At 72.1% G+C, this 86,415-nt stretch carries 70 protein-coding genes, 8 tRNA genes, 1 rRNA gene and 1 riboswitch; of the genes, 42 read left to right on the forward strand and 37 right to left on the reverse strand.

Annotated features, from left to right (window positions below; all coding sequences use genetic code 11):
• Nucleotides 1–125 precede the first annotated feature (125 nt).
• Nucleotides 126–1,766, reverse strand: coding sequence for an ABC transporter permease (locus ACZ5XZ_RS11085; RefSeq protein ID WP_468976463.1), 1,641 nt, complete (start codon nucleotides 1,764–1,766; stop codon nucleotides 126–128).
• Nucleotides 1,763–2,722, reverse strand: coding sequence for an ABC transporter ATP-binding protein (locus ACZ5XZ_RS11090; RefSeq protein ID WP_468976465.1), 960 nt, complete (start codon nucleotides 2,720–2,722; stop codon nucleotides 1,763–1,765). Before ACZ5XZ_RS11090 ends, ACZ5XZ_RS11085 begins: the two co-directional genes overlap by 4 nt.
• A 93-nt stretch (nucleotides 2,723–2,815) precedes the next feature.
• Between ACZ5XZ_RS11090 and ACZ5XZ_RS11095 the strand changes: the two genes are divergently transcribed.
• Entirely contained in the window at nucleotides 2,816–3,328 is a 513-nt protein-coding gene (locus ACZ5XZ_RS11095; protein ID WP_468976467.1) for a GbsR/MarR family transcriptional regulator, read from the forward strand.
• On the opposite strand, the gene ACZ5XZ_RS11100 is transcribed toward ACZ5XZ_RS11095, so the two are convergent.
• A complete protein-coding gene (locus ACZ5XZ_RS11100; RefSeq protein WP_468976470.1) occupies nucleotides 3,325–4,344 on the reverse strand; it encodes a diacylglycerol kinase catalytic domain-containing protein in 1,020 nt (339 codons plus the stop codon). The genes ACZ5XZ_RS11095 and ACZ5XZ_RS11100 overlap by 4 nt on opposite strands.
• A 206-nt stretch (nucleotides 4,345–4,550) precedes the next feature.
• Here ACZ5XZ_RS11100 and ACZ5XZ_RS11105 point away from each other — a divergent pair, with 206 nt between their 5' ends.
• Both ACZ5XZ_RS11105 and ACZ5XZ_RS11110 read left to right on the forward strand, forming a co-directional pair.
• Entirely contained in the window at nucleotides 4,551–5,837 is a 1,287-nt protein-coding gene (locus ACZ5XZ_RS11105) for an adenylosuccinate synthase (RefSeq protein ID WP_468976472.1), read from the forward strand.
• 154 nt (nucleotides 5,838–5,991) lie between these two features.
• The gene (locus tag ACZ5XZ_RS11110; RefSeq protein ID WP_468976474.1) at nucleotides 5,992–6,576 is read left to right on the forward strand and encodes a Uma2 family endonuclease; all 585 of its coding nucleotides are present in this window, start codon (nucleotides 5,992–5,994) and stop codon (nucleotides 6,574–6,576) included.
• Nucleotides 6,577–6,608: 32 nt separating this feature from the next.
• Here ACZ5XZ_RS11110 and ACZ5XZ_RS11115 read toward each other — a convergent pair whose 3' ends face one another.
• Both ACZ5XZ_RS11115 and ACZ5XZ_RS11120 read right to left on the reverse strand, forming a co-directional pair.
• The gene (locus ACZ5XZ_RS11115; protein ID WP_468976476.1) at nucleotides 6,609–8,423 is read right to left on the reverse strand and encodes a serine/threonine-protein kinase; all 1,815 of its coding nucleotides are present in this window, start codon (nucleotides 8,421–8,423) and stop codon (nucleotides 6,609–6,611) included.
• A 175-nt stretch (nucleotides 8,424–8,598) separates the two neighbouring features.
• A complete protein-coding gene (locus ACZ5XZ_RS11120; protein ID WP_468976629.1) occupies nucleotides 8,599–10,236 on the reverse strand; it encodes a serine/threonine-protein kinase in 1,638 nt (545 codons plus the stop codon).
• Between the two features lie 368 nt (nucleotides 10,237–10,604).
• Here ACZ5XZ_RS11120 and ACZ5XZ_RS11125 point away from each other — a divergent pair, with 368 nt between their 5' ends.
• From ACZ5XZ_RS11125 to ACZ5XZ_RS11145, 5 genes are all read left to right on the forward strand, one after another.
• Nucleotides 10,605–11,006 (forward strand): DUF4956 domain-containing protein, encoded by a 402-nt coding sequence (locus ACZ5XZ_RS11125; protein WP_468976478.1) that lies wholly within the window; start codon nucleotides 10,605–10,607, stop codon nucleotides 11,004–11,006.
• A 105-nt stretch (nucleotides 11,007–11,111) separates the two neighbouring features.
• Nucleotides 11,112–11,906 carry a polyphosphate polymerase domain-containing protein gene (locus ACZ5XZ_RS11130; RefSeq protein ID WP_468976480.1) on the forward strand — a complete coding sequence of 265 codons (795 nt, stop codon included), beginning with the start codon at nucleotides 11,112–11,114 and terminating at the stop codon, nucleotides 11,904–11,906.
• Between the two features lie 257 nt (nucleotides 11,907–12,163).
• Entirely contained in the window at nucleotides 12,164–13,528 is a 1,365-nt protein-coding gene (locus ACZ5XZ_RS11135; protein ID WP_468976483.1) for an aminotransferase class III-fold pyridoxal phosphate-dependent enzyme, read from the forward strand.
• 127 nt (nucleotides 13,529–13,655) lie between these two features.
• Nucleotides 13,656–14,324: a GntR family transcriptional regulator gene (locus tag ACZ5XZ_RS11140; RefSeq protein ID WP_468976485.1), complete on the forward strand. Its 669-nt coding sequence runs from the start codon at nucleotides 13,656–13,658 to the stop codon at nucleotides 14,322–14,324.
• 140 nt (nucleotides 14,325–14,464) lie between these two features.
• Nucleotides 14,465–15,115 (forward strand): hypothetical protein, encoded by a 651-nt coding sequence (locus tag ACZ5XZ_RS11145; protein ID WP_468976487.1) that lies wholly within the window; start codon nucleotides 14,465–14,467, stop codon nucleotides 15,113–15,115.
• A gap of 453 nt (nucleotides 15,116–15,568) precedes the next feature.
• Here the strand turns inward: ACZ5XZ_RS11145 and ACZ5XZ_RS11150 are convergent, their stop codons facing one another.
• Nucleotides 15,569–16,330, reverse strand: coding sequence for an SLATT domain-containing protein (locus ACZ5XZ_RS11150; RefSeq protein ID WP_468976490.1), 762 nt, complete (start codon nucleotides 16,328–16,330; stop codon nucleotides 15,569–15,571).
• A gap of 326 nt (nucleotides 16,331–16,656) precedes the next feature.
• On the opposite strand from ACZ5XZ_RS11150, the gene purD reads away from it, so the two are divergent.
• The 4 genes from purD to ACZ5XZ_RS11170 all read left to right on the forward strand — a co-directional run bounded on the left by purD (nucleotide 16,657) and on the right by ACZ5XZ_RS11170 (nucleotide 23,557).
• Nucleotides 16,657–17,931: a phosphoribosylamine--glycine ligase gene (gene purD, locus ACZ5XZ_RS11155; protein WP_468976493.1), complete on the forward strand. Its 1,275-nt coding sequence runs from the start codon at nucleotides 16,657–16,659 to the stop codon at nucleotides 17,929–17,931.
• A gap of 351 nt (nucleotides 17,932–18,282) precedes the next feature.
• Complete coding sequence (locus ACZ5XZ_RS11160; RefSeq protein WP_468976496.1) at nucleotides 18,283–20,100, forward strand: hypothetical protein; 1,818 nt, start codon at nucleotides 18,283–18,285, stop codon at nucleotides 20,098–20,100.
• A 288-nt stretch (nucleotides 20,101–20,388) separates the two neighbouring features.
• The gene (locus ACZ5XZ_RS11165) at nucleotides 20,389–21,867 is read left to right on the forward strand and encodes a N,N-dimethylformamidase beta subunit family domain-containing protein (RefSeq protein WP_468976498.1); all 1,479 of its coding nucleotides are present in this window, start codon (nucleotides 20,389–20,391) and stop codon (nucleotides 21,865–21,867) included.
• A 790-nt stretch (nucleotides 21,868–22,657) separates the two neighbouring features.
• Entirely contained in the window at nucleotides 22,658–23,557 is a 900-nt protein-coding gene (locus tag ACZ5XZ_RS11170; protein ID WP_468976501.1) for a phosphoribosylaminoimidazolesuccinocarboxamide synthase, read from the forward strand.
• 43 nt (nucleotides 23,558–23,600) lie between these two features.
• Here the strand turns inward: ACZ5XZ_RS11170 and ACZ5XZ_RS11175 are convergent.
• The 5 genes from ACZ5XZ_RS11175 to ACZ5XZ_RS11195 all read right to left on the reverse strand — a co-directional run bounded on the left by ACZ5XZ_RS11175 (nucleotide 23,601) and on the right by ACZ5XZ_RS11195 (nucleotide 27,581).
• Nucleotides 23,601–23,673, reverse strand: a tRNA-Gly gene (locus ACZ5XZ_RS11175).
• Between the two features lie 54 nt (nucleotides 23,674–23,727).
• Entirely contained in the window at nucleotides 23,728–24,345 is a 618-nt protein-coding gene (locus ACZ5XZ_RS11180) for a response regulator (protein ID WP_468976502.1), read from the reverse strand.
• Nucleotides 24,342–25,547 (reverse strand): sensor histidine kinase, encoded by a 1,206-nt coding sequence (locus ACZ5XZ_RS11185; protein WP_468976504.1) that lies wholly within the window; start codon nucleotides 25,545–25,547, stop codon nucleotides 24,342–24,344. Before ACZ5XZ_RS11185 ends, ACZ5XZ_RS11180 begins: the two co-directional genes overlap by 4 nt.
• Before the next feature lie 101 nt (nucleotides 25,548–25,648).
• The gene (locus tag ACZ5XZ_RS11190) at nucleotides 25,649–26,329 is read right to left on the reverse strand and encodes an ABC transporter permease (RefSeq protein WP_468976507.1); all 681 of its coding nucleotides are present in this window, start codon (nucleotides 26,327–26,329) and stop codon (nucleotides 25,649–25,651) included.
• 136 nt (nucleotides 26,330–26,465) lie between these two features.
• Nucleotides 26,466–27,581 (reverse strand): ABC transporter ATP-binding protein, encoded by a 1,116-nt coding sequence (locus ACZ5XZ_RS11195; RefSeq protein WP_468976509.1) that lies wholly within the window; start codon nucleotides 27,579–27,581, stop codon nucleotides 26,466–26,468.
• Between the two features lie 556 nt (nucleotides 27,582–28,137).
• Here ACZ5XZ_RS11195 and ACZ5XZ_RS11200 point away from each other — a divergent pair.
• The 8 genes from ACZ5XZ_RS11200 to ACZ5XZ_RS11235 all read left to right on the forward strand — a co-directional run bounded on the left by ACZ5XZ_RS11200 (nucleotide 28,138) and on the right by ACZ5XZ_RS11235 (nucleotide 32,753).
• On the forward strand, nucleotides 28,138–28,896 hold the full coding sequence (locus tag ACZ5XZ_RS11200) for a response regulator transcription factor (protein ID WP_468976512.1): 759 nt from the start codon (nucleotides 28,138–28,140) through the stop codon (nucleotides 28,894–28,896).
• 68 nt (nucleotides 28,897–28,964) lie between these two features.
• Entirely contained in the window at nucleotides 28,965–29,237 is a 273-nt protein-coding gene (locus tag ACZ5XZ_RS11205) for a LuxR C-terminal-related transcriptional regulator (protein WP_468976514.1), read from the forward strand.
• Between the two features lie 127 nt (nucleotides 29,238–29,364).
• A complete protein-coding gene (locus tag ACZ5XZ_RS11210; protein ID WP_468976516.1) occupies nucleotides 29,365–29,559 on the forward strand; it encodes a hypothetical protein in 195 nt (64 codons plus the stop codon).
• Nucleotides 29,560–29,636: 77 nt separating this feature from the next.
• Nucleotides 29,637–29,966, forward strand: a complete 330-nt coding sequence (locus tag ACZ5XZ_RS11215; RefSeq protein WP_468976519.1) for a hypothetical protein — start codon at nucleotides 29,637–29,639, stop codon at nucleotides 29,964–29,966.
• A gap of 74 nt (nucleotides 29,967–30,040) precedes the next feature.
• Nucleotides 30,041–30,715, forward strand: coding sequence for a hypothetical protein (locus ACZ5XZ_RS11220; RefSeq protein ID WP_468976521.1), 675 nt, complete (start codon nucleotides 30,041–30,043; stop codon nucleotides 30,713–30,715).
• 64 nt (nucleotides 30,716–30,779) lie between these two features.
• Nucleotides 30,780–31,091, forward strand: coding sequence for a hypothetical protein (locus ACZ5XZ_RS11225; protein WP_468976524.1), 312 nt, complete (start codon nucleotides 30,780–30,782; stop codon nucleotides 31,089–31,091).
• Nucleotides 31,040–31,360 carry a hypothetical protein gene (locus ACZ5XZ_RS11230; RefSeq protein WP_468976525.1) on the forward strand — a complete coding sequence of 107 codons (321 nt, stop codon included), beginning with the start codon at nucleotides 31,040–31,042 and terminating at the stop codon, nucleotides 31,358–31,360. The genes ACZ5XZ_RS11225 and ACZ5XZ_RS11230 overlap by 52 nt, the downstream gene beginning before the upstream one ends.
• The gene (locus tag ACZ5XZ_RS11235) at nucleotides 31,320–32,753 is read left to right on the forward strand and encodes a class I SAM-dependent methyltransferase (protein WP_468976528.1); all 1,434 of its coding nucleotides are present in this window, start codon (nucleotides 31,320–31,322) and stop codon (nucleotides 32,751–32,753) included. The genes ACZ5XZ_RS11230 and ACZ5XZ_RS11235 overlap by 41 nt, the downstream gene beginning before the upstream one ends.
• A 17-nt stretch (nucleotides 32,754–32,770) precedes the next feature.
• Here ACZ5XZ_RS11235 and ACZ5XZ_RS11240 read toward each other — a convergent pair.
• The 3 genes from ACZ5XZ_RS11240 to ACZ5XZ_RS11250 form a co-directional block, all read right to left on the reverse strand.
• Nucleotides 32,771–32,846: transfer RNA gene (locus ACZ5XZ_RS11240), tRNA-Gly, on the reverse strand.
• 75 nt (nucleotides 32,847–32,921) lie between these two features.
• A tRNA-Gly gene (locus ACZ5XZ_RS11245) sits at nucleotides 32,922–32,993 on the reverse strand.
• A gap of 119 nt (nucleotides 32,994–33,112) precedes the next feature.
• Nucleotides 33,113–33,433 (reverse strand): histone-like nucleoid-structuring protein Lsr2, encoded by a 321-nt coding sequence (locus ACZ5XZ_RS11250; protein WP_026170169.1) that lies wholly within the window; start codon nucleotides 33,431–33,433, stop codon nucleotides 33,113–33,115.
• Between the two features lie 300 nt (nucleotides 33,434–33,733).
• Here ACZ5XZ_RS11250 and purS point away from each other — a divergent pair, with 300 nt between their 5' ends.
• The 6 genes from purS to purM all read left to right on the forward strand — a co-directional run bounded on the left by purS (nucleotide 33,734) and on the right by purM (nucleotide 40,798).
• Entirely contained in the window at nucleotides 33,734–33,997 is a 264-nt protein-coding gene (gene purS / locus ACZ5XZ_RS11255) for a phosphoribosylformylglycinamidine synthase subunit PurS (protein ID WP_393499192.1), read from the forward strand.
• Complete coding sequence (gene purQ, locus ACZ5XZ_RS11260; protein WP_468976530.1) at nucleotides 33,994–34,674, forward strand: phosphoribosylformylglycinamidine synthase subunit PurQ; 681 nt, start codon at nucleotides 33,994–33,996, stop codon at nucleotides 34,672–34,674. The genes purS and purQ overlap by 4 nt, the downstream gene beginning before the upstream one ends.
• Complete coding sequence (gene purL, locus ACZ5XZ_RS11265; protein WP_468976533.1) at nucleotides 34,671–36,920, forward strand: phosphoribosylformylglycinamidine synthase subunit PurL; 2,250 nt, start codon at nucleotides 34,671–34,673, stop codon at nucleotides 36,918–36,920. Before purQ ends, purL begins: the two co-directional genes overlap by 4 nt.
• 103 nt (nucleotides 36,921–37,023) lie before the next feature.
• A complete protein-coding gene (locus tag ACZ5XZ_RS11270; protein ID WP_468976536.1) occupies nucleotides 37,024–37,818 on the forward strand; it encodes a maleylpyruvate isomerase family mycothiol-dependent enzyme in 795 nt (264 codons plus the stop codon).
• Between the two features lie 292 nt (nucleotides 37,819–38,110).
• A complete protein-coding gene (gene purF / locus ACZ5XZ_RS11275) occupies nucleotides 38,111–39,670 on the forward strand; it encodes an amidophosphoribosyltransferase (RefSeq protein WP_468976538.1) in 1,560 nt (519 codons plus the stop codon).
• A 33-nt stretch (nucleotides 39,671–39,703) separates the two neighbouring features.
• The gene (gene purM / locus ACZ5XZ_RS11280; protein WP_468976540.1) at nucleotides 39,704–40,798 is read left to right on the forward strand and encodes a phosphoribosylformylglycinamidine cyclo-ligase; all 1,095 of its coding nucleotides are present in this window, start codon (nucleotides 39,704–39,706) and stop codon (nucleotides 40,796–40,798) included.
• 167 nt (nucleotides 40,799–40,965) lie between these two features.
• On the opposite strand, the gene ACZ5XZ_RS11285 is transcribed toward purM, so the two are convergent.
• Together ACZ5XZ_RS11285 and ACZ5XZ_RS11290 are read right to left on the reverse strand one after the other, a co-directional pair.
• On the reverse strand, nucleotides 40,966–41,217 hold the full coding sequence (locus tag ACZ5XZ_RS11285) for a DUF3073 domain-containing protein (protein WP_384439416.1): 252 nt from the start codon (nucleotides 41,215–41,217) through the stop codon (nucleotides 40,966–40,968).
• Between the two features lie 330 nt (nucleotides 41,218–41,547).
• Complete coding sequence (locus ACZ5XZ_RS11290) at nucleotides 41,548–42,666, reverse strand: Leu/Phe/Val dehydrogenase (RefSeq protein ID WP_468976543.1); 1,119 nt, start codon at nucleotides 42,664–42,666, stop codon at nucleotides 41,548–41,550.
• Nucleotides 42,667–42,867: 201 nt separating this feature from the next.
• Between ACZ5XZ_RS11290 and ACZ5XZ_RS11295 the strand changes: the two genes are divergently transcribed.
• Entirely contained in the window at nucleotides 42,868–43,704 is an 837-nt protein-coding gene (locus ACZ5XZ_RS11295; RefSeq protein ID WP_468976546.1) for a DUF8083 family protein, read from the forward strand.
• A gap of 511 nt (nucleotides 43,705–44,215) precedes the next feature.
• Nucleotides 44,216–44,422, forward strand: a complete 207-nt coding sequence (gene bldC / locus ACZ5XZ_RS11300; RefSeq protein WP_003949541.1) for a developmental transcriptional regulator BldC — start codon at nucleotides 44,216–44,218, stop codon at nucleotides 44,420–44,422.
• 530 nt (nucleotides 44,423–44,952) lie between these two features.
• Here the strand turns inward: bldC and ACZ5XZ_RS11305 are convergent.
• The 3 genes from ACZ5XZ_RS11305 to hrpA all read right to left on the reverse strand — a co-directional run bounded on the left by ACZ5XZ_RS11305 (nucleotide 44,953) and on the right by hrpA (nucleotide 49,825).
• Nucleotides 44,953–45,186 carry a DUF6274 family protein gene (locus ACZ5XZ_RS11305; RefSeq protein ID WP_468976547.1) on the reverse strand — a complete coding sequence of 78 codons (234 nt, stop codon included), beginning with the start codon at nucleotides 45,184–45,186 and terminating at the stop codon, nucleotides 44,953–44,955.
• Nucleotides 45,187–45,551: 365 nt separating this feature from the next.
• Nucleotides 45,552–45,626: transfer RNA gene (locus ACZ5XZ_RS11310), tRNA-Asp, on the reverse strand.
• Nucleotides 45,627–45,721: 95 nt separating this feature from the next.
• Nucleotides 45,722–49,825, reverse strand: a complete 4,104-nt coding sequence (hrpA, locus tag ACZ5XZ_RS11315; RefSeq protein ID WP_468976550.1) for an ATP-dependent RNA helicase HrpA — start codon at nucleotides 49,823–49,825, stop codon at nucleotides 45,722–45,724.
• Between the two features lie 184 nt (nucleotides 49,826–50,009).
• Between hrpA and ACZ5XZ_RS11320 the strand changes: the two genes are divergently transcribed.
• Entirely contained in the window at nucleotides 50,010–50,243 is a 234-nt protein-coding gene (locus ACZ5XZ_RS11320) for a hypothetical protein (RefSeq protein WP_468976552.1), read from the forward strand.
• Between the two features lie 50 nt (nucleotides 50,244–50,293).
• On the opposite strand, the gene ACZ5XZ_RS11325 is transcribed toward ACZ5XZ_RS11320, so the two are convergent.
• From ACZ5XZ_RS11325 to ACZ5XZ_RS11340, 4 genes are all read right to left on the reverse strand, one after another.
• A tRNA-Phe gene (locus ACZ5XZ_RS11325) sits at nucleotides 50,294–50,367 on the reverse strand.
• A gap of 4 nt (nucleotides 50,368–50,371) precedes the next feature.
• Nucleotides 50,372–50,446, reverse strand: a tRNA-Asp gene (locus ACZ5XZ_RS11330).
• 48 nt (nucleotides 50,447–50,494) lie between these two features.
• Nucleotides 50,495–50,567: transfer RNA gene (locus tag ACZ5XZ_RS11335), tRNA-Glu, on the reverse strand.
• 133 nt (nucleotides 50,568–50,700) lie between these two features.
• Nucleotides 50,701–52,287: a metallophosphoesterase family protein gene (locus ACZ5XZ_RS11340; RefSeq protein ID WP_468976554.1), complete on the reverse strand. Its 1,587-nt coding sequence runs from the start codon at nucleotides 52,285–52,287 to the stop codon at nucleotides 50,701–50,703.
• A gap of 119 nt (nucleotides 52,288–52,406) precedes the next feature.
• On the opposite strand from ACZ5XZ_RS11340, the gene ACZ5XZ_RS11345 reads away from it, so the two are divergent.
• The 4 genes from ACZ5XZ_RS11345 to ACZ5XZ_RS11360 all read left to right on the forward strand — a co-directional run bounded on the left by ACZ5XZ_RS11345 (nucleotide 52,407) and on the right by ACZ5XZ_RS11360 (nucleotide 56,350).
• Nucleotides 52,407–52,757 (forward strand): metallopeptidase family protein, encoded by a 351-nt coding sequence (locus ACZ5XZ_RS11345; RefSeq protein WP_468976556.1) that lies wholly within the window; start codon nucleotides 52,407–52,409, stop codon nucleotides 52,755–52,757.
• A 243-nt stretch (nucleotides 52,758–53,000) separates the two neighbouring features.
• On the forward strand, nucleotides 53,001–53,645 hold the full coding sequence (locus tag ACZ5XZ_RS11350) for a hypothetical protein (RefSeq protein ID WP_468976559.1): 645 nt from the start codon (nucleotides 53,001–53,003) through the stop codon (nucleotides 53,643–53,645).
• 238 nt (nucleotides 53,646–53,883) lie between these two features.
• Entirely contained in the window at nucleotides 53,884–56,064 is a 2,181-nt protein-coding gene (locus tag ACZ5XZ_RS11355) for a DEAD/DEAH box helicase (RefSeq protein ID WP_468976561.1), read from the forward strand.
• Nucleotides 56,065–56,277: 213 nt separating this feature from the next.
• Nucleotides 56,278–56,350 (forward strand) — tRNA-Lys (locus tag ACZ5XZ_RS11360).
• A gap of 112 nt (nucleotides 56,351–56,462) precedes the next feature.
• Here ACZ5XZ_RS11360 and ACZ5XZ_RS11365 read toward each other — a convergent pair.
• The 5 genes from ACZ5XZ_RS11365 to ACZ5XZ_RS11385 form a co-directional block, all read right to left on the reverse strand.
• A complete protein-coding gene (locus tag ACZ5XZ_RS11365; protein ID WP_468976634.1) occupies nucleotides 56,463–56,597 on the reverse strand; it encodes a hypothetical protein in 135 nt (44 codons plus the stop codon).
• Between the two features lie 359 nt (nucleotides 56,598–56,956).
• The gene (locus ACZ5XZ_RS11370) at nucleotides 56,957–57,844 is read right to left on the reverse strand and encodes a hypothetical protein (protein ID WP_468976564.1); all 888 of its coding nucleotides are present in this window, start codon (nucleotides 57,842–57,844) and stop codon (nucleotides 56,957–56,959) included.
• 12 nt (nucleotides 57,845–57,856) lie between these two features.
• On the reverse strand, nucleotides 57,857–58,600 hold the full coding sequence (locus ACZ5XZ_RS11375) for a peptidoglycan DD-metalloendopeptidase family protein (RefSeq protein WP_468976566.1): 744 nt from the start codon (nucleotides 58,598–58,600) through the stop codon (nucleotides 57,857–57,859).
• A 2-nt stretch (nucleotides 58,601–58,602) separates the two neighbouring features.
• Nucleotides 58,603–59,895 carry a peptidoglycan-binding protein gene (locus ACZ5XZ_RS11380; protein WP_468976569.1) on the reverse strand — a complete coding sequence of 431 codons (1,293 nt, stop codon included), beginning with the start codon at nucleotides 59,893–59,895 and terminating at the stop codon, nucleotides 58,603–58,605.
• A 380-nt stretch (nucleotides 59,896–60,275) separates the two neighbouring features.
• Nucleotides 60,276–61,262 carry an AraC-like ligand-binding domain-containing protein gene (locus tag ACZ5XZ_RS11385; RefSeq protein WP_468976571.1) on the reverse strand — a complete coding sequence of 329 codons (987 nt, stop codon included), beginning with the start codon at nucleotides 61,260–61,262 and terminating at the stop codon, nucleotides 60,276–60,278.
• Nucleotides 61,263–61,495: 233 nt separating this feature from the next.
• On the opposite strand from ACZ5XZ_RS11385, the gene ACZ5XZ_RS11390 reads away from it, so the two are divergent.
• Nucleotides 61,496–62,638: a PP2C family protein-serine/threonine phosphatase gene (locus tag ACZ5XZ_RS11390; RefSeq protein WP_468976573.1), complete on the forward strand. Its 1,143-nt coding sequence runs from the start codon at nucleotides 61,496–61,498 to the stop codon at nucleotides 62,636–62,638.
• A 91-nt stretch (nucleotides 62,639–62,729) separates the two neighbouring features.
• Here the strand turns inward: ACZ5XZ_RS11390 and ACZ5XZ_RS11395 are convergent, their stop codons facing one another.
• A complete protein-coding gene (locus ACZ5XZ_RS11395) occupies nucleotides 62,730–63,890 on the reverse strand; it encodes a DUF2332 domain-containing protein (protein ID WP_468976575.1) in 1,161 nt (386 codons plus the stop codon).
• Between the two features lie 291 nt (nucleotides 63,891–64,181).
• Nucleotides 64,182–64,326, forward strand: a riboswitch (cyclic di-AMP (ydaO/yuaA leader).
• Nucleotides 64,327–64,337: 11 nt separating this feature from the next.
• Between ACZ5XZ_RS11395 and ACZ5XZ_RS11400 the strand changes: the two genes are divergently transcribed.
• A complete protein-coding gene (locus ACZ5XZ_RS11400) occupies nucleotides 64,338–65,489 on the forward strand; it encodes a M23 family metallopeptidase (protein ID WP_468976577.1) in 1,152 nt (383 codons plus the stop codon).
• 289 nt (nucleotides 65,490–65,778) lie between these two features.
• On the forward strand, nucleotides 65,779–66,738 hold the full coding sequence (locus ACZ5XZ_RS11405) for an aldo/keto reductase (RefSeq protein ID WP_468976580.1): 960 nt from the start codon (nucleotides 65,779–65,781) through the stop codon (nucleotides 66,736–66,738).
• Between the two features lie 103 nt (nucleotides 66,739–66,841).
• Here ACZ5XZ_RS11405 and ACZ5XZ_RS11410 read toward each other — a convergent pair whose 3' ends face one another.
• Entirely contained in the window at nucleotides 66,842–67,147 is a 306-nt protein-coding gene (locus ACZ5XZ_RS11410) for a hypothetical protein (RefSeq protein WP_384439470.1), read from the reverse strand.
• A gap of 109 nt (nucleotides 67,148–67,256) precedes the next feature.
• Between ACZ5XZ_RS11410 and ACZ5XZ_RS11415 the strand changes: the two genes are divergently transcribed.
• Nucleotides 67,257–68,210 (forward strand): YDG/SRA domain-containing protein, encoded by a 954-nt coding sequence (locus tag ACZ5XZ_RS11415; protein WP_468976583.1) that lies wholly within the window; start codon nucleotides 67,257–67,259, stop codon nucleotides 68,208–68,210.
• 21 nt (nucleotides 68,211–68,231) lie between these two features.
• Here the strand turns inward: ACZ5XZ_RS11415 and ACZ5XZ_RS11420 are convergent, their stop codons facing one another.
• From ACZ5XZ_RS11420 to ACZ5XZ_RS11435, 4 genes are all read right to left on the reverse strand, one after another.
• Nucleotides 68,232–69,593, reverse strand: a complete 1,362-nt coding sequence (locus ACZ5XZ_RS11420) for a PrsW family intramembrane metalloprotease (protein WP_468976585.1) — start codon at nucleotides 69,591–69,593, stop codon at nucleotides 68,232–68,234.
• Nucleotides 69,594–69,621: 28 nt separating this feature from the next.
• Nucleotides 69,622–70,500, reverse strand: coding sequence for a tRNA (guanosine(46)-N7)-methyltransferase TrmB (gene trmB, locus ACZ5XZ_RS11425; protein WP_468976586.1), 879 nt, complete (start codon nucleotides 70,498–70,500; stop codon nucleotides 69,622–69,624).
• Nucleotides 70,501–70,570: 70 nt separating this feature from the next.
• Complete coding sequence (gene lhgO, locus ACZ5XZ_RS11430; protein ID WP_468976588.1) at nucleotides 70,571–71,782, reverse strand: L-2-hydroxyglutarate oxidase; 1,212 nt, start codon at nucleotides 71,780–71,782, stop codon at nucleotides 70,571–70,573.
• 223 nt (nucleotides 71,783–72,005) lie between these two features.
• Nucleotides 72,006–73,454 (reverse strand): hypothetical protein, encoded by a 1,449-nt coding sequence (locus ACZ5XZ_RS11435; protein WP_030088381.1) that lies wholly within the window; start codon nucleotides 73,452–73,454, stop codon nucleotides 72,006–72,008.
• A gap of 777 nt (nucleotides 73,455–74,231) precedes the next feature.
• Here ACZ5XZ_RS11435 and ACZ5XZ_RS11440 point away from each other — a divergent pair.
• The gene (locus ACZ5XZ_RS11440) at nucleotides 74,232–76,331 is read left to right on the forward strand and encodes an asparagine synthase-related protein (protein WP_468976591.1); all 2,100 of its coding nucleotides are present in this window, start codon (nucleotides 74,232–74,234) and stop codon (nucleotides 76,329–76,331) included.
• A gap of 113 nt (nucleotides 76,332–76,444) precedes the next feature.
• Here ACZ5XZ_RS11440 and ACZ5XZ_RS11445 read toward each other — a convergent pair whose 3' ends face one another.
• Both ACZ5XZ_RS11445 and ACZ5XZ_RS11450 read right to left on the reverse strand, forming a co-directional pair.
• A complete protein-coding gene (locus ACZ5XZ_RS11445) occupies nucleotides 76,445–78,388 on the reverse strand; it encodes a sigma-70 family RNA polymerase sigma factor (RefSeq protein ID WP_468976593.1) in 1,944 nt (647 codons plus the stop codon).
• Between the two features lie 229 nt (nucleotides 78,389–78,617).
• Nucleotides 78,618–79,502 (reverse strand): TetR/AcrR family transcriptional regulator, encoded by an 885-nt coding sequence (locus tag ACZ5XZ_RS11450; protein ID WP_468976595.1) that lies wholly within the window; start codon nucleotides 79,500–79,502, stop codon nucleotides 78,618–78,620.
• A 444-nt stretch (nucleotides 79,503–79,946) separates the two neighbouring features.
• Between ACZ5XZ_RS11450 and ACZ5XZ_RS11455 the strand changes: the two genes are divergently transcribed.
• Nucleotides 79,947–81,326, forward strand: a complete 1,380-nt coding sequence (locus ACZ5XZ_RS11455; protein ID WP_468976631.1) for an NAD(P)/FAD-dependent oxidoreductase — start codon at nucleotides 79,947–79,949, stop codon at nucleotides 81,324–81,326.
• A gap of 308 nt (nucleotides 81,327–81,634) precedes the next feature.
• Nucleotides 81,635–83,434: an ATP-binding SpoIIE family protein phosphatase gene (locus ACZ5XZ_RS11460; protein ID WP_468976597.1), complete on the forward strand. Its 1,800-nt coding sequence runs from the start codon at nucleotides 81,635–81,637 to the stop codon at nucleotides 83,432–83,434.
• A 99-nt stretch (nucleotides 83,435–83,533) separates the two neighbouring features.
• Here ACZ5XZ_RS11460 and ACZ5XZ_RS11465 read toward each other — a convergent pair whose 3' ends face one another.
• Nucleotides 83,534–84,832, reverse strand: a complete 1,299-nt coding sequence (locus ACZ5XZ_RS11465; RefSeq protein WP_468976633.1) for an MFS transporter — start codon at nucleotides 84,830–84,832, stop codon at nucleotides 83,534–83,536.
• Between the two features lie 200 nt (nucleotides 84,833–85,032).
• On the opposite strand from ACZ5XZ_RS11465, the gene ACZ5XZ_RS11470 reads away from it, so the two are divergent.
• Both ACZ5XZ_RS11470 and ACZ5XZ_RS11475 read left to right on the forward strand, forming a co-directional pair.
• The gene (locus tag ACZ5XZ_RS11470; RefSeq protein ID WP_468976599.1) at nucleotides 85,033–85,593 is read left to right on the forward strand and encodes a MarR family winged helix-turn-helix transcriptional regulator; all 561 of its coding nucleotides are present in this window, start codon (nucleotides 85,033–85,035) and stop codon (nucleotides 85,591–85,593) included.
• 729 nt (nucleotides 85,594–86,322) lie between these two features.
• A 16S ribosomal RNA gene (locus tag ACZ5XZ_RS11475) occupies nucleotides 86,323–86,415 on the forward strand; the annotation flags it as partial.

The following is an 86,415-nucleotide window of genomic DNA, read 5'->3' on the forward strand; positions in this document are numbered from 1 at the left end:
GGATCCGTGGGGGTGGGGGTTTTTCTCCCCACACTTGGGAAAAGAGGAGTTCCCCCCCCGGCCCCGCCCCCGCCCCCGCGGCCCCGGGGGGGGGGCGGCGGTTTCACGTGAAACCGCCGCCGGGCTCAGCCGATGTCGCGCCGGCGGAAACCGGCGAGGCCGACGGCGGTGAAGAGGACGGCCAGGCCCAGGAGCCAGAGGAACGGGGCCGCGGTGGCCTCGGCTCCGGGCAGCTTGGGCAGATGGCCGTACGGCGAGAGGTCCATGACCCACTGGGGGAACTTCAGGCTGGGCCCGATCCACCCGATGGCCAGGCAGCCGCCCACCACGGCCCAGACGGCGGTGGTGGCCTTGGGCAGCACCCCGAAGACCAGGACCGCAAGGCCCGTGAGCGTCCAGACGGCCGGGACCTGCGCGAGGGCGGCCGCCAGCACCGGGCCCAGGTGGCCGCCGATGTCACCGGCCGAGACGCCGTACGACAGGCCCAGGGCCAGGCCGCCGAACGCCAGGATGACGGCGGTGCCCGCGGCGGCGACGGCCAGATGGCTGCCGGCCCAGCGGAGCCGGCCCACCGCGCCGGCCAGCACGGGCTCCGCGCGTTCACCGGTCTCCTCGCTGCGCAGCCGGAGCACCGCACCGGCCGCGTAGATCGCCGCGACCATGCCGAGCATGCCCAGCATCGTGGCCAGGAAGGCATCGGTCAGCCCCTGCTGCCCGCCCATCCGCTCGAAGATCTCCCGCGTCTGCCGATTGCCGCCGACCAGGTCGGAGGCGCCCTTGGCGATTCCGCCGAAGATCCCGCCGGCGCACAGGAAGCCGAGCGTCCAGCCGAGCAGGGTGGTGCGCTGGAGCCGCCAGGCGAGGCCCAAGGGCCCGCTCAGGGAGCGCGGTGCGGTGGCCGGCCCCGGACGGGCGGGCAGGAAGCTCATGCCGATGTCGCGGCGGGCGGTCAGGGCGTAGGCGGCGCACACCGCCAGCGCGGCCGCCGCGACGAACAGCGGCAGCACCCCCCAGCGTTCCCCGGCGTACGGGCGGAGGTTCTCCGACCAGCCGATCGGCGAGATCCAGGTGAGCGGGGAGGTGGCGTCGGCGGTGGCGGCGTCGCCCGCGGCGCGCAGCGCGAAGGCGAGGCCGAGGACCGCGCCGGTCAGCCCCTTGGCCATCCGGGCGCTCTCGGTGAGCTGGGCCGCGATGGCGGCCAGGCCGGCGAAGAGCATGCCGGTGCAGCCGATGGCCAGACCCAGCGCCAGCGAGCCGGCGGCCGGCTGCCCGGACCGGGAGAGGCCGCCGGCGATCAGTGCGGCGAGTACGGCGTTGGCGAGCAGCGCCGCCAGCAGGGCCGCGGTCAGCGGTGCGCGGCGGCCGACCATGGCGGCGGAGAGCAGCTCCTGACGGCCCGTCTCCTCCTCCTCGCGGGTGTGCCGGACGACGATCAGCAGGCTCATCACCGCGGCGAGGACGGCACCGAAGCCGGCCATCCGCCAGGCGATCAGGCCGCCGACGGAGTCGCCGAAGACCGGTCCGTACAGCGCCCGCATCGAGCCGTTGGCGTTCATCGAGCCGGCCAGCTCGGCGCGCTGGGCGGCGGTGTCGTAGAGCGCTTCGAAGGACGACCCCATGGCGGCGACGGCGACGGTGAGCGCCAGCACCCAGGCCGGGATCATCACCCGGTCGCGGCGCAGCGCGAGGCGCAACAGGGCGCCGGTGCCCGCCAGATGGCGGGCGCGTGCCGGGCGGGCGGAGAGGCGCGGGACCACGGCGGTCATCGTGCGACCGCCCCTTCGGCCCCGACCTCGGCGTGCCCGTCGTCCTGGTAGTGCCGCAGGAAGAGCTCTTCCAGGGTCGGCGGGGTGCTGGTCAGGCTGCGGACGCCGGAGGTGCCGAGCGAGCGCAGTACGGCGTCGAGCTTGTCGGTGTCGACCTGGAGGCGGACGCGGTGCGCCCGGCCCTGCTCGATCGGCTGGGTGGCGAGGTCGTGCACGCCGGGGAGCGCGGCCAGCCCGTTGGGCGGGCCCGCGAGTTCGGCGATGACCGAGGTGCGGGTCAGATGCCGCAGCTCGCCGAGGGAGCCGGATTCGACGGTCCGCCCCTTGCGGATGATGCTGACGCGGTCGCAGAGCGCCTCGACCTCGGACAGCACATGGCTGGAGAGCAGGACCGTACGGCCGCGGTCGCGCTCCTCGGCGACGCAGTCCTGGAAGACCTCCTCCATCAGCGGGTCCAGCCCGGAGGTCGGCTCGTCGAGGATCAGCAGGTCGACGTCCGAGGCGAACGCGGCGACCAGGGCGACCTTCTGGCGGTTGCCCTTGGAGTACGTCCGCCCCTTCTTGGTGGGGTCGAGTTCGAACCGCTCCAGGAGAGTGGCCCGCCGCGTGGCGTCCAGCCCGCCGCGCAGCCGCCCGTAGAGGTCGATGACCTCGCCGCCGGAGAGGTTGCGCCACAGGGTGACGTCGCCGGGGACGTAGGCGATGCGGCGGTGCAGCTCGACGGCGTCGTGCCAGGGGTCCTTGCCCAGGAGCCGGGCGGTGCCGCCGTCGGCGCGCAGCAGGCCGAGCAGGACACGGATGGTGGTGGACTTCCCGGCGCCGTTGGGGCCGAGGAAGCCGTGGACCTCGCCGGCCTCGACGTTCAGGTCGAGGCCGTCCAGTGCATGGGTCCGCCCGAACGACTTGTGGAGGCCGTCCACCCGGATGGCGGGAGCGGGAGCGATTGCCGTGGTCATGATTTTGAAGCTACGCTAGTTTCACAAATTTGTGAAGTTAAGAAACCGTATAAAGTCGGGGGAGCGGGTCTGATCAGGGGAGATGATGCGGATATGAGTGAGCGGCGACAGCAGAGCGACGAGGGGCGCACCCAGGAGGCGGTCTCGCAGTTCGTCGAGCGCTTCGCGGCACAGCTGGTCGAGGCGGGCATGGCGCGGATGCCCGCCCGGGTCTTCGCCTGCCTGCTCTCCTCGGATTCCGGCGTGCTGACCTCGGCGGAACTGGGCGAGCGCCTCCAGATCAGCCCCGCCGCCGTCTCCGGCGCGGTCCGCTACCTCTCCCAGGTCGACATGGTCAGTCGGGAGCGCGAGCCCGGCTCCCGCCGCGACCGCTACCGCGTCCACAGCGACCAGTGGTACGAGGCGCTGGCGCGCCGGGAGAACGTCCTCACCCGCTGGGAGGGCACGCTGCGCGACGGCGTCGAGAGCCTCGGCGCGACCAGCCCGGCCGGCCGCCGGCTCAACGAGACCGTCGTCTTCTTCGAGTTCCTGCAGAAGGAACTGCCCGTCATGCTGGAGCGCTGGCGCGAGCACCGCGACGAGCTGCGCAGCCGGTACGAGGACTAGGGCCGGGTCCGCGGGAGCTGGAGCCGCCAGGCCCCCGGCTGCACGGTCCAGGTCCGGGTCCTGACCGGGCCGCCGACCACCGCGTCCGCCCGGTAGTGGAAGTCCGCGCCGGAGACCGTCACCGCCCGCGCCCGGACCCGTACCGGCCGCCCCTCGTCCGGCCAGTGCACCACGACCTCGGCCAGCGCCCGGCCGCCGTCGACGCCGTCGATCCGGGCCGGCCGCGCCCCGGCCTGGGCGGCCGGCACCACCGACACCCCGCGCACCGGCCGGTCCAGATCGACCAGCAGCACCCCGTCCGCCTCGATCCGCAGCCGCTGGCCCGGCACCCGGGCGCGCCGTCCTCCCAGGCCCGCCGCCGGCGCCAGCAGCGACAGCGCCGTACGGGCGGTGCGCGCCGCCGGTCCCCACCACGGCCGGTGCTCCTGCGGGCTCGCCACCCCGCTCGGGCGGGTGCACTCCCACCGCCCGTCCGCCGCCCCGCCCCGCGCGGCCCCCGGCCCCGGTGGGTCGGCCGGGGCGGCCGCACCCGGCACGAACGCCCCGGGACGCCCGTGCCGGGCGCCGCCGCCGTCGCTTCCGCACGGGATGCGCAGCCCGCCCAGCACGATGCCGTCGCTGTCGTCCGTGAGCAGGTCCATCGCCCGCTCCCCGCCGTCCAGGACGGCCCGGGCGGCGGCGACGGTGTCCGTGGGCACGCCCAGCGTCCGGCTCAGCGCGACGGCGGCCGGCGCCCCGACCGGGACCATCGAGACCGGCACCCCGGCCAGCTCCCGTTCCTTGTGCAGCAGGCCCACGACCCGCAGCAGCGCCCGGTCGTCGCCGATCACCACCGGCCGCCGCTGCCCCCGCCGGGCAAGAATCCGCGCGAATTCCTCCGGCCCCTCGGGAAGGCAGATTTTCGCCCCCGCGCCCGCACACAGGACGTCCTTCGCGATCCGCACGGATTCCCCGTCGGTACTGCGGGCGACCGGGTCGATGACCACGAGCAGGGGATGCCCCCGAACGGAGTCCACGGGAGAGTGCCCAGAAGGCTGCGCCGACACCTCGGTCCTTCCTCAGGTAGCATCTCGGTGCAAGAGCCCCTTGCGCTATTGCGCCAGGGGCTTCGTCTATTCCGGGGCACCGGTTCAACGGCTCTAGCGATGACGGACGCGTGAACACGCACGCTGACGCCATCCACGCACGTTGGACATGCCCCGCCCGGAAGGGGTGTACGCCTGTGCCCGCACTTGTGCTGCTCGGTGCTCAGTGGGGTGATGAGGGCAAGGGAAAGGCCACCGACCTGCTCGGTGGGTCCGTTGACTATGTGGTGCGCTACCAGGGCGGCAACAACGCCGGCCACACGGTCGTCGTCGGCGACCAGAAGTACGCGCTGCACCTTCTCCCTTCCGGAATCCTCTCGCCGGGGTGCACCCCGGTCATCGGCAACGGCGTCGTCGTCGACCCGGCGGTCCTGCTCTCCGAGCTGAGCGGACTCAACGAGCGCGGCGTCGACACGTCCAAGCTGCTGCTCAGCGGTAACGCGCACCTGATCACCTCGTATCACACGACGCTCGACAAGGTGACGGAACGCTTCCTCGGCAAGCGGAAGATCGGCACCACCGGCCGCGGCATCGGCCCGACCTACGCCGACAAGATCAACCGCGTCGGCATCCGGGTGCAGGACCTCTACGACGAGTCGATCCTGACCCAGAAGGTCGAGGCGGCCCTCGACGTCAAGAACCAGCTGCTGACCAAGCTCTACAACCGCCGCGCCATCGAGGCCGGCCAGGTCGTCGAGGAGCTGCTGGGCTACGCCGACCAGATCAAGGGCTACGTCGCCGACACCACGCTGATCCTCAACAAGGCGCTCGACGACGACAAGGTCGTGCTCTTCGAGGGCGGCCAGGGCACGCTGCTCGACATCGACCACGGCACGTACCCCTTCGTCACGTCCTCGAACCCGACCGCGGGCGGCGCCTGCACGGGTGCCGGCGTCGGTCCCACGAAGATCAACCGCGTCATCGGCATCCTCAAGGCCTATACGACGCGCGTCGGCGCCGGACCGTTCCCGACCGAGCTGTTCGACAAGGACGGCGAGGCGCTGCGCACCATCGGCGGCGAGCGCGGTGTCACCACCGGCCGTGACCGCCGCTGCGGCTGGTTCGACGCGGTCATCGCCCGCTACGCGACCCGGGTCAACGGCCTGACCGACTTCTTCCTCACCAAGCTGGACGTGCTGACCGGCTGGGAGCAGATCCCGGTCTGCGTCGCGTACGAGATCGACGGCAAGCGCGTCGAGGAGCTGCCCTACAGCCAGTCCGACTTCCACCACGCGAAGCCGGTCTACGAGATGCTGCCGGGCTGGTCCGAGGACATCACCAAGGCGAAGACGTTCTCCGACCTGCCGAAGAACGCCCGGGCCTACGTCAAGGCGCTGGAGGAGATGTCCGGCGCCCCGATCTCCGCGATCGGCGTCGGCCCCGGCCGTGACGAGACGATCGAGATCAACTCGTTCCTGTCGTAGAACCGTCGGCCCGAGGGCCCGCGCACCGTCATCCGGCGGTGGGCGGGCCCTTGTGCGTACGAGCGTGTGCTCGAACGAGTGGTCTGCTGGGGAACGCCCCTCCGGCCCCTACCGCGCCTGGCACCACTGGCTTTCGCTCAGAAAGGAGTGCAGCATGACGGTTATGGCCGAGCGCACGTCTCAGATGGCGGTGGAGGAGTTCGAGCAGATCGCCTCCGCCGCGCCCGAGACCGTCACGTTGGAGTTCATCGACGGACGGATCGAGGTAAAGCACGTGCCGGATGGAGATCACGGGGCGATCATCATGTGGCTGATCAGGCAGTGCATGCAGGCCCGCCCGGAGCTCGATCTCGACCCTACGCAGGGCCTGAGAGTCGGGGAGTATCGCAAGGGCAGGGTCCGCCCGGATGGCTCGCTTGCGCCCGTCGCACACTTCGCAGGGCAAGGCGAGTGGGCCGATCCGGACGGGGTACTGATGACCGTCGAGATCACGTCGTACGACGGGGACACCGAACGCCGGGACCGGCAGGAGAAGCCAACCGCCTACGCAGCCGCAGGCATTCCCGTCTACCTCCTCATCGACCGCGACAACTGCAAGGTCGTCATCTATACCAATCCCGACTCCAAGAGCAGCCTCTACCGCGACACCCACGTTGCCCGCTTTGGCGAGGCGGTCACCCTCCCCACCCCGGTCGGCATCACCCTCGACACCGAGATCCTCAAGAACTACGTGCGCTGACGACGCACTCCTCCGGACCGCCGGTCGTGCCGCTACCCCGCCCTGGAGTACGTGCGCGGCGGTTTGCCGTCCGACAGGAACGTCCGCCGCAGGGTCCCGTCGTCGGCCAGGCGGAAGACGGAGGTGCCGCTCGGCGTGCAGCCGGGGGCGGCGCGGTCGACGACTGAAGGGCCGACGGTCAGTTCGCCGTCCTGGGCCGCGTACAGATCGGCGCGCGCCGTACAGCGCCCGGCGGGCCCCTCGACGACGGTGGTCAGGACGGTGCTGCCCGCCGGGGCCTGGCGGAGGGTCAGGCGCTGGCCGCCGGGGCCGGAAGGGTCCGAGAGCTGCCAGGTGCCGAGGTAGCCGGCCGGGACGGTGCCGTCGGACGGCGCGGAGCGGCGCAGCGTCGCGGTGCGGCCGGCCGCCGTCCACTGCAGGGTTCCGGCGCTGCCCGCCTCCAGGGTGTGCTCGCCGAGCGCGGTGCAGCGGCCCGCCGGGACCGACCGGACGACCTTGGTGTCCAGCCGTAGCGCCGGGCGCCCGTCGGGCGCCGTGACGGACACCAACGTGCCGTCGCTGCGGCACTCGTAGGTCGCGCCGAGGCTGGTGCTGTTGGCGACCACCTCGCCGACCTTGCCGTTGCTGATCACGAACCGCCGTTGCTGCCCGGTCGGTTCGCCGTCGCGCAGCACCGGCCCCGCCCAGGTGCCGACATAGCGGGCGGGGATGTCGGAGGCGCGGTCGCGGCCGTCGGCGTCCGCGCCGCCGCCGAGCAGGGGCACGGCGACGGCGGTCGCGGCGGCCGCGACCACGGCGGTGGCGGCGAGCGGCAGCCAGTGCGGACGGCGGCGGGGCCGGTCCGCCGCGGGCGCCGGGGCCGGCCGGGGCGCGACCCTGGTGGCCGTCAGCGTCGGCGGCTGGCCACCGGGCGGGGTGTCGGTGTCCAGGAGCCGTACGGCGTGCTGTCCCAGGCTCGCGATCAGCTCGGCCGGCAGCCAGGGGGCGGACGACGGGCCGCCGGGGACCGGCCCGAGCCGGCCGGTGATCTCCTCGGGCGCGGGGCGCGCCGCCGGGTCCTTGGCCAGGCAGTCCTCGATCAGACCGCGGATCCCCGCCGGTGCCCCGCCGAGGTCCGGCTCCTCCTGGGCGATCTTGAACATCACCGCGTGCACCCCCGAGGCGGCGCTGCCGAACGGCTGCCTCCCGGTCGCCGCGTACGCCAGCACCGCGCCCACGCAGAACACGTCGCTGGCCGGTCCGACGCGCCGGCCCTGGACCTGCTCGGGCGACATGAAACTGGGCGAGCCGACGACCGTGCCGCTACGGGTCTGGGTCTGGTCCCCGACCGCGTCCAGGGCCCGTGCGATGCCGAAGTCGATCACCCGCGGACCGTCGATGGTCAGCAGCACGTTGGACGGCTTCAGATCGCGGTGCACCAGCCCCACGCCGTGGATGTCGAGCAGTGCGCAGGACAGCCCGTAGGCGAGCCGGCGCAGCGAATGCTCCGGCAGCGGCCCGTGGCTGCCGCCGCGGCCGTAGGAACCGCCGACGACCTCGCTCAGCGTCGGACCGGCGATGTACCCGGTGGCGACCCACGGCACCTCGGCCTCGGTGTCCGCGTCCAGCACCGGCGCGGTCCAGCGCCCGCCGACCCGCCGCGCGGCCGCGACCTCGGCGCGGAAGCGGTCGCGGAACTCCTCCTCGGCCGCCAGCTCGGCCTTCACCAACTTCACCGCGACGGTCCGCCCGCCCTCGGAACGCGCGAGATAGACCCGGCCCATCCCGCCGCTGCCGAGCCGGCTGATCAGCCGGTAGTCGCCGATCCACTGCGGATCGTCGGCCGTCAGGCCACGCAGGCCGTCCATCCGGGCGCCCTCCCCCGTCTCGTCGCCACGCCAGAGGCGTTCCGGCAGCAGGCCTTCCGGCAGCAGCCGTTCCCCGAGCCTAGGCGGCCGCGGATCGCGGGCCGGACGACGGTCCGTTACGAGGCGGGAACGATCCGGGCGGTGCCACCGGCGCCGGCGGGCGTCCCCCGAGCCGTCACCCCGTCCTGCGGTACGACAGCGCCTTGCCGTCGTCGGAGACCCGGCGCAGCGCACCGCCCACCATCTCCAGGGTGCTCGGCTTGCCGGGAGTGCAGCTGTCGGACGGACCGGAGACCACGGTGGACGGGCCGAGTCGGACCGGCGGGCCCGCGCTGGTGAGGGTGGCGGTGAACTCGCAGCGGTAGCTGGCCCCGGTGGCCGTCATCGTCAGCACGGTGTCGCCGGCCCCGCCCTGGGTGAGGGTGAAGCGCCGGACGTCGGTGCCCGAGTCGCCGACCGTCGCCTCCCAGATGCCCAGGTAGTCGGTGGGAATCCCGCCGTGCCCGGCGGGCCGTGCCGGACCCGGGCTCGGCTTGCCGCCGTCGGCGTCCGCCGACCGTACGCCGCTGTCCTTCTCGCCCAGCAGCGAGTACGCGGTGGCCGCACCGGCCCCGGCGAGCGCCAGCGCGGCCACCGTGAGCAGGGCGGTGCCGATCCGGCGGCGGGGCCGGGGCGCGGCGGGCGCGGGCGCCGGGGCGGCGAAGACGGGCCGGCCCTGGTGGGCGGGCGGCGGGGGGTAGGGCGTCGGGCTGTGCGGAACGGGGCGGGGCGGCGGGGTGCCGCCGCCGGCCGGGGTGGGCGAGACGCTGGTGGGCAGGGCGTGCACACCGGGGTCCGCGGGCGCGGGAGCCGGTGCGCCGGCCGGGGCCGTCGCGTCGTCCGCCGGCTCCTCGCCGTGCGGGTTCTCCGCCTCCAGCAGCTCCACGGCGTGCCGCCCCAGCCGGGCGGTCAGCGCACCCGGCAGCCACGGCTCCTCGTCCGCGCCCGGCCCGGCGCCGTCCCGCTCGGCCAGCGCCACCAGCTGGTCCGGGGTGGGCCGTTGTGCCGGGTCCTTCGCCAGGCAGCCGCTGATCAGCTCGTGCAGCCCCTCGGGCAGCGCGGACAGGTCGGGCTCCTCCTGGGCGACGCGGTACATCAGCGCGTGCGCCGCGCTGTCGGCCGTCCCGAAGGGCTGCCGCCCGGTCGCCGCGTAGGTGAGCACCGACCCGAGGGAGAAGACGTCGCAGGCCGGTGTGAGCGGTTCGCCGCGCACCTGCTCGGGCGACATGAAGCCGGGTGAGCCGACCGCCGCGCCGGTCCGTGTGACGCCGTTTCCGGTGACCGCCTCCAGCGCCCGTGCGATGCCGAAGTCGATGACCCGGGGCCCGTCGATGGTGATCAGCACGTTGGACGGCTTGAGGTCGCGGTGGATGATGCCGGCGGCGTGGACGGAGCCCAGCGCGCGGGCCAGCCCGGCGGCCAGGATCCGCACCGTGCGCTCGGGCAGCGGCGTGCCGCTGCCGCCGATGACCTGCTGGAGGGAGAGGCCGGCGAGGTAGCCCGTGGCGAGCCAGGGGGTCTCGGCCTCGGTGTCCGCGTCCAGCACGGGCGCGGTCCACTCCCCGCCCACCTGCTGCGCGGCCCGCACCTCCCGCCGGAAGCGCGCCCGGAACTCCTCCTCGTCGGCCAGCTCCGCGCGCACCAGCTTGACCGCGACGGTACGGCCGCGGTCGGAACGGGCCAGGAACACCCGCCCCATCCCGCCTTCGCCGAGCCGCCCGAGCAGGCGGTACTCACCGATCTGCCGCGGATCCCGCGCCCCCAGCGGCGCCAGCCCCGCGGGCTGCCCCTCGCGCCCCGGCCGCTCCTGCCGCCCAGCACGTCCCGGCTCTTCCACGATCCGTCGTCCTTCCCCCGAATGCGCCCCGTAGGCGATCAGGCGCGGGCGCGTTCGCACACGGGTCCACGCCGCCCGTCTCCGCGGTGAGGATATCGAGGGGCCCCGGGCCGCCGGGAGTCCGTGGGTCCCCTTCCCGGCGGCTCTCCGGGGCCGCTCGCTCCCGCGCGGCCGCCCCCGGCCTTGACCCGCGGCGGAGGCGGCCTCAACCCGGCGGTCCCTGGCGTGCGTGGCCCAGGGCCGGTCCGGCCGTGCCCCCAGGACCGGCCCTGGCGAAGTGGCCATACGACGCAGGGGAGTTGAGGATGGCCGTGGAGACCTACGGGCAACTGGCGGCGCGGCTGGGGATCGATCTGGCCGCGGTGGGAGCGCTGACCTTCGCCGTGTACTACCCGCGGCACCGGCGGCGGGGTCTGATTCCGGCCTATCTGGCGCTGAACGTCGCGCTGTTCTCCGTGGTCGCCGCCCTCGCACGGGTGGGGGCGGGCGGCGGCATGGCGCTCGGGTTCGGGCTGTTCGGGGTGCTGTCGATCATCCGGCTGCGCTCGGACTCCATCCGCCGACCAGGACGCCCTGCGCGCCGACTTGGCGCGGCGCCTGGGGGAGCCGCTGAGCTGCCCGGTCCAGAAGATGGACTTCGTCCGGGACCTGATGGTGGTGGATGTTTGTTTCCGTGTACCGGAACTTTCCCGGCCGGTGAAGCGTAGAACGCGTACGACGGCAATGCCTACGACCACGACGACCACCGCACCGCCGAGCGCTCCCCGGTCCCGCACGATTCCCCTTCCCCGCCCGCCCGCCAAGGAGACCGTGTGATCCCCGCCGTACGCGCCCTCGCCCGCGCCGCCATGGCCGCGCGCCCCGTGCCGCTCGCCGACGTCCAGGCACGGGCCGAACTCCTCGCCCGCTTCGACCGCAGCTACCTGGTCCCGGTGGAGGTCTTCGCCGCGTTCGCCGCCGAACTCACCGACCACCGCCGCCCCGGAGGCCCGTTCGCCGCGCTGTGCATCAACGGGCGCCGCTGGTTCCGCTACCACTCCGTCTACTACGACACCCCCGACCTGCGGTCCTTCCACGACCACCGGCAGGGCCGCCGGCTGCGCTACAAGATCCGCGAGCGGCTGTACGAGGACACCGGGGAGCGGCAGTTCGAGATCAAGCTCAAGGGGCGGCGCGGCGAGACGGTCAAGCACCGCCAGCCGCTGCTGCCGGGCGACGCGGCCCTCGGCGCGGCCTCGCGCGGCTTCCTGACCTCCGTACTCGACCGCCGCTACGGCATCGCCGCCCCCACCGAGCTGGACCGCTCGATCGAGACCGACTACCTACGGGCCACCTTCGTCGCCGACGGACAGCGCATCACCTGCGACGCGGCCCTGCGGTGCCGGGACCTGACCACCGGGCGCACGGTACGGGCCGACGGCGGACTGGTCCTGGTCGAGATCAAGACCACCGGCCGTCTGACGGCGGCGGACCGGCTGCTGCACGGCCACGGCCTGCGGGCCGCCGAATTCACCAAGTACTGCGGCGCGTTGGCGGCGCTGCGCCCGGAGCTGTCCGCCAACCACTGGCGGCGGGCGGTCCGCACGGCCTTCCCCACGGCCGCCTGACGCCGCCCGGCCGGCGCTCAGCCGGAGCCGCCCCCGAACTCCACCGCGATACGGACCCCGCCGCCCGCCGCCGCGCCGAACCCCACCGTCCCGCCGCGCTGGAGCTTCCTACAGCACCGCCGACATTCTGTCCGCCCGCGTGGTGAGTGCCATACAACGTGTCGGTACCGGTCCGCCGAAGGTGATCCTTACGCTGAGAGGCGTACGCCGCGCCCATCCCCCGGCGGACCCGAGCGACCCGATCCGAGGTACTGACCGTGACCACGACGCACTCCGCTGCCGACCCTGCCGCCGGGCGGGCCGTAAAGGCCGACGACCGCGCGCACGTCTTCCACTCCTGGTCCGCGCAGGGCCTGATCGACCCGCTGGCGATCGCCGGCGCCGAGGGCTCGTACTTCTGGGACTACGACGGCAACCGCTACCTCGACTTCTCCTCCCAGCTGGTCAACACCAACATCGGCCACCAGCACCCCAAGGTCGTCGCCGCGATCCAGGAGCAGGCCGCGAAGCTGTGCACCCTCGCGCCCGGCTTCGCCGTGGACGTCCGCTCCGAGGCCGCCCGGCTGATCGCCGAGCGCACCCCCGGGGACCTCGACAAGATCTTCTTCACCAACGGCGGCGCGGAGGCCGTCGAGAACGCCGTACGGATGGCCCGCCTGCACACCGGCCGCAGCAAGGTGCTCTCCACCTACCGCTCGTACCACGGCGCCACCGCCGCCGCGATCAACCTGACCGGCGACCCGCGCCGCTGGCCCTCCGACACCGCCTCCGCGGGCGTCGTCCACTTCTGGGGCCCGTTCCTCTACCGCTCGCCCTTCCACGCCGAGAACGAGCAGCAGGAGTGCGAGCGCGCCCTCGCCCACCTCGAGCAGACGATCGCCTTCGAGGGGCCGCAGTCGATCGCCGCGATCATCCTGGAGACCGTTCCGGGCACCGCCGGCATCATGGTCCCGCCCGCCGGCTACCTCGCCGGCGTCCGCGAGATCTGCGACCGCCACGGCATCGTCTTCATCCTCGACGAGGTCATGGCGGGCTTCGGGCGCACCGGCCGCTGGTTCGCCGCCGACCACTTCGGCGTCACCCCGGACCTGCTGACCTTCGCCAAGGGCGTCAACTCCGGCTACGTCCCGCTGGGCGGCGTGGCGATCAGCGCCGAGATCGCCGCCACCTTCGACACGCGCCCCTACCCGGGCGGTCTGACGTACTCCGGCCACCCGCTGGCCTGCGCCTCCGCCGTCGCGACGATCAACGCGATGGCCGAGGAGCGGATCGTGGAGAACGCGGCCGAGATCGGCGAGAACGTCATCGGCCCGGCCCTGCGCGAGATCGCCGAGCGCCACCCGTCCGTCGGCGAGGTCCGCGGCCTGGGCGTCTTCTGGGCCCTGGACCTGGTCAGGAACAAGGAGACCCGCGAACCGCTGGTGCCCTACAACGCCTCCGGTGCCGCCAACGCTCCGATGGCCGAATTCGCCGCGGCCTGCAAGCGCGGCGGTCTGTGGCCGTTCGTGAACATGAACCGTACGCATGTCGTCCCGGCCTGCACGGTCACCGAGGCCGAGGCGAAGGAGGGCCTGGCCGCCCTCGACGAGGCCCTGACGGTGGCGGATGCGCACACGGTCTGAACCCGCTGACCGCAGGCGCACGGCGCCGACGGCCCACGCCGTCTGAGACGTGCGCGCGGCCCTCGCCTATCGTGGGCGGGGGCCGCTCCCACCTGCGCGGTCATGGACGTCGAAGGAGACGCACACGATGGCCCCCGGCGGAGACAGCTCGGTCATACGTCGCAGCACCCTGCGCCAGCAGATCGCCGACGCGCTGCGCGACGAGCTCCTGTCGGGCCGGCTGCCCTCCGGCCACCCCTTCACGGTCAAGGAGATCGCCGACCAGTACGGCGTCTCCGCGACCCCGGTGCGCGAGGCCCTGCTCGACCTGTGCGCCCAGGGGCTGCTCGACGTGGAGCAGCACCGCGGCTTCAAGGTGCACGCCTTCACCGCCGACGACTTCCGCGCCATGGTCGAGGCCCGCACCCTGATCATCGAGGGCATCTTCCGCAGCGACGCCGACCGGGCGCTGCGCGCCACCCCCGGGCAGGTGCTGATCTCCATCCGCCGCCGCGCCGAGGAGGCCGAGCGGGCCGCCCGGGCCGGCGACCTGGACGTGCTCATCGGCTACGACCTGCGGTTCTGGCGCGAGCTGAGCGGCATCGTGAACAACCCCTACATCAGCGACTTCCTCGACCGGATCCGCGTCCAGACCTGGATGTTCGCGGTCCCGCTGCTGCGCCGCGAGGACGACCTGAAGGGCCACCTCTGGCAGGGCCACAGCGCCCTGGCCGACGCCCTGATCCACCACGACCTGCCCGCCGCGCAACGGCTGATCGCCGAGTACAACGAGCACTCCCTCACGCTCGTCGGATAGCGCCCCCGTCGTCGCCCGCGCTCACCCTCGTCGGATCGCGCGGCTGGCACTACGCTGTCCCGACTCGGCCGTAATGGGCCGTACTCGGAGCTGTACGTGCGCCGGTGTCCCCGTCCCCGACCGGAAGCGAGCCCTCACTCGTGGCATGTGACCTGTGGCTGGTACCCCTCGTCGATGTGCTGTGCCACAGCCCCGACAACCCGTTCTCCGAAGAGATCGCCGCCTACGACAAGGCCCTGACGGAGGCGGGACTGCCACCGGTCCCGGTCTTCAGTTATATGCCGGGCCTGTCGGGTGACGTCGCCCCCATCGCCGGGTTCGACTACGACGCGCTGCACTTCCTGCGCCGCGCCTACCTGCTGGGCCTGTGCGGCCTGGAGGTGACTCCGGTCGACGAACTGGGCGGCGACTACGAGCAGTTGCTGGAGATGTTCGAGACCACCGCGCAGCAGTCCCACCTCGTGTGGCACTACGACCACGCGGGCGCCTACGTCCCGGTCGACTTCCCGCATCCGCTCGCCAACGACGAGCTGCTGGAGGGCGGCGGCCCGCTGGGCTCCTCGCACGGCCTGCTGCGCGAGCTCGAACTGGTCGCGCCGTCCCTGGGGATCGATCCGGCCAATCCCCCGGCCGCCCCCGCACCGCCGTCCGGCCCCACCTCCCTGGAGGAGCGCGCGGGCGCGGTGCCCCTGGACGACGGCCCCTTCGCCCGGGAACGCCATGTGTGGCTCGGCCTGCACGCGGCCGCGACCCGAAGCCTGGGCCAAGGCTCCATGATCGTCTTCAGCTGACCACCCACAACGGAAACAGCACCCTCACGGACACCCTCACCAGCCCCCTTCCCACCCACTCACGGGAGGCGGGGGGGGGGGGGGGGGGGGGGGGGGGGGGGGGGGGGGGGGGGGGGGGGGGGGGGGGGGGGGGGGGGGGGGGGGGGGGGGGGGGGGGGGCAGGTGTGTGGGACGTAAGGCGAAGCAGTCCCACACACCTGCCCCTCCGGCCCGCCGCCGGCACCCGAAAAGCCCCGCGCAGCGGCACCGCCCGCCGCAGGCGCCACGACGCGAACGCCCGACAAGCCGGCCGCAGCAAAGCGCAGCGGAGGCGCCGCAGGCGAACCAAGCGAACCCCCACGGCGGGAGAGCCGAGCACGTCGGCCGCAGCAAAGCGCAGCGGAGGCGCCGCAGGCGAACCAAGCGAACCCCCCACGGCGGGAAAGCCGAAAACGCGGGAAGCAGCCGAAGCGCTCAGCGCGGAGGCTCCGGCGGCCGCTGCCGCGGCATGTTCGGCCGCGCACGGTGCGGCACCGCGAACCGCCCCGGCGGCCCCGCCCCGTCCGGCCGCGCCCCCGCCCACGGCACCATCGCCTGCGTGGCCTGCGGCACCGGCCCGGCCCGGAACTCCGCCATCCAGTCGGCGGTCTCGGTCCGCACCAACTCCCCGAGGTCCTCGTTGAACCGCCGCAGCACCCCCAGGCAACGCTCCACCGCCTCGCTCGCCGTCCCCTCCGTCGGCCCGAGCACCTCGCGTACGCCCTCCGACGCCCAGTCGAACTGCAGCGCCTCCAGCCGCCGGTGAATGGCCTGGGCGGTCGCCAGATCCCGCATCCAGCCGGCCGTCACCCCGAAGTACCGGTCGCCGGCCACGCACACCGCCGCCAGCAGCAGCGACAGACAGCCCCAGGACGCCCCGCCCTCCCAGACCCCGGCCAGATCCAGCAGCGGCAGCGCCCCGCCCACCGTCACCCCGGCCGCGGCCCCCAGCCGCAGCGCCCGCGCGCCGCGGCGCTTGGCCAGCCGGTCGTGCAGATACCAGTCGGCGGCGCGCAGCGCGCCCTCCTCGGTCCAGAGATAGAGCGACTGCAGGCGGCCGCCCGGCTCGCCCCAGTCGCCGAGCGGAAAGGCCCGCCCGGCGAGGTCCCGCCGGGCGCGGCCCCGCCTCCCGTACCGCCGGGGGGAGCGGCCGCCCTCCCGAGGGGGCCCCTCGGGCTGCATCTCCGGCTGACTCACCCGTGCACTCCCTCTCTGCGCTCTCTGCTCCACCCCGCCAGAACGTGCGGTGCGCGCGTGACATACGTGGTGCACGCGTGACATAACGTGACGACCGTCACGCACAGCCCCCTTCCTACCGCCGAACGGCTGGCGTCGGCTCCAAGATCACGCTATTTCCGCCCAGAAGTGGTGCGGAGTCGGCTATGGGGACATCGCGGATCTCACCCGAAAGAGTTGCCGCGGCCGCGGAGGGGCCGCGTTGGTTTCCGGCCGCCGCACCGCCTTTGTGCGATCGGCGCAAGCCCGGCGTCCGGCCGCCTGGTGCGTTCGTCTAGGCTGCCACCGTGAAGGTCCTCGTCATCGGCGGCGGCGCCCGCGAACACGCCCTGTGCCGCTCTCTGTCCCTCGACCCCGACGTCACCGCGCTGCACTGCGCTCCCGGCAACGCCGGCATCGCCGAGGTGGCCGAATTGCACGGGGTCGACGCCCTCGACGGCGCGGCCGTCGCCGAACTCGCGGCCGGCCTGGAGGCCGACCTGGTCGTCGTCGGCCCCGAGGCCCCCCTGGTGGCGGGCGTCGCGGACGCCGTACGCGACCGCGGCATCCCGGTCTTCGGCCCCTCGGCCCGGGCCGCCGAGCTGGAGGGCTCCAAGGCCTTCGCCAAGGACGTGATGGCCGCCGCGGCCGTCCCCACGGCCCGCAGCTATGTCTGCACCACCCCGGAAGAGATCGACGAGGCCCTGGACGCCTTCGGGGCGCCGTACGTCGTCAAGGACGACGGCCTGGCCGCCGGCAAGGGCGTCGTGGTCACCGAGGACGTCGAGGCGGCCCGCGCCCATGCGCTGGCCTGCGACCGCGTGGTCATCGAGGAGTTCCTCGACGGCCCGGAGGTCTCGCTCTTCGCGATCACCGACGGCGAGAGCGTCGTCCCGCTGCAGCCCGCCCAGGACTTCAAGCGCGCCTACGACGGAGACCAGGGCCCCAACACCGGCGGCATGGGCGCGTACAGCCCGCTGCCCTGGGCCGACCCCAAGCTGGTCGACGAGGTCATGGCCACCGTCCTGCAGCCCACGGTCGACGAGCTGCGCCGCCGCGGCACCCCCTTCTCCGGGCTGCTCTACGCGGGCCTGGCGATCACTTCCCGCGGCGTGCGGGTGATCGAGTTCAACGCCCGTTTCGGCGACCCCGAGACCCAGGTGGTCCTGGCCCGCCTCCAGACCCCGCTCGGCGGACTGCTGCGGGCCGCCGCCACCGGTGAGCTGGCCGCGCTCCCGCCGCTGCGCTGGAGCGACGACGCGGCCGTGACGGTCGTCATCGCCTCCCACAACTACCCGGGCACCCCGCGTACCGGCGATGCCGTCGAGGGCCTGGCCGAGGTCGCCGAGCAGGACGCCCCCCACGCCTACGTCCTGCACGCCGGCACCCGGCGCGACGATTCCGGCGCGGTGCTCAGCGCGGGCGGTCGGGTGCTGTCGGTCACCGCCACCGGCGCCGACCTGACCACCGCCCGCCGGCGTGCCTATCGCGCCGTGGACCGGATCTCCCTGGACGGCTCCCAGCACCGTACGGACATCGCCGCCAAGGTCGCGGACGAGGCGGCGCAGGCGTCGGGCGCATAGGGTCCCGGCGGCCCCGGCCGCACGGCCCCTATACGCCCACAGCCCTCGCCGCGGGTTCCCGGCTTTACCCAAAGCCATTCCATCGAGTGACCACACCAGATTCCGGCTGACGAAGCCCACACCCCCAACTAGGGTGCCGCGCAAGCGTCCTGCGGATGCCGTGCCTTGCTATGGCGCGGTTGCCGCGGTGGCGTCCGGCAAGTGGCTCACCGGCATTGCGATGTCAGTGGCCAGTGCCACAGTGGTGATGAGCGAGGTCGCTCGCAGCACCGCACAGCGCGGTGTTCGAAGGCGTCCGTCCCGTGTTCTCTCCGTCCGGCTCCATCAGGACAGCAGGGGGTGTACAGGCTCGTGGCAAGTCCGGAAACAGGCGTCCTGGCGGCGCGTGCCCGCGCCCTCGCCGTGCTGCGGGTGCGCGGCGCGGCGCTGGCTGTGGCGCTGCTGCCCGCGGCAGCGGCGGTGGTGCTGTTCGCCGGCAGGGTGAGCGGCCATCTCGGCGTGGGCGGCGGCTGGGACCTCGCCCGCTGGATCGTCAGCGGCGCGGCGGTGCTCAGCCTGCTGCTCGCGGCCCTGGTGGCGACCGTCGTTGCGCGTGCCCGGCCCGCGCTCAGCCCCTCCGTGCCGATCTCGGAGAAGTCGGCCCCCGACCTCTACCGCCTCGTCCGCGACCTCGCCGACAGCCTGGAGGTCCCGGCGCCGTCCGCGATAGCGCTCACACCGGACTGCGACAGCTGGCTGGAGGACCGTACGCACCGCGCCCACGGCCCGCCCGACCGAGGTGAGCGCCCCCCGGCCGAGGCGCGGCGGGCGCCCAAGGCGCCGGTCCTGGTCATCGGCTCCCCGTTCCTGTGGTGGATGCGGGTAGCGGAGCTGCGCGCCCTGCTGGCCCCCGTCGTCGCCGGCACCGGCCCCTCGGCCCACCCCGACATAGCCGCCGCCCGCCGCTTCATCCGCGGCCTGGACGCCGCGGTGGCGGTCTCGGCCCGCGCCCGCGGCCCGCTGCGCGGCCCGGCGCTCCGCTTCGTCGGCCAGGTGGCGCGGCTGCTGCTGCGGGCCTGCCGCGAGCACGCCACGATCATGGAGCGGGCCGTTGCGGCCGCCGCCTCCGAGCGCGCCCAGAACGTCGACTACGGCCTGCGGATCGTCGCCCAGGAGCAGGTCGGCCTCGCCTACGCCGGCTGGGACCGGCTGCTGACCCGGGTCGCGCTGCCCGCCTGGCGGATGGGCCGCTGGCCTTCCCGGCTGGACGCCGGCGTGGTCTCCGCGCTCACCGAGCTCTCCCGCCGCGACCGCCTCGCCGACGGCTTCGCCTCCCGTCTGGGCGAGCGCCCCGCCTGCGACCTCCTGGAGGAGCCGGGCGCCATCGACAGCGCCGCCTCCCTGCTGGCCGCCCGCCTCTTCCACGGCGGCCCCGCCGAGCCGGGACCCGACTGGTCACCGGTCGGCTGGCACCAGTACCCGGAAGAGGTCGTGGACCGCAAATGGCGCCTGGAGGCCGCCCGCCTCCACCGCGTCCTCGACGACCTCCCGGCGGCGCTCCCGACCACCCCGCCCACGACCCCCGCCGCCCCGACCCTGTCGTACGCCAGCACCCCGGCCCGCGGGCCCGCCGGCCGCCGCCCCGGTGACGGCCCGCCCACGAGCCCGGCGGCCGCGGCCGCCCCCGCCGACCGCCGGGCCGGTGAGCCCGCCGCCCCGCCCGCGGGCCCGACCCTGGCCCGGGTCATCGACCGGCTCGCCCATGACGAGCGGGCGGGCGATCTCGTCGCCGCCCGGCTGGGCGCCGAGGTCGAGCGCGAGGAGCGCGAGGAGGCGGCCCGCCAGGCCGCCCTCGGCAGCCGTGCGCAGGACGCCGCGGTGGGCGTGGCCTGGGGCGACGGCATGGTCGAGGGCGGCCTTCCGCTGTTCCCGCTGCAGCCGCCCCGGACGGGCCGCGAGCTGCTCGCCGACCACGTCACGGCCATGGTCTGCTGCGCCGCCGTCGACACCGCCGGCGCCGCCCCCGGCCTCGACTGGCTCGACGGCCCGGCGCTGCTGGTCGACGGTGCCCGCCGCGCCGACCTCGGCCGCCCGGTGCTCAGCCTGGTCGACGACGGTGACGCGGAACCGCTCCGCGGCTGGCTGACGACGGTCGGCGTACGCCCCGAGAAGCCGGTCCGGCTGGTATGACGCGGGCGACTGACCGGAGCGTGCGCCGGGGCCCGCGCCTGTATGTGCCCCGACTGCCGCTCCGATCGGCGAACACGAGCCCGAAGCCGTCACCCGCAAGCGTCCGGAGCACCGGCTGAATGTTCCATTCCAGTTCGTGCTTCGGGGCGGTGGCATCTAAATTCACAACGAAGGGTGACGAAGTGAGTGCGTAATGTGATGTGCTGGGGGATGGCCGGGCCCGCTCAGCGGACGCAGCACCGGCCCGCTCGGCCGAGGCCGACGGGGGATGTGGGAGGGGAGCGGAAGGTGTCGACGGAACAGATCAGGCGATGGGAATCGGGCGCCCTCGCCCACGCGGTCACGGACCCGTTCGGGCAGGGCCCGCTGCCCTGGCTGCGCGGCAGCGAGAACTACTTCGAATCCGGCCAGATCATTCCCTGGTACGTCGATCCCGCCGTCGCCCAGGGCGACCTGCGGCTGCCCGCGCCCCGCAAGCACAACGGCCCGCGCAGCGCCGACGACGTCCACCGCCAGATCAAGGGCTTCGCCGGCACCGGCGCGGTGGCCCCCGGCGAAGCGATCGACTTCCGGGTCTCGGTCGACCCGCCGCAGCCGTTCAGCATCGACGTGTACCGCATCGGCCACTACGGCGGCGCCGGCGCCGCCAAGATCACCACCAGCCCGCGGCTGGCCGGCATCGTCCAGCCGCCGCCGCTGACCGTCGACCGCACGGTCTCCTGCCACCACTGGTGGCTCTCCTGGCGCCTCCAGGTCCCCACGTACTGGCAGCTCGGCGCCTATGTCGCGGTGCTGACCACCGCCGACGGCTACCGCTCCCACATCCCCTTCACCGTCCGCGACGACCACCCCGCCGACCTGCTCCTGCTGCTGCCCGACATCACCTGGCAGGCCTACAACCTCTACCCGGAGGACGGTCGCACCGGCGCCAGCCTCTACCACGCCTGGGACGAAAAAGGCGCCCTGCTCGGCGAGCGGGACGCCGCCACCACCGTCTCCTTCGACCGCCCCTACGCCGGCGCCGGCCTGCCCCTCCACGTCGGCCACGCCTACGACTTCATCCGCTGGGCCGAGCGCTACGGCTACGACCTCGCCTACGCCGACGCCCGCGATCTGCACGCCGGCCGCGTCGACCCCTCCCGCTACCGGGGCCTGGTCTTCCCCGGCCACGACGAATACTGGTCGGTGCCCATGCGCCGCACGGTCGAGCTGGCCCGCGACACCGGCACCTCGCTGGTCTTCCTCTCCGCCAACACCATGTACTGGCAGGTCGAGCTCTCCCCGTCGCCCTCGGGGCCGCACTCCCTGCTCAACTGCCGCAAACGTCAGGGCCCCGGCCGCCCCGCCCTCTGGCGCGAGCTCGGCAACCCCGAGCAGCGCCTGATGGGCATCCAGTACGCCGGCCGGGTGCCCGAGCCCGCCCCCATGGTCGTCCGCAACGCCGACCACTGGCTGTGGGAGGCCAGCGGCGCCCACGAAGGCGATGAACTCCCCGGCATGGTCGCCGGCGAGGCCGACCGCTACTTCCCTCGCACCAGCCTCCCCGAGCACACCCGCCGCATCCTGCTCGCGCACTCCCCGTACCGCGACGGCGAAGGCGCCCCCCGCCATCAGGAGACGTCCCTCTACCGCGCCCCCAGCGGCGCCCTGGTCTTCGCCTCCGGCACCTTCGCCTGGTCCCCCGCCCTGGACCGCCCCGGCCACGTCGACCAACGCATCCAACGCGCCACCGCCAACCTCCTGGACCGCATCTGCAAACGCGACTAACGCCGACCGAAAAGAGCGCCCGCCCGACCGCTGGGGCTGGCCGCCCGGCCAGCCTTGGGCCCCGGCTATCTGCCTGGTCTTCGGCCTCCGTTCGTCTGCCTGGTCTTTGGCCTCGGTGGCCCGTCCGGCCGCTGGTCCTGGCCATCCGGCCGATTTCTGTTGCTGCCCGCGCGCCCGGTCTTCGGCCCCGTTCGTCTGCCTGGTCTTCGGCCTGGGCGGCGCGTCCGGTCGCTGGTCCTGGCCATCCGGCCGACTTCTGTTGCTGCCCGCGCGCCCGGTCTTCGGCCCCGTTCGTCTGCCTGGTCTTCGGCCTGGGCGGCGCGTCCGGTCGCTGGTCCCGGTCATCCGGCCGACTTCTGGAACCTTTAGCCCCGGCCGCCTGCCCGGCCTCTGGTCCTGCTCTGGTGCCGACTGCGTCTCCAGCCTCCGGCCCCGTCCAGTCGCCCAGCCTCCGATGCCGCCCGCCCGGCTTCCGGCCCTGGTCGCCCGCTCAGCCTCCGGCCCTGGACGCCCGTCCGCCCTCCGGTCCTGGACGCCGGCCCACCCTCCGGCCCCGTCCGCCCGCCTTCGGCCTCGCCCCGCCGCCCGGGAATCCCCTCCGCCCCCGCCACGTTGTGGCCCGCAGGGGGCCCAGGCGACCCCTACGGGATCTGTTCCCCCACCCCCTAGAGGCCGTCGCCCCGAGCTGGCGGCCCTCCACTCCCAGAAGCCCTCCGGCCCCCGTGGGGCGTCTGCTTTCCGCATACGGGAGAATCGGACCGACTCCTGGATCAACCTACGCGGAGGAAGCGTGTCCGGTTTTGTAGAAAAGCCTGAGCCCGTGGAGGTCCCGGGGCTCACCCACCTTCACACCGGCAAGGTGCGCGACCTCTACCAGAACGCCGCCGGCGAGCTGGTCATGGTCGCCAGCGACCGCATCTCCGCCTACGACTGGGTGCTGCCCAGCGAGATCCCCGACAAGGGCCGCGTACTGACCCAGCTGTCCCTGTGGTGGTTCGACCAGCTCGCCGACCTGGCCCCGCACCACGTCATCTCCACCGACCTTCCGGCCGGCGCGCCCGCCGACTGGGCGGGCCGCACCCTCGTCTGCAAGTCGCTGCGGATGGTCCCCGTCGAGTGCGTGGCCCGCGGCTACCTCACCGGCTCCGGCCTCGCCGAATACCGCCAGTCCCGTACGGTCTGCGGACTGGCCCTGCCCGAGGGTCTCTCCGACGGCTCCGAGCTTCCCGCGCCGATCTTCACCCCGGCCACCAAGGCCGCCGTCGGCGACCACGACGAGAACGTCTCCTACGAGGAGGTCGCCCGTCAGATCGGTGCCGAGGTCGCGACCGAGCTGCGGCAGGCCACCCTCGCCATCTACGGCCGGGCCCGTGACATCGCCCGCGAGCGCGGCCTCATCCTGGCGGACACCAAGTTCGAGTTCGGCTTCGACGGGGAGCGGCTGACCCTGGCCGACGAGGTGCTCACCCCCGACTCGTCGCGCTTCTGGCCCGCCGACCAGTGGGAGCCGGGCCGCGCCCAGCCGTCCTTCGACAAGCAGTTCGTCCGCGACTGGCTGACCGCGCCCGCCACGGCCTGGGACCGCACGGGCGAGCTGCCGCCGCCCGCCCTCCCGGACGAGGTCGTCGAGCGCACCCGCGCCAAGTACCTGGAGGCGTACGAGCGCCTCACCGGCCTCAGCTGGTCATAACGGAAAGGACCCCGGTCACCGACCGGGGTCCTTTCTCACCTTGAGCGGACGACGAGGCTCGAACTCGCGACCTCAACCTTGGCAAGGTTGCGCTCTACCAACTGAGCTACGTCCGCATGCTCCGCGTCACGGCTTCTGAAACCAGTCGCCACCGCGCGGTGCGGGGTCCACTATAGCCAACCTCGCTCGCGGGCGAGGCGTGCCGCCGCGTGACGATTCTCCGCACCCAGCTTCGCGGTCGCCGACGAGAGGTAGTTCCGCACTGTCCCCGGCGACAGCGACGCCCGCTCCGAGATCTCCGTGACCGGCGCCCCGGCCTCGGCGAATTCCAGCACCTCCGCCTCCCGCACGGTCAGTGGCGACTCCCCGGCGCTGATGGCATCCGCCGCCAACTCCGGGTCCACATAGCGGTTTCCGGCATGGACGGCACGGATGATCTCCGCCAGGCGCTGCGCCGACACGGTCTTCGGCACGAACCCCCGCACCCCGGCTTCCAGCGCCCGTTTCAGATGGCCCGGCCGCCCATGACTCGTCACGATCATCGACCGGCACTCCGGCAGCTCGTCCCGCACAGATGTGGCCACCGACACACCGTCCGCCCCCGGCATCTGCAGATCCAGCACCGCTACGTCCGGCCGGTGCGCCCTCGCCATCGCCATCGCCTCGGGCCCGGAAGCCGCCTCGGCCACCACCAGCAGATCGTCCTCCAGGGACAGCAGCGCGGCCAGCGCGCCCCGGATCAGATGCTCGTCGTCGGCCAGCAGCACTCGGATCGGTGCCCCGCTCACAGCGTCCCGCCTTCCTGTACATCGGCGGCCGGAACCGGAAGCTGCGCCGTCAGGCGGTACGAGCCGTCCGGCCGCCGCTCCGCCTCCAGCGTGCCGCCCAGCGGCGAGAGCCGTTCCCGCAGGCCCTTCAGCCCGCTGCCCCCGCCAGCCGTGTCCGGCCCCGGAGCGGAGGCCCGTACGCCGTCGTTCTCCATCACCAGCACCGCCTGTCCCGCGCTCACCCGCGTCCGGATCACACAGCGCCTGGCGTCCGGCGCATGCCGCAGCACATTGGTGGTGCCCTCCCGTGCGACCCAGCCCAGCGCCGACTGCACGTCGGCCGGCAGCCCCGCCCCGCCGTCGCCCTCGATCCGGCAGCCCACCCCGGCCGCCTGCAGTACGGAACGCGCCCCGGCCAGCTCCACCTGCAGATCGGCCTCCCGATAGCCGCGCACCACCTCGCGCACCTCCCGCTGCGACTCCTGCGCTATCCGCTGCACCTCCACCATCTGGTCCACGGCCTCGGCCCGGCCCCGCCGCGCCAGCTGCACGGCCAGCTCGCTCTTCAGCGAGATCACCGCCAGATTCCGCCCCAGCACGTCGTGCATGTCCCGCCCGAACCGCAACCGCTCCTCGGCGACGGCGAGGCGGGCCTGCACGCCGCGGGCGGCCTCCAGCTTCCACATCACGGCGAGGAACCAGCCGACGGACCGCCCCGTGGAGCAGGACATCAGCCCGACGGTGACCACCAGGGCCGCCGCGGTCCCCCAGGCCGACCAGCCGCCGGTGAGTGCGCCGCCCACGACCAACAGCACTGCCGCGAGCGCGCCGAATCCCCCCAGGAAGACCCGCTTGCGGATCAGCATGCTCAGTGCGGCGCCGCTCGGTATCAGGGCCGCCACCATCGTCCCGCCCACCAGCATGCCCAAAGTGCTGGCGTCGGCAGTGCCGGACTGGCCGACGAGCAGGCTGAGCGCGAGCAGCGCGCCGAACACCGCGACGGTCAGCACCACAGAGACGGCAAGCAGGCCCCACGGCGCGGGCCCCTTCCCCAGATACCGGTCCAGGGCCCGGCGCCCCAGCGGCACGAACACCACGGCCTGCAGAGCGGTCAACGCGATGATCGTACGGATGACGGCGAGCTGTGCGGCGGTGAGGTGATCCGGGACCACCAGCATCAGTGAGGTGAAGCCCAGGCTCAGCAGTGGCTGTCCCTGGATCATCCATCGCGAGTACGTGTCGATCCAGACGAGGGTGCTACGCCCCCGCCACTTCCGCCGCACCCGCCCGATCACGCGATCCCCGCCCTCGCCGTCGTCCATCTCTACCGCCGTGGCTCCCAGCGGAACCACCGCTGTCCAGCAAACACCGCGATTCCGCTCCACACCAACCCGATGACCAGCAGCTTCACCGTCTCACCCGGATCGGCTTCACCGGTCCATCCGGCTTGCAGCAACCCCATCACGGGGGAGAGCGGCAGCAGTTCGAGCACCTGGGCCAGGTGGTCCGGCAGCATCGCCAGCGGGAAGAACACCCCCGACCCCACCAACGACACCATGAACAGCGGCGTCGGCGTCAGCTGCGCGGCCTCCGCGGACTTGGTGACGCCCGCGGTGAGGGCGGCCAGTCCGGCCATCACGGCCACACCGATCACGATGCCCAGCGCTACCAGATGCGGAGCCTTGGGCATCCCCACTCCCAGCGCCAGGCTGCCGCCGACCACATAGAGCACGCACTGCGCCAGCGTGATCAGCGCGGCGGGCAGTGCTCCGCCGGCGAGTATCTCCCAGTCGGCCAGCTCACCGGTCCGCAGCCGCTTGAGCACCAGGTCCTCACGCCGGGTCACATACACGCCGACGAGGTTGTTGTAGACGGCCATGAGCAGGGCCATGCCGAGCGCCGCGGGCAGCATCAGCGCTCCGATGGACAGCCCGGTCTTCTGTGGATCCAGCTGCTCGCTGAAGTACGCCTTCATGCCATAGGCGATCAGCAGGGGAGCGAACACCCCCGAATAGATCATGAGCTTGCTGCGCCCAGCAGCGTCAGCTCCGCCCGTCCCAGCGCGATCAGTCGCCCCGCCGCGCTCGTCGCGCCGCTCGCCCCCGTCCCCGCGCGAGCCCCCATCTCACCGCCGACAGCACTCACTTGCTCTCCGCCCCCTTCGCCATCCCGCTTCCGATACCGTTTTCGAACCCGCTGTCGATGCCGTCGTCGATGCCGCGTGATATCTGCAGGTACGCCTCTTCCAGCGAGGCCGCCCGCACATCCAGGCCGTGCAGTTCGACGTCCTTGTCCCGGGCCCAGACCAGCAGTCCGGTAGCGGCCCGCTGCAGTTCGGCGGTCTGCAGCCGCACCGTGCGTCCCTTCTGCTCATGCCCGGTGACCCCCAGCTCCGCCAGCGGCGGGAGATCGCCCACCAGGAACCCGGCCGGCATCTCGAAGGAGATCCGGGACGGTTGCGCGGCCACCACCTCGCTGACCCGCCCGGTCGCGGCTATCCGCCCGGCGTGCATGATCGCCAGCCGGTCCGCCAGCTCCTCGGCCTCTTCGAGGTAGTGCGTGGTCAGCAGCACCGTCGTCCCGACATCGCAGAGCGAGCGCACCAACTCCCAGGTCTCGTGCCGCGCTTCGGCGTCCAGTCCGGTCGTCGGTTCGTCGAGGAACAGCACCTCGGGCCGCCCCAGCAGTGCCAGTGCCAGGTCCAGCCGGCGCCGCTCGCCGCCGGAGAGCTGCTTGACCCGTACGTCCTTGCGCGGGGTCAGCCCGACGATCGCCAGCGCTTCGTCCACCGGTCGTGCGCCACTGGTGCAGCCGGCCCACATCCGCAGGGTTTCGGTGGGCGTCAACTCCGAGGGGAAGCCGCCCTCCTGGAGCATCACCCCGATTCGTGGGCGTACCTTGTCCCGCTCCTTGTACGGGTCGTGACCCAGCACCCGCACCTGCCCGCCGCTCGGCGGGGCCAGCCCCTCCAGCAGCTCGACGGTGGAGGTCTTGCCCGCTCCGTTGGTCCCCAGCAGGGCGAACAACTCCCCGCGGGCGACCGAGAAGTCGACCCCCCGCACGGCTTCGTACCCCTGCCTGGCCGCGCCGCGCGCCCTGTCCCCCGCCGCAACGGACCTGGGCCGCCCCCCGCGCGGTCCAGGTCCGTTGCTCCCCCTGCTCCCGCCGCCGCGGCTCCTGCCCGACGGCCCGTAGCGCCGCCGCAGTCCGCCGACCTCGATCACGGTCTCGGTTCCGCCGAATTCCCCGGTTTTCATGTCTCAAGGCTCCCGTGCGATCGACGGGCCGGCCGGTGAGCGGTGTCATCGCTATAGATGACAAATGTCAGTTGACCGCACACAGGCCACTTCGACCGCGCACAGGCCCTCTCCGCGCCCCGCCGGTTACGGCAGTACGTACGCCCGGCCGCGGCCCCACTTCCCACTCGCCCGTCAGCCCCCTCGCCCTTCAGCCCCACCGTCCGTCGACCCCCACCGCCCGACGCGCGCCCCCACCGCTCCCTTACCGCTCTCCAGCCACCCCGCCCAGAGCCGGGAAAATGGCTCTTTGTTCCTATTTTCTTGATCGCCGCTGGTGGGGCCCATTGTGGGGAAGGAGGGGGAAATTCCCCCGACGCACGCCCCATATGCGCCCCATACGCGCCCCATATGCGGCCCACATGTAGGTCCATGCACGGGCCCATGCACGACCCATGTACGGCCCATATGCGACCCATTGAAGCGCGGTGACCGGGAATGATTGCTGGGGAGGCCTGTGATTCGGGTGCACATACTGGAGCGAAATCCATTGCTTCGAGCCGGTCTCATCAGTTCTATGGATCACGGTGTAGGGTTCGGCGTCCATGCCTCGTTAACACCGGACAAGGCGCTGGATTTCGCCTGGAGCGAGCAGCCCGACGTCACTCTTCTCGGTGCTGAATTTCCCGACTCCGGTTATTTGGTCGAGGAGTTCTCGCTCCTCCCCGAACCGCCCGCCATCGCCGTGCTGCGGGATGCCCCATGCCCGGTGCACGTCGATGCGGCGCTGAGCCCCGGGATGTCCGGCGTCATTCCCCGCGATGTCCCGCCGGAGCATCTGCGACGGGCGGTGCACCTGCTCGGCGAGGGGGCGGCAGTGGTCTTCCCGGCCGCCCGCCCGGCCCCCGGCCGGCGTCGGCCGGCCCTTTCCCCGACGGCCCATCCGCGGCTGGCGGAACTCACGGAGCGCGAGAGATCCGTGCTCTCCTTCCTCGCCCGCGGCCTCACCAATATGCAGATTGCACGCAGGCTTTCGCTGCGGCCGAACACCGTCAAGGAATACATTCGCTCGATCCATCTGAAGTGCCGGGTGAACGGCCGGGTGGAGGCGGCGCTCCTGGCGTACGGCATCGTCCCGCCGGTCGAACGCCCCGGCCGCGAGGCGATGTCCGCCTGCCCCACCCGGCAAATAGCCGCCGATAACAGGGGCCGTAGCCGGCCGCAACGCCCACTTCGGGGGAGGAAAAGATCCGGATGGGCGGCCGCGACACCAGCTGAAATGCCCCGAGCCGGGGCGTGGCCGGTCGAATCACCGACGGAATCACCGACGGAATGACCGAAGGAATGCCAGCCGAATGACCGACGCGCCCTTCTTGGTGGTTCGCCGATGCAGGGGAAAACGCAATGACGCAGCAGTTGGCAAAGGTACCGATCAGGGACGTCCGACGTTCCCCGGCACCGGACTTCACACTTCTCAAGGCCCGCGAGCGCGAGGTGCTGCTGCTCCTGGCGGGCGGCCCCTCGAACCGTTCGCCGGCCCAGCACCTCGGCGTCGCCGAGCGCACCGTACGGGCTCATCTGGCCATCATCACCGGCAAGTTGGGCGTCCGGTCCCGACTTGAGGCGGCACTGCTCGCCACCGTCCACCACGACGCACTCCGGCCCGAAGCGGCATAGCCCAAAGAGGCAATGGAGCGGCCACCGCAGTCGTGATGAGCTGCTGGTGGCCGACTTTCTCCAGGCCTGTCGGGCCGGGCGGGACCGGGCCGAGGAATTCCGAGCAACCTCGAGAAACGGAGAGCGTATGAACTCCCTGCTCAACAAGCTGAATTCCGACGACCAGCTGCGCGCGTCCCCCATCACCGCCGCGGAGTGGACCGCCGAGCCCATGGCGGCTCCGGTGCTCGCCACCCCCGCCGTGGTGACGGTCGCCACGGTTACCGTCGCCACCCGCGGCATCTGGGACGGCGTCGCGCCCGCCCCGAGCGCCAAGGCCTGACCCAGCACGTGGCCGTTGGCTGGAGACGAGGACGACAACGAAAGGTAGCGATGAAGGTTCCCGCTGTCCTGAGGAGAGTGTTCTCCTCTCCAGCCATCGGCCGGCGCCCGGCGCTGGCCGCCACCGAGCGGATCACCGCCGTCACCTCCCTCCTGAGCAGCCTGGAGGCGCTGCCCGCCGAACGCGACCGGCGCCCGGGCGGGTTGAACGACTGGGCGAGCATCCAGGACAACTTCGCCGACCTGCCGCCGCTCGCCCGTAAGGCACTGGACCTGCTGGCGAAGCCGACGAGCATGCGGATCGTCCACGGCGCCCGGATAGCCGCCGCCGTCACGCTCCTGCTGCCCGGGGCGCCACCACAGCGCGCCGCCGCCAGCGCGCCGCCGCCAACGGCTTCCTCGCCCTGAGCGCGCTGGCCACCCACCCGCACCACCAGTACGGAGGCGACGGCTCCGACCAGCTCTCCTTCCAGACCCAGCTGGTGTCCTCGGTGGCCCGCCTCGGGCGGCGCAACCCGGCGATCGTCGACGCCGGCCTGTGGTACGTCGCGCTCCAGTCGACGCTCTCGTACACGGTCTCCGGCGTGGTGAAACTGTGCGGCCCGCAGTGGCGGGACGGCACCGCCCTGCCGCACATCCTGCGCACCGAGACCTACGGCGACGCCACCGCCTACCGGCTGGTCAGCCGTCATCCGAGGGCCGGCAGGGCCGTCTCGCACGCGGTGCTGGCCTTCGAGTGCGCCTTCCCGCTGATCTTCCTGCGCGGCGGCCGCTACGCCCCGGGCATGCTGGCGACGATGGCGACCTTCCACGTGGTCAACGCCCGGGTGATGGGGCTGTCCCGGTTCGTCTGGGCGTTCCTGGGGACCTACCCGGCCGTGCTGTACGCGGTGCAGGGCTCCCGGCCGGCCGTGCCGCAGGCGCCCGCGTCCCCCCGGGCCTGCCCCCGGGCCGACGGCGGTCCGGAGGGCACGGGGAGCCGGCCGGTGAGCCCCCGCAGCGACACCGTGCCCCGTGCCGCCGGCGCCGTGCTCGCCACGGTCGCCGCCGCAGGCCTGGCCGCCCAGTACCGGCGGCACCGCAGAGTGCTCCGCGGCCACGGCGACGAGGCGATCTGGGAGACCGGCGGGCAATCTGCTCGCCCACCGCTTCACTGAGGCCGCGGGCGGCGCACCCCGGCCGGGCGCACCGAAGCCCCCCGTCCTCGCCTTCGAGCCGGGCATGGCCTCCACCGCCGCCCAGGTGACCGGCGTCGTCCTGCTGGACCCGAGCCACCCCGAAGAGCTGTGGCGCTCCGCCGCCCAGGCGCGCGGTGCCGAGTCGCTGCAGGCTCAGCTGGCCATGCTGCCGCTCTCCGTCCGCCCCGGCCTGGGCTGGATGCTGCGCACGCCGTCCTGGCTGAGCAGGCTGCCCGAGGACGAGCGCCCGATCGCCGGCTACCAGTACCGCGACCGGAAGATGTGGGCGGCGGCCGTCCGCGAATGGCGGGCGACCTACCGCGAGTTCCACGGCGGGGCCGTGCTCCGCCGCTGACCGTCCCCGTCGCCCTGGTCGCCGCGCGCACCACGCACCGGCGGGACCCGGCGCACGCCGGACTGCACGCCGAGATCGTGGCCGCCGCGCCCGAGGGCGAGCTGCTCCTGATCGACGGCGTCGAACACGACGAGCTGCTGCTCGGCGAGTCCGCCTGCGCCCAGACCGCCCAGTTCGTCCGCCGGTTCGTCACACGCTGCCGGCGCAGTGCAGAGGGGAGCCAGAGCCGTGCCGAAACCTTCGGTGACGCCGCAGCCCCTGCGCGGTGAGATCGCCCGGCGCGCGGTCGAGGCGGGCCTGGCCGGCTGGTTCGCCGCGACCGTCCTGAGCCAGCACCCGAACGCCACCCTGGACCGGCTGCGTCGGTACGACCGCTTCAGCATGCTCATCCCGAACTGGCGCTTCTTCGCCCCGAACCCCTCCCGGCACGACTACCACCTGCTGTACCGGACGCTGTCCACCTCGGGCGAGCAGTCGCAGTGGCGCCCGGCGTCGGAGATCACCGCGCGCACCTGGAGCCAGGCCGTGTGGTTCCCGCGCCGCCGCGAGAGCAAGGCCGTCTTCGACCTGTGCGGCCAACTCGCCCTGTACGTCAGCAGGATGGGCGAGCAGGTCCCGCGGTCCGCTCCCTTCCGGCTGCTGTGGGACTTCGTGCGCCGGCACATCCGGGAGTCGGACCCGGCGGCCTTGCCGACGGTCCGCGCAGGGGCGACAGAACACACCGGCACCGGCGCAACAGGAAGAGACGACAGCATGACGCGCATCGACGACATCGGCTACGGCCACCAGTTCGCCTCGTTCTACGACGAGCTCTTCTCCAAGGACGAGTCGGCCGAGCGCGTCGCCGAAACCCTCGCCGGACTGCTGCCCGGCCCCGGCCCCGGCCCCGGCCCCGGCCCCGGCGCCGCCCTCGAACTCGGCGTCGGCACCGGCCGCATCGCGCTGCTCCTCGCCGCCCGTATCGGCTCCGTCGTGGGCGTCGCCCCCTCGCCCGAGATGCTGGAGCGCCTGCGGGCCGCGGTCGCCGGGTCCGGCGCCGACGTCGACGCCGTGCACGGCGATCTGCGCGCCTACGAGGACGACCGCCGCTACGCGCTGGTCTACGCGGTCTGCGGCACCCTCTCGATGCTGCTCGACCCCGACGAGCAGCGGCAGGCCGTGCGGCGCATGGCCGAGCGCCTCGCCCCCCGTCGGCCATCTGGTGATCGAGACGCACAACCCTCAGGGCGTCCTGGCCACCGCCGACGGCAGGGTGGCGACCACCTTCTTCGTGCCCTACCCGAAGCCGGACACGGGCCTGCTGACCTCCTGGATGAGCGACGAGATGCAGGCCCTGTGACAGGCCTCGCACATCTGGCCGGCGAACGGCTCCTTCCGCATCGGCACCGAGGTGAGCCGTCTCACATCTCCCGGCGAGGTGGATTCCTACGCGGCCGAGGCGGGCCTGGAGCCCGTCCGCCGCAGCGCCGACTGGACCGGCACCCCGTACGCCGTCGGGTCGCCGATGTACGTCGCGATCTTCCGGAAACCGAATTAGGGGACGTCCGCAATGACGCCGGCCGGGCAAAGCCGCCCGGTCGGCGGGGCCCGGGCCGGTCACCGGGGGCCGGGCCCCGGCGGCACAAACCGCCCTCGGCGACAAAAAGGCCCCGGTCGCGATGACCGGGGCCTTTTCTTTCTGGAGCGGACGACGAGGCTCGAACTCGCGACCTCAACCTTGGCAAGGTTGCGCTCTACCAACTGAGCTACGTCCGCAGGCATCCACTCGGCTTTCACCGAGCGGCGCGACAGCTACTCTACCTGATCCAATGGAGAGGTAGAGACTGTCAGAGCGGGTGACAGGGATTGCACACTGCGCCTCCCCCTTGGAAAGGGGGCGCTCTACTACTGAGCTACACCCGCGTGACTCCGTGAGGTCCGGCCTTCCGGCCTCGCCCCTCGGCGTGCTCCAGACTCTAGCTGATCAGTAGGGGTGCTGTGCAAGTCGGCTGCGCTCGCTCCGCGGGACGCCGGCAAGTCGGTTAGTGGTTGGCGGCGTTGAAGGCCTCGTAGACCTTCTTCGGGATCCGGCCGCGCGGCGGGACGTCCATCTGGTTCGAACGGGCCCAGGCACGGACGGCCGCGGGGTCGGGGGTCACCGCGGTCCGGTGGTAGGCCTTGCCGGACTTGGCCCGCTTGCGGCCGGCCTCGACGAAGGGAGCGAGCGCGCCGCGCAGTTTCTTCGCATTGGCGGGATTGAGGTCGATCTCGTACGACTTCCCGTCCAATCCGAAGGCGACCGTCTCTGCGGCTTCTCCTCCGTCGATGTCATCGGAGAGCGTTACTACTACGCGCTGCGCCACGGATATCGGTCCTTTCGTGGAGCAACCCCTTGTTGACATGGAGTGATGCTCCGGATCCGGCTGATTGGGATCAATGCTTTTTCATTTGTACAGCGATGGGCATTGCATTGTGAAGCCCAGTTAATTTTGTCAGCGTGTCTTCCTGCAATCCCGACTCTGGATCTTTTCGAGAATTTTCCCTGGGGTGCACTCCCGCCGATACCGGACCGTGATCGGCCGTCCTGGATATCTATGCGCGTAGATTTTCGAACGCGGTACTGTGAGGACACCGCCTTACGCACCACACCACCGGGAGTGCCAGTGGCACGCGTCGTAGTCGACGTCATGCTCAAGCCGGAGATCCTCGACCCGCAGGGGCAGGCGGTGCAGCGCGCACTGCCACGCCTGGGTTTCGAGGGGATCGCCGACGTCCGTCAGGGCAAGCGTTTCGAACTTGAGGTGGAGGGTCCGGTCGACGACGCCGCCCTCGCTCGCATCCAAGAGATGGCCGAGACCTTCCTCGCCAACACCGTCATCGAAGACTTCACCGTTCGCGTCGACGAACCGGCCGAGGCCGGATCATGACCGCTCGCATCGGAGTCATCACCTTCCCCGGCACGCTCGACGACCGCGACACCCAGCGCGCGGTCCGGGTGGCCGGCGCCGAGGCGGTGCCGCTGTGGCACCGCGACAAGGACCTCAAGCAGGTCGACGCCGTGGTGCTGCCCGGCGGGTTCTCCTACGGCGACTACCTGCGGGCCGGGGCCATTTCCCGTTTCTCGCCGGTGATGGAGACCGTTATCGAGCAGGCCAGGGCCGGTATGCCGGTCCTCGGCATCTGCAACGGCTTCCAGGTGCTCACCGAGACCCACCTGCTGCCGGGCGCCATGCTGCGCAACAACCATCTGCACTTCATCTGCCGCGACCAGAAGCTGCGGGTGGAGAACGCGGACACCGCCTGGACCACCGATTACGCGGCCGGCCAGGAGATCTCCGTACCGCTGAAGAACATCGACGGCCGCTACGTCGCCGACGAGCGGGTCCTCGACGAGCTGGAGGCGGAGGGCCGGGTCGCCTTCCGCTACCTCGACGGCAACCCGAACGGCTCGCTCCGCGACATCGCCGGCATCACCAACGAGGCGGGCAACGTCGTCGGCCTCATGCCGCACCCCGAGCACGCCGTCGAGCCGCTGGTCGGTACGGGGCGTACCGACGGCCTGGGTTTCTTCACCTCGATCCTGAAGAAGTTGGTCAACGCATGACGCTGGACACGGTCAAGCACGCCGCCGAGACGCCGGACGTCGACCAGCCGTGGGCCGAACTGGGCCTGAAGCAGGACGAGTACGCGCGCATCCGGGAGATCCTCGGCCGCCGCCCCACCGGCGCCGAGCTCGCCATGTACTCCGTCATGTGGTCCGAGCACTGCTCCTACAAGAGCAGCAAGGTCCATCTGAAGCAGTTCGGCGAGAAGGCCCCCGAGAACGACGCGATGCTCGTCGGGATCGGTGAGAACGCGGGCGTCGTCGACGTCGGCCAGGGCTACGCGGTCACCTTCAAGGTCGAGTCGCACAACCACCCCTCGTACATCGAGCCCTACCAGGGCGCGGCCACCGGTGTCGGCGGCATCGTGCGCGACATCCTCGCGATGGGCGCCCGCCCGGTCGCCGTGATGGACCCCCTGCGCTTCGGCGCCGCGGACCACCCCGACACCAAGCGCGTCCTGCCGGGCGTCGTCGCCGGCATCGGCGGCTACGGCAACTGCCTGGGCCTGCCCAACATCGGCGGCGAGGTCGTCTTCGACCCCTGCTACCAGGGAAACCCGCTGGTCAACGCGCTCTGCGTGGGCGTGATGAAGCATGAGGACATCCACCTGGCCAAGGCGTCCGGCGCCGGCAACAAGGTCATCCTCTACGGCGCCCGTACCGGCGGCGACGGCATCGGCGGCGTCTCCGTACTCGCCTCCGAGACCTTCGACGACAGCAAGCCCGCCAAGCGGCCCGCCGTCCAGGTCGGTGACCCCTTCCAGGAGAAGCTGCTCATCGAGTGCACCCTGGAGATCTTCAAGGAGAACCTGGTCGACGGCATCCAGGACCTCGGCGGCGCCGGGCTGTCCTGCGCCACCAGCGAGCTGGCCTCGGCCGGCTCCGGCGGTATGCGCGTCGAACTGGACACCGTGCCGCTGCGCGACTCCTCCCTCTCGCCCGAGGAGATCCTCATGAGCGAGTCCCAGGAGCGGATGTGCGCGATCGTCGAGCCCGGCAAGGTCGACCGCTTCCTGGAGATCTGTGAGAAGTGGGACGTCATCGCGACCGTCATCGGTGAGGTGACGGACGGCTCGCAGCTGGAGATCTTCTGGCACGGCGAGCAGATCGTGGACGTGCCGCCGCGCTCCGTCGCCCACGAGGGGCCGACCTACCACCGGCCCTTCGAGCGCCCCGAGTGGCAGGACGCCCTCCAGGCGGACGACGCGGCCAAGCTGGCGCGGCCGGCGACCGCCGAGGAGCTGCGCGCGCAGGTCCTGAGGCTGGTGGGCTCGCCCAACCAGGCGTCCAAGGCGTGGATCACCGACCAGTACGACCGGTTCGTCCAGGGCAACACCGTGCTCGCGCAGCCGGAGGACTCCGGCATGGTGCGGATCGACGAGGAGTCGAACCTCGGCGTGGCGGTGGCCACCGACGGCAACGGCCGGTACGCCAAGCTCGACCCGTACACGGGTGCCCAGCTGGCGCTTGCCGAGGCGTACCGCAATGTCGCCGCGTCCGGGGCCAAACCGCTGGCGGTGTCCGACTGCCTGAACTTCGGCTCGCCCGAGGACCCGGCGGTGATGTGGCAGTTCGCCGAGGCCACGCGCGGTCTCGCCGACGCCTGCCAGACCCTGGGCACGCCGGTCACCGGCGGCAATGTCTCGCTGTACAACCAGACCGGTGACGTGGCGATCCACCCGACCCCGGTGGTCGCGGTGCTCGGCGTCATCGACGACGTCAACCGCCGCACGCCGATCGCGTTCGCGGACGAGGGCCACCTGATCTACCTGCTGGGTGACACCCGGGAGGAGCTGGGCGGCTCGGCCTGGTCGCAGGTCGTGCACGACCACCTCGGCGGGCTCCCGCCGAAGGTCGACCTGGCCCGTGAGCAGCTGCTGGCGGAGATCCTGATCTCGGCCTCGCGCGACGGCATGGTCGACGCGGCGCACGACCTCTCCGACGGCGGCCTGATCCAGGCGCTGGTGGAGTCGTGTCTGCGGGGCGGCCGGGGCGCCCGCCTCATCGTGCCCGACGGGCTGGACCCCTTCGTCCTGCTCTTCTCCGAGTCGGCGGGCCGGGCGATCGTCGCCGTCCCGCGCAGCGAGGAGCTCCGCTTCATCGACATGTGCGGTGCGCGGGGGCTGCCGGCCACCCGGATCGGTGTGGTCGACGGCGCGGAGATCGACGTCCAGGGGCAGTTCAGCATCCCGCTGAGCGAGCTCCGCACGGCACACGAGGGCACCATTCCGGGCCTGATCGCCTGAATCGGCTGAAGGGGAGTCGCGGTTCGCCCTGTCGGCGCGAGCCGCGGCTCCTTCCCTCGAATATCCCGGGCGGCTCGCCCCCGCCCCCAGTAGCCTCGGCCGCATGTCTCCCGCCCGAGGTACGTCCCGCACCCGCAGCTACGACCCCGCAAAGACCCGCGCCGCCGTCGGTGCGCAGTTCGCGCATGTGCGCACGGCCGTGGGGGAGTTGACGCCCGAGCAGTTCGCGCTGCCCACCCGGCTCGGTGAGTGGTCGGTGCGGGAGCTGGTGGGGCATCTGTCCATGGTGGTCGGCAGCGTGGCGGGCAATCTGCGCCGGCCGGCCCCGGCGCAGGCGGAGACCGCCCTGCTGGAGTGGCCGTTCGCCACCGCGCCGCTGGCCTCCGGGATCGACGACGACACCCGGGCCGTCGCCGCCGACGAGCCCGTGGAGCTGCTCGCCCGCACCGCCGAGCAGTTCGCCGAGGCCGTGCCGCCCTCGGTCGAGGACCGGCCGCTGCCCACCCGGGTCGGCGCGATGCGGCTGGCCGACTATCTGGTCACCCGCTGTGTCGAGCTGGTCGTCCACACCGACGACCTGGCAGCGGCGACCGGCGCGAAGATCCCCTACGACCGCCAGGCCCTGGCCACCACCACCCGGCTGCTGGCCGACGCGCTGGCCGCCAAGGCTCCCGGTGGGTCGGTGGAGCTCCGGGTCCCGCCGTTCGCCGTCGTCCAGTGCGTCGAGGGCCCCCGGCACACCCGCGGCACTCCGCCGAACGTCGTCGAGACCGACCCGCTGACCTGGATCCGCCTGGCCACCGGCCGTACGACGTGGACCGAGGAGCTGGCCGCGGCGACCGTCACCGCCAGTGGGGAGCGGGCCGACATCGGCCGGTTGCTGCCCGTGATGAGCTGAACCGGGGAGACGGGCGCCCGACTCCTGGCGTCACCCGCCCGGGATGGGCCCCTCCCCTGCGGGGCGTCGCGTATCTCACACGGCCGTGCAGGGGTGTGTATACGGTATAAGCCGCATACACGGAAAACCCGTCATACGGGGTGAGTGCCTAAAAGCGCGAGAAGGCGCAGCTCAGAGCGGGCGCCGCAGACATCTGGGCGGCGTGGTCATCAACGCGCCGTTCATGCACTCCTCCAGGAGCGCACCCATCCCCGGTTCGGATGAATCCGCGACCTGCCCTAGACTCGGAGGCGTGCCACGTGGTGACGGACGACTCAACCACGACCTGCTCCCCGGCGAGAAGGGCCCCCAGGACGCTTGCGGCGTCTTCGGTGTCTGGGCTCCGGGTGAAGAGGTCGCCAAACTCACCTATTTCGGGCTGTACGCGCTGCAGCACCGTGGACAGGAGTCCGCGGGCATCGCAGTGAGCAACGGCTCCCAGATCCTCGTCTTCAAGGACATGGGCCTGGTGTCCCAGGTCTTCGACGAGACTTCCCTCGGTTCCCTCCAGGGCCACATCGCCGTGGGCCATGCCCGCTACTCCACCACCGGTGCCTCGGTGTGGGAGAACGCCCAGCCGACGTTCCGTGCCACCGCGCACGGCTCGATCGCGCTCGGCCACAACGGCAACCTGGTCAACACCGCCGAGCTGGCCGAGATGGTCGCCGCGCTGCCCCGTGAGGGCGGCCGCGCGACGCAGGTCGCGGCCACCAACGACACCGACCTGGTGACGGCCCTGCTGGCCGGCCACGTCGACGAGGACGGCAAGCCGCTGACCGTCGAGGAGGCCGCCCCGCGCGTCCTGCCCAAGGTCAAGGGCGCCTTCTCGCTCTGCTTCATGGACGAGCACACGCTCTACGCCGCCCGGGACCCGCAGGGCATCCGCCCGCTGGTCCTCGGCCGCCTGGAGCGCGGCTGGGTGGTCGCCTCCGAGACCGCCGCCCTGGACATCTGCGGGGCCAGCTTCATCCGCGAGATCGAGCCCGGCGAGATGGTCGCCATCGACGAGGACGGCCTGCGCAGCAGCCGCTTCGCCGAGGCCCGCCCCAAGGGCTGCGTCTTCGAGTACGTCTACCTCGCCCGCCCGGACACCGACATCGCCGGCCGCAACGTGTACCTCTCCCGGGTGGAGATGGGCCGCAAGCTGGCCGCCGAGGCCCCGGCCGACGCCGACCTGGTGATAGCGACGCCGGAGTCCGGCACCCCCGCCGCCGTCGGGTACGCCGAGGCCAGCGGCATCCCCTACGGATCCGGCCTGGTCAAGAACTCCTACGTCGGCCGGACCTTCATCCAGCCCTCGCAGACCATCCGCCAGCTCGGCATCCGCCTCAAGCTCAACCCGCTCAAGGAAGTCATCCGCGGCAAGCGCCTGGTGGTCGTCGACGACTCGATCGTCCGCGGCAACACCCAGCGCGCGCTCGTGCGGATGCTCCGCGAGGCCGGCGCGGCCGAGGTCCACATCCGGATCTCCTCCCCGCCGATCAAGTGGCCGTGCTTCTTCGGCATCGACTTCGCCACCCGCGCGGAGCTGATCGCCAACGGTCTGAGCGTGGCGGAGATCGGGAAGTCGCTGGGCGCCGATTCGCTCGCGTACATCTCGATCGACGGCATGATCGAGGCGACCACGATCGACAAGCCGAACCTGTGCCGCGCCTGCTTCGACGGCGAGTACCCGATGGAGCTGCCCGACCCGGAGCTGCTGGGCAAGCACCTCCTGGAGTCGGAGACCGCGGCGCCGACCAAGTCCGACGTCGACGGCGTCCAGACGCTCACGGCCGGGGTCGGCGGCGCCGACGCGCTGCGTCGCCCGTAGAGCTCGTACACACACGACACGAAAGTTCTCCGCATGTCCGCTGAATCATCTGAGCGTGCTCCGCACACGGGCACTGGTGCCAGCTACGCGAGCGCGGGCGTCGACATCGAGGCCGGCGACCGCGCCGTGGACCTGATGAAGCAGTGGGTGAAGAAGGCCACCCGCCCCGAGGTCGTCGGCGGGCTCGGCGGCTTCGCCGGCCTCTTCGACGCGTCCGCCCTCAAGCGCTATGAGCGTCCCCTGCTGGCCTCGGCCACCGACGGCGTCGGAACCAAGGTCGACATCGCCCGGAAGATGGGCGTCTACGACAGCATCGGCCACGACCTCGTCGGCATGGTCGTCGACGACCTGGTCGTCTGCGGCGCCGAGCCGCTGTTCATGACCGACTACATCTGCGTCGGCAAGGTCTACCCCGAGCGGGTCGCCGCGATCGTCAAGGGCATCGCCGAGGGCTGTGTGCTGGCCGGCTGCGCGCTGGTCGGCGGCGAGACCGCGGAGCACCCCGGGCTGCTGGGCGCGGACGAGTTCGACGTCGCCGGCGCCGGTACGGGCGTCGTCGAGGCGGACCGGGTGCTGGGCGCGGATCGCATCCGTACGGGCGACGCGGTGATCGCGATGGCCTCGTCCGGACTTCACTCGAACGGGTACTCGCTGGTCCGCCATGTGCTGTTCGACCGGGCCGGCATGACCCTGGACCGGGAGGTCCCGGAGTTCGGCCGCACGCTCGGCGAGGAGCTCCTGGAGCCCACCAAGATCTACTCGCTGGACTGCCTGGCGCTGACCCGGACGACCGAGGTGCACGCCTTCTCGCACATCACCGGCGGCGGGCTGGCCAACAACCTCGCCCGGGTGATCCCGGACGGCCTGCACGCCACGGTCGACCGCACCACCTGGACGCCGGGCCCGGTCTTCGACCTGGTCGGCACGGCCGGATCGGTCGAGCGCCTGGAGCTGGAGAAGACGCTGAACATGGGCGTCGGCATGATCGCCGTCGTTCCGCAGGAGTCGGTGGACGTGGCCCTGACCACCCTCGCCGACCGCGGGGTGGACGCCTGGGTCAGCGGTGAGATCGTCGAGCGCGGTGACCACGCGGAGGCCGTGACCCTGACCGGTGACTACGCCGGCTGATCACCTGGGCCGCACCGGCAGTCGTCGGTGCGGCCGCCGCGTCAGCGGGTCACGCCGCGCCAGTCACTGCTGTGGCAGCGGACTTCTGGGCAGCACAGAACCCGGTCCGGGCGATGCCCAGGACCGGGTCCGTGATGCTGTTATGGGTGCCGCTGGCGCACGGCGCGTCAAGCGCGACGACGCTGCTGGGACGAGTCGCCCTCGTCCTCATCGTCGTCGTCCTTGTTGTACAGCTCTGCGTACCGTGCGTACGGGTCGTCGTCCTCTTCATCCTCGAACGGCTCTCCGTTCGGAGGCTGCTGGTTCGACGGTGATGCACCCAGCTCGTCGGCCAGTCGTGAGAGATCCGTCCCACCGCTGCTGTACTTCAGCTGGCGGGCGACCTTCGTCTGCTTGGCCTTGGCCCGGCCGCGCCCCATGGGTCGACCCCCTCAATGACGGGGCTCGATGGCCCCAGAGTCTTGACACGCGTTCATGGATCAGAGCGGGCTCTCGACAGAGAGACCGGCCCGTAGGGCTTTAACGGTACCTGCTTCCGCGGCCATACGGTACGTCGCCCGCATCACCCGCCGCTCGGCACGACCGGCAAGGCGCCCCGTCCCCGCTGGTCAACTGCGATTTTAACCTGTCCTGTACGGCGACCCGCCGACGGGTGGTGAGGGATGTCTCCCCGACCGCCCGTGGCGGGTCGCGCAAGGCCGTGTTTCCGGCCGACGAGGCCGAATGGCTCCGCCGGCCCGGGAGCCGGGTCAGGCGTGCCGCGCCTCCGCCATGCGCTGCTCGGCGATCCGGTCGGCGGCCGCGGCGGGCGGAATGCCGTCGGTCTTCGCACGAGCGAATATCGCCAGTGTGGTGTCGAAGATCTTGGCGGCCTTGGCCTTGCAGCGGTCGAAGTCGAAGCCGTGCAGCTCGTCGGCCACCTGGATGACACCGCCGGCGTTCACGACGTAGTCGGGCGCGTAGAGGATGCCGCGGTCGGACAGGTCCTTCTCGACGCCCGGGTGCGCGAGCTGGTTGTTGGCCGCGCCGCACACCACCTTCGCGGTCAGCACCGGCACCGAGTCGTCACTGAGCGCACCGCCCAGCGCGCACGGCGCGTACACGTCCAGGCCCTCCGTGCGGATCAGCGCCTCGGTGTCCGCCACCGCGGTGACCTGCGGGTGATCGGCCAGGACCCGGTCCACCGACGCGCTGCGCACGTCGGTGATCACGACCTCGGCACCGTCCTTGAGGAGGTGCTCGACGAGGAGGTGCCCCACCTTGCCGACGCCCGCGATACCGACCTTGCGGCCGCGCAGCGTCGGGTCGCCCCAGGCGTGCTGGGCCGAGGCGCGCATGCCCTGGAAGACGCCGTAGGCGGTCAGGACGGAGGAGTCGCCGGCGCCGCCGTTCTCCGGGGAGCGGCCGGTGGTCCACTTGTTCGTACGGGAGACGACGTCCATATCGGCGACGTACGTACCGACGTCGCACGCGGTGACATAGCGGCCCCCGAGGGAGGCCACGAACCGGCCGTAGGCAAGCAGAAGTTCATCGGTCTTGATCAGATCGGGGTCACCGATGATCACGGCCTTACCGCCGCCGTGGTCCAGCCCGGCGAGGGCGTTCTTGTAGGACATACCGCGCGACAGATTCAGGGCATCCAGCACGGCCTCCTCTTCGGAGGCGTAGGCGTGGAAGCGGGTGCCGCCGAGGGCGGGCCCCAGGGCGGTGCTGTGGATGGCGATCACTGCCTTCAGGCCGCTGGCGCGGTCCTGGCAGAGAACGACCTGCTCATGGCCCCCCTGCTCCGTTCGGAACAGGGTGTGCAGAACGCCGCCGTCGGTGCCGGCGGGGGCCGGACGTACGTCAGTCACTGTGGTGACTCCCATAAGTCGCGAAGGACGCCCTCCTGTGGGTGGGGAGGGCCGGTTGAAAAGAGCGTAAGACCTGCGGGGCGGGTTGATCCGTCAGGTGCGGAGGATCACCCTCTCCCGGGGGACGGACGTGGGACGATCTGGTCGTATCGCAGGCCGGCCGGGGGCCCTTGGGGCACGTCTCCCGGCAGTGGACTTCCCTTTGGAGGAGCGGGCGTGGCCGTGGCGTCGTCGGTGAAGGTCCCGTACATGGCATATCTACGGGTCTACGAACCGCTGGCAGCGTTCCCCGAGCCGGAGCGCTCCCACTGGGCGCGCTATGCCAAGCGGGCGGACACCCCCACCGCCCAGGACGAGCAGCGCCGGGCGCTGGCCGATCTGCTGCCGACCCCGCCGGTGCCGGTGCCGGTCCACGAGAGCGCGGACGCGTTCGTCACCGTCGTCGACGAGGTGACCTGCGTCTGCCCGTGGCGCACCCGGCTGCGCGGCTGGCAGGCCCTGGAGGGCCTGGAGGAGCTGCTGCCGGCGGCGGTGCTGGACGCGGCGCTTCCCCCGGTGGTGCGCCGGCAGGCGGCCACCGACTACGAGCGGTGGCGGGAGCGCAATCCGGACGCCCGGCCCTGGATCCGGGGGGCGGCCTGGCACGTGCCGGTCCGCTGGTTCGTCCTCTTCGACGACGGCGAGCGGGAGTACACGAAGGGTGAGCGGGCGCCTGTGCTGCGTTACCGGACGCCGATGGTGCAGGCCAGGCGCCGGGTCGCGCGCGGGCTGCGTACGCTGCGGGACGCCCTGGAAGAGGGGCCGCTGATCGACGGCCTGGTAGATGTGGGGCGCTGGCTCGAGGAATTCCATCCGCGTTCGCTCGTGGAGCTGGACTACGGAGGGCTGGTGCACGCGGTGCCCGAGGGGCAGCTCGCCGAGGACCGTTCCGCCGCCGAAGTGGCGGAGGGGTTGGCGGCGCTGCGCGAGGGGGACGGCGAGCGGGCCGGGGTCGCGTACGAGAAGCTTTCTCAGCGGTGGCGGGCGGTGCGCGAGCGCCAGTTCTCCAGCTGAGGGCCGAGTATGCCGGAGGTTCGGGGCGCGGAAGTGCTGTGTTCGCTTTTCGGTGGTTGGGCGGTAAGGGACGTAGGTCCTTAACCGGGCGATTGCCTCAAGCGTGACCTAAAGCACTGACTTCGGGTCTTGCTACCAAGGCGCACCCTCGTGTCAAAATAGGACAAGGAGCCCGACGTGGGCTCCTTCCGTCCAACTAAGGGCGGGTAGATCGGTATTGCGGTCCTTGAGGGGTCTGTGGCGACTGATCACGCTGTGACTGATCGTCACGGCCGTGTGACTGTCCGCTATGGCACGGTCCATCGGCATCCGCCGAGGTTGAACACCTGAGAGGGCAATTCCATCGGTTTGGCCGACGTGGCTGGACAGATGGTGTAGTTGTAGTGCCGAGGACAAGCCGTTCGTCCTATAACCGACTCGGCCCGCGTCCGCCATTTCGGGCAACGTGGGTCAAGGTGCAGAATTTAGAGGAAAGAACCGTGATGGTTCGGTTCTCCCGAGGAGGCCGCTCATGACCGCTCGCACCCCTGACGCCGAGCCGCTGCTGACCCCTGCCGAGGTTGCCACGATGTTCCGCGTGGACCCCAAGACGGTCACCCGTTGGGCCAAGGCAGGCAAGCTCACGTCCATCCGCACGCTCGGAGGACACCGGCGTTACCGCGAGGCTGAGGTCCGCGCACTGCTCGCGGGTATCCCGCAGCAGCGCAGCGAGGCCTGAACAACCGCATAACCAGGCCGTTTTCGGGGCCCCCAACCCGAAAGCGCCTACTTCGCACCACATGGCTCGACCTGCTCCACCCACGCTCCACATAGCTCCATACGACGCGGTGTCTGCCCCAACAGGCCCCTCACCCGTTCCATCTGGGTACGTCACGATCGCGCTGGACTCCGCCGGGTCCAGCGCGATCTTTTTGTGTGCGGCCGTTCCCGGGCCCGTCAGGGCGGCTGAGCCGGCGTGGCGCCGGAGTCGCCCATGGCGGCGCTCAGGGGCCCTTCAAGGGGCCTTGGAGGGCCTTTCCGCGCGGACCCTGCAGCCTGCTTTTGAACCCGTTCGATGGCGGTGCAATTGCACATATTAAATTGACGGGTTGTAGGGAGGGTGTAAGTTCCCTACTCCGTCAAACTTGTTCGGTGACACCCGTCACACGACGAGTCGCTTGAAGCCGATACGTCCGCTGGGGTAGTGAACTTTCCCCGCCCTCGTTCAACAGCCTGCCACCGCATGGGCGGTGGCGCAGGCGTCCTTGGTCACCGGGTCGCGGGACTTTTGTCCTCGGTCGCCGACGGCTCGGAGGCGGCCGGAGACGGGGCGGGGGCGGACGCGGGCGCCGGGCGCCCGGAGCGGGGCGTGTGCGGCTCCATGGCGAGCCGCAGCAACTGGTGGCAGATGGGGCAGTGCCGCGTCAGATGGCGGTAGCCCGTGGCCGCGGACAGATGTGCCCTCAGCAGCGCCCTGGTCTCGTGCCGTACCGCAGTCGTCATCGCGCATCCCTCCCCGGCCCCACACCTTCCCATGTGAGTACCGGCGAAGGCGCCCGCCGTCAATACAGCGGGCAGCAAAGCAGTCACGCTGCGCTGTGCCCGCTGTGCGCGTTCCCGGCCGTTTCGCGGTGGGGGCTTCCCGCCCGTCGCTTCCTCGCTGCCGCACGGGCGTGGGGGGCAGCCCCGCGCGGCGGCGACGGGCCGCCCCGGTGGGACGGCCGAAAACAGCGGAGGGTGTGAACGAAGGAGGGCCGTGAACGTCGCAGAGTCGTGAACGGAGAAAGGCCGCGACCACCCGAAGCCCGTGAACGTCCGGAGGCCGCAAAAAAGAAGCGGCCCGCATCGCTGACGATGCGGGCCGATTGCGGTCCTGACGGGATTTGAACCCGCGGCCTCCACCTTGACAGGGTGGCGAGCACTCCAAACTGCTCCACAGGACCTTGCGTTTGCTTTCCGCTTGCGGCGGGCTGCGAAGCAAGACTGTACAGCAGGTCAGGGGGTGCGGTCGAACTCGATACCGGCGACCACCCGCCGGTCAGGGCGCCGCGGCGTCCACGGCCTTCACGATGCGCTTGTCGGAGACCGGATACGCGGTCCCCAGGGCGTGCGCGAAGTAGCTCACCCGGAGTTCCTCGATCATCCAGCGGATCTCCAGGGCCGCGGCCGGCACCGGGCGGCCCGGCGGGAACTGCTCCAGCAGCCAGGCGTATTCGTCCTGCATCTCCTTCACCTTCGCCATCCGGGTGCGGTCCCGTTCGGCGTTGGTGGGCAGCTGCTGCAGCCGGCGGTCGGCGGCCACCAGATAGCGCATCAGGTCCGGCAGCCGCTTGGCGCCGTGCGCCGTCACGAATCCCGGCTTGATCAGCGCCGACAGCTGCTCCTTGACGTCGGCGAGCGAGGGCAGCAGCGAGGGGAAGGTGGTGTCCTTCAGCCGGCGCTCGCACGCCTGCCAGGCGGCGAGCACCTCCTGGACCTGCTGGATCGTCTTCAGCGTGACGTCCACCAGGTCGGCCCGGACCGCGTCGAACAGCTTGCGGAAGGACTCCTCGTCCCACGCGGGGCCGCCCCGGGCCGCGATCAGGCGGTCGGCCGCGGCGGTCACACAGTCCTCGAAGAGCGCCCCGATCGAGCCGTGGGGATTACGGGACAGCGCGAGCTTCTGCTGGTTGCTCAGCTTGTCCTGGGCGAACTTGGCGGGGTTGCTGGGGATGTTGAGCAGGATGAGGCGGCGGGTGCCCGCCCACATCGCCGTCAGCTGCTCGGCCTCGGTGTCGAAGAGGCGCACGGCGACGCTGCTGCCCTCGTCCACCAGTGCCGGGTAGGCCTTCAGCGGCTGGCCGGCGCGCCGGGTCTCGAAGGTGCGCGGCAGCGCGCCGATCGTCCAGGACGTCAGCCCCGTGCGCTGCTCCGGGCCGGCCGTGGCCGCCCCCTCGCCGGCGCGCCCCTTGCCGCCCTTGGCGGGCCGTTCGGCGGCCTGCTCGAAGGCCTTGGAGATCGCCGCGCGGGTCTTCGGCTTGAGCTTGAGCCGCAGCGCCTCCAGGTCCTTGGCCTCGGCGAGCTTGCGGCGCCGCTCGTCGACCACCCGGAAGGTGATCTTGAGGTGGTCGGGGATCCTGCTCGTGTCGAAGTCCGCGGCCTCGACGGGGACGCCCACCATCCGCTGCAGCCCGGCCGCCAGAGAGGCCGTCAGGGCGCCCTGCAGCGGCACCGTGGAGTCCAGGAAGCGGGCCGCGAAGTTCGGCGCCGGGACGTAGTTGCGCCGGATCGGCTTGGGCAGCGACCGGATCAGCTCGGTCACCAACTGCTCGCGCAGGCCCGGGATCTGCCAGTCGAAGCCTTCGGAGGAGACCTGGTTGAGCACCTGGAGCGGGATGTGGACGGTCACGCCGTCGGCGTCCGCGCCCGGCTCGAACTGGTAGGTGACCTTGAACTTCAGCTTTCCCTGCCGCCAGGAGTCCGGGTAGTCGTCCTTGGTGACGGCCTCGGCGGACTCGTTGATGAGCATCGACTGCTCGAAGTTGAGCAGCTCCGGCTCGTCCTGGCGCTTCTGCTTCCACCAGGAGTCGAAGTGCGCCCCGGAGACGACGTCCGCCGGGATGCGCTGGTCGTAGAAGTCGAAGAGGGTCTCGTCGTCCACGAGGATGTCGCGGCGCCGGGCGCGGTGCTCCAACTCCTCGACCTCGCCGAGCAGTTTGCGGTTGTCATGGAAGAACTGGTGATGGGTGCGCCAGTCGCCCTCGACCAGGGCGTTGCGGATGAACAGATCGCGCGAGGTCTCCGCGTCGATCCGGCCGTAGTTCACCTTGCGCTGGGCGACGATCGGGACGCCGTAGAGGGTCACCCGCTCGTACGCCATCACCGCGGCCATCTTCTGTTCCCAGTGCGGCTCGCTGTACGTGCGCTTGACCAGGTGCTGGGCGAGCGGCTCGACCCACTCGGGCTCGATCTTGGCGTTCACCCGCGCCCACAGGCGGGAGGTCTCGACCAGCTCCGCGGACATCACCCAGTGCGGTGGCTTCTTGAAGAGCGCGGAGCCGGGGAAGACCGCGAACTTGGCGCTTCGGGCGCCCAGATACTCGTTCTTGCCGGCCCCGTCCTTCCCGCCCTCGGTCCCGCCGTTCTTGAGTCCGATGTGCGAAAGCAAACCCGCCAGCAGGGAGGTGTGGATGCGGTCCGGCGCCGCGTCCTCCTCGTTGAGGTGGATCCCCATGGTCTTGGCGACCGTACGCAGCTGGGAGTAGATGTCCTGCCACTCGCGTATCCGGAGGTAGTTCAGGAACTCGCTGCGGCACATCCGGCGGAACGCCGAGGAGGACAGCTCCTTCTGCTGCTCGCGGACGTAGCGCCAGAGGTTGAGGAAGGCGAGGAAGTCGGAGCTCTCGTCCTTGAAGCGGGCGTGCTGCTGATCGGCCTGCTGCTGCTTGTCGGAGGGCCGCTCGCGCGGGTCCTGGATGGACAGCGCTGCCGCGATGACCATGACCTCGCGGACACAGCCGTTGCGGTCCGCCTCCAGCACCATCCGCGCCAGCCGCGGGTCCACCGGCAGCTGGGAGAGGCTCCGGCCCAGCTGGGTCAGCCGCTTCCTGGGGTCCTTCTGCCTGGTGTCGAGCGCGCCCAGCTCGCTCAGCAGATCGACGCCGTCCTTGATGTTGCGGCGGTCGGGGGCGTCGATGAACGGGAACTTCTCGATGTCGCCCAGGCCGGCCGCGGTCATCTGCAGGATGACGGAGGCGAGGTTCGTACGGAGGATCTCCGCGTCGGTGAACTCGGGCCGTGCGAGGAAGTCGTCCTCGGAGTACAGACGGATGCAGATGCCGTCGCTCGTACGGCCGCAGCGGCCCTTGCGCTGATTGGCGCTGGCCTGCGAGATCGGCTCGATGGGCAGCCGCTGGACCTTGGTGCGGTAGCTGTAGCGGGAGATCCGGGCCATACCCGGGTCGATGACGTAGCGGATGCCCGGGACGGTCAGCGAGGTCTCGGCGACGTTCGTGGCCAGCACGATCCGCCGGCCCGTATGCCGCTGGAAGACGCGGTGCTGCTCGGCGTGCGACAGCCGCGCGTACAGGGGGAGGACCTCGGTGCGGGGCAGCGCCTTCTTGTTGAGCGCGTCCGCGGTGTCGCGGATCTCCCGTTCGCCGGAGAGGAAGACCAGGATGTCGCCGGGACCGGCGGCCTGCAGCTCGTCCACGGCGTCGCAGATCGCCGTGATCTGGTCGCGGTCGGCGTCCTGGCCGCCCTCTTCCAGCAGCGGGCGGTAGCGCACCTCGACCGGGTACGTACGGCCGGAGACCTCGACGATCGGCGCGCCGGGCTTCTCGCCCTCGCCGCCGCCCGCCGCGGCGGGGTCCGCGGCGGTGGGGTCCGCGGCGCCGGCCACCGAGGCGAAGGAGCCGAAGTGCCGCGCGAACCGCTCCGGGTCGATGGTCGCGGAGGTGATCACGACCTTCAGGTCCGGGCGCCGGGGCAGCAGCTGCGACAGATAGCCGAGGATGAAGTCGATGTTGAGGCTGCGCTCGTGCGCCTCGTCGATGATGATCGTGTCGTACTGGCGCAGCTCGCGGTCCGTCTGGATCTCGGCGAGCAGGATGCCGTCCGTCATCAGCTTGACGAGGGTGTCGCCGCCGACCTGGTCGGTGAAGCGGACCTTCCAGCCGACCGCCTCGCCCAGTGGGGTCTTCAGCTCCTCGGCCACCCGCTCGGCGACCGTACGGGCCGCGATCCGCCGCGGCTGGGTGTGCCCGATCAGGCCGCGTACGCCCCGCCCCAGCTCCAGGCAGATCTTCGGGATCTGCGTCGTCTTGCCCGAGCCGGTCTCACCGGCGACGATCACGACCTGGTGGTCGCGGATCGCGGCGAGGATCTCGTCCCTCTTCTGGCTGACCGGCAGCTCTTCCGGATACGTGATCTCCGGCACCGCGGCGCGCCGCCGGGCGACCCGCAGCTCCGCCTCGTCGATGCCGTCGGCGATCTCGGCGAGCACGGCGGCCCGGGCTTCGGGCTTACGGATTCGGCGTGCGCCGTCGAGCCGGCGCCCCAGCCGCTGCTGATCGCGCAGCATCAGCTCGGGCAGACGCTCGAGCAGGGAGGGCAGGGCGGGGGCAGCGCCGTCGGGCAGGGCGGAGGCAGGCTGACTGGACATACGACCCCCAGGATCTCACCTCACCGAATCGACTGGCGAACCATTTGCCGCGCGGCCGGATCGCGGGCGCCGGGGCCGGGTCCGGGCGGTACGTCCGGGCACACGGTGATCATGGGCGTGCCCGGCCGCCGCACCGGCGGCAATCGGGTGGAAGCCGTCCCCGCGTACCAGCGACGATGTCCGCATGGACAAAGGAATACGACGGATCGCCGGCGGTCTTTTGATGGTCGCCGGCATCGCCCTGGGCGGCTGGCTGGTCTTCGGTGCGCCGCACGACTGGGAAGGCACCGGGGGAAGGCTGATGAAGTTCGCGATGGGCCTGGGATCCACGGGCGCCATCACCGGCGGCGCCCGGTTGATCTTCTGGCAGCCGGAGAGCGAGCTCGCCCGGTCCACGGGGGAAGCCGCCGCCGAGTAGGCACGAAGAAGGCCCCGATTCGAGGAATCGGGGCCTTCTCCCAATGGGTGTGGCTGGGGCCGGGGTCGAACCGGCGACCTATCGCTTTTCAGGCGATCGCTCGTACCAACTGAGCTACCCAGCCGCAGCGGTCCTGACGGGATTTGAACCCGCGGCCTCCACCTTGACAGGGTGGCGAGCACTCCAAACTGCTCCACAGGACCTTGCATTGCGCGAAAGCGGCCTGAGCCAGTCTCGCACACGGTGATGCGTGCCCCCAACGGGATTCGAACCCGTGCTACCGCCTTGAAAGGGCGGCGTCCTGGGCCACTAGACGATGAGGGCTGGTGGCCACCTTGGCGTCGTTACCGGCGCCGTCGGGGACGTGAGAAGCATATGGGATGGGAGGACCGTTCGCCAAAACGGTTTACCCGGGGCCGGCGGAGGGGCTCCCGGCCGGGCGCGAAAGGGCGCCCGATCAGGGCCGGGAGGAAGGTGGGGCGACGGACGGGGAGGCGGGCCCGGAGGCAGGGCCGGACGGGTGAGGCGGGCGGCCCGTCGGCGGTGCGGCGCCGGGCTTGTTCTCGCGGGGGAGGTGGCGGCTGACCTCGGCCCGGGACAGGCCCAGCCCGCCGAGCGTGATCTCGTCCCACGCCTGCAGCAGCTTCGTCCTGCGGTCCAGATAGAGCACCGACGCCTGGACCGGCGCGGGCTTGTCGTTCTGCACCGCGCGCAGCCCGCCGCCGCCCGTCGACCCCTCCACCATCAGCCGGGTGCCCTGGGGCAGCGAGACGTTCTCGCGGTGGTGGACATGGCCGGCCAGCGCCAGCGGGACCAGGCCGTCCGCCTCGGTCGCGGCGGCGGGGTTGTGGGCCAGCGCGATGTCGACCGGCGTACCGGCCAGCCGCTCGGTGCGCAGCGCGTCGGCGAGCCGGCCGCCGGCGGTGCGCTCCGCGGGGTCGCCGGCCGCCACCACGGAGCGGTCCGGGGTGAACTGCGGGTCGCCGACGCCCGCGATGCGCACCCCGGCGACCCGGGCGACCCTGCCGTCGTCGAGGACGGTGACGTGCTTCCGGCCGGCCAGGTACTTCTGCGTGGTGCGCGAGTCGTGGTTTCCGCGCACCCAGACGTACGGCGCGCCGAGGGTGGAGACGGAGTCCAGGAAGTGGTTCTCGGCGGCCGAGCCGTGGTCCATGGTGTCGCCGGTGTCGATGATCACGTTGATCCGGTACTGCTTCACCAGGGAGGCGATGATCCGCCAGCTGGCGGGGTTCAGGTGGATGTCGGAGACGTGCAGGACCCGCAGGGTGGTGGGGTCGGGCTGGTAGGCGGGCAGCGTCGAGGTGGCGTCGTACAGCTTGGTGACGTTGGTGACCAGACGGGCCAACTCCTTTTGGTAGACGTCGAATTCGCTGACGATGTTGCGGGCGTTGCCGACCACGGACGGGGCGGAGGAGAGCAGTCCGGAGAACTTCGGCTCCAGTACGGACTGGGGGTTCCAGGTCGCGTACGCGGTGCCCGCGCTGGCGGCGAGCATGGTGAGCGCCAGACCGCCGGCGGCCAGGGCGCGGCGCGGGCGGCGGTAGACGGCCAGGCCCAGCGCGGTGGCGCCGGACACCACGGCGACGCAGGAGTGCAGCGCCAGCCCCAGGGCGCCGTGGGTCACGTCACGGGTGACCTCGGCCTGCAGGCCGGCGAACCGCTCGGGGTGGTCGACCAGCGCCTGGGAGCGGACCGGATCCAGCCGGTCGACGTCGACATCGAGCCGTACCGGTGCGTGGTGGCTGCGCAGCTCCAGGTCGCCGAGCGGCGAGACGTTGATCCTGGTGCCGCCGGTCAGTGAGGGGCGCAGCGCCATGGTGGTGTCCATCGGGCCGACGGGGACGCGGAGGGCGCCGAGGACCAGCAGCCCCAGCCAGGCGCCGAGGACGGTGACGGCGGCCAGGCCGAGTGCGGAGTACAGGGGGCGGTGCGGGGCGCCGTCGAGCCGGGTGTGCGGCGGCGGGAGCGGCGGTGCTTTCGGGGTGCCGGGGTTCGGTGTCCGGGAGCGCGCAGCGCGGGCCATTGGTCCCGTATGCCCCGGGCCGGTGGTCGTTATGCCGGGGGCGGCGGCTCCGATTCGCCGCGGCGGGCGGACGGGCCGCGGCCCTCGGTTGCCGGGCGGCGGTAGCGGAGAATGGTGGTGTGCTGGAAATGACGCGCGAGGAGTTCGAGGAACTGGTCGCCGAGGCCCTGGACCGGATTCCGCCGGAGCTGACCCGGCTGATGGACAACGTGGCGGTCTTCGTCGAGGACGAGCCGCCGGCCGCCGACCCCGAGCTGCTCGGGCTGTACGAGGGGACTCCGCTGACCGACCGCGGGGAGTGGTACGCGGGCGTGCTGCCGGACCGGATCACGATCTACCGGGGGCCGACGATACGGATGTGCGCGACGCGCGAGGACGTGGTCGCGGAGACCGAGGTGACGGTCGTTCATGAGATCGCGCACCACTTCGGGATCGACGATGCGCGGCTGCACGCGCTGGGCTACGGCTGACGGGCGGCCGCGACGTGCCGGCCGCGGCCGACGGGCGGTCGCCCGTGCCGGGCCGTAGCCGCCGAGCCGCGGCGCGCGCCGGGCCGCGGACGGGGCCGGATGCCCGGCGCGGGCGATCGGCCCGGCGGTACGCGTGTCCTCGGGCGGGGGGCGGGAGTTGGGCAAGGCGTCCTGCCGCCGTCCCCGCGCTCCGGATCCGGAGGTCCCGCCGTGCGCCCGAGCCCCTACCGCCACCCGTCTTCGATGCCGCCCCCCGCCGCAGTCCCCGACCCCGTCCCCCTCCCCGACCCCGTTCCCGCCGCCCGCCCGGCACCGCCGCCGACAGGCCGGGTGCGGGCCCGCGCCGCAGCCGCCGCCGTGGCCGTCTCCGCGCTGGCCGCGTCGCTGGCCGGTTGCATAAGCGTCAGCGACGCACCGCAGCCCAAGCCGTCCGGCGCCACCGCGCGGCCCGACGGGAAGGGCGCCAAGCCCGGCTCCGGCGGAGTGGCCGCGGACAACTCCGGCGACGGACCGCGGCGGATGGGGCGCAACGGCGAGGCGCAGCCGGCCGGCGGTGACGAGGAGGAGGCCGAGCCCTCGGCCGATGCCGAGCCCACGCCGTCCGAGCCCCCCACGCCGTCCCGCCCGGTGAAGCCGTCGGGCCCGGAGCCCGGTCCGGGACACGACCACGGCGGCCGCCCCACCGCCGACCCCTCGCCGTCCCGCTCCCAGCAGCCGTCCTCGCCGCCCGTCTCGACCCCGCCCAGTACGCCCACCGCGCCGGCGACCCCGCCGCCCAGCAGCCCCGCGCCCCCGCCGCCGAGCGCCCACGCCTCCGGACCGTCGCCCGTCGCGCCGATGACGTCCCAGGGCGAGCCGGGTGCGGAGGAGGCGGCACAGGGGGCGTAAGGGGCGTAGGGGCCCGTCAGGGAGGGGGTGGCGGGCGGTGGCCGGAAGGCCATTTGCCATCCGGGGGGCGGAGTGCGTATGGTGGTAGATCGTTTGATCCCATTTGCCCGGCGCCAGAAAAGAAGCGCGCCGCGTGGCGCGTTCTCTCCCTTGCCGTGGCTGACCGCATTGAGGCGGTCGTTGTGAAACACACGGAGTTTGGGCGCGTGCCGAGACTCCGGAAGGTTTCGCATTTCGCATGTCCATTTCCACTGAGCAGTCCGTCATGCCCGCGTTCGATGAGCACGACGAGCAGACGGCCCCCGAGGTGACCGAGTCCGACGCGTCGGCCGAGTCCGCCGACACCGCCGACACCATCACCTTCGCCGACCTCGGACTGCCCGAGGGCGTCGTCCGCAAGCTGGCGCAGAACGGCGTCACCACCCCCTTCCCGATCCAGGCCGCGACCATCCCGGACGCCCTGGCCGGCAAGGACATCCTCGGCCGCGGCCGCACCGGCTCCGGCAAGACCCTCTCCTTCGGTCTGCCGACCCTGGCCCAGCTGGCCGACGGCCACACCGAGAAGAAGAAGCCGCGCGCCGTCATCCTCACGCCGACCCGTGAGCTGGCGATGCAGGTCGCGGACGCCCTCCAGCCCTACGGCGACGTCCTCGGCCTGAAGATGAAGGTCGTCTGCGGCGGTACGTCCATGGGCAACCAGATCTACGCCCTGGAGCGCGGCGTCGACGTCCTCGTCGCCACCCCGGGCCGGCTGCGGGACATCATCAACCGCGGCGCCTGCTCCCTGGAGGCCGTCCAGGTCGCCGTCCTCGACGAGGCCGACCAGATGTCCGACCTGGGCTTCCTGCCCGAGGTCACCGAGCTGCTCGACCAGGTGCCGGCCGGCGGCCAGCGGATGCTCTTCTCCGCCACGATGGAGAACGAGATCGGCACGCTGGTCAAGCGCTACCTGACCAACCCGGTCAGCCACGAGGTCGACAGCGCCCAGGGCAACGTCACGACCATGACCCACCACGTCCTGGTCGTGAAGCCGAAGGACAAGGCGCCGGTCACCGCCGCGATCGCCGCCCGCAAGGGCCGCACCATCATCTTCGTCCGCACCCAGCTGGGCGCCGACCGCATCGCCGAGCAGCTCGTCGACGCCGGTGTGAAGGCGGACGCGCTGCACGGCGGCATGACGCAGGGCGCCCGCACCCGGGTCCTCGCGGACTTCAAGGACGGCTACGTCAACGCGCTGGTCGCCACCGACGTCGCCGCCCGCGGTATCCACGTCGACGGCATCGACCTGGTGCTGAACGTCGACCCGGCCGGCGACCACAAGGACTACCTGCACCGCTCCGGCCGTACGGCCCGCGCGGGCCAGTCCGGCACCGTGGTCTCCCTCTCCCTGCCGCACCAGCGCCGCCAGATCTTCCGCCTGATGGAGGACGCCGGTGTGGACGCCTCGCGGCACATCGTCGGCGGCTCCGGCGCCTTCGACGAGGACGTCGCCCGGATCACCGGCGCGCGTTCGCTCACCGAGGTCCAGGCCGACGGTGCCAACAACTCCGCCAAGCAGGCCGAGCGTGAGGTGGCCGAGCTCACCCGCGAGCTGGAGCGTCTGCAGCGGCGCGCCACCGAGCTGCGCGAGGAGGCCGACCGGCTGACCGCGCGGGCCGCCCGCGAGCGGGGCGAGGACCCGGCCGAGGCGCTGGCCGCCGCCGCCGAGACCGCCGAGGCCGAGGCCGCCGCGGCGGCCTCGGTGCCGGCCCAGGCCGCCGCGCCGGACGAGCGCCGTCCGGCCGCCGACCGTCGTGACGAGCGGGGCAACTTCGAGCGCCGGGACCGTCGTGACGACCGTGGTGGTCGTTCCTTCGACCGTGACCGTCGTGACGACCGCTCCGGTGGCCGTTCCTTCGACCGTGACCGTCGTGACGACCGCGGCGGCTTCAACCGCGACCGTCGTGACGACCGCTCCGGTGGCCGTTCCTTCGACCGTGACCGTCGTGACGACCGCGGTGGCTTCAACCGTGACCGCCGTGACGACCGCTCCGGTGGCCGTTCCTTCGACCGTGACCGTCGTGACGACCGCGGTGGCTTCAACCGCGACCGTCGTGACGACCGCTCCGGTGGCCGTTCCTTCGACCGCGACCGTCGCGACGACCGCGGCGGCTTCAACCGCGACCGCGGCGAGCGCCCCAGCCGTCCGTTCAACCGCGACGACCGCTCCGCCGGCCGCCCGGCCTCCGGTGGCTACCGCTCCGGTGGCGGCGACCGTCCGTTCAACCGTGACGACCGCTCCGGCGGCCGTCCGGCCTCCGGTGGCTACCGCTCCGGTGGCGGCGACCGTCCGTACGGCCGTCGCGACGACCACCGCGGCGCCACGACCGGTTCCGTCGGCCGCCGCGAGGACAAGCCGCGCTGGAAGCGCAACGGCTGATCTCCCGCGCTGAGCGGTGGGGCGGCGTCCCGCGCCGACCCACCGCGCCGCACCAGGGCCCGTACGCACGCAAGTGCCGTACGGGCCCTGCGTGTTGTGCGGGTCGGACGCCCGGACATCCCGCCTGGTGACGGGCCCGCGGCAGCTTCATGACCGGTCCGATCCCCCATGCCTTCGGGCTGTGGCCGATCCTCGGGCTATGCTGCTCGGTGCGGGCCATTAGCTCAATTGGCAGAGCAGTGGACTTTTAATCCATTGGTTCAGGGTTCGAGCCCCTGATGGCCCACCGCATCCGTTCCTCAGCAGGCTCTCTGACCTGCGGCTCAGCGCCTCGACCGGTGATCACCGGCCGAGGCGTGTCGCTTTTCCGGCCGCATGCGGGTGGGGCGAAGACTTGGTCAGAGGCGGCGTACCCGCCCGGCGATCAGATGTCCGGCGAGCAGACAGATCGCGGCGGGCAGCGCGTAGTTGAGGACGACGCGCAGCCCTTCGGTGTCCATGGTGAAGACGTCCCGCGCCCACCAGGCGCTCATGGGAGTCGCAATCCGGCGCACGCTGCGCCTCGACGGCAGGGAAGTGCGACCACGGCCAGGGTGGCCACCCCCCACAGGAGTCACCCTGGCCGTGATCGCGTTCGGGGCGACAGGCGCACCGTATGCAGTTCTGCGCCGCGGGCGGCTGCCGCGTTACCCGGCCGATCGGTACGTCCCGTGTGTGCGGACAAATGCCGCCCACGCCCGCCGCCGGCCCTCGCGTCCGCCCCACGCGCGTCCGCCCACGCCGTTTCCGCGGTGCCCCTCCGCACGGCGTCCCACAAGACGCCCCCGCGAAACGCCCCCACGAACCGCCCCTGGCTCTACGGGAGAGCCAGGGGCGGTTCCTCGGGTGGTCTTCAGCACTGCTTGCCTTGCGGGCACACCGGCGTCGTCATCGCCTGGAAGACGTCGGCGTCGGGCGGGCCGGGCCAGGCGACGTCGGGCTTGTTGCCGCCGTCCTGGTGGTAGGGCGTCACCCACAGGCCGAGTTCGAGCACGTTGTCGCCCACCACCGCGAGGTACTCGTGCAGCGTCGTGGGCCGGGGCGTGTCCTTGTCGAGGACGATGGTCGCGGCCACATGCCGGGAGTCCTGCGTGGTGTACGTCACCGAGGTGTGCGCGGACGCGCACGCCCGGAGTTCGCCGACCAGGCCCTTGAACATGGTGGACGCCTTGCGTTCCCCGTCCTTCATGTGCGCGGCGATGGTCTCCTGGGCCAGCCAGTTCTGGTCCCCGTCGTTCTTGCCCGGACGGGCCTTCTCGATCCATGCGGCGCGCGCCAGGGAATCCGTCTCGGGGGTGCGCCGCGACCCGCAGTGCTCCTCGAAAAGGAGCTTCTCGCCGTCGGCGAGGCGGGCCGAGGTGTCCAGCATCGGCCAGTGGTACGACGCGTTCATCGGGATGGAGCCGGACTCCATCCACTGGTGGAGGCGGTCGTCCGGGTCGTCCGGGTCACGGCCGGCGGCCGGCGAGGAGGACGCACCCGGAGGGGCGGTGGGCCCGGTCCCGGCCGTCTTTCCGGCGGCTGGGACCGACGGCGCACCTGAAGCCGAGGGACCTGAGGCGGACGGGTTCGTGACGGACGGGCTCGTGGCGGACGACGGCTGGGTGCCGTCGGCGCGTGGGCCGTCGTCGGTGGGACCACAGGCCGTCAGCGAACCGACGGAGAGGACCAGGACCAGGGGGACCAGGGGCGCGGCGAGCAGCCCGCCGGTGCGGGACGAGGCGGTGGTGGTTTTGGGCATGCTTCTCCCCGCTCACCAGGCCGGCTTGCGATCGTGGCCGTAGCGGAACGGCCCTGCGGGGTGGTCCTCGAAGTGCAGGTGCGGGCCGGTGACGTTGCCGGTGGACCCGACCCTGCCGAGCCGCTGGCCCGCCTTGACCCTCTGGCCGGGGTGCACGTCTCGCCAGGACAGGTGGCAGTAGACGTAGACGCGGCCGTTGTCCGCCTGCAGGCCGATCCAGTTGCCGTAGGCGCCGCCCCGGCCGTCCGACCACTTGACGGTGCCGTCCCGGACGGCGACGACCGGTGTTCTCTCCGGTGCCGCGTAGTCGTCCCCGGTGTGATACCCCGCCTGGTACCGGGAGTTCGGCACGCCGTACGCGTAGTTGATGCCGTGCCCCGGCACCGGTGTGCCGACCCGGCCGCCCGACGAACCTCCGCCGCCCTCCCGTACCTTGAAGCCGTACTCGGCTCCGAGCTTCTTCAGGGACGTCTTCCCGGGAACGCCGTCAGCCGCGCTGCCGGTGAATCCGAGGTGGCGCTGCCACTCGGCGTAGGCCTCCTTGGTGCGCGGGCCGAAGGTTCCCGGGGCGGACGAGTAGTCGAGGCCCACGGCCTTCGCCAGTGCCTCCTGCACCGTCAGGACGCTGCCGTTCCTCGCGCCGGGGTGGACGTCGGACAGGGACACCACTTCTGCTCGCCGCACGCTCGGCTCTCCCGTGAACAACTCGGCCACACTGCCGGCCACACTGTCGAATATCTCTCCGATGCCGGACATGCTCAGTAGCCCTTCGGCGGCCGGCTCGGGTCGAACTGCTGGACCCGTCCGGCGAGGTTGGAGCCGTCGCGGTACACGCCGTACCTGACCATCACGTAGTTCATGGCCGCACAGATGTTGGCCACCCCGTCGTAGACGTTGTGCGAGGTTCCGGGCTGGTGGTTCTCGGCGAAGGTCTCCGGCATGACCTGCAGCAGCCCGCGCGTGCAGCTCTGGGGATGCCCGTCGCTCTGCTCGGGCCCGTGGGCGTTCGCGTCGTAGGTGTTCACCGCGTTGAACCGGTAGGTCGATTCCCGCTTGGCCGCGGTCATGATGCCCTCCACCCAGTGGGTCTCCGGGACCTTGAGGATGTGGCAGGCCTCCTTCGCCGCCCTCGACGCGCTCCCGTCCGGCACGTGCTTGTACTCCACCGAGTCCAGCGGGATGGCGATGCGCCCGGTGCCCGGCTTGCCGTCGTCGTCCCGCTTGCGGTCGAAGAAGTCCAGCCCGTACACCCGGAACTTGTGCCGCTTGCCGAGCTCGACGAGCGAGTGGCGGCCGAAGACGCCGTCCGCGTCCGCGCCGGTGAAGCCGAGCTCGCGCTGGAACGCGGCCACCGCGGCCTTGGTCCGGGGGCCGAACGTCCCCGGCGCCGAGCTGTAGTCGAGCCCGACCTCCGCCTTCAGCGCGGCCTGCACGATCCGTATGGAGACGTTCCGCGCCCCGTAGACGACCTCGGAAGCCTTCACCTTGTGGTCCTCGTGGGGGAGCCGGTGCCCCTTCCAGCGCCACTCCTTGCGCGCCGCACCGCCCCGGTGGTCGTGCGGATCAGCGGTCGGCGGGCACTCGTCGCCGGGGAACTTGGGCGCGAAGTAGCCGACGATGCTCGCGCTCTTGCGCTCGGTCTTGTGCGCGTACACGCCCTTGCCCTGGTCGGCGTCCGTGGCGCCCGCCTCCACGGTGTTGCCGCCCTTGGTGTACACGTACGTCTCGTCGAATCCGATCACCAGCTCCGTGTGGCCGCCGTTGTGGAGGTTGACCCACGCCCCGACCGACGGGTACTCGGACCACTGGTCACGCTGCTTGGCCCACTCGGTGAACCCGTTGACGTTGGCGATGTGCGGCACGAACTCTTCCAGGCCCACATCGGCGTACATGTCCCAGTCGAACATGACGCACCACGGCTCACCGTCCATGCCGTACTGCTTCCCGAACCGCGTCCGGTTGTTGTACTCGCCGTCCACGTTCGTCTCGTAGACGCCCTCCTTGATGCTCTGGACGTGATCGACCAGCTTTCGCCACTTCGGCGTCGTCATTACCGTTCCACCATCTGAAATAGTCGGCTTTCGCGGGTGTGTGTTTCCGCCCCTTTTGGAGTGGAAGGCCGCGACTTGACATATGGGGGAAAGGGGCGCAGCGGCGACCCCGGCGAGCGAATTCCCTTGACGTCATCGGCAAGTTCGCCGCCGGCCGCGGACGGGGTCGCCTTCGTCTCCTCCGTTGACGAAGACGGCCGGCTTTCCGCGGGCCCGGCGCCGTCCGGGACTCCAAGTCCCGGTGCACCGCCGGACATTGTCGACGTGCGCACTCAAATCCCCCTGTAGCGCCGGTTCGACGCAGCTTTTCGTCGAACCGGTGCGAGTCAAGCGTCCGGGAATCCGGCGGGATTGTCGTTAGCGCCTGGTGCACACGTTCCTTAACCAGGAGTCGACTTACCGGCGATCAGTGCATGGCGCCGGTAGTCCTTCGGCGGAGTGCCGTACGCATTGCGGAAGGCGCGGCTGAAGTCGGCCGCACAGGAGAAGCCCCGGCGGGTGGCGATGGCGTGGACGGGGGTGGCGTGCAGCGCCGGGTCGGTGAGGTCGCGGCAGGCGGCCTCCAGTCGTCTGCGGCGGATCCAGGCGGCGACGGTGGCCTCTTCGTGCTGGAAGAGGCGGTGCAGGTAGCTGAGGGAGATGTGGTGGGCGGCGGCGATCACGGCCGGGGAGAGGCCGGGGTCGTGCAGGTGCTCCTGGATGAAGCGCTTGATGCGCAGCATGAGGGTCCGCCGGCGGGTGTCCGGTGGGAGGGCGCTGTCGGTTTCGAGGGTGTGGGCGAGGAGCGCGGTGACCAGGTCGGTCAGGACCGTGCCCAGCCGGGGGCCGTCGGAGGGCTGGTAGGGGGTGGTGTCCGCGCTCAGCCGGAGGAGGAACTGCGCCAGCAGCGCGCCGATCCCCGACCGGGTCGTGATGCGCCGTGGGACCGGGCGACGGGCCCCGCCGCGCGGCAGGGGCAGCAGCGCCTTGGGGATCTCCGCCCCCACCGTGGTGACCGGGGTCTTGCCGCCGCGGATCTCCCACGGCAGCGAGGAATCGTTGACGATCAGGTCGGACGGCCGGTACGCGACCTCGTGGTCGTCCCACCTGCCCGTCCCCGTCCCGGCCACGACGAAGGAGAGGTGGTAGAGCTCCGGGTCGGACTGCCGGATCAGTCGCGGGGTGCGCCGCATCACCACCTGCGGGATCGTGGCCGGCCACACGGACACGGCGCCGAGGTCCAGCACGCGCTGGGTGGCCCGGAAATCGTGGGCGTGGTCGCTGCTCAGATGGATCGGAGCATGGGTTTGCTCCAGACGCTCCGCCCAGTAGGACAACCGGTCCGCCGCCGGCACGTCCGCACTGCGGAAAACTGTCTCGTTCAGCATGTTTCCCCCTCTAAGCTGCACGCCCAAGGGGATGATCACGGACCCGGATAAGCGTCTGATGAACGTATCCACCGGGGCCCGGCTGAACGTCTCCACCGGGGCCCGGCCCGTGACCCGTCCGGCCCCCGACGACTCGCCGCGTGCCCCCGTACCGGCAACCCTGGGGGAGTCGAGGCGGCCGACACGACGCTGCTCGTACGGAAGACGGGCGGGAGCGGAAGAGGCCGGTGCGGATGCGGCAGGTCGACGGGCCCCCTACGGGCGACGGGGAGCGGCGGGCGCGCCGTGAGCGGATGCCCCCGCCGGTGCGGCGCCTGGCGCGCTGGCTCCCCGCCCTGCTGATCGCCGCCGGCCTCGCCTTCGACCTGGGGACACCGCCCAGCTACACCGCGTCCCCCTTCTTCTCCGCCGCGCCGCTGGTCGCGGCGCCGCTTCTGTCGCTGGCCCACACCGCCGTCACGGCCGTGGCCGCCATGGCCGGCGAGGTCTGGGGGGTGACGTACCGCAGCGCCGCCCCGACCTACCACGAGTCGGTGACGGAGATCGCCACGGTCTTCGTCGTCGCCCTGCTGGCGCTGGTCATCAACCGGGTCGTACGGACCAGCGATGCCCATCTGGCGTCCGTACGGGACGTCTCGGAGGCCGCCCAGCGCGCCGTACTGCCGCTGCCGCCCGAGCGGCTGGCCGGGCTCGCGATCGCCGCCCGCTATGTGGGCGCGCGGGCGGACTCCGGGATCGGCGGCGACCTCTACGCGGTGCAGGACACCCCGCACGGCGTGCGGCTGATCGTCGGCGATGTGCGCGGCAAGGGCCTGGAGGCGGTGGAGGCCGCGGTGGTCGTCATCGGCGCCTTCCGGGAGGCGGCGGAGCAGGAGGCCACCTTGGAGGCGGTGGCCGGCCGGCTGGAGCGGGCGCTGCAGCGGGAGGGCAGGCGGCGCGGAGGGCTGGACCGGTTCGAGGGGTTCACCACTGCCGTGCTGGCCGAGATCCCCGCCAACGGGCGGCACGTACTGCGGGTCCTCAACCGCGGCCACCCGGCTCCCCTGATGCTCACCCTGGACGGCGGGCTGCGCGAGCTGGCCCCCGCGGCGCCGGCGCTGCCCCTGGGGATGAGCGAGGTGGCGAGCTGGCCCGACCGGTCGGACGAGACGTTTCTGCCGGCCGGCTCGCTGCTGCTGTTCTTCACCGACGGCATGACCGAGGCCCGCGACTTCCGCGGCCGTTTCTACAACCCCTCGAACCGGCTGCGCGGCCGCCGCTTCCCCGGTCCGGACGCCCTCCTGGACACCCTCGTCGAGGATGTGGCACTGCATACGCGCGGGGCGTCGGCGGACGACATGGCCCTGCTGGCGGTGCAGCGGCCCATGGGGGAGTAGGGCGGGACGAGGAGTGCCGGGCCGCCGATCAGGGCGGGGCAGGAGGAGGAGCGGGCTCGGTGAGCCCCTACGCGCCGCTTCTGCTCACGTCTTACGTCCCCGTTGCGGGTTCCGCGCCCGGCAGTCGGTGCAGGCTCTCGCCGTGCGGGCCGGTGAGCGCGACCGGGCGTCCGTCCAGGGCGAGGGTCAGCCGGCCGTCCTCCGGGCGCCCGGAGTGGTGCTCCGGCGCGGTGATCCACGGCAGGACCAAGTGGTGCTCGTTGGAGATCCAGTGCCCACCACCGGGCCGCCCGTCGAGCAGCGACCGTACGAGGCGCGCGAACTCCTCGCGGCGGGCGGGCGGAAGGTAGCTCAGCACCGCGCTGTGGAAGACGACCAGCGTCGCCTCGGGCGGCGCCGCGGCGGCCAGCGCGGGCAGCTCGTCGATCAGGTCGCCGCGTACGATCCGCGGTCGCGGCGCCGCCCGTACGGCCTCGACGGCGGCGGAGAGCCGCGCCGCACGCTCCCCCTCGCCCGGCCAGACGAGCGACTGGAGCCAGCGCAGATCGTCCGGTGCGCCGACGGGGTCGAGCGGGTTCAGATCGATTCCGGCCCGCCAGACGATCTCCGGCAGCCGGCCGGGCAGTTCCCCGGGCGCCCAGTCCGTACGGCAGTCGAACACCACCGGGCCGTCCGGCGGCCCCACCTCGACGGTTCGCGGGCCGCCCGCCGGCCGCCCTTCGTACCCGGTGGCGGACTCGTCCTGGTACCGGTACCGGTAGCTGTCGGGATGCAGACACAGCCCTGCCGACGCGCCGACCTCCAGCAGCGCCAGCGGCTGCGGCAGACGGGCGAGCAGCGGCAGCAGCGTGGCGCAGCGGGCCGGCTCGTTGGTCTGGGTGGCGCGCTGCATGATCACCGCGCGGACCTCGTCCCAGTGCCGGACCGTCCACTCGCGCCAGCGACCGTACGCGGCCTCGCCGCGCGGGCCCTGCTCCGCGTGCGGGCCGTCGAGGTGCCGGACGGCGGCGAGCAGGAGGTTCGGCTGCTGCTTGTTGCCGGCCGGCAGCGATCCCGACAGCAGATCGCAGAACTCCGGGTCCTGGCTGATCCGCGCGGTCAGTTCCGCGTGGGCGTCGGACCGTCCCCGCGCCTCCTGCCACGAGAACTCCCGGTAGCGCTCCGCCACATCCACCGCCGCGCTCCGGCCGATACCGCCCTTGACGTTTCCGGAGCTCACGGTGCTCCCCGCGCTCTCGACGTTGACGACCATGATCCGACGTTACGCCCTCACGTTCCGTAACTGGGGGGCGCCCCTCCGCATAACGACTGACGCACAATCAGCGCGAGATCGTTTAGCGGCGCATGGTCAACTCGCCCGCTTTGTGGGCATGGTGACCGAAAAAGTCCAGGCCAAACCTCATGCGGAACGGATAAGGATTCCCAGGAAGGCTTGGAAAACAGTCACGACCTCTATTACTGTCCGATAACGCAGCGCGGTCGTCCCAGCCGTCGCAAGAGGCGGCACCGCGCGCCGACGCCGAATCCCGCACGCGCTTTTCACGCATCTCCAGCACTTCGAACTGCACCAAGGGAACCGGGGAACCACCACCTTGGGGTGAATCGGGCGCCTCCGCCAGAGTGGCCCGTAGGAGACCTTCCTGCTCCGAACCCGTCAGCTAACCCGGTAGGCGAGAAGGAAGGAAAGGAGTGCGCCCCCGTGGCGTCCAACAGGCCTGCCCCCGAGGCTTCGCCCGCATACCGACTCGACGACCGAGGTGCCTTCGAAGGATCGGGTGATCCGGAGGGCACGGCGGGCATCGACGGCGACGGCCCGTGGGAGGAATGGAATCCCACCGAGGAGTCGCTCCGACCGGTCCGCGGCAAGCACCGGGTGGCCAAGCAGCGCGGCGGCGGACTCGCCCGTAGTGGCACGGTCCTGGGTGTCGGCGTCATCGCGGCGGTCGGCGCGGGTGGCATGGCCACCGCCGAGAACCGTCCGCCGGTCCCGATCTCCATGCCCGACATCGGCGGCATGGCCCACGACATCTCCGACAGCCTTCCGGATGCTGAGTCCCTCCCGGGGCTCGGCGGCCTCATATCCGACTCCGGCGCCGATTCCGCCGCAACGGCCTCCGGAAGCGACTCCGCCGACCCGGTCGCCGCCGGCCCGCTCTCCCAGGCCACCCAGACCGGCACGTCCGGTACGGGCACCAACGCCGGCGAGGCGCTGCGCAGCCGCATCCTCCAGCAGGCCGACGCGCAGCAGGGCGCCGCCGAGGAGGAGGCCCGCGAAGCGGCCGAGGGCGCCGCCATCAAGCAGGCGGCGACGGAAGCGTCCGCGGCCCAGAAGACGGCCCAAAACGCGGCGGACAAGGCCGCGGCGGCCAAGAAGGCGGCAGAGTTGGAGGCCAAGCGCAAGGCCGAGGAGGCGGCGCGCCGGAAGGCGGAGGCCGAGCGCCTGGCCCAACTGGCGAAGAGCTTCATCGCCCCCGTCTCCTCCTACACCCTCACCGCCAGCTTCGGCCAGGCCGGCGACCGCTGGGCCGCCGACCACACGGGCCAGGACTTCGCCGCACCGACCGGTACGCCCATCAAGGCGGTGCACTCCGGCACCATCACCCAGGCCGGCTGGGCCGGTTCGTACGGCTACCGCATCGTCCTCACCCTCGACGACGGCACCGAGCTGTGGTTCTGCCATCTGTCCTCGATGGTGAAGACCTCGGGCAAGATCAGCACCGGCGAGGTGATCGGCCGCGTCGGCGCCACCGGCAACGTCACCGGCCCCCACCTCCACCTGGAGGTACGCCCCGGCGCCGGCGACCCGATAGACCCGATGCCGTGGCTGCGCGACCACGGTGTGAACGTCTGAGGCCCCGGCCCGCCCGGAGACGCGCCTGAGGGCCTGCCGGGAGGCGGCCTGAGTGTGTCACGGGAGGCTATTTCCGAGTGCTGGCCCCGGGGGCATCCCACATCCCTGGGGCCTTCCTCGTCGGGCGCCCCTCATTGGCGCCCCCAAAGTCCTTCCCCCCAAGCCCTTCCCCCCAAAGTCCTTCCCCTCAAAAAAGTCCTTCTCCCCAAAGGGCTTTGCCCGCATTGATTGACCTCCCCTTGACTTCTCCCGGGGAATAACTCCCCTCCCCGCCACGCTGCAACCACGCATGACCTCGACACACTCCACCCCCCAAAACCGCCGGAACCTCGGCTCGCTCGCCGTTTCCCCGCTCGCCCTCGGGGGCAACGTCTTCGGCTGGACGGCCGACGAAGCCGAGTCGTTCGCCGTGCTCGACGCGTATGCGGCAGGCGGTGGCAACTTCATCGACACCGCCGATGCCTATTCGGCCTGGGTGCCCGGCAACAAGGGCGGCGAATCCGAGACCGTCATCGGCAACTGGCTGGTCTCCCGCGGCAATCGCTCCGAGATCGTCGTCGCCACCAAGGTCGGCGCCCACCCCGACTACAAGGGCCTGAGCCCGGCCACCATCAAGTCCGCGGTCGATCAGTCCCTCACCCGTCTGCGCACCGACTACATCGACCTCTACTACACCCACTACGACGACGAATCGGTCGAGGTCTCGGAGATCATCGGCACCCTCGACGAGCTCGTCCAGGCCGGCAAGGTCCGTGAGATCGCCGCCTCCAACATCTCCGCGCCGCGTCTGGCGGAGTCCCTGGCCTTCTCCGCCCGCGAGGGTGTGGCCCGTTACGTCGCCCTCCAGCCGCACTACAACCTGGTCTCCCGCGACACCTACGAGGGCGAACTCGCCGACGTGGCGGCCCGCGAGGGCGTGGCCGCCATCCCGTACTGGGCCCTCGCCTCCGGCTTCCTCACCGGCAAGTACCGCCCGGGCACCGATGTCGACAGCGCCCGCTCCGCAAAGGCCGGCCAGCACCTTGCCACCGACCGCGGGCTGCGCGTCCTGGAGGCCCTCGACACGGTCGCCGCCGCGCACGAGGCCGAGGTCGCCACCGTCGCCCTCGCCTGGCTGGCCGCCCAGCCCACCGTCGCGGCGCCCCTCGCCAGCGCCCGCACGGTCAGTCAGCTGGCGCCCCTCCTGGCCGTCGCCGACCTGACCCTCACGGAGCCCGAACTCACCCTCCTGACCGAGGCTTCGGCCTGATCCACCCACGGCGTGGACGGGGGGGGGGGGGGGGGGGGGGGGGGGGCCCACCCCCCCCCCCCCCCCCCCCCCCCCCCGTACCCGGCCTCGCCGGTCGCCGGCCTCACTTCCCCCGACGGTCAACCACCGCCCACGACGCCAGCGCGACCCCGCCCGCGACCGCGAACACCGAAGGCCAGGCCCCGATCTTCTTCGCCAGCGGATGGGACCCCACAAAGGCCGCCACATACGCCCCACTCAACGCCGCCGCGGTCTTGGCCCCGGCCTTCTCCTGCCACCCCTTGGCCGCCACGGCCCCCGCCGCCGCGAGCGCCACCCCACCCAGGGGCCGCTTCTTGGTCCAACGGGCCACGCCGTAGCCGCCCAGCAGCCCACTCGCCGCAACCACACTCGTCGGTACGCCGGCCATCACAATCCTCCCGATCAGAGTCAACTTCCCCGAGCCTACGCGCGGGCGTTCATGTGGGGCTGCGGCGATCGGGGTGACGTGGCGATCAAGAGGTTGGCAGTATTCCTCCATGACGAAGGCGAAATCGCGAAACCCCGTCAAGTTTGGCGCCCCAGCGGGGGTCTATGAAGGTCAGCACTTCGAGGGGCATGCGGAGTTGCACGCTCAGGGAGTGCATCGCCAGCTCGGAAGAGGAATCTCCGGTACCGCGACAGAAGGCGTCGACTCCATCGTTCTCTCTGGTGGCTACGTCGACGATGAATATGGCGAAACCGAGATCGTCTACACGGGCGAGGGCGGGCGCGATAGGTCTACCCAGTGCATGGTCGCCGATCAGACCATGGACGCGAAGGGCAACGCCGGCCTGTTGCTCAACCAAGCCCTCGGCAATCCGGTACGTGTGATCCGGGGCTTGAACATCAAGCGACAGAAGGCCACCGGTGGCTATGTGTACTGCGGTCTCTTCCGGGTGGCTGAGAGCTGGACCACCATAGGCAAGGACGGCTTCCGGATCTGCCAGTTTCGACTCCTCAAGATCGAAGAGGGCGAAACGGTGGATCCGCAACCCGTGTCGCCAGACGGCGACCGGAAAACCGACCTGGAAGAACAATTCCGCCGGACCGTCGCCTATGAGCGCCTTATACGCGACTCGAAGGTGGTGCGAAAAGTCAAGGACATGTACGACGACACCTGCCAGGTGTGCGGTCTTCGGCTGGTGGTCTCGCCCGATGGCAAAGCGATCAGCCAGGCGGCTCATATCCAGGCTGTGGGAAAGCCGCACTACGGACCGGACACGGTGGGAAATGTGCTGTGTCTTTGCCCGAACTGCCATGCACTCTTCGACCGCGGTGCCCTGCAGCTCACCGACGGATTGGAGGTGATCAACGGGCTGACGCAGAAGTTCATTCGTGCGCTGACCCGGGTCAAAGAGCACCAGATACAGGTGGAGTACATCCGCCAGCACCGAAGCCGATGGGCCGACCGGGCAGCCGTGCCCGCGCCTGAGGGTGGCGGCGCGTCGTAACGGGGCTCGGCCGGGTGACGGTCATCGCTCGGCGTCCCGCAGTGCGCCCGCCCCGCCGTCCCCGTCCCTCTGTCCCAATGCGCACGTCAAGGCCGGACGCCCCCACGGCTGGTAGTGCCGCAGGTGTTCCAGGAGATGTCGCTCGCGGGTGGTGAAGTCGGGGGTGGGGCCGGTGAGGTGGGCGCGGCGGCGGTGGAAGGAGAGGGCGGTGGCGAGAGCGGTGTACTCGGTGACGGCGCGGGCGGCGGCGGGGCCCTGGGCGTGGTGGGCCAGGTCGCGAGCGAGGGCGCGGGTCGTGAGGGAGGAGAGGGCGGTGGGTTCGGTGGGGGCGAGCCAGCCGGCGGTGATGTACGGGGCGAGGTAGCCGCGCAGGGAGAGCAGCTCCTGGCCGCGGGTCCAGACGGCCAGCCAGGTCAGGGCGAGGAGGACGGGGACCATGAAGAGCCCGTAGACGACCAGGAATCCGAGGTCGCCCAGCGTGGACGCGGCGTTCCAGATGGCGTGCAGGAGGACGGCGGTCAGCAGCCCCAGCACGGCGAGGGCGATACGGGCGGGGCGGCGGCGGGGGTAGCGGGTGGCGGCTATGCCGAGGGCCAGGCCCGTGAGGATGGTGAAGAGCGGGTGCGCGAAGGGGGAGACGACGATGCGGACGAAGAACGTGCCGGCGGTGAGCGAGTCCAGGCCGGAGTGGCCCATGGACTGGTCCTGGCCGAAGGCGTTGCCCAGATAGAGGACGTTCTCGGTGAAGGCGAAGCCGGTGGCGGTGATGCCGGCGATGACGATGCCGTCGGTGATGCCGTCGAAGTCGTGCCGGCGGAAGCGGTAGAGCAGCAGGACGGCGGCGGCCTTGACCAGCTCCTCGACGACCGGGGCGATCACCGTCGCGCCCCAGGCCTCGGCCTCGGTGGGGGACGTGGAGGCGATATTGGCGGCCAGCCAGTCGGTGGCGAAGCCGTTGGCCAGCAGCGCGACCAACGTGGCGGCGCAGGCGCCCCAGGTGAAGGCGAACGCGAGGTTGCGCCAGGGCTCGGGCTCGATGCGGTCGAGCCAGCAGAACGCCGCGATCAGGAGCGGTACGGGGAAGACGGCCAGGCCGAGGCCGACGAGGAAGCCCTCGGTGCCGGTCTCCTGGCGGACCATGCCGATGATGATCACGCCGGAGAGCGCCAGCAGGGAGATCAGCGCGACGGCGCGGATGGTCCTGCTGTGCCAGGGCGGTGTACGGCGGCGCGGGCGGAGGGACCCGTGCGCGGCGGCCGGGCCGGAGGTGTCGGACCCGTGGGCGTGGGGCCCCGGGGTGTGCGGTGCGTACGGCGTATGGGGTGTGTACGGGGGAGGGGCCGGCGGGCGGTGCGGGTGCGGGGACGGCTGGGACGAGTACACCCGTCGACCCTAACCAGGGACGTGCGCCTTACTCGCCGAGCCGGCGGAAGAGCAGGTCATGGACGACGTGCCCCTTGTCCAGCCCCTGGCCCTCGAACTTGGTCAGGGGCCGGAAGTCCGGCCGCGGCGCATAGCCGGAGTAGAGGTTCTCCAGCGTCGGCTCCGCGGAGAGGACCTCCAGCATCTGCTCGGCGTACGGCTCCCAGTCGGTCGCGCAGTGGACCAGGGCGCCGGGCCTGAGCCGGGTGGTCGCCAGCGCGATGAACTCCGGCTGGATGAGGCGGCGCTTGTGGTGGCGCTTCTTGGGCCACGGGTCGGGGAAGAAGACGCGCAGACCGGCGAGGGAGCCGGGAGCGAGCATCTCGCGCAGCAGGATGATCGCGTCGCCGTTGGCCACCCGGACGTTGGACAGGCCGTTCCGCTCCGCGAGACCGAGCAGATTGCCCTGCCCCGGGGTGTGCACATCGCAGCCGAGGATGCCGGTGGCCGGGTCGGCGGCGGCCATCTGCGCCGTGGCCTCGCCCATTCCGAAGCCGATCTCCAGGACGACCGGCAGTCCGCCGAAGAACTCGTCGAGATCGATACGGGAGAGCCCGTCGATGTCCCTTCCCCACTGGGGCCACAGGCGGCGCAGCGCATCGGCCTGGCTGGGCGAGACACGGCTGCGGCGGGGCTGGAAGGAACGGATCCGCCGCTCGTGATGCGACCCCGCGGGGTCGGCCGCGGGACCGGTCCCGTCGGGGAACATCGGCGCACCGCGCCGGGGGCTGGCGGCGGAGACGGCCGTGGCGCCGAGGCTGCGGGCTTCGTGAGCGGCGGATGCCTGCGCGGGGGCCTGGGGAGCGCCTGCTTCGGCGGCACCGGCTTCCAGCGGGGTGGCTTCAGGGGTGACGGGGTTCTCGGACACAGTGTGTCGATTCTACGGATGGTGGCGCGGCGGACGGGAATCGCCGACGGGAGGGGCGCCGGTCACCCGCTCACCCGCCCAGCACCCCCAGTGCCCGGCGCGCCACCTCCCTGCCGATGGGCAGGGAGGCCGTGGCCGCGGGGGAGGGGGCGTTGAGGACGTGGATCATGCCCGGGGACTCGCTGAAGAGGAAGTCGTCGACGAGGGTGCCGTCGGGCAGGACGGCCTGGGCGCGGACGCCGGCCGGCGCGGGGAGCAGGTCCTCCTCGCGGGCGGCCGGCAGCAGGCGGCGGACCGCGTCGGCGAAGGCGCGCCGGGACAGCGAGCGGTGCAGCTCGCCGGCCCCGTAGCGCCAGTGGCGGCGGGCTATCCGCCAGGAGCCGGGGTAGGTCAGGGTGCCGGCCAGCTCGCCGGGGCGGACCGTGCGCCAGTCGTAGCCCTCGCGAGCCAGCGCGGGGACGGCGTTCGGGCCGATGTGGACGCCGCCGTCGATACCGCGGGTCAGATGGACGCCCAGGAAGGGGAAGGCGGGGTCGGGGACCGGGTAGACCAGGCCGCGGACGAGGGCGGCGCGCTCCGGGGCGAGGGTGAAGTACTCGCCGCGGAACGGGACGATCCGCATGCCCGGGGCGTCGCCCGCCAGCCGGGCGATCCGGTCGCAGTGCAGCCCGGCGCAGTTCACCAGGGCGCGGGCCCGGTGGACCGTGCCGTCGGCGGTACGGACCGCCACCCGCCCCGGGCGGCGGCCGATCGTGGTCACGTCCGCGCCGTAGACGATCCGGGCGCCGGCGTCCGTGGCGAGCGCGGCGAAGCGGCGGGCGACGGCGCCGAAGTCGCAGACGCCGGTCGTGCCGACATGGATGGCGGCCAGGCCGCGCACCTCGGGCTCGTACTCCGCTATCTGGGCGGGGCCCAGCTCGCGCACCGGCAGGCCGTGCTCGCGGCCGCGCTGGATCAGGCCGTGCAGCCGAGGCAGCTCACTGCGGTCCGTGGCGACGATCAGCTTGCCGGTGACCTCGTGCGGAATGTCGTGTTCGGTGCAGAACTTCACCATCTCCGCCGAGCCCTGCAGGGCGAAGCGGGCCTTGAGCGAGCCGGGCGGGTAGTAGATGCCGCTGTGGATCACGCCGCTGTTGCGCCCGGTCTGATGGCGGGCCGGCCCGGGCTCCTTCTCCAGGACCACGACCCGTGTGCCCGGCGCGGCACGCGTGATCGCATGGGCCGTAGAGAGCCCGATGATGCCCGCACCGATCACCAGCACGTCGCAGTCGTACGCCGCCACTGCACCTCCCCAACCGCATGACCGCAGGCCCGACCGTCGCCGCGGACCCGCGCATCATTCGCCGCCGACGTATCCCATCATGACGGTCGGCACTGACAGCGCGGTTCGGGCCGTGGCCGCCGGGCCCGCCTGCGGCCCGCCCGCGGCGGCCCGGGCCGGAGCACCAGCCCGGCCGACCCTGCCCGACCCCGATCCATCGGCGCACCGATCCGCCGGCCCATGCCTATGCCGGCGCCGCCAGCAGCGGCCGCGCCCGCTCCCGCAGCTCCACCACCCGGGGCTCGTCGCCGTACGGCTCCAGGCGGTGCAGCAGATCGCGCACGTACTCCGTCGTGCGGGCCGAGGAGATCCGTCCGGCCACCTCGACCGCCCGGGTGCCCGCGGCGCACGCCGCGTCCAAGTTGCCGGACTCCAGTTCGGCCACCGCGGACACCACCAGACGCAGCCCATGGGAGCGTACGAACTCCTCCGTGGGACGCGAGAGCGCCTGCTCGGTGAAGCGGCGGACCTGGCGGGGCAGCCGCAGATCCCGATAGCACTCGGCGGCGTCGGCGGCGAAGCGCTCGTAGGAGTAGAAGTCCAGCCACGACGGGTCCGGGTCGCCGCTGCGGGAGCGCTCCAGCCAGCCCTCGGACGCCTTCAGCGCCACCTCGCAGGCGCGTGCCTCCCCGGCCTTGGCCTGCGCCCGGGCCTCCACCAGGCGGAAGAAGCTCATGGTGCGGGCCGTGGCCAGGCCGCGGTTGCGCTCCAGGGCGGCCTGGGCGAGGTCGACGCCCTCGTCGGCGAAGCCGCGGTAGGTCGCCTGGAGGGACATCGAGGCCAGCACGTACCCGCCCAGGGGGACGTCGGCCGCCGCGCGGGCGAGCCGCAGCGCCTGGATGTAGTAGCGCTGCGCGGCCTCCTGCTGGCCGGTGTCGAAGGCCATCCACCCCGCGAGCCGGGTGAGTTCGGAGGTCGCCCCGAAGAGCGCCCGGCCCACCTCGTCGCTGTACGAGGCGAGGAGCAGCGGCGCCGCGTCCACGCGCAGGCACTCCGGCACCATCGACGAACGCCAGTCCCCGCCGCCGTACTTGGAGTCCCAGCGGCGCGCGTCCTCCGCCGCCTCGCGCAGCTTGCTGACGTCGCTGTGTCCGACGTGCTGCGGGATCCCGCCGTCGCCGGCCGCCGCGGCGTCCTTGTCGCGGGCCTCGGCCGCCTCCCGCGCCACCGAGCTGTCGGCCGGGGATATCAGCCAGCGCGAGGCGGGAGTGGCGTACGCGCTGACGGCGAAGGATCCGGCCAGGCTCTGCCAGATGCCGCCACCGCCGGCCCGCCGTCCGGCCAGATCGAGACGGTAGAGCTCGGTCGCGGAGCGTACCGCTGCGCCCACATCGCGGGGAAACGCCAGGCCGACCTCGGGCGCCGGATCGGCGTCCGCCAGCCCGATCTCGTGCAGCGGCACCGGCCGGCCCAGTTTGCTGCCGATGGCGGACGCGATCAGATGAGGCGCGGCGCCCTGGGGCACCATGCCCTTGGAGACCCACCGCGCCACCGACGTCTTGTCATAACGAAGCGTCAGCCCCCGCTGCGCACCGAGGTCGTTGACCCGGCGCGCCAGTCCGGCATTGCTGATACCCGCGAGGGCGAGTACGGTGCCGAGCTTTTCGTTCGGCCCGCGTATATCCCTGGACATGCGCACCCCTCGACACACCGACAGCCGCCCCGCTACCGCGGGGCATGCATCCACCCAGAGTAGTTCGCCGAATCCCGACCGTTAAGAGCCGGTATCCCGGATGGCGAGATTCATGTTCAAACAGGGGTACGGGAATTGGCATGTGCTCCGGGTACGTGTGCCCGTGCGCCCGTCCGTGCGCGCTGGCCGCCCGTTGCCGGGAGCGCTTCCATGGCTTCTGCGTGGGTCGGCCCGCTGCACTGGATCCAGTGGGCTGGGGGACACCGTCACCTCATTCCCCGCGGGTGACGGTCCGGTCCGGGGGGCGAAGCCCGCCTCCCGGACCGTCGCGCGAGCCGGTCGCCGACCGGCCGCCCACCGGTTGACACGACGCCCGAACGTGTCAACTCGACTACAGGGAACGGACTTTGGCCGAAAATCGACGGATGGTGATTTCGCGCCGCCGTCCACTCGGAGCCGCCCCGGGGGCCACACGGGGGGCCTCCCGGGGTTGATGCGACGACGTGCCCGCCCGAAGCCGGGGGGCGCGTCAGTCCGAGGCCGCCCGTCCGCCCCGCGGCCCCCATCGGTCCGCCCGTTGGCCCGCCGCCGGTCCACCGAGAGCGCGTCCGTACCGCGCCCCTAGCGCGAACTGCTCGTATACGGGCCGGCCTCGGCACCTCCTCCGCGCCCCCGTCATGGCAGCATGGTCGCCGCAACAGCTTGGCGACAGCTTGGCAATCCGCTGTACGGGGCGGCCCTCGGCCTCGGCGGACGGGGAATCGGGTGGAGGCGGCGATGCGCTGGTTGGTGGGGTGGAGCAGTGCCCCCACGGGATCGTCCGCCACAGGGCCGGCAGCGGGTGCGGAGAGCCGCACGGTCCTGCCCGTAGGCGCCCAACTCCTGTGGGGCGACCCGGACCCGCTGTGGGCGGTCGGCGACTGGCGGCCGGACGAGGTCCGCGTCGCACAGGCCGACCCGGAGACCCGGCTCGCCGTGTTCGGCGTCTGCGGGGCCACCGACGACCAGCTGCGGGTCGGCCTGTTCGCGGCGCGCGGGGGCGCACTGCGCCACCTCACCGCCTGGCCCGGCAGCTACACCGCCGTCGTCCAGGTGGGTCGGCGGATCACCGTCACCGGCGACCTGGCCGGCGCCCGCCCGGTCTTCCACGCCCCCTGGGCCGGCGGCACCGCGTACGCCACCGCCGCCCTCCCGCTCGCCGACCTGATAGAGGCCAGCCTCGACGTCGGGCATCTGGCCGCGCTGCTGGCCTGCCCGGACGCCCCCGAGGCGCTGGGCGCCGGCACGCCCTACGAAGGGGTGCGCAGGATCCCGCCCGGCCACGCCCTGGTGCTGCGCGGCGGCGCCCGCGATGTCACCTCCTACGAGCCGACCGCCTCACTCGCCGTCGCCGCGCCCCAACTCGCCCCGGAGCAGGCGGTGGACGGCGTCCGCGACGCGCTGGTCGAAGCGGTCCGCGCCCGGCTGGCCGGGCCCCGCCACGCGCCCGATCCGGACGGTCTCGACGGGCTCGACCCCGGCCCGGTGCCCGGTATGGGGCCCGCCGAACGGCGTGCCGCACGGGGCGGGCCGGCCCCCGGCATCGGCGCCGACCTCTCCGGAGGAAGCGCCTCGGGAACCCTGGCCCTCCTGGCCGCCGGCCTCCCCGGCCAGCCGGGACGGCTCAACGGCCACGGCGAGCGGCTGCTGGCCGTCACCTTCAACGACCGTGCCACCAAAGGCGTGCAGGCCCACCGGGACGCCGAACTGGAGCGCGCCCGCAGCATCGCCGACAACCCCAGGCTGCACCATGTCGTCGTCGCGGCCGGCGAAGAGGCCCTCCCGTACGCGGACCTCGAAAGCGGCCCGCTCACGGACGAGCCGGGCCCCTCGCTCACCACCGCGAGCCGCCACCGCCGCCGACTGCTGGCCGGCAGCGCGGACCACTTCGTCGGACACGGCGCCCGCCAGGTCCTCGACGCCCACCCCGCCCGGCTCGCCGACCTCCTCATGGACCGCCGCCGGCGCCACCTCCTGCGCCCGGTCACCGCGCTGGCCAAGGCGGACGGCCCGTCCGCGCACTCCGTGCTCGTGCCCTTCACCGTCTACCGCGCCGCCCGCAGGCTCGCCCGTATGCCGTACCCGGCCGGAATCGCCGACACCGCGCGGCGCCTGCTGGAGCGACAGTTCGCCGACGAGCCGGTGGCCGGCGGGGCGGTGGACGCCTCGCTGGCCGCGCTCGCCTGGTGCCGGCCGGGGCCCGCGGCGCGCTGGCTCACCGGAGAGGCGCTGGCCGAGGTGTCGGTGCGCCTCAGCGACGCGGCGACCCGCTCGTCGGCCGTGGGCCGCCCCGGCGAGCGGCGGGCCCGCGCGGCGCTGGCCCGCCAGGCCGCCGACCACCGGGTCTTCGAGCAGGCCGCCGAGGTCCGCAACCAGCGGCTGCACGCCCCCTTCTTCGACAACCAGGTGGTGCTGGCCTGCCGCGCCCTGCCGGACACCCTGCGGGTGCAGCCGGGGGCACGGGCGGCCGTGCTGCGCTCCGTACTGGCCGGCGCCGGCGTCCGGGACCTGCCGCCCGGATGGGGCGCCACCTCGCACCTCACCCAGGCGGCGGCGGTGCGCGCCGGGCTGCGCGGCGCGGTAGGTGAACTGGTGCGGCTCTTCGACGCGCCGCTGCTTGCCGACGCGGGGCTGATCGAGGCGCGGGTGGTCCGCAAGGCGCTGCGGGCCGCGGCGGAGGGCGCGGCGCTGCCGCTGGACGGGCTGGCCGAACTGGTCTCCACGGAGTTGTGGCTGCGACGGCTGGTGGCGCGGCGGGGGACGTGCTGGACCGGGGCGGAGGGCGCGCGCCAACGGGCGCTCGCGCAGGGCGTGGTTCCCCGGGCGCGGTTGTCGTGAGGCGGGGACCGGCCCGGCGACCCGGCGCCCCGGCGGCCCCGCCCCCGCAACGTCCCCTCAACGGCGGCTGATCGGCGACGACGTCTCAGCGGTCGCTGATCTGCCCATACGCCTCAACGGCAGCTGATCTGCGACTGCGCCCAGTCCCCCACCACCGCCACATCGAGCGGCGACACCGGCTCGGCCACCAGCCGCAGCGTCTTGCGGCCCGCCAACGGGACATGCACCGGCACCGCGACCTGCCCACCGCGCACCACCGCCGACCGCCACAGCCGCTCGCCGTCCGCGTAGACGGAGAAGCGCAGCGCACCCCGCCCCAGGTTCAGATCGTCGACACCCACGACGGCGTCATACGCGGTGCACTGGCGGTTCAGGTCGATGACCACCGAGGACGGCGCATGCACGCTCACACCGTGCCCGTACGTGGCTCCGGCGACCTGCGGGGACTGCCGCTGCCACAGCCAACTGCTCCCGAGGGTGCGCACCTCCGGTTGGGTGCCGTCGCCCATGAAGTCGTGGTCGAGCGTGTTGAGCCGGTACGCGCTCGGCTCGGGCAGCGGCGGCTTGGGGGAGGGCTTGGGCGGCGTGGGCGTGGGCGTCGGAGCGGGCGTCGCGGGCGGAGTCGGCGTGGGCCTGGGCGACGGCTTCTGCGGCGTCGGCTCCGGCGTCCGCGCGGGGCTCGGCCGGTGCGTCGGGTCCGGCTTCGGGGCCGGCGCGGCACCGGCTGCCGGCGGCAGCGGCTTCGCCGGCGCCGGCGAGGGCTTCTGCGGTGCGGCCGGAGCCGGCCGCGGAGGTCTGGCCTGCGGCTGCGGCGCGGGCTGCGGGCTGCCGGTCAGCGTCAGCGCCAGCGCCGCGCCCGCCACCACCACCGCCCCGACCCCGATACCGACCTTCACCGGCGCGCCGAGGCCCTCACTCAGGGCGGCACCACCGGCACCACCGGCACCTCCCGCACCGGAACCACCACCCGCGGCCGCGGCCGCGCCGGCACCGGCCGCCGCACCCGCCCCGGCGGCCCCCGCCACCGCGGCGGCCGCCTTGACGGCGTACCCGGCGGCGAACCATCCGATGACCGCGATCGGCAGCAGCGCACCGATCCGCTGATTGACGTCCGCGACCTCCAGCGCGGCCATCCGGCACCGGCCGCACTCGTCCAGATGCTTGCGCAGCCCCCGCTCGGCCCGCATCCGCAGCCCACCACGGGCGTACGCGCCGAGCCGGTCGGCGTACCGGGCGCAGTCCCCGCCGGCCGTCAGCGACCGGCTGACGTGCGCCTGGAGGTACGCCTGCCGCAGCCCCTCCCGGGCGCGGTGCGCCAACACGGCGGTGGCGTTCGCGGTCAGCCCGAGCAGCGGGGCGACCTGGCTGGGCGACTCGTCCTCGACCGTGGTGTGCCACAGCACCGTCTGATAGCGCTCCGGCAGACTGCGGAACGCCTGTATGGCCATGGACTGCTCGGCCTCGTGCATGGCGCGCACATCCGCGCCCAGATCCAGTGTGTCGTCGTCCCTCGCCGAACCGGTAGCGGTCACGGCGAACACCGCGAAGTCCTCGACCAACTGCTCGCGCCGCGAGGTCTTCGCCCAGGAGGCGGCGACCCGTCGCACGGTCGTCAGCAGATACGCGCGTACCGCGGAATCCGGGCCCGCGCCGCCGCGCACCGCCTGGAGCGTACGGGCGAAGACCTCGCCGGTCAGATCCTCCGCGGTGTGCACGTCCCGGCAGCATCGGCGGGCGTAGCGCCGGACCGCGTCGGCGTGCCGGCGGTACATCTCCTCGTACGCGCTGTCGTCCCCGGCCCGCATGTCGGCGATCAACTGGGCGTCGGACGGCGGGAGTTCACCGCCCTCGGGGTCGGCGGAGGGGGCCCTGCGACCGCTCGGGCCGCGCTGCGGCGGCACGCTGTGGCCCTCGCCCGCCGGACCGCCGGCGCGGTCGTGCCGCTCGGCCGGCCCGGCCCCCGGGGGAGTGGCCCCCAACGGCCCGGTCTGGCCAGGCACCTGCCGCGACGGCGTCGTCTCGCTGTCGTGCCGTTCGTCCCGCCCGTCAACACCCATCGCCGAGGCCCCCGAAGCCGCTGTCACACCCGAATACCGCGCAAGAGTGCCACATCACGCCCTGGCGCCTGAGGGGACCGCCGGCCAACCACTCGTCCGGGGCGGGTACGCGGACGATTCGCACGGGTGTTCACCTGTATGAGCCGTACCGGCCCGCCCGGCCCGCCCGGCCGCCCGGTCCGGCGGACCCGGCTGTCGGGCCCGTCCGGACACGGCCGGCCGGCGGACGTCACCGGGCGGGGCGCGAGCGCAGCCCCTCCAGCAGGATCTCCAGCAGCCGTGCGGAGGCGGCCTGCTGATGAGCGGGGTCGGGCAGCGCGGGCGCGCCCGTGGCGATCACCAACAGGACGTCGGAGACCGTCACATCGGCCCGCAGCTCACCGGCCGCCCGGGCCCGCTCCACCAGCCGCCCGACGACCTCCAGCAGCGCCTCGGCGCCGGCCGTCTCCCCGGCGAGGTCCGGCGCGCCCTCGGCGGCCGCCGGCTCCTCCCGCCGCTCGACCAGCCGGAGGTCGGCGGGCGCACCGTCCGTGCCGGGCGCCATCCGCTGCTGCGGCACCCGGGCCTCGCCCAGGCCGTCCGGCAGCCGCGCGCTGTCCGGGCCGTCCGGCGCGGACCGGTCGGTGTCCGCGCTCACCCGCAGAATGCCCGGCGGCAGCAGCCGTCCGGCACCCGAGGCGACCGACGTCCGCAGAAAGCGGGACAGCGCCGACCACGGGTCCTCCTCCTGGCCCAGCGCCGCACGCGCCTGGTCCGTCAACCGGGAGGTCTCCTCCTCGGCTATTCGGCGGACCAGGATGTCCTTGCTCGGGAACCGGCGGTAGACCGTGCCGACACCGACCCGGGCCCGGCGCGCCACGTCTTCCATCGGGGCGCCGTACCCCAGCTCGCCGAAGACCTCGCGCGCGGCGCGCAGCACATGCTCCAGATTGCGCTGCGCGTCGACCCGCAGCGGCGTGCTCCGGCCGCCCGCGCCCGTACCGGCGCCGTTGCCGCCGCCCCCGTTGGTGTTGCCGTTTCCATTACCGGCGTGGCCGCCGATGCTGCCGCCACCGCCGTCCGAGGCATGTGCCATCGCGACGGCTGCCGGCCATTGAGAGCCCTGAATATGCATATTGATCCCCCGGTTATGACGTCTCCCCCCGGAGACTCCCCGCCCTGACGGTCGGGGCGTACCGACGAGAGGGTGCACCCCAACGAGATACGAACATAGTTGAGCCCGCGTCAAGATTGAAGGGGGCGTTCCGCGCAGTGCGCCCCCCGATCGGCCTAACGGGCCGGATCCGCCCGGATTTCGCCCCTGCCCGCCCACGCCGCCCCCGCCTGACCAGCGCGCCTTCTCCCGGGTGCACGGAATCAGCCGTTCCATCCCCAGAGCCGCGCCCGGTCACACATTTCGACGAGCCTGTGGACAAAGGCGCCCCGCCGGTGCGTCATGGAACAGTGCTGTGCTTTCCCGGGGGCGCAGCGCCCGACAAGGGGCCGCGCGACCGGCCGGCCTACGGATCGGTGGCGCCCCGGGCCTGGTCGACCCGCGAGGAGAACCCCTGTGAAGGCAGTGTCTTCGAACGACGTGGCGCGCATTCTCGTTGTCGGCGGCGGTTACGTGGGGATGTACACCGCCCTGCGGCTGCAGCGGAAACTCAAGCAGGAGCTGCGCCAGGGCACCGCCGAGATCATCGTGGTCGACCCCGAGCCGTACATGACCTACCAGCCGTTCCTGCCCGAGGCCGCGGCCGGCTCCATCTCCCCGCGCCATGTCGTCGTGCCGCTGCGCCGCGTGCTGCCGCAGTGCAAGGTCGTCGTCGGCGAGGTCACCGCCCTCGACCACGCCGAACGCAAGGCGACGATCACCACCCTGGCCGCGGAGGAGACCGGCACCGGCGCCATCGAGGTGGCCTACGACGAACTGGTCCTCGCACCGGGCTCGGTCTCGCGCACCCTGCCCGTCCCGGGCCTGGCCGACGTCGGCATCGGCTTCAAGACCGTCGAAGAGGCCATCGGACTGCGCAACCACGTCCTCGAACAGCTCGACATCGCCTCCTCCACCCGCGACCCCGCCGTCCGCGACGCCGCGCTGACCTTCGTCTTCGTCGGCGGCGGCTACGCGGGCGTGGAGGCGCTGGCCGAACTGGAGGACATGGCCCGCTACGCCGTCCGCTACTACCACAACGTCCAGCCCGAGGACATGAAGTGGATCCTGGTCGAGGCCACCGACCGGATCCTGCCCGAAGTGGGCCCGGACATGGGCCGCTACGCCGTACGGGAGCTGCGCGGCCGCAACATCGACGTACGGCTGGAGACCAGGCTGGAGTCCTGCGAGAAGCGCGTCGCCGTACTGAGCGACGGCTCCCGCTTCCCCACCAGAACCCTGGTGTGGACCGCCGGCGTCAAACCGCACCCCATTCTCGCCGCGACCGGGCTGCCACTGAACGGCCGCGGGCGCCTGAAGTGCACCGCCGCGCTCCAGGTGGAAGGCGTCGAACACGCCTGGTCCGCCGGAGACGCGGCCGCGGTCCCCGACCTGACGGCCGCGCCGCCGGCCAAGCCCGACGAGCCCCGCACCGTCTGCGCGCCCAACGCCCAGCACGCCCTGCGCCAGGCCAAGGTCCTCGCCGAGAACGTCGCGGCGGCCGTGCGCGGCGGCCCGATCGTGGACTACGAGCACAAATACGCCGGCTCGGTGGCCTCCCTCGGCCTGCACAAGGGTGTCGCCCATGTCTACGGGCGCAAGCTGCGCGGCTACCCGGCGTGGTTCATGCACCGCGCCTACCACCTCGGCCGGGTGCCGACCTTCAACCGCAAGGCCCGGGTGCTGGCCGAATGGGCCCTCGCGGGCCTGTTCAAACGCGAGATCGTCTCGCTCGGGTCGCTGGAGAACCCGCGCGCCGAGTTCGAACTCGCCGCGGGCACCGGCCGGCACAACGAAGCCAGCTGACGCGCCACACCACCGGCGGAGCAGACGCACCGTCACCCGTATGGCGGCCGGAGACGGCGGAGCGCGGAACTCCACACCGGCTGCCGGGCGTCTGACGGATGACCGTCCGGTCGGCCACACTGGACGTGTGACCATGGGTGGGCTCGTATCTGCAAAGAGTGACAATCACGAGGATTCTGGACGTTTGCTGCATTCTGCAAAAGGGCGCCGAGAGTGTCCCCAGCCCCTCCCCCGGCCGACGGCCGGGAGGTCCCGCCATGCCGACGGCCCGATCCCGCGCGACGACGCGAAGTAAGAGGTACCCCTCCGTGATCTTCACGCGCTGGAGCGCCAAGTTCCCCGGCACGCAGCGGCGCGCCGCCGCACGGTCCGACCGCGCCGCACCCCGCCCCGCCCCCGGCACGCCGGCCACCCCGCCCGCCGACGGCCCCGAGCCCGCCGCCCCGACCGCCGACGGCTCGCCGGCCCCCGCCACCGGCTCCGTCCCCGCCGCCCGCGACGAGCGCGCCGACCCGGACACCTCCCAGGAAGCCACCCCCGTGGCCCTGCCGCCCACCGTCGACGCCCTGTCCGTCCACGAGATCCTCGGCACCATCCCCGCCCTCGTGGCCGTCGTCTACGGCCCCGAGCACCGCCTCGCCTACGTCAACGGCGCCTACGCCACCGTCTTCGGCCCCCGCCCGGCAGGCCGGACCGCCCGCGAAGCCCTCCCCGAACTCGACGCACTGGGCCTGCTCCCCCTCATGGACCAGGTCCTGCGCGGCGGCAAGCCCCGTACGGTCAAGTCCCGCAAGGTCCCCGGCGGCGCCTGCGGCGACCGCACCCGCGACGGCTACTACACCTTCACCTGCACCCCGATCGAGGTCGCCGCCAGCGGCCCGGCGCCCGACCCCGAAGTCGCCTGCGTCGCGCCCCACAAGGGCGTGCTGGTCTTCGGCGCCGAGGTCACCGACCAGATCGAGTCCGCCGAACGGCTGCGCGCCAGCGAGGCCCGCCAGCGCGAGGCCGCGGTCACCCTCCAACGCTCCCTGCTGCCCCAGGAACTGGAGCAGCCCGACGACCTCCGCGTCGCCGCCACGTACCAGCCCGGCGGCATGGACGCCGCGGTCGGCGGCGACTGGTACGACGTCATCACCCTCGGCGCCGGCCGCACGGCCCTGGTCATCGGCGACGTCATGGGCCGCGGAGTGCGCGCCGCCGCCGTCATGGGCCAGCTGCGCACCGCCGTACGCGCCTACGCCCGTCTGGACCTCCCGCCGCACGAGGTCCTGCAACTACTGGACGGCCTGGCCGCCGAGATCGACGCAAGCCAGATCGCCACCTGCGTCTACGCCGTCCACGACCCCAACGAGGGCCGCCTGGTCTATGCGTCCGCCGGCCATCTGCCCATCCTCGTACGCGACCCCGACGGCACGGTCCGCCGCGCCGCCGAACCCACCGGACCGCCCCTGGGCACCGGCGGCTGGCTGCACACCTCAGGATCCGTCCCGCTCGGCCCCGGCAGCAGCGCCGTCCTCTACACCGACGGCCTGGTCGAGCGCCGGGACAAGGACATCGACGACGGCGTCGAGGCCCTGGAGCGCGCCTTCGCCGGTGCCGCCGGCGACCCCGACATCGTCTGCGACCGCCTGCTCCGCGCCCTCGGCATCACCGCCACACACGACGACGACGTCGCCATCCTCGTCCTCCAGCACCCCGAGCGGACCGGTCATGACGCCGAGCTGTTCCACAACGCCGCCCTCGAACTCCACGGCGGCATCGAAGCGGCCCCGCGCGCCCGCGCCTTCGCCTCCGGCGTCCTGGCCTCCTGGCGCTTCTCGCCCGAGCTGCACGACCTCGGCGTCCTCGCGGCCAGCGAGCTGGTCGCCAACTCCCTGCAGCACGGCACGCCTCCCATGCGGCTGCGCCTGCGCCGCACCGACCGCCGCCTGATCGTCGAGGTCACCGACGGCGACGACCACCTGCCCCGGCGGCGCCGCGCCGAACCGGTCGACGAGGCCGGCCGAGGCATCTCGATCATCGCCACCATCGCCTCCTCCTGGGGCTCGCGCCGTACCCCGGGCGGCGGCAAGGCGGTGTGGTGCGAATTCGCCCTGCCCAGGGGGTAGCGGCCGCCCGCCCACGCAGACGCCGCCCCGCCCCCACCTACAGGGGACGGAGCGGCGTTTCCGCAGGGGGCCCAGGGCCCTCCAGGCACTCGCGGCCACTCAGGCCCGGCAGGCCACGGCCTCCGGCTCCGCCGGAACCCGCGCCGCGGGCACCGGCGCGACCGCGCGATGCGGATTATCCTGTCCGGGCCGCAGCATCCGCCCCAGCCGCAGCGACAGCACGCTGATCCCCACGGCACACACCACCAGCATCCCGATGTACGCCGCGTACATCCCGTGCCCCACCATCAAGGCACCCACCGCCGGCCCCACCGCCAACGCCAGCTGCTTGACCAGCGCGAACGCCGAGTTGTACTGACCTATCAGGGAGGCCGGCGCCAGATCGGCCACCAACGGAGCCACCGTCGGCGACAACATCGACTCGCCGATCCCGAACAACGCATACGTCGAGATCAGCAGCGTCGTCGCCAGCGCCTGCGCGCCATGCACCAGCCCGGACAGCCCGGCGGCCAGCCACGCCACGGTCCATATCAACCCGACCAGCGCCATCACCCGGCTGCGCCGCCGCCGCTCCACCAGCTTGAGCACCACGAACTGCGCCGCCACGATCGCCGCCGTATTGGCCGCCAGCGCGATACCCAGGCTCGACGGCGGGATCCGCGTCACCTCGGTCGCATACGCCGCCAGCCCCGACTCGAACTGCCCGTAGCAGGCGAAGAACAGCACGAACCCCAGCACGCACAGCCACACCATCCGCCGGTCCGCGAACAGCGCCCGCCAGGCACCCTTGGCCCGCTCCTCACTGGGCACCGCGTCCTCGACCTTCGGCGCATGCGGCAACCGCACGGTCGCCACCGCCGCACCGAGCACCAGGAACATCACGGCCTCGATGGCGAACAGCCGCACAAAGCTCGACGCATGCGACTCGTCGACCAGCAGCCCGCCGACGAGCCCGCCGACGCCCAGCCCCAGGTTGTTCAGGAAGAACTGGGTGGCGAACGCCCGCGACCTGGTCACCGTCGTGGAGCACCACACGATCATCGTCGCCAGGGCCGGCTGAATGACCGCTATACCCGCGCCGAGCGCGACCGCGGACGCGATGACCAGCGGCTCGGTGGCGGACAGCCCGATGCCCAGCGCACCGATGGCGGCGGAGACCGTACCGACGATGGCCACCGGCAGGGGACCGCGCCGGTCGATGGCCCGACCGGTCAGCGGCAGGACGACCAGCGCGGCCACCGCCAGCATCGCCAGCACGACGCCGGCCGTGTTCGCGCCGAGATCCCGCACCTTCGCCACATAGACGTACAGATACGGAACCGTGAAGCCGTTCCCGAACGCGCTCAGCGCGTTCCCGAGCTGGATCCGGCGCAACGCGGCGCCCATCGCGGTGGTCACACTCACCTACCTAGGTCAGGTCATCAGACGAACAAGGGGGACGAACCGACGAGTCGCACACGCACCAGGGCGAGACCGCGCGACCGGACAGTCCCAAGCCGGACAGTCTCACCCTGAAGACTTCAACTCTAAAGTTCGAAGCTAAAGAGTACACGGAGAAGAACTTCAACGCCAATGACTTCCATGTCATACTGCGCCGCATGCCTGAGCCCTCCGATGCGGCGGCCAACGCCGCCGAGCCGAGCCTCGAGGAACAGATCGCGGCCTACCAGCGCGAATTCCAGGACCTCGACCCCCAGGTGGAGCAGGTCGTCTCCGCACTTCAGCGCCTCAACCGGCGGATGAACGTCGCCTACGGACGCCAGACCTCCACCCTCGGCATGAGCAACGCCGAATGGGAGGTCCTCAAGGCCCTCGTCGTCTCCGGCGCGCCCTACCAAATGGGCCCCGGCGAACTCGCCAAGCGCCTCGGCCTCACCCCGGCCGCCATGACCCATCGCATCGACCGCATGGCGAGCGAGGGACTGGTCACCCGCGAGCGCGACGAGACCAACCGCGTCCGCGTCATCGTCGAGCTGACCCACGAGGGCCGCGAGAAGTGGCTGGAGGCGATGCGCCTGGCGTCGGTCTTCGAAGAGGACCTCCTCCAGGACCTCTCCGGCGAGGAACGCCAACTCCTCGGCCAGGTGTTGACCCGTCTGCTGCGCCGTGTGGAGGAAGCTCAACCGGACGCCGGCGGACGTCTGAGTGACCTTGACTGACGCGAGTTGACACTGCTGCACCCGCTCTGTAGTGTCCTCCGAGTTGCCACAGCGCCGGAACGGTTCTGCGGCAGCCATCCCGCCGCTTCGCGGCACACCACTACTGCACGGCCCCTCACCGGGAACAATTTCGGCATGCCGAAATTCGGACCGCGGCGCGATTATGTGCCGACGAGGAATTCCGCTAAAGTAGTGATCACGCCGAAAGGCGCGAACAAACCCCCTCCGACGGGGAATCGGAAACAAATTCGGACCGGCAACGGAACGAAACGGATCTGATAGAGTCGGAAAGGTCGGAAAGCGAAAGCCGAACGGCCGACCCCGCTCCAACAGGGGGCCAGAGACGGAAACGGATCTGGTAAGGTTGGAAACGCGAAGAAGCCGAAAGGCCGAAACGCACCGGCGAAAATCGGAGCCGCAAGGATCTGATAGAGTCGGAAACGCAAGACCGAAGGGAAGCGCCCGGAGATCCTGGTGAAACAGGAACAAAGGAAGCGTCCGTTCCTTGAGAACTCAACAGCGTGCCAAAAGTCAACGCCAGATATGTTGATACCCCGTCGACCGGAAACATCCGGGAGATGAGGTTCCTTTGAAAGTCCTACCAGCACAGTGTTGCGGGTAGGCAATACACAGCGAGGACGCTGTGAACGAGCGACTTATTCCGTCTGCTCGTTCCGCTCAACGCGAGTGTCACCCGCCGTTTTTTATTAAACGCAGTCGGGTAAAGCATTCACGGAGAGTTTGATCCTGGCTCAGGACGAACGCTGGCGGCGTGCTTAACACATGCAAGTCGAACGATGAACCGGCTTCGGCCGGGGATTA

The organism is Streptomyces sp. NPDC033270 (assembly GCF_055576575.1).

Excerpts from the sequence above, each read along its gene's own strand:
- ACZ5XZ_RS11390 (WP_468976573.1), top strand. The coding sequence starts at position 61,496 with ATGCGGCAGGTCGACGGGCCCCCTACGGGCGACGGGGAGCGGCGGGCG.
- purQ (WP_468976530.1), top strand. The coding sequence starts at position 33,994 with ATGACCGCTCGCATCGGAGTCATCACCTTCCCCGGCACGCTCGACGAC.
- ACZ5XZ_RS11140 (WP_468976485.1), top strand. The coding sequence starts at position 13,656 with ATGGCCCCCGGCGGAGACAGCTCGGTCATACGTCGCAGCACCCTGCGC.
- ACZ5XZ_RS11435 (WP_030088381.1), bottom strand. The coding sequence starts at position 73,454 with ATGTCCAGGGATATACGCGGGCCGAACGAAAAGCTCGGCACCGTACTC.
- ACZ5XZ_RS11205 (WP_468976514.1), top strand. The coding sequence starts at position 28,965 with ATGACGCAGCAGTTGGCAAAGGTACCGATCAGGGACGTCCGACGTTCC.
- purM (WP_468976540.1), top strand. The coding sequence starts at position 39,704 with ATGTCCGCTGAATCATCTGAGCGTGCTCCGCACACGGGCACTGGTGCC.
- ACZ5XZ_RS11450 (WP_468976595.1), bottom strand. The coding sequence starts at position 79,502 with ATGCATATTCAGGGCTCTCAATGGCCGGCAGCCGTCGCGATGGCACAT.
- hrpA (WP_468976550.1), bottom strand. The coding sequence starts at position 49,825 with ATGTCCAGTCAGCCTGCCTCCGCCCTGCCCGACGGCGCTGCCCCCGCC.
- ACZ5XZ_RS11445 (WP_468976593.1), bottom strand. The coding sequence starts at position 78,388 with ATGGGTGTTGACGGGCGGGACGAACGGCACGACAGCGAGACGACGCCG.
- ACZ5XZ_RS11395 (WP_468976575.1), bottom strand. The coding sequence starts at position 63,890 with ATGGTCGTCAACGTCGAGAGCGCGGGGAGCACCGTGAGCTCCGGAAAC.
- ACZ5XZ_RS11415 (WP_468976583.1), top strand. The coding sequence starts at position 67,257 with ATGACGAAGGCGAAATCGCGAAACCCCGTCAAGTTTGGCGCCCCAGCG.
- ACZ5XZ_RS11085 (WP_468976463.1), bottom strand. The coding sequence starts at position 1,766 with ATGACCGCCGTGGTCCCGCGCCTCTCCGCCCGCCCGGCACGCGCCCGC.
- ACZ5XZ_RS11355 (WP_468976561.1), top strand. The coding sequence starts at position 53,884 with ATGTCCATTTCCACTGAGCAGTCCGTCATGCCCGCGTTCGATGAGCAC.
- ACZ5XZ_RS11290 (WP_468976543.1), bottom strand. The coding sequence starts at position 42,666 with ATGGGAGTCACCACAGTGACTGACGTACGTCCGGCCCCCGCCGGCACC.
- ACZ5XZ_RS11110 (WP_468976474.1), top strand. The coding sequence starts at position 5,992 with ATGACGGTTATGGCCGAGCGCACGTCTCAGATGGCGGTGGAGGAGTTC.
- ACZ5XZ_RS11230 (WP_468976525.1), top strand. The coding sequence starts at position 31,040 with ATGGCGGGCGACCTACCGCGAGTTCCACGGCGGGGCCGTGCTCCGCCG.
- ACZ5XZ_RS11125 (WP_468976478.1), top strand. The coding sequence starts at position 10,605 with ATGGCCGTGGAGACCTACGGGCAACTGGCGGCGCGGCTGGGGATCGAT.
- ACZ5XZ_RS11095 (WP_468976467.1), top strand. The coding sequence starts at position 2,816 with ATGAGTGAGCGGCGACAGCAGAGCGACGAGGGGCGCACCCAGGAGGCG.
- ACZ5XZ_RS11185 (WP_468976504.1), bottom strand. The coding sequence starts at position 25,547 with ATGATCCAGGGACAGCCACTGCTGAGCCTGGGCTTCACCTCACTGATG.
- ACZ5XZ_RS11195 (WP_468976509.1), bottom strand. The coding sequence starts at position 27,581 with ATGAAAACCGGGGAATTCGGCGGAACCGAGACCGTGATCGAGGTCGGC.
- purL (WP_468976533.1), top strand. The coding sequence starts at position 34,671 with ATGACGCTGGACACGGTCAAGCACGCCGCCGAGACGCCGGACGTCGAC.
- ACZ5XZ_RS11285 (WP_384439416.1), bottom strand. The coding sequence starts at position 41,217 with ATGGGGCGCGGCCGGGCCAAGGCCAAGCAGACGAAGGTCGCCCGCCAG.
- ACZ5XZ_RS11115 (WP_468976476.1), bottom strand. The coding sequence starts at position 8,423 with ATGGACGGCCTGCGTGGCCTGACGGCCGACGATCCGCAGTGGATCGGC.
- ACZ5XZ_RS11225 (WP_468976524.1), top strand. The coding sequence starts at position 30,780 with ATGGCCTCCACCGCCGCCCAGGTGACCGGCGTCGTCCTGCTGGACCCG.
- ACZ5XZ_RS11270 (WP_468976536.1), top strand. The coding sequence starts at position 37,024 with ATGTCTCCCGCCCGAGGTACGTCCCGCACCCGCAGCTACGACCCCGCA.
- ACZ5XZ_RS11470 (WP_468976599.1), top strand. The coding sequence starts at position 85,033 with ATGCCTGAGCCCTCCGATGCGGCGGCCAACGCCGCCGAGCCGAGCCTC.
- ACZ5XZ_RS11440 (WP_468976591.1), top strand. The coding sequence starts at position 74,232 with ATGCGCTGGTTGGTGGGGTGGAGCAGTGCCCCCACGGGATCGTCCGCC.
- ACZ5XZ_RS11340 (WP_468976554.1), bottom strand. The coding sequence starts at position 52,287 with ATGGCCCGCGCTGCGCGCTCCCGGACACCGAACCCCGGCACCCCGAAA.
- ACZ5XZ_RS11200 (WP_468976512.1), top strand. The coding sequence starts at position 28,138 with ATGGATCACGGTGTAGGGTTCGGCGTCCATGCCTCGTTAACACCGGAC.
- ACZ5XZ_RS11365 (WP_468976634.1), bottom strand. The coding sequence starts at position 56,597 with ATGAGCGCCTGGTGGGCGCGGGACGTCTTCACCATGGACACCGAAGGG.
- ACZ5XZ_RS11210 (WP_468976516.1), top strand. The coding sequence starts at position 29,365 with ATGAACTCCCTGCTCAACAAGCTGAATTCCGACGACCAGCTGCGCGCG.
- ACZ5XZ_RS11320 (WP_468976552.1), top strand. The coding sequence starts at position 50,010 with ATGGACAAAGGAATACGACGGATCGCCGGCGGTCTTTTGATGGTCGCC.
- ACZ5XZ_RS11350 (WP_468976559.1), top strand. The coding sequence starts at position 53,001 with ATGCCGCCCCCCGCCGCAGTCCCCGACCCCGTCCCCCTCCCCGACCCC.
- ACZ5XZ_RS11370 (WP_468976564.1), bottom strand. The coding sequence starts at position 57,844 with ATGCCCAAAACCACCACCGCCTCGTCCCGCACCGGCGGGCTGCTCGCC.
- ACZ5XZ_RS11385 (WP_468976571.1), bottom strand. The coding sequence starts at position 61,262 with ATGCTGAACGAGACAGTTTTCCGCAGTGCGGACGTGCCGGCGGCGGAC.
- ACZ5XZ_RS11305 (WP_468976547.1), bottom strand. The coding sequence starts at position 45,186 with ATGACGACTGCGGTACGGCACGAGACCAGGGCGCTGCTGAGGGCACAT.
- ACZ5XZ_RS11090 (WP_468976465.1), bottom strand. The coding sequence starts at position 2,722 with ATGACCACGGCAATCGCTCCCGCTCCCGCCATCCGGGTGGACGGCCTC.
- ACZ5XZ_RS11405 (WP_468976580.1), top strand. The coding sequence starts at position 65,779 with ATGACCTCGACACACTCCACCCCCCAAAACCGCCGGAACCTCGGCTCG.
- ACZ5XZ_RS11410 (WP_384439470.1), bottom strand. The coding sequence starts at position 67,147 with ATGGCCGGCGTACCGACGAGTGTGGTTGCGGCGAGTGGGCTGCTGGGC.
- ACZ5XZ_RS11375 (WP_468976566.1), bottom strand. The coding sequence starts at position 58,600 with ATGTCCGGCATCGGAGAGATATTCGACAGTGTGGCCGGCAGTGTGGCC.
- bldC (WP_003949541.1), top strand. The coding sequence starts at position 44,216 with ATGACCGCTCGCACCCCTGACGCCGAGCCGCTGCTGACCCCTGCCGAG.
- ACZ5XZ_RS11380 (WP_468976569.1), bottom strand. The coding sequence starts at position 59,895 with ATGACGACGCCGAAGTGGCGAAAGCTGGTCGATCACGTCCAGAGCATC.